Origin of the sequence: Streptomyces naganishii JCM 4654, assembly GCF_014650575.1 — a bacterium.
GTDB classification, from domain to species: Bacteria; Actinomycetota; Actinomycetes; order Streptomycetales; family Streptomycetaceae; genus Streptomyces; species Streptomyces naganishii.
Window position 1 is genome coordinate 341505 of the sequence record NZ_BMVF01000007.1, and the last position, 113586, is coordinate 455090.

Here is a 113586-nt window from a genome sequence, read left to right on the forward strand (position 1 = left end):
GCTGACCCGGATCCTCCGCGAGCACATCAAGGGCAGGCACCTGAAGCCGGGAGATCTGCTGTTCCAAGGAGAGAAGGGAGAGATGCTCGCGGGCTCTGTCATCCGTCGGGCGTGGCGAAGCGCGCGTGCGGAAGTCCTTACGCCGGAAGAGTTCGCGTCGCCGCTGGGCAAGAGGGTGTACGACCTGCGGCACACCTGCCTGACGCGATGGCTGAACGACGGCGTACCGCCCGCACAGGTGGCGGAGTGGGCGGGAAACAGCGTCCCGGTCCTGCTCGCCATCTACGCCCGCTGCGTCTCTGGGCAGCTTCGGGACCTCAAGCGCCGCATGGAGGCAGGGGAAGACCTTCCAGAGCTGCCTGAGACGGCGTGACGGTGCCGGAAGGCTTCGCCACGCATTTGCCACAGCCACCCGCAGAAACCCGGTGACAGCCGGACAGCGCCGGACCCTTCCCGTGATCAATGGGGAGCGGTCCGGCGCTCTTCTGCGAAGGGTTCCACCTGTTCTGACCAGCAAAAAGCCCTCCCGAGGGGGAGGGCGAGGGGTGGCGCCCCCGGCAGGACTCGAACCTGCGGCCAAGCGCTTAGAAGGCGCCTGCTCTATCCACTGAGCTACGGGGGCCTGGTGTGGTGGCCTCGGTCGTGGTGCCCGGGTGTGGGCTGATCCTTGACGTTGCCGGGGACAAGGATAGGGCTCCCGGATCCGTGTCCCTGTTGCTTCGCCTCCGTGGCTCAATGTGGAGGTTCGGTGAAGCGGTCCTGATAATCGCAGGCAGGTACGAATCGTGCACCGCTTTTCGCCTCCGGCGCACCGGGTGTTGTGCACTCGTTATGCCTTGACTGTGCCCGCGCCCCAGTCATCCCTTCCGTCCCTTGTGTTCTATCGGCACGCAGACATGCTCATATGCTTCAGAATTCCCCTAAAATTGGGCATTCTTCGCATGTGGTGACCTTGGACGTACGGCCTCAGCTGCTCGAAGCACTCTCCGCCCTGCGCGACCGTGTCGCCGCCGCACGCTTCCCGCTGCCCCTCGCCGGGGCCCCGCGCGCGCGTGCCAACCGCGACGAACTGCTCGCACAGCTCGACGACTACTTGGTGCCCCGGTTGAGAGAGCCCCAAGCGCCGTTGCTGGCCGTCGTCGGGGGCTCCACGGGCGCCGGGAAGTCGACACTCGTCAACTCCCTTGTGGGACGGCGGGTCACCGAGGCGGGAGTACTGCGGCCGACGACCCGCAACCCCGTGCTGGTCTGCCACCCGGAGGACCATCACTGGTTCAGCGGCGTACGGGTGCTGCCCGACCTCCCGCGCGTGTGGGAGCCCCGGTCCGACCCGCTGGCCGCAGACGACCTGCTGAACCCCGAGGACGATCCCGCGCGGGTGCTGCGCCTGGAGACCGTCGAGACCGTGCCCCCGGGCCTCGCCCTTCTCGACGCCCCCGACATCGACTCCCTGGTCGCCGACAACCGCGCCCTCGCCGCGGAACTCATCTGCGCCGCGGACATCTGGGTGATGGTCACCACCGCGGCCCGCTACGCCGACGCCGTGCCCTGGCACCTGCTGCGCACCGCCAAGGAGTACGACGCCATGCTGGTGACCGTGCTGGACCGGGTGCCCCACCAGGTCGTCTCCGAGGTCTCCCGGCAGTACGGCGCCCTGCTGACCAAGGCGGGCCTCGGCGACGTACCGCGGTTCACGGTGCCGGAACTGCCCGAGTCCGCCTGGGGCGGCGGACTGCTGCCCGCCACCGCCGTCGCGCCGCTGCGCACCTGGCTGGTCCACCAGGCCCAGGACAGCGCCGCCCGGCAGCACGCGATGGCACGCACCGCGCACGGCGTCCTCGACTCGCTGAAGTCCCGGATGCCCGAACTGGCGAGCGCCACCGCCGCGCAGTACGCGGCCGCCCTCCGCCTCACCTCCGCCGTCGACAGCGCCTACGACACCGAGCACGCGCGCGTGCGCGCCCGGCTCCAGGCCGGCGCCGTCCTCGCCGGCGACGCCCTCAAGCGGTGGCGCGCCTTCCCGCTGGACTGCACCGCCCCCGAACTTCTGGACGCGCTCGTGGAAAGCCTCGGCGCCCTGCTGCTGTGCTCCGTCACCGCCGCCGACGAACGCGTCGACGACGCCTGGCGGCGCGAACCCGCCGCCGGCGCCCCCGGGCTCGCCGCCCGCGACACCACGTACGAGAACGCCGAGCACCGCATCGGCATGGCCGTACGGCGGTGGCGGCGCGAACTGGAGGAGTACGCCGAGGACGAGGTGAGCCGCCTGGACCGCAGTGCCGCCCCGGACCCCGAGGTCGTCGCCGCCCTGGCCGCGACCGGGCTGCTGGGCGGACGCCGCGCCCGGTCCGCCGGCGAGGGGCTGGCCGAGCGGATCGGCGCCCACGGCGCGCTGCGGCTGCGCGACCGCGCGGGGCGGCTGCTCGCCGACTACCTGGACCGGGTGATGCACACCGAGCGCGAGCGCCGGCTGGCCCCGCTCGACGCCCTTGAGGTGCATCCGGAGCCCCAGGCCGAACTCATTGCCGCGCTGTCCGTACTGCTGAAGGAGAGGTGACCGGTGACCGCCGTCACTGACCAGAACCGAACGGAACACACCGATCAGACGGAGGGCACGGTCACCACGGACAGGGAGATGACCGAGATCACCGGGAACCCGCCGGAGCAGCGGGGGGCCGACGGGGCCGACGTTGCTGGTGGGCCTGCGGGGGCCGGTGGGGCCGGTGGAAACGCTGCAGCCGGTGGGACTGGCGGTGGTGTTTCCGGCGGCGCGGCCGAGCCGGGGGCCGCCGTGTCGGCGGACTCCGCGGACGGCCGCGGGGGTCCGGACCGTCCGGACGGTCCCGACGGCCCTGGGGCCAGGGCCACGGAGGGGATGAGCGCCCACGCGCGCGTGGAGCACGGAGACCGCCACGCGCGCGTGGAGCACGACGACCGGCAAGCCGCGCGTGCGAAGGAGGACGACGGGCGCGCCGCAGGCGCCGAGGAAGGCGACCGGCACGCGCGCGCCAAGGACGATGAGCGACACGCCCGCGTGAAGGACGATGACCGACACGCGCGCGTGAACGACGATGAGCGGCAGGCGCGCGTGCAGGACGACGGCCGGCAGACGCGGGCCAAGGACGACGGCGACCGGGAGCGCACGGAGCCCGAGGACATCTGGGACGACGGGCTGATCGCGCGCCGCGTCACCGAGTCCAGCGCCGCCGAACTCGCCCCGGTCGTCGAACCCCGGGTCTCCAGGCCGCTGCCCGTGACCCCGCTGGCGTACGACGGGCCGCTGCGGTCGCGCCTGGACGCGCTGCGCGAGCTGGTGGGCCTGTCCCGCACCCGGCTCGACAGCCGCACCCTCGCCGAGGCCGGCCGAGTCCTCGACGAGGCGGCCGCGCGGCGCCGGCTCTCCGGGCAGCACACCGTCGTGGCCATCGCGGGCGCGACCGGCAGCGGCAAGTCGCAGCTGTTCAACGCGCTCGCCGGAGTGGCGATCTCCGAGACCGGCGTACGGCGCCCGACGACCGCGGCCCCCATCGCGTGCAGCTGGAGCGACGGCGCGGCGAGCCTCATCGACCGCCTGGGCATCCCGGGCCGGCTGCGCAGACGCCCGGTCCAGGGCCCCGACGGCGATCCGCAGCTGCGCGGCCTGGTCCTTGTCGACCTGCCCGACCACGACTCGGCCGCCGTGCAGCACCGCGAGCACGTGGACCGGATCCTCGGACTCGTCGACGCCGTGATCTGGGTCGTCGACCCGGAGAAGTACGCCGACGCGGTCCTCCACGAGCGCTACCTGCGGCCGCTCGCCGGCCACGCGGAGGTCATGTTCGTCGTCCTCAACCAGGTGGACCGGCTGCCCGGGGAGGCCGCCGACCAGGTCCTCGACGACCTGCGGCGGCTGCTCGACGAGGACGGGATCGCCCTCGGCGAGCACGGCGAGCCCGGCGCGACCGTGCTGGCCCTGTCCGCGCTCACCGGGGAAGGAATCGGCGAACTGCGCGAGGCGCTCGGCCAGTTCGTGGCGGAACGCGGGGCGGCCGCGCGGCGCATCGCCGCCGACGTGGACGCGGCGGCGCTGCGGCTGCGGCCCGTCTACGCGACACCGCGCCGCGCCGGGCTCAGCGAGGAGGCGCGCGAGGAGTTCGCGGCCCGGCTCGCGGACGCGGTGGGCGCCACCGCCGCCGGCGAGGCCGCCGAACGCGCCTGGCTGCGCAACGCCGGCCGGGCGTGCGGAACCCCGTGGCTGCGGCTGTGGCGGTGGTACCAGGACCGCAGCGAGCCGCCCACCGGCCGGCTGCCGGTGCGCGCCCAGCCGGACGAGGAGGCCACCGCACGCCAGCGCGTCGAACAGGCGGTCCGTACGGTGGCCGACCGAGCCTCGGCCGGACTGCCGACGCCCTGGGCGCAGGCGGTGCGCGAGGCCGCGGTGCGCGGGGCCCACGGGCTGCCCGAGGCGCTGGACGAGCTGACGGCGCGGGCCGGGCTGTCCCCGGGGCGGCCGCCGCGGCCCGGCTGGTGGCCGGCGGCGGTCCTCGCGCAGGCCTCGATGACGATCCTCCAGGTCGTCGGGGGGCTGTGGCTGGTGGGCCAGATCATCGGGGTGATGTCGCCGAACCTCGGGGTGCCCGTGCTGCTGATGGTCGCGGGCATCGTCGGCGGGCCGCTGGTGGAGTGGAGCTGCCGGATCGCGGCGCGCGGACCGGCGCGGCGGTACGGGCAGGAGGCGGAGCGCCGGCTGCGCGAGGCCGCGGCGGGCTGCGGCAGGGCCCGCGTCCTGGATCCGGTGGCGGCGGAACTGCTGCGCTACCGCGAGGTGCGGGAGCAGTACGCACGGGTCATGAGGGCGGGGGTGCGCTGAGCGGACTCTGCCGGAGGGGCATGGGGGGCGCCGGTCGCCCACTCCGTTGATCGCGTACTCCGTTCGGGTGGGCGAGTTTTCCACAGGCGGGCGCTGTTCCACAGGGCCCGGCGGGCTCGGCCCGGCGGCGGCAGTCTGGTTCCGCGGCGATCGCGACGGAGCGGTTGCCACGACGGACGCAGCCGTACGGGACGGGCCCGTACGCGTCTTCACCCGGCCCCGGACGGGCCGGCGAGGGAGGGGTTCACGATGAACGAGACGATGGTCTGCGCGGTGGGCAACGTGGCGACGCAGCCGGTCTACCGGGAGCTGGCGTCGGGCGCGTCGGCGAGGTTCCGGCTGGCGGTGACCTCGCGCTACTGGGACCGGGAGAAGGGCGCCTGGACCGACGGGCACACCAACTTCTTCACGGTCTGGGCCAATCGCCAGCTGGCGTCGAACGCGGTGGCCTCGCTGAACGTCGGCGACCCGGTCGTCGTGCAGGGCCGGCTGAAGGTGCGCGCGGTGCCCCGGGACGGCAACACCCGTACCTCGGCGGACATCGACGCCGTGGCGATCGGCCACGACCTCGCCCGGGGCACGGCGGCCTTCCGCCGCACGAGCAGGCCCGACAGCACCACGGCCGCGATGCCCGCACAGCCCGAGCCCAGTTGGGAGACCCCGCCTGAGGACGCGGCCGAGGACACGGCGCCACAGCAGCAGCGGGAACCCGCGGCGGTCACCTGAGCACCGGTCCCCGGACGGTTCTTCCGCCGTACCCGGGCAGTTCGCCGGCCGTTCTCCGGCGATAACGATTCCGAGTCGGATCAGTCATCTGACGATATGACAGCGGGTAGTGGTGCCCGTGATCCATAGGATGCCGAACAGGCTCTGTGGGCTTGAAGATTCTGCTGGTGGGACCGCGCCCCCACGTCAACGGGTCCCGCTCGAAGGGGAATTCTGTGTGTGCTTCGTACGCTGCGCCGTTCACGCGCAGTCGAGGGGCGGGCCGACGCACCGCCGCACTCCTGGTCTGCGGGCTGGCGGCCGCCGGTGTCGTGGCCGCCGCCGGGCCGGCCGCCGCCGCGGGGACGCCGCGGGGCCAGGGCGGGGCGACCGCCACCATCGGCAGCCTCAAGACGTACGGCACCGCCGTCATCCATGACAAGGACGGGAACTACCAGGTCTCCGCCGGACTGTTCCAGATGTTCGTCGACGGCGGCGGCATGCTGCAGACGTACTCCGTCGACCTGCGCAACCCCACGCAGAAGGACGCCAAGTACCACGAGACGCCGTGGAGCGGCACCTCGCTGGGGACGAACAAGAACGCCGGCCGGATCCGCTGGATCCTGCAGAACTCCTACCCGCAGGTGAACGACCTCGCGGCGCTCGCCGCCAAGGCGGGCGTCAAGAGCCTCACCGAGCAGGACGCGGCGGCCGGCACCCAGGTGGCGATCTGGCGCTACTCCGACGGCGCACGCGTCGACGCCGTCGGCCCGCAGGCCGAGAAGCTCGCGGACTACCTCCAGGGGGGCGCCGGCGACCTGCCCGAGCCGAAGGCCTCGCTGACGCTGGCCCCGCCCGCCGTCTCCGGCCGGCCCGGCAAGCGGCTGGGTCCCGTCACGGTGCACACGGACGCGAGCAGCGTGACGGTGACGCCTCCGGCGGACGCGGCCGCCGACGGCGTACGGATCGTGGGGAGCGACGGCAAACCCGTCACCTCCGCCAAGGACGGCAGCCGGCTCTTCTTCGACGTCCCCGAGGACGCGGCGGCCGGCGGTGCCGAGCTGACCGTCCAGGCCTCCACCACCGTGCCGGTCGGCCGCGCCTTCACCGCGGACAGCCGCAGCCAGACCCAGATCCTCGCCGGCTCCAGCGAGTCCACGGTCGCCGCGACCGCCACCGCGGCCTGGGCCGCCGAGGGCGCGATACCCGCCCTGTCCGCGGTGAAGGACTGCGCGAAGAACGGCCTGGACATCACGGCGGTCAACAAGGGCGACAAGGCGTTCACCTTCGAGCTGCTGGGCACGGAGCACACCATCCCGGCGGGCGCGTCCCCGACGGTCACGATCCCGCTCCAGGAGGACCAGGCCTACGACTTCACGATCACGTCCCCCTCAGGCCGGGGCCAGCGCTTCACCGGCGTCCTCGACTGCAGGACCGAGGGCGCGGCGATCGGCACGACCACCCAGACGCTCAGCGCACCCAGCCCCGCCACGGTCGGCGGCACCGCGCCGGGCACCAACCTCGCCGACACCGGCGGCACCAGCACCACCCCGCTGATAGCCGCCATCGGCCTCAGCCTCCTGGTCCTCGGCGCCACGGCCCTGAGCATCGTCCACAAGAAGCGCACCACGCAGAACTGACCGGCGAAGACCGACGATCCTTGCCAATTCCACAACGAGTGCCAAGCACACGTCTTCCACACGCTCTTCGATGACTTCTGCGATGCCGACGAGCCCGGGCGATACCTCGGGGTCAGGCTGAGGACTGTGGAAGAGGTCGTCCTCATGCGTGAACTGGGCATCATGCTCAACGCCGCGGCGGCCGAGGCACCCAACGACGCCGATCTGAGCGCCTCAACGTGAGCCGCAGCGTTGAGTGTCCAAAGGCAGTGAAAGGGCGCTCAACGATGACCAACGTCGACAGCTGCCGACAGCTCAGCAGTAGTCAAGGCGTTGATCGGTAAGGCGGCCGCCGGCCATGGCCGCCGGTAATCAGTTTTGGCTGTACAGATCACACATCGCCGAGCTGAGCGGCCAGGAAAACCGCTGCCACCGAGGGGCGGACTGCGTATGTCGCGCCCGTGCTCCCCTCGGGTGCCTCCCACCAGTAGAACGGAAGCCGCCGCCCACTGTTGCTGTGTCCCTTGCTCATCCCGGACAGCACTCCTGCCACGCGCCGCGCCGGATCACGCTCGTTAGGCCCGCCCAGAGCCTTGTCCACCAGCTCCGTGCAGTGGATCCTCCGGCCAGGGTTGCGCGCCAGGTACTCGAGCACTTGCCGGGCCTGCGGTGCGAGTTCAGCCAGGAACTCCGCGGCGCTCTGCAAGTCCTCCGGACCCCATTCCGGGGCGCCGTAGTGCCCCGCTTCGCCCGAGTGCTCAGCCCATCGCGGATCAACCTCAGACAGATACTCCGTCATGCCCGCCCCCAACAGTTCGTGCGCAGTGTGTGTCGTTGGCACCGTACAGAGTCACCAGGACACTGCGTGTCGAATCCGTGTCGGAGTTCTACTGACAAGCCGCTCAGCTGAGGAAGAGCCACAGGTCAAGGGGAGGATGGGAAGCCACAGAGCGCCTTCTGAGCGCCTGGCCCTGGGGCTCGGCTCGTCGTACCTAGCCACCCAGCGAGCACCCAGAAGTCGGCGTCTTCCAGGCCCTTGGTCGGGTCGACGCGATGAAGAAGCGCCGGCCCGGCATGTTGGGCGGCGACCCAGAGGCGGTCCATGCTGCTGATCTCGTCGTCGACCCAGATGAACGGCCGGCCATTGGCCCACTCGACGAGATGACGGGTCTTCCAGTGCAGGCCCCGCGGACTGTCGTCGGCACAGGCGTCCGGCCACGCCATGACGGGCAGTCGTGGCAGTCCGATGCGTGGGGCGACGGCCTCGTTTGCCTCCTCCATCCATGCCGAGGCCCACACGAGATCACAGCCCAGGGCCGTGAGGCGCAGCCCAAGATCAGGGTCAAGCCGCCCGAGCAGGGGGTTTCCCTGGTCGACGGCCACCTCAAGGCCGGAGGCAGGGGTGCGCAGACTGCTGGCTGACGACCCGTGGCAGGGGTGGCACTCTGTGTCCTGGCCGTCCCTGGGCCGTGCGAGGGCGCCCGAGGCCACTCAACGACAACCGACAGTGAGGACGGGCCGCAGCTCCCACCAGCGAAACCCCAGGTCAGAGGCGCCCGGCCTTACTGGTTTCCGCTACGGGGTGGCGGTCAGGCAAGATGGGGTGTATCTGCCCACTGCCAGTTTCAAGCTGCCGGACGGTTTCTCTTGGCTGAGTTCATTTACACCATGCGCAAGGCGCGCAAGGCGCACGGCGACAAGGTGATCCTCGACGACGTCACCCTGAGCTTCCTTCCGGGTGCGAAGATCGGCGTCGTCGGCCCGAACGGTGCCGGTAAGTCGACCGTGCTGAAGATCATGGCGGGGCTGGAGCAGCCGTCCAACGGCGACGCGTTCCTGTCGCCCGGCTACAGCGTCGGCATCCTCCTCCAGGAGCCCCCGCTGAACGAGGAGAAGACGGTCCTGGAGAACGTCCAGGAGGGCGTCGCCGAGATCAAGGGCAAGCTCGACCGGTTCAACGAGATCGCCGAGCAGATGGCCACCGACTACTCCGACGCGCTGCTCGAGGAGATGGGCAAGCTCCAGGAGGAGCTCGACCACGCCAACGCCTGGGACCTCGACGCCCAGCTCGAGCAGGCCATGGACGCCCTGGGCTGCCCGCCCGGCGACTGGCCGGTCACCAACCTCTCCGGCGGTGAGAAGCGCCGCGTGGCGCTGTGCAAGCTGCTGCTCGAGCAGCCCGACCTGCTGCTGCTCGACGAGCCCACCAACCACCTCGACGCCGAGTCGGTGAACTGGCTGGAGCAGCACCTCGCCAAGTACGACGGCACCGTCGTGGCGATCACCCACGACCGGTACTTCCTGGACAACGTCGCCGAGTGGATCCTCGAGCTCGACCGCGGCCGCGCCTACCCGTACGAGGGCAACTACTCCACGTACCTGGAGACCAAGGCGACCCGTCTGAAGGTCGAGGGCCAGAAGGACGCCAAGCGGCAGAAGCGACTCAAGGAAGAGCTCGAGTGGGTCCGCTCCAACGCCAAGGGCCGCCAGGCCAAGTCCAAGGCGCGCCTGGCCCGCTACGAGGAGATGGCCGCCGAGGCCGAGAAGATGCGGAAGCTGGACTTCGAGGAGATCCAGATCCCGCCGGGCCCCCGCCTGGGCAACGTCGTCGTCGAGGTGAGCAACCTCAACAAGGCCTTCGGTGAGAAGGTCCTGATCGACGACCTGTCGTTCACCCTGCCGCGCAACGGCATCGTCGGCGTCATCGGCCCGAACGGCGCGGGCAAGACCACGCTGTTCAAGATGATCCAGGGCCTGGAGGAGCCGGACTCCGGCAGCATCAAGGTCGGCGAGACCGTCAAGATCTCCTACGTCGACCAGAGCCGCGAGAACATCGACCCCAAGAAGACGCTGTGGGCCGTCGTCTCCGACGAGCTGGACTACATCAACGTCGGCCAGGTCGAAATGCCCTCGCGCGCGTACGTCTCCGCCTTCGGCTTCAAGGGACCGGACCAGCAGAAGCCGGCGGGCGTGCTGTCCGGCGGTGAGCGCAACCGCCTCAACCTCGCGCTCACCCTCAAGCAGGGCGGCAACCTGCTGCTCCTCGACGAGCCCACCAACGACCTCGACGTCGAAACTCTCTCCAGCCTGGAGAACGCGCTGCTGGAGTTCCCCGGCTGCGCCGTGGTCGTCTCCCACGACCGGTGGTTCCTGGACCGCGTCGCGACGCACATCCTCGCCTACGAGGGCGACTCCAAGTGGTTCTGGTTCGAGGGCAACTTCGAGTCGTACGAGAAGAACAAGATCGAGCGGCTCGGCGCGGACGCCGCCCGTCCGCACCGCGCCACCTACAAGAAGCTGACCCGGGGCTGATCCAGCAGATGCGCCACACCTACCGCTGCCCGCTGCGCTGGGCGGACATGGACGCGTACGGCCACGTGAACAACGTGGTGTTCCTCCGCTACCTGGAGGAGGCCCGCATCGACTTCCTGTTCCGCCCGGACAAGCAGTTCAAGCAGGGGTCGGTCGTGGCGCGCCACGAGATCGACTACAAGCGCCAGCTCGTCCACCGGCACGCCCCGGTGGACATCGAGCTGTGGGTCACGGAGATCAGGGCCGCCTCCTTCACCCTCGCCTACGAGGTGAAGGACGGCGACCAGATCTACGTCCGGGCCTCCACGGTGATCGTTCCCTTCGACTTCGAGGCCCAGCGGCCGCGCCGGATCACCGAGGAGGAGCGCGAGTTCCTCCGGGAGTACACCGACGACGGGTCGCAAAAGGCCGACGAGGAGGAGGCCGTCGCCGCATGACGGTGCTCCACCTCACGGACGACACGGAGGCGGCCGACCTCGCCGCCTTCCTGTCCCGGCTGCTGCACTACGACCGCGCGGCCGCCGTGCGCCTTCAGGCGGCGGGCACCGCGCTCGCCGTGTTCGGACGGCCGCCGTCCTTCGAGGTGCTGGCCGTGCGTGCGGTGCGGCTCGCCAAGCCGTACGAGAACGGGCTCGACGTCACCCTCGACGTGACCGTGTCCGCCGGTGAGCTGCTGGAGTCGGTGGACGAGACGGCCGCCACGGCCGTCGTTCCGGCCGCGGTGACCGGGCCGCCGTGGGCGGGTGTGCTCCCGCCGCGCGGGGGCTGGCAGCCCGAGCCCGGGCTGCCCCCGGCGGAGCGCCTGCGGGCGACGGTCGCCGCCGCCGTCACCGAATTCCGCACCCGGAGCGGAGAGTTGGCGCCCGAGGAGCGCACCCGCGCCGGACTCGACCTGATCGGGCGGGAGATCTGGTCCCGGACCGTGGGGCAGACCCGGCTCCCGGTGCGGGCCCTGCACGCGGCGCAGTCCCTCGGCTTCCTGCGCTCCCGCGCGAGTGCCGGCGAGGGCGACCTCGCGCTGTTCTCGTCGGGGGCCTGGCTGCGGCTGCGCACCCCCTACGGTTCGATAGCCGTGCGGCAGGCCGGGCTCGGCACGCTGGGCGTCAGCGTCCGCTGACCCCCTGGCCCGCCGGGGCGGAGAGCCGGTCAGTCCCGTTCGCTGTCGTCGGGGCGTACCGCGATGTGGTCGGGCTCCAGTTCCAGCGCCACACGGTCGCGCATGCCGAGGGCCTGGGTGTACTCGGCGGGCAGTTGCAGGCGTCCCGCGCGGTCCAGCATGGCGTACTCGCGGCTCACCACCCGCTCGTGTCCGGTCGCCTCGTCCACCTCGCTGCGGCGCAGCACCTCGGTGGAGGTGCGGCCGTCGCGGATGGCGACCGTGCGGCGGACCTCCGTGGCCACCGCCTGGTCGTGGGTGACGATGACGATGGTGGTACCCAGGCGTTCGTTGGCGGTGCGGAAGGCGGCGAAGACCTGCTCGCCGGTGTGGGAGTCGAGTTCGCCGGTGGGCTCGTCGGCGAGCAGCACCGCCGGGTTGTTGGCGAGGGCCACCGCGATCGCGACGCGCTGCTGCTGGCCGCCGGACATCTGGTGCGGGCGGCGGTCCCGGCAGTCGCCGACCTCCAGGAGTTCCAGCAGCTCCAGGGCGCGTTCGGCCTTGGCGCGGCGGGTGCGTCCGCGGGCGCCCGCGAGCTGCATCGGCAGGGCGACGTTCTGCGCGGCGGTCAGGTACGGCAGGACGTTGCGGGAGGTCTGCTGCCAGACGAAGCCGACGACCTCACGGCGGTAGCGCAGGCGGTCCTTGGCGGTCATGGCGAGCAGGTCGTGGTCGGCGACGCGGGCCGCCCCGGCGGTCGGGGTGTCCAGCCCGGCGAGGATGTTCATCAGGGTGGACTTGCCGCTGCCGGACGCGCCGACGAGGGCCATGAGCTCGCCCTCGCGGACCAGCAGGTCCAGGCCTTGGAGGGCCTGCACCTCGACACCGTCCGCGGAGAAGATGCGCACCAGGCGGTCGCAGGTGATCAGGGCGTCGTGGCCGTAGGCCGGCTGCTCGCGGTGCGCGGTCGCCCGCCGGGCGAGGTCGGCGAGCGTGGGATGCGTCGTCATCGGTGAGCTCCTGCGCGGCGGCTGGGGCGGATGAGGCGGTCGCCGGGACCGCCGACGGGGATGGGACCGCCGGGGTCACTGGGACTGGGACCGCTGGGGCGATAGGGGTGAAAGGGACCACTGGGGTCACCGGGACCGGGCCCGCCGGGGCCGCTGCCGGGGGCACCGGCACCGCTGGGGTGGCTTGGACCCGGGCAGGCACGGAGGCCGGGGCGGTTCATCCGGAATCCCCCGCCCTGAGCTCCCGTACCGAACCCCTGCGCCCCGTCCACCAGGCCTGCCCGGCGGCGACCCCCACAGCGAGCAGCAGCACCGCGGCGGCCGGCAGGGCCAGCGACAGGGGGTCGGTCCGCAGCACACCCGCGCCGGAGTAGGCCGCGGCGGGAGGCAGGGCCACCGTGGTCAGATCGATGCCGGGGGACAGCAGCCGGATGGTCGCCCAGCCCGTCAGCGCGCCGCCCGCCGCGGCGAGCACGGCCTGGGGCAGGGACTCCAGGATCAGCAGGCGGCGGCCCTGGGCTCGGGTGAGGCCCATGGTGCGCAGCCGGGCGAGGAGCGCGGCGCGTTCGGGGGCCGCGCGCAGCAGCGCGAGCAGCAGAGCGAGTACGGCGTAGCCGGCGCTCGCCGCGACCGCCGCCGCGTAGACGCGCCCGGCGCCGGTCTGGAGGGGCGAGTCGACGTAGTGCGCCCGCTCCTCGGACCGCAGCTGCACGGACGCCGCCTTGCCGGTGGCGGCGCGCAGGGCGTGGGCGTCGAGGTGGGCGCCGGTCACCAGCAGGGTGGTCGTGCGGGCGGCCGCCCGGTCCAGCCCGGCGCGGTCGACGACCAGGAATTCGTCGCCGACCACGGCCGGGGTCCGGTCGCGGACGACGGCGATCCGTACGGTGATGTCGGCGCCGTCGCCGAGGCGGACCGGGAACGGCTGGGTGCCGTAGGTCCGGGCGACGGACGGGGAAGCCAGCGCGGGCAGCGCGGAGGAGCGCCCCGCGGCCGGGCGGTGCAGCCGCTCCACGGGGAAGGGGCCGAGGCCGGTGCGGCCGGCGAGGGAGGCGTAGTCGGCGGGGGCGACGCCGGCCAGGGACACCGGGGTGAGGTTCGCGCCCGCCTTGGCCTGGTAGTCGACGCTCATCTCGCTGACGTGACCGACGCCGGGCGCCCGGCGGACCCGGTCGGGCAGCCCGGCCGGCAGCGCTGCGCTGCCCTCCACACGGGCGTCCGCGCCCACGGCGGACAGCGCGGCGTGGTCCCGCGCGTCGGAGATGCCGGCGAGGACCGATCCGCCGAAGGCGGCCGTGGTGAGCGCGGTCAGCAGCGCGAGCAGCGGCAGCACCGCGGAGACGGACGTGCGTCCCGCGCGGGCGAGCGACAGGTGCCCCACCGCCCCGCGCAGCCGCCGGGCCGGACCCGCCAGCCGGCGCAGTGGCAGCGGGTACAGCCGGACCAGCACCAGGGCCGCGATCACACCCACCAACACCGGGGCGAGGGAGACCAGTTGGTCACCCGAGACGCCGGACGAGGTCTCTGCGGAGCCGCCGCCCGAGCCGGAGGCGCCGGACGTGCCCGACACGCCCCTGCGCCGCAGCGCCTCCACCGCGCCCGCCGCGATCACCAGCAGGGTGAGTTCGGCGACCGTGCGGCGCCGGGACGGGCGCCGTGACACCGCGTCCTCGCGCGGGCCGTGCACGCGGACCGCGCGGTGGGTGACCATCGCGCGCAGGGGCAGCGCCGAGCAGGCGAGCGCGGTGACCGCCACCGCCGCGAGGACCGCGGGCACACGGCGCTCGGTGGGGACCGCGAGCAGCGCGGCCGCGAGTCCGAGCGCGCCGGCGGGCACGGCGGCCACGGCCGTCTCGGCGAGCAGGCGTCCGCCCAGGGCGCGCAGGGAGGAGCCGCGGGCGCGCAGCAGGGCGAGTTCGGCGCGGCGGCGGTCGGCGGCGAGACCGCCTGCCATCAGCAGGACGACGGCGGCGACCGTCGCGGTGCCGAAGGCGGCGACGGACACGAGCGGTTCGATGCCGGCGGCGAGACGGTCGTAGTCGTTGAGCACGTCGTCGAGGTCGGTGTCCGCCTGCGTGGTCTGGTCGGTGACCGTGCGGACCTGCCCGAGCCCCGGCCCCGACTCCAGAGCCGCGACCGAGGACTTCAGGCCGCCCAGCTCGTGGGCGTGCAGGGCGCGGGTGTCGGGCGCGATCTGCCAGTAGCGGAACGGGTGCCCGGGGGTGCCGAGCAGGGCCGGGGCCGCCTCGGGCTGCAGCAGCAGGGCGCCGAGCCAGTAGTACTGCGGGTCGGCCGAGGGGACGCGCACCAGCGAAGGGGTACGAAGGAGGGGCTCGGACGCCCAGTAGGCGCCGCCGGGTTCGCGCGGGTCGAGGATGCCGGTGACGCGCACGGCGAGCGGGCGGCGGGCCGCGCCCGGCACGTGGAGGACCGAACCCACCCGCAGGCGCAGGCTTCTGGCCGTCTCGGCGGTCACGGCGGCCTCGACCTCGGCGGTCGCCGCCGTGACGGTGCCGTTCACGCGGGGCAGCCGGCCCGCGCGCACCGAGGAGTGCCCGCCGAGGCCGTTCTGCGCGACCAGCCGCAGCCGCGCGGGCAGTCCGCTGGGCCGGGGGATGAAGGTGTCGGGCACGGCGAGGGGGTCGCTGTTCTGCACGCCGTACGAGGACTGGGCGCGGTCGGCGACCAGTGGCCGCTGGACGGCGCGCAGCACCCCCGCGAACTGCCGCCCCAGAGCGGCCGGGCGCAGCGCGTCCTCCCGCTGCGGCTGACCGGACCCGTCGTCCAGGCCCGGGGCGAACAGCCACACGCTGGTGCGGTCCGGGTGCGCCCGCTCGACCGCGTGGACCAGGCCGGCGTCCCGGTACCGGTCGAGCGCGCGCGGGAACACCGCGGCCAGGCACGCGGTCAGCGCGACCAGCAGCGCCAGGGCGGCCGCGGCGGCCGGTGCGGTGCGCAGCCGGACGCGGACCCAGGAAGCGGTGACGCGGTCCACCTCACTCACCTCCGCCGTCTCGCAGGGACACCGCCGGGTCGGACCGGCGCAGGCTCAGGGCCGCGGTGACGAGCAGCGGCGCGGCGGCGACCGCCGCCAGCAGCACGGCCACGCGGCCGGGCGGGAGCTGGACCAGCACCGCCGGCACCGGCTTCGCCGCCTGCCCGGTGAGCACGATCAGCGGCACCACCGCCCGGGTCAGCACCGCGCCCAGGGCGACACCGACCGCCAGTGCCAGGGCGACCAGTACGCCGTGCTCGGCGGCGAGCATGCGGGCCAGCTTCCGGCGCGGGGCGCCCAGGGCCCGCAGTACGGCGAACTCGGCGTCCCGTTCCCGCAGCGCGCCGGCCGCGCTCACCGCGAAGCCGAGCGCCGCCAGGGCCGCGGCGACGACGGCCGCGGCGGTGAACGCGGCCGCGGGCCCGGCGCCGAACGGGTCGCCGCGCAGCTGCCCGGCGATCTCGTCGCGCACCACCACCTGCGCCGGCTCCACGTCGGGCAGGGCCCGCAGCGCGGCGGCCACCTGCGCCGACCGGCCCGGGTCGGCGCTCAGCCACCACTCGGTGGGCGGCACCCCGTCGCCGTAGCGCGCCTGGAGCAGCCGGTTCACCGACCGCAGGTCCATCAGCAGGCCGCCGCCGTCGTGGGCCGCGTCGGCCGCGCCGGCCGAGGCCTGGTCCGGCTGTCCCGCGGTGGTCGGCAGCGCGCGCACCGACCGTGCGATGCGGACCGGGACGGAGCGGCCGTCGATCGTCACGTCCACGCGCTGGCCGGGGTGCGCGCCCGCGGCGGTCAGGAACGCGCCGGTGGCGAGTGCGGCGACCTCGGGCTGCGGCGGCTGGACGACCCGCACCCGTACGGTGACCGTGCCCACCACCCAGGTGTCCTCGTGCGGCACGTAGCCGGTGCCGTAGGCGACGGTCAGCGGGCGGGCGGAGGTGACGGAGGGCCGGGACGGGGAGGTGCTGCCGTCGGGGGAGGAGGTGGTGCCGGTGCTGGAGGAGACCGCCTGCCAGGCGGTGGGCAGCGACAGCCGCCGTACGGTGCCGTCGGCGGCCTCGGCCGTCATCTCCAAGACGGTCAGGCTGTGCTGCTCGGCGCGGTCGACCGGCTGGGTCAGGCTCAGCTCGAGAGCGGTCAGGAGCAGCGGGCCCGCGGCGGCGGGCACGTCCAGCGTCAGGGGGCGGGAGCGGCCGTCGGCCGGGAGCGAGCCGAGCGGCATCCGGTACGGCACCCCGTAGCGGTCCTCCAGGGTCACGGCCACGTCCACCGAGGGGCTCGTCGCGGAACCGCGGATGCCCGCCGTCAGGTGCAGCCGGGCGGTGCCCGCGGGCAGCTTCACGCCGGCCGCCGCGCCCTTCGGCGCCAGCCCCGACAGCAGCGGGCCCACCGGGGACGCGGCCAGATCGGGGCGCATCAGGACCGCGTCCGACGCCCGGGTCGTGTCCAGTGCCAGCACGGTCGCCGTGCGGTCGCCGGACAGGGGCAGCGCGGCGCGCACGGCGGGGGCGGCGGCGCGGACGTGCCCGACGGCGGCGTAGTTCTCGGTGCGCCCGAGTTCGCCCTCCCCGGCGGCCAGCACCCGCACCGGCACCCCCGCCCGGAAGTCGGCCTGGTCGTCCTGCGAACGGTCCCAGGAGGCGCCCTGGCCGATTGCCAGCATGCCCAGCGCCACCGCCAGCACCAGCAGCAGCACCGGACCCGCCCCGCGCATTGGGCGGCGGCTGAACTGCCAGCCCGCCAGCGCCGCCGGCAGCCCCCGGCCGCCCGCGGCGCGCCGCTCGGCCAGCCGGGCCACCGGCGGCAGCAACCGCAGCGTCAGGACCGTGCCGGCCAGCAGGGCGAGCGCGGGCGCGGTGACGAGCAGCGGGTCGATGCCGAGCGCGCCCGTGCGGTCCCCGGCGACGGCGCCGGTGGGCTGCCGGTCCAGCTGCCAGTACGCGACGGCGGCCACCGCCAGCAGCCCGACGTCCGCGCCGGCGCGCAGCGGCGCGGGCAGCGCACGGGCCCGCGGTCCGGCCGCGAACGACGACGTCAGCGCGGGCAGCGTCACCGCCACCGCGCAGCCCAGCGCCACAGCCACCGCGACCAGCCACACCCCCGGCCGTCCGGCCGCCGGGATGTCCGGGTGCAGCCCGATCCGGGCCAGGGCGCCCTGCCCGGCCAGCAGCCGGGTGAACGGCCCGGCGAGCAGCGGGGCGCACAGCACGGCGGGCAGCGCGAGCAGCAGCGCCTCCAGGGCGGCCAGCGAGGCGATCCGGGCGCGTGAAGCGCCGCGCGCCCGCAACAGGCGGGTCTCACCGGCGCGTTCGGTGCTCAGCAGCCGGGCCACCAGCAGCAGTGCGTAGGCCGCGAGCAGGACCAGTTGCAGCGCGGCGATCAGCAGGGTGGACCGCGTGACGAGCAGCGAGCGGTCGATCCGGTCCAGCACCTCCGGCAGCGAGGTCGTCACGGTCACCGTGTCGCCCGGCGCGACCGTCCTGCGCAGTTCGGCGGCGCCCGGGCGCACCGCCTCGCGCAGCGCGCCGATGCGCCCGGTCGTCAGCGCCGTGAAGTCCGCGGACACCTGCCAGGCCGACTGCCCGGCGGTCACCCTCGTACCGGAGAGCACGCCGGGCGCGGCGAGCAGCGGGCCGTACGTCGTGAAGTCGACCTTGCGCACCCCGCGGCCGCCCAGGTCGTCCAGCTGCCAGTACGCGGCGCCGGCGCGGGCGGGCCGGTACAGACCGGTGATCCGCACCCGGACCTTCGGGCCGCCCAGCCGGTCGGCGAGCGTGAGCCGGGCGCCGGTGGCCAGGGAGAGCCGCCGGGCGGCCGTCTCGGGCAGCGCGGCCTCCAGGTCCCCCGCCGCCGTCGCGCGCGGCAGGCGGCCGGAGACCAGCCGCACCTGGCTGCCGTCCAGGCCGGCGAAGTAGGTCAGGTCCGGGTCGCCGGACCGGTCGGCGGGCGGTCGCAGGGAGACGGGAAGGGCGTACGGGCCGGAGCGCACCAGCTTCCGCACGGTCACCGGCAGTCCGTCGAAGGCCTCGCCCGCCCGCTGCCGCACGGCGGCGTCGGCCCGCGCGCGGTCGGCCACGGGCACATCGGCCCGCACGGTCAGGGCGGCGTCCGCCGCGTTGCGCGGGTCGCGCAGGGCGTGGCGCAGGGCCGCGTCGCCGATCGCGCCGGAGTAGGCGGCGAACGTCGAAAGGACGGCCGTGGTGAGCAGGACGGTCAGCAGCGCGGCGGCCGCCGGCAGACGGTGCGCCCGCGCGCGCAGCAGCACCAGCCCCGTGAACCCCGCCACCCGGCTCCCCCCGCCGTTGTCCAGACCTCCGAGCGATGCTGTCAGAGGGAGGGGACCGCGGGTAAGCGCTTGTGGATCGACCTTGACCGGATTGTGACCGCAATCCGGCGCACGGCGACCGGATTCCGGGACGACCGGATCCGGTCCAGGGGCGCTTAGCGCAGGGTGCTCAGTCGGGAATGCTCGGCCGGGGTGCTCAGTCCGGGGTGTTGATCATCGAAGCGGCCGCGTACGTCAGGTAGTTCCACAGCGTCTGCTCGTGCTCGGGCGAAAGGCCCAGCTCGTCGACGGCCACCCGCATGTGCCGCAGCCAGGCGTCGTGCGCGGCGCGGTCGACCGTGAAGGGCGCGTGCCGCATGCGCAGCCGGGGATGGCCGCGCCGCTCGCCGTACGTCGTCGGGCCGCCCCAGTACTGGATCAGGAACAGCCTCAGCCGCTCCTCGGCCGGACCCAGGTCCTCCTCGGGGTACATCGCCCGCAGTTCGGGGTCGTCCGCGACGCCCTCGTAGAAACGGTGGACCAGCCGGCGGAAGGTCTCCTCCCCGCCGACCTGCTCGTAGAACGTCTGCTCCTGAAGCGTGCCGCGCCGAATCTCATTCACCCGTCCATGGTCTCAGACGCCCGGACCGAGGTCCGCGGTCCTAGGCCCTCGGCCCCACGGCCCTCCCGGTCCGCCGGACGTACTCGCCACGGCGGGCCCCCGCGCAGCACAGTGGAGTCATGGGCGCGCACTCCGCAGACCGGGAGACCGACGACCTCGCCGCCGAACTGCGGGCGGAACTGGTGCGGGACATCGAGGCGAGCGGCGCCTGGGCGTCGGACCCGGTGTGGCGGGAGGCGTTCGGCGCGGTGCCCCGGCACCTGTTCGTGCCGTACTACTACGTCGTCGCCGTGCGCGGCTACGAGCGGCGGTGGGGCGAGAGCCCCGACCCGAGGGCGCGCGAACGCTGGTTGCGGGGCGCGTACGCCGACGTACCGCTGGCCACCCGCCTGCGCGACGGCGAGCTCGTCTCCTCCAGCAGCCAGCCCTCGCTCATGGCGCAGATGCTGGCCGAGCTGCGGGTGGAGGACGGCGACCGGGTCCTGGAGATCGGCGCGGGCACCGGCTACAACGCCGCCCTGCTCGCCCACCGGCTCGGCGCCGACCGCCTCGTCACCACCGTGGACCTCGAACCGGAGATCACCGAGTCGGCGCGGCGGCACCTGGCGGCCGCCGGGCACCACCCGGCGGTCGTCACCGGCGACGGGGCGCGCGGGGTGCCCGAACACGCCCCCTACGACCGGATCGTGGCCACCTGCGCGCTGCCCTCGATCCCGCGCGCCTGGCTCGCCCAGTGCGCATCCGGCGCCCGCGTCCTGACACCGATCGCCACCGGCGTGGTCGCGCTGACCGTGCGGGACGCCGCGCACGCCGAGGGGACCTTCCTGGACACTCCGGCCTACTTCGTGCCGCTGCGCGGGAGCAGCCGGCCCGGGCCGCCCGTCCCGTCGCTGGACGGTGTGCCGCCCGGGGCGCGGGAGCACGAACTGTTCCGCTTCCTGCTCGCGCTGGCCCGCGGCCGCCTGGACGCGCGGGAGGCGTACGTCCTGTGGGAGGGCGAGGGGCGGCCTGAGCGCCCCCGCTACGGGATCACGGTGAGCGGGGCGCACGCCTGGGCGTGGCTGGACCATCCGGAGGGGCCGTACGCCTGGCCCCTTCCGGGCTGAGCCGGGCCGGGCCCGGTCGGACCCGGCCGGCCGTCAGCCGCGCCGGATCGTGATGGTCGTCCAGGCGCCCACGTGCACCCGGTCGCCGTCCTGGAGCGGCACCGGCACGAAGGGCTGGATCGGGTCCTCGGAGCCGTTGACCGTGGTGCCGTTGGTGGAGTTCTGGTCCACCACCGCCCAGGTGCCGTCGGGCTGCTGGACCAGCACCGCGTGCTGGTGCGAGACGCCCGGGTCCTCCGGCGGCACCGACAGGTCGATGTCGGGGGTGTCGCCGGTGGAGTGCCGGCGGCGGCCGATGGTGACCTGGTTGCCGGAGAGCGTGCGCTGCTGCTCGGGCGAGTAGGCGGGCAGGTTCAGGCCCGCGGCCTCGGGGCCGGAGCGCTGCATCATCGCCATGAAGTAGTCGCGGTCCGGGCCGATCGTCGCCGTCCACGTCGCCGGCTGCTGCGGGAAGGGCGGGCCGGACGGGGCCTGCGTGGCGCCGGGCTGCGGATAGCCGTAGCCGCCGCCCTGGCCGCCGTACCCGCCCTGACCGCCCGGACCGGACGGGCCACCCGCGGACGACGGCGGGGAGATCACCCAGTCGTCGTCACCGCCGAAGGCCGGGCCGGGCGGCTGGGACCGGCCCGTCTCCTGCGGGAACGGCGGGGCCGGCGCCCCGGCCTGCTGGAAGGCCTGCGGGGCACCGCCGTGCGTACCCGGACCACCAGGACGCGGACCGCCCGGGCCACCCGGGCCGCCCTGCGTAGGACCGGGCGGCGGCGGAACCGGCCGCGAGGGGTCCTGGCCGAAGGGGGAGGGACCGCCGGGACGGGGGTCGCCGCCGAAGCCCGAGGGGCCGCCGGGACCACCGGGTCCTCCCGGTCCGCCGGGACCGCCCGGGCGTCCCTGCGGGTCGCCGGGATAGTGCGGGCCGGGCGGGATCGGCTCGGCGGGCCGGTTCACCTGGGACGGGCGGGAGCCCTGGTACTCGTAGGAGTCACCGCCGAAGGACAGGCCGGGCGGCTGCTGGAAGCGCCCGCCGGGACCGGCACCGGGGCCGGGAGCCGGGGGACGCGGGGCCGCCGGGGTGTACGAGGTGGCGGTGTTCGTCAGGAAGTTCCAGCGGCACTCCTCGCAGAACGGCGCACCGCCCTCGCGGGGCGTGCGGCACTGCGGGCACAGCTCCGGCTCCCGGTCCGGCACCGCGGACAGGTGCGGACGCCCACCCGGCGCACCGGGACCGCCAGGACCGGCACCACCAGGACCACCGGGACCGGGACCCCCCGGACCGCCGTAGCCACCGGGACCACCGGGGCCGCCAGGGCCTCCGGGTCCCGGCGCGGGCGGGAAGCCGTAGCCGCCGGCCGGGGGCGGTGGGGGAGGCGGAGGCACGGCACCGGCCATGCGGTGACCGCAGACCTCGCACCAGTCGTCGGAACCCGACTGGTGTCCGTTCGGGCAGGTCGGCATGTCGGCGCTTCCCCCTCTCCTTTTCCGGCCCGCGGGGGCCGGTTTTCTCCCACCCCGAGGGGCCGGGCTCGCTGGCGTTCGCTGTCTTGCTGTGTCACTTCTTCACGCGAACGGTCTTCGTGGACCGCGTCTCGAGAGTCATCTCGTCGGCGTCCTCGACCTTCGCCTTCAGTCGCACAGTACCTGTCGCGGCGTCGACCACGTCCACCACCTTCGCAAGCAGTTTCGCAGTATCCGCGTTCCCCGAGGCACTGGCGAGCTGAACAGCACGCCCCAGTTTGGCCGTTGCTCCGTCGAAATCACCCGCTTTGCGAAGGTCGAGGCCCTGTTGGATGGCCTGGGCCAGTTCGGCCTGGCCGGTGTAGTGCGCGACCTGCGGGTTGATCGAGGTGGAGGCGGCCATGTCGTCGGTCCACACGGCCCGCACCAGCCCCTGCGCACCGAGGTTCTGTACCGTTCCGTCCGGTTGCGGGACGACCAGGGAGACGCGGGCGGCCAGCATCTCCTGCCCGATGTGAGCGGCCGGCACCTCCACGCACAGGTGGTAGTCGCGGGACTCGTCGCCCCAGGAGCCGGTCGGATAGTCCCCGGCGCGCGGACCGGCCTCGGTGCGGCGGTCCGTCAACTCCTCGACCGTCGGCGCGACTTGCTTGACGAATTTGATCGCCGTGCCGACCGGGGTCCACACCCGCAGCGCGACGTCGGCGACCTCCTTGCCCATCGCCGTCTCCATCATGTGCGTGAAGTCGGCGGCCAGCGCCGCCGGGTCGGCGACGATGTCGGCGGTGCCGAGCAGCGCCGAGGCGATCCCTGTGACTTCTTTCACTTCCCAGTCGGTGCCCACGCCCCGCGCGTCACACGTGAAGCGCCCGGCGCACTCCTGGAGCGTCCGCTTCAGGTCCTCGGGCGCCTCGTGCTCGTTGCGGCCGTCGGTGAGCAGGATGCCGTGCCGGATGGAGACGTCCGCCGAGGACAGCAGCCGGTCGGCCAGCCGCAGCCAGGTGCCGATGGCCGTGCCGCCGCCCGCGGCGAGCTTGCGCAGCGCCTGCTTGGCCTGCTCGCGCGTAGTGGCGTCGGCGACGGCCAGCCGGCCGCCGCCGGGATAGACCTCCTTGGCCACGTGCGTGCCGCCGATCACCGCGAAGTGCACGCCGTCGCGCAGGGTGTCGATCGCGGCCGCCGTGGCGTCCCGGGCGTTGCGCATCTTCGTCGGCGGGTAGTCCATCGAACCCGAGCAGTCGACCATGACGGCCACCGCCGCGGACGGCCCGTGCCCCGGCGTGAAGAGGTGCGGCGCCGAGACCGCGGTCCCGACGGTGCCGCCGCCGGTCGCGGTGACCGTGACGATCGCGTTGACCTCCCGGCCGCCCTCCGGCAGGTACTCGTTCTGGTACACGTCCACCGAGAACTGCGGCACGTTCGACTTCGAGAAATTGGCCATGCCTTCTCAGATCCCCCTCGGGACCCCGCGAGCGGGCTCCCCCTTCAAGGCCCCCGCGAGCGGGGACGACGACTGTGAACGGACCGGTCCCCTCCGATCCTGTGAGGCTTCCCCGTTTCCCCGTGCGGGAGTCCCGGTACCGGCCGGGGCCACCGCCCCGTGCCGCGTCCCGAGTCCCTCAGGCCGATCCTGCCCCCTGCGGCGGGGCGGGGAACGGCAGGACGGCCACTGTTACGTTGTCGTGGCCCCCGCCGTCCAGGGCGTGGCCGACCAGCACCCGGGCGCTGTGCAGGGGCCGTACGGCCGCGTCGAGGGGGACGGCCTCGGCCATCTCCTCGGCCGTCTCGGCGTAGTTCCACAGCCCGTCCGTGCACACCACGACCACCCCGGGCCGGTCCGGCTTGAACGACGCGGTGTGCGGCTCCAGTTCGTAGGCGTCCGCGCCGAGCCAGCCGGTGATCGCGTGGGCGCGCTCGTCGGCGTACGCCTCCGCCTCGTTCATCAGGCCCGCGGCGACCATCTGCGCCGCCCAGGAGTCGTCCTCGGTGAGCCGGGCCGCGGGCGTGGCGCGGTCCAGCGGCACCCAGTAGGCGCGGCTGTCGCCGACCCAGCCGACGACGAGCAGCCCGGAGGTGACCACCGCGCCGACGAACGTGCAGGCCGGCGCGTTCTGGTGAGGGGTGTGCTCGCGGGCCGTGGCGGGCTCCCCGGCCAGCGCGTCCACCGCGCGCGCGGCCGCGACGATCGCGTCGTGCATGGCCTGCTGCGGGTGCGTGCCGTGCGGGAGGGCGGCCAGCAGGCAGTCGCTCGCCGCGCGTGAGGCGGCGAGCGAGGCGTCGTCGGGGCGGGTCGCGGAGGACACGCCGTCGCAGACGACCGCCACGAGCGCGGACGAGCCGTCCGGCAGCCCGGCCCGGCCGAGCGCGAACGCGTCCTCGTTGCGGTGGTGGCGCAGGCCGCGGTCGCTGACGGCGGCCACCGGGCCGACCTCCTGCTCCATGTGGTCGCGCTCGCGGGGCTGGGCGTGCCCGCAGTTCTCGCAGTAGCCGTCGCTGTCCACGCGGCCCGCGCGGCAGGCCACGCACACCGCGGCGTCCTCCTCGGCCGCGGTCTCGGCGGCCACCCGCGGGTCCGGCGCCTGGAGCGGGTACTCGTCGGGCTCGGCGGGGCGGTCGAACCGCACACCGGACGAGGGTTGCGCCGCCTGCTGGGGGTGCGCGGACGCCGGCGCTCCGGCCCCGGAGGCGTCCGGCCGCGGCGCGTGCGGCGGCCGGGCGGGGACCTGCGGGTCGTCGCCGGGCGCGGCCGGGCGCGGCACCGCGCCGCCCGACATGGTGAGCGTCGGCGTGTCGTTGTGCGGCACGGCGGCCACGGACAGGTCGTGTCCGCACGCGCCGCAGAAGCGGTCGCCCGACTCGAGCGGCTCCGCGCAGCTCGGGCACTTCGACAGGGCGGCCTGCGGGGGCATCTGGGACATCAACTACACCCACGTCCGGGGGCGGTAACGGTTGGCACGTTCCACCAGGTCGATCCTCTCCTCGCCGCCGGGCGCCAGCCGGGCCAGCGTGCGGTACGAACGCTCCAGGCCGAAGCGGAGTCCCCGCTCGTCCAGGTCGCTGCCGAGCAGCACCCGCCGGGCGGCCGGGCCGGCGGCCCGGCCCCCGGAGAGTATCCAGTCCAGCGCGCAGCCGAGGACCTCCGCCGACAACTCCTCGCGGCGCGCCGGGTCCAGGCCGTACGCCTGGAGCGCCTCCACCTGCCCGGCCGCCGCCGTCACGTCGTCCAGGAACGGCGTGTCGGACGCGGCCGCCGTACGGTGCCGCAGCCGCGCCCGTACGGCCGCCACCCGGGCCGCCGTGTAGTGGATGGACGACTCCGGCACCGACTCCAGCGTCCGTACGGCGCCGCGCCGGTCGCCGGCGGCGAGCTGCACGCGGGCCAGCCCGAAGGCCGCGCTCACATGGCTCGGGTCGGTCGACCACACCAGGCGGTAGTACTCGGCCGCGTTGTCCAGCTGGCCCAGCACCTCCGCGCACAGGCCGAGGGCCAGCTTGGGCGCGACCTCGCCCGGGAAGGCGTCGTAGATCGCGTCGAAGGCCAGGGCCGCCTCCTCGTGGTCGCCGGTGACCAGGGAGGCCACGCCCCGGTACCAGACGACCCGCCAGTCGTCGGGGTCCTCCTCCTCCAGCGCGCGCAGCGCGGCCAGCGCGGTGGCCGGCTCGCCGGTCTCCAGCCAGGCGCGCACCTGGCGCAGCCGGGTCTCGGTGGAGGGCGCGGGCGCGGCGGCCAGGGCGTTGACGAGTTCGGCGGGCGCCGACGTCAGCAGGCCCGCGAGGAAGCCGGCGTTGGGGTCGGAGGGGTCCACGTGCGGCACGGGCAGCGCGAGGGCGGCGGCGGGTGAGTCGGCCGGCTTCACCAGGGCGGGGGCGCCCGTGAGGGCGCCCGGGGCCGCCGGGCCGACCGTGCCGGTCGTGCCCGCCGTGCCGGCGGCGCTCGCCCGACCGGCGGCCCCGGGTCTGCGGGCGCGGGGCGCCCGTGCGCCGAGCCGGGAGACGTCACCGTCCAGCTTCGGGAACAACTCCGTGTCCGTGACCTTCAGTTCCGGGCCGAACAGCGTCGACAGGGCGGGCCGGGCCCGGCCCGTCTGCAGGGACACGACCTCCCGCAGCACACCCGTCAGCTGCTCGGCCATCTCCTGCGCGGAGGCGAACCTGCGGGCCGGGTCGGGGTCGGTGGCGCGGACCAGCAGGCGGTAGAAGGACTCGTAGCGGCGGAAGACCTCGATGGTGTCCGGGTCGGGCAGAGAGTCCACGAAGACGTTCGTGTAGCCCTGGAAGTCGAAGGTGAGCACGGCGAGCGTACGGCCCACCGTGTAGAGGTCGCTGGCCACCGACGGGCCGGCCTCCGCGACCTCCGGCGCCTGGTAGCCCACCGTGCCGTAGATGGCCGACTCGTCGTCGTCCATCCTGCGCACCGCGCCCATGTCGATCAGCTTGAGCTGGTCCTCGGTCTGGATGGCGTTGTCGACCTTGAAGTCGCAGTACAGCAGGTTGCGGCTGTGCAGGTGGCCGAGCGCCTCCAGGGCCTCGATGCCGTACGCGCACGCCTGCTCCACAGGGAGCGGGTCGCGCTTGCCGTCCGGGGTACGGCGGGAGTTGGCGATCTCCTTGAGCGACTTGCCGCCGACGTACTCCATCACGATGTAGCCGTCGAGCGAGCCGGTGCGCTGGTCCAGGTGCTCCACGAAGTTGTAGATCCGCACGATGTTGGCGTGCTCGATCTCCGCGAGGAAGCGCCGCTCGGAGATCGCCGCCGCCATCGCGTCCTGGTCGCCGGTGTCCAGCAGGCCCTTGAGCACCACCCACCGGTCCGACACCGCGCGGTCCACGGCGAGATAGATCCAGCCCAGGCCGCCGTGCGCCAGACAGCCCGCCACCTCGTACTGGCCGTGCACTATGTCACCGGCCTTCAGCTTGGGCACGAAGGAGTACGGGTGACCGCACTTGGTGCAGAAGCCCTCGGTGCGCCCCGGCCGCTCGCCGCGGGCCCGGCCGACCGGAGCCCCGCAGTCGGAGCGCGAGCAGAACCGCTTGCGCTCGGGGACCTCCGGGTTCTCCAGCACCATCGAACGCGGGTCGGGCCGCGGCACCTGCGGCACCTGCACCAGGCCGGCCCCGAGCCGGCCGCGGCCCGAGGAGCCCGCCGTGGAGCCCGAACCGCGCACCGACACCGAGCGGCCGCTCGTGCGCCCCGACAGGGAGCGCGAGAGCCGGCCCGACACCGAACGGCGCGACTTGGAGGACTGCGACGAGGTGCGCGAGCTGCGGCCACTGCGCGCGGAGGAGTGCGAGCCGCCGCTGCCCCCGGATGCGCCCGAGCCCTGCGAACCCGGTGAGTTGTCCGACCCTGCCTTTCCGCCGGACGTCACACCGGTGGGCGGTGACGAGAGCGAGCCGTTCGACGACACCACCGGCGCCAGGCCGCAGGTGTCGCAGTACAGCTCGCCGCCGCCCACGTCCTCGTAAGCGCCGCCGCAGTCCGGCCGCTGACAGGTCTGCCCCGCCTGACTCATGACTTCCCCCCGCCGTCACCGTCTTCGGGCGTGCCCCGGCCCGGCACGCGCGTGGTGCCGAGCAGTTCGCCCGCCGCCTGCTGGTAGCGCAGCACCGCCTGCTCGGCCACCCGCAGGTCGCAGGGCGCGCTCCACAGCATGCGGCGCGCGGCGTCGTACCGCTCCACCAGCAGCGGATCCTCCGCCAGGCCGTGCCGGGCCACCTTCGCCTTGTACGCGTCGAGGCGGCCGCGCAGCTCCGCGCGCACCGCGAGCGGCGCCGTCACAGCCGCCAGCGACTCGCGGGCGCGCAGCAGTTCGTCCTCCGCCTTCTGCTCCAGCGAGTCCAGCAGCGGCGACAGCCGGTGCCACTGCGCCTGCCTGCGGTACTCGGCCGCCGCCGCCAGTTGCTCGTGCAGCGCGGTCGGCGGGCCGCTGACCACCGGGACCTCCGTGGCCGCGATCTTGGCCAGCACCTCCCCGCGCGCGGTGCGTGCCTCGGCGAGCGTGCGGTCCGCGCGGGAGAGCACGTCACGCAGCTTGATCAGGCGCTGCTCGGCGTCCTGCCGGACGGTGAGCACCGCGTCGATCTCGCGGCGCACCTCCTCCAGCGCGCGGGCCTCGCGGTCGTACACCGTGGTGTCCGGGCGTCCGCCGCCCGGGGCCGAACTGCCCTGCGTGGGCACCCAGAAGGCGAGCGGGTCGGAGACCACCTCCTCGCGCAGCCTCGTCAGCGTGCGCGTGATGCGCTCCAGGTCGTCGCCGGCCGGGTGCTCGCCCGGACGTACGCCGACCGAGTGCGCCAGCCGGCGGGTGCGCTGGAGCTCCGCGGCCAGTAAATCGATCCGCGCGGGCAGCGCCGACCACACCGCGTCCGCCGCGACCACCATGTCCAGGCCCGACGCGTACAGCTCGTTCATCCGGTCCACCAGGGAGGCCAGCGAGAAGCGGTGGCTGAGCCGGCCCGGGCCGGCGTGCAGCGTCGGCGCGTTGGCGGTCGCGCCGGCCGTCGCCGCGTCCGCGACCGTGACGGACTCGCCGCGCAGCAGCTCGGTCAGCTCCACCAGGTCCTCGCGGCTGGACCAGCGGCGGCGGGCGCGGATCTCACGGGCGGTGCGCAGGGCGCCGGCGTACGCGTCGAAGTACGCCCACAGCAGCGTTATCGACGCCTCCGTCGCCACCCAGCGCTCCTTGGTCACGCCGGTCAGCTCGGCGCCCTCGAGGAGTCTGCGGCCCGCGTGGTCCTGGAGGGCGAGCAGCGAGGTCTCGATCGCCTCGTGCTCCGCGCCGAGCCGCGCCAGCGCACGGTCCACCTCGTCCCGGTCCATCACCGGCCCGGCGGGGTCCGTGACGCCCATCGATCACCTCTCGCTGCGATGTTTCGGTCGACAATTGCGGGGAGTTGCGGTGCCTGGACCGGCAGTGGTTCCTGTACGTGCCTGTCGTCAGCGGTAGTTCGCCGTCGGCGGTGTCGCCGAGCCGGATCCGTCGCCCAGCGTGGCGGAGAGCCACTTGTCGTACGAGGCCTTCCAGGCGCCGTCCTTGCGGTAGTTCTCCAGTGTGCGGTTGACCTGGCGTACCAGATCGTCCGCCCCCAGCTTCATCGCCACGCCGTAGTACTCCTTGGTGAAGGTGCCGCCCTTCAGCTGGACCGTCGGGTCCTGCGCGGCCTGGCTCGCCGCGAGCGCGCCGTCCGTCACCACCGCGTCCACCTCGCCGAGTTGCAGCCGCACCAGGCAGTCCAGCTGGTTGGGGACGGTGGTCGTGATGTCGGTGGAGGCGGGCAGCGTGCCGTCCTTCTTGTCCGCGGACAGGTGGTCGTAGGCCGTCGAGCCGGTCGCCGAGCAGACGCGCTTGCCGGCGAGCGTCTTGTCGTAGCCCGTGATCGGCGACGTCTTCGGGGCGAGCACCTGCTGGCCGGTCAGGAAGTACGGCGCGGAGAACGCCACCTGCTTGAGCCGGTCGCACGTGATCGTCATGGTGCGCACCACCATGTCCACCCGGCCGCTCCTGATCGCCGGTATGCGCTCGTTGGTGGGGATGGCCCTGAACTGCACCTTGTCCGCGTCGCCCAGGATGTCCTTGGCGATGCGGTGCACGAGGTCGATGTCGAAGCCCTCGAGTTCCCCGGAGGAGTTGTTCGGGTTGCGGTAGCCCCAGTTGTAGCTGTTCTGGTCGACGCCGACCGAGAGGTAGCCCCGGCTCCTGATGGCGTCGACGGTGGGACCGCCGGCCGCCGAGGGGGCCGGGCTCATGTTCTGGGCGTCGCCGTCCTTGCAGTTGTCCGCCTTCGCCTGGGTGGCGCGGGCCGTGCCCAAGCCGCCCGGCGTGGTCCGCGCCGGGGCGCCGTGCGGCTGGGTGCGCGGCAGCAGCAGGACGAACGCCAGCGCCAGGACGCACAGGGCCGCCATCGCGCCCACACCGCCCCAGCCCCTCAGGCCGGCCGGCACCGCACGCGGACGTCGTGCTCGCATGGTCGCGCCCCCTTCCACCGCTCGCGTACCCTTCATCACCGGTACTCCGACAGTCTGCGGCCGATGCCCAGCACGGCGCCCGCCGCGCCGAGCACCGCGAGCGCCGCGGAGCCCTCCGGCAGGCCGGTCATCGCGCCCAGACCGTCGCCGGCCGCCTGCTTGAACTCGTCCGTCTCGTGGGTGAGCGCGGACGCGAGCGAGGCGTCGACGCTGTCGAAGCACTCGCCCGTCGACTGGGCCTGGGCGCTGGTGCCGATGACCCTGTCCCTGGCCTTCTGGTAGTCGCCCGAGTCGTTGGCCTGGCGGGCCAGTTCGTGCCGGGACTTCCACACCTTCATCGACTGGTTCGCCACCTGCACCGGCTTGCGGCCCGCCGCGTCGTCGGCCAGCGCGCCGGCGCCGGTGAGGGTCTTGGCGAGCTTGCCGATCTCCTGGTCGTACGCCCAGTCGTAGGCGTCCATGACCGTGCCGTCCTTCAACGTCTTGGTCTCCGCGCCCCTGCTGACGAGGGTGAGGTTCTCGTCGCTGCGGGCCTTGAGGGAGGCGATACGGGCGTCGTGCAGCACGTTGAGCGAGCGGACGCCGTGGGCGTAGGAGCCGTTGAGGCCCGCGCGGGCCAGGGTGTGCCCCGCGAGCAGCCAGGCCAGCACGATGAACGTGGCGGTGGTGGCGGCGACCAGGCCGTGGTTGAGCACCCTGTTGGTGCGGTGGTAGTTGCGGCGCTGCGCCCAGGCGAGGGCGGCCAGGGCCACGACGCCGAGGGCTATGGCCGCCCAGGGGTACGGGGTCGCGTCCGCGTAGTCCGAGCGCAGGCGCTCGTTCTCCTTCTGGTACAGGTCCTCGGCCGCCGGGAGCATCTGGTTCTGCATCGTGTCGTTGGCGGTGCGCAGGTAGGCGCCGCCGACCGGGAACCCCTGGCGGTTGTTGGCGCGGGCGGACTCGACCAGGCCCTTGTAGCGGGGGAGGAGCTCGTTGAGCTTGGCGATGGTGGCCGCCGAGGGGGAGCCGGGGTCGGAGTTGGCCGCGGCGGTGACGAGTTTGGCCGCGGCGGTGCGGATGTCCGTCTCGTAGCGGCTGCGGGTCGCCGTCGTCTCCTGGAGGCCCGCCAGGTAGCCGCTGCTGGCCATGGTGTTGGCGTCGGCCAGGGAGCGGTAGATGTCGGCGGCGTCGGAGCTCAGGGGCTGGCTGCTGTGCAGGACGTCGTCCGCGGCCGTGGCGCGGGACGTCGTCTGCCAGGCCGTCACCGCGCCGAAGGCGATGACCAGGACCGCCAGGACCGCGCCGATGGCGCGCAGGCGGCCCGGTTCCGTGGTGGCGGCCGTGCGCAGGCGGTCGACGCCCTCCGCGAACGCCGTGCGGCGCGGGGGTGTTGGGGTGGTGGCGGCGGGGGGTGCGGGTGACTGTTGCGGCGGGACGGCCGGCAGCGTGAGCACAGCTCGGTTGTCCGGTGGCGCCGCGCTGCTGTTCTGTGTCACTTCGACCTCCCCCATGGTCATCCGTCACCGCCAGTATCGCTGGCGGCACCGACATCCGCACCGGGCTTGGCTGGATCTTGATCGGATCGCAGCTCCGGATGGGAATTCCCCTGCCATGAATACGCCGTGGGGGGTGGTTCGGTTCCCCGCGCGGGCGTGCGCGCCGGGGTGCGCCGGAGGCCGGGGCTGTGGCGCGCCCCCACGGCCCCTTCACGCCGCGGGCGGCCCTCCGTCGTGGGGGTCGCGATCCGTCCGTGTCTACTCGAAGTGGGTCCGCAGGCGCGCCTGTGCCTGTGGGGTGGAGCGGACGTGGTCCAGGCCCAGCAGGGCCGCTCCCAGTACCGGGCTCGCCGTCACCACTTGGGGGACCGCCTTGGGGGCCCGGGCTGCCAGGAGGTCGCGGATCGTGTCGTTCAGGGACGGGTGCTGGGCCGCCAGGACGCTGCCTCCCAGGAGGACCGGGGTCTCCTCGTTCAGGAGGTCCAGGCGGGTCAGGGCCACTGTGGCCATCGAGACGACCTCCTCGGCCAGACGGTCGATGATCCGGCGGGCGATGGGGTCGCCCTCCGCCGCCGTGGCGAACAGGACCGGGGTCAGTTCGTGGCGGCGGTCCTGGTCGATGCGGCCGAGGTGGAGGGCCTCGATGAGGGCGTACATGGTGGGCAGGCCGAAGTGGGCGGGCAGGGTGCCGGCCAGGGTGGTGGCCGGGCCGCGGCCGTCCTCCGCGCGGGCCGCGTGCCACAACGCCTCCTCGGCCAAGGCCCAGCCGCCGCCCCAGTCGCCGGAGATGCGGCCCAGGGCCGGGAAGCGGGCGGTGCGGCCGTCGGGGCGCATGCCCACGCAGTTGATGCCGGCGCCGCAGACCACGGCGACGCCGCGCGGTTCGGCCACGCCTGCCCGCAGGATGGCGAAGGTGTCGTTGCGGACCTGGGTCGTCGTGCCCCACGCGCGCGCGTGCAGGGCCGCTGCCAGTTGCTCTTCCTCGACGGGCAGGTCGGCGTTGGCCAGGCAGGCGGAGACATGAGTGACGGAGGTCAGGCCGGCGGAGGCCAGGGCGCGGGCGGTGGCCTCGGCGAGGGTGTCCACCGCCTTCCGGATGCCCACCGCCGGGGGGCGGAAGCCGGCTCCGCGGGCCGTGGCGAGGACGTCTCCGTCGGACGTCACGACCGCCACGTCGGTCTTGCTGTTGCCCGCGTCGATGGCGAGGACGCTTGCGGTCAGGCCCACGCGAGGTGCTCCCGGTTGTGCGCGATCAGCTGGTCGGTGAGGGTCTCGGCATACTCGTACTGGCCGACGAGGGGGTGGGCGAGCAGGGCGCGGAAGACGCGGTCCCGGCCGCCGCGCACGGCCGCCTTGAGGGCCAGGTCCTCGTACGCCGTCACGTTCGCCGTCAGGCCCGCGTGGAGGGGGTCGACGGGGGCCACGGGCAGGGGGGTGGCGCCCTTGGGGCCGACCGCCGCCTGGACCTCGATCACCGCGTCGTCGGGCAGGAAGGGCAGGGTGCCGCGGTTGTACGTGTTGACCACCTGGTAAGGGCTTCCTCCGCCGCCCAGGAGGGCCGCCGCCAGGTCCACGGCCGCCTCGGAGTAGTAGGCGCCGCCGCGCTTGGCGAGCAGAGCCGGCTTCTCGTCCAGGGCCGGGTCGCCGTACATCGTCAGCAGTTCGCGCTCCATCGCGGCCACTTCCTCGGCGCGGGAGGGCTTCGTGCGCTGCTCGGCCACGACCTCGTCGTGGGCGTAGTAGTAGCGCAGGTAGTAGGAGGGGACGACGCCCAGGCGGTCCAGGAGGACGCGCGGGAGGCTGAGGTCACCGGCGATCGCGTCGCCGTGTTCGGCCAGGAGCTTGGGCAGGACGTCATCGCCCTCGGGGCCGCCCAGGCGCACCCCCGTCTCCCAGGTGAGGTGGTTGAGGCCCACGTGGTCCAGGTGGACGTCGACGGGCGCGACGCCCAGCAGGGCGGCGAACTTGCGCTGGAAGCCGATCGCCACGTTGCACAGGCCGACCGCCCGGTGGCCGGCCTGGAGCAGGGCGCGGGTGACGATGCCGACCGGGTTGGTGAAGTCGATGATCCAGGCGTCCGGGTTGGCGCGGCGGACGCGTTCGGCGATGTCCAGGACCACCGGGACCGTGCGCAGTGCCTTGGCCAGTCCGCCCGCGCCGGTGGTCTCCTGGCCGACGCAGCCGCAGTCCAGCGGCCAGGTCTCGTCCTGCTGCCGTGCCGCCTGGCCGCCGACGCGGAGCTGGAGCAGCACGGCGTCGGCGCCGTCGACGGCCGCGTCCAGGTCGGAGGTGGTGACGATACGCCCGTCGTGGCCCTGGCGGGCGAAGATGCGGCGGCCCAGCCCGCCGACCAGCTCCAGCCGGTCGGCCGCCGGGTCGGCGAGGACCAGTTCCCCGATGGGCAGGGTGTCCCTGAGGCGGGCGAAGCCGTCGATGAGTTCGGGGGTGTAGGTCGAGCCGCCGCCGACCACGGTGAGTTTCATCTTTATCCCTTTACTCCAGTGAGCGTGACGCCCTCGACGAACGCCTTCTGGGCGAAGAAGAACACGAGGATCACGGGGGCCATGACCAGCACGGTGGCGGCCATGGTGAGGTTCCAGTCGGTGTGGTGGGCCCCCTTGAACGACTCCAGGCCGTACGACAGGGTCCAGGCGCCCGGGTTCTCCGAGGCGTAGATCTGGGGGCCGAAGTAGTCGTTCCAGGCGTAGAAGAACTGGAAGAGGGCGACCGCCGCGATGCCCGGCCTGGCCATCGGCAGGACGACCCTGACCAGGGTGCGCAGCTCGCCGCAGCCGTCCACGCGGGCCGCGTCCAGGTACTCGTTGGGGATCGTCATCAGGAACTGGCGCAGCAGGAAGACGGAGAACGCGTCGCCGAACGCCATCGGGATGATCAGCGGCCACAGCGTGCCGGACAGGTCCAGCTGCTTCGCCCAGAACAGGTACATCGGAATGATGACCACCTGCGGGGGCAGCATCATCATCGAGATCACCAGCATGAGTGACAGGTTGCGGCCCCGGAAGCGGAACTTGGCGAGCGCGTACGCCACCGGGACGGAGGACGCGACCGTCAGGACGGTGCCGAGGCCGGCGTAGATCAGCGTGTTCTTCCACCAGGTGAGGAAGCCCGGGGTGTCGAAGACCTGGCGGTAGTTGGACCACTCCCAGGTGTGCGGGATCAGGTCGCGGCTGAGCGCCTGGCTGTCGCTCATCAGGGAGGTGAGGAACACGAAGACGAAGGGCAGGGCGAAGAAGAGGGCGGCGGCCACGCCGAGGGAGTGGACCGCGATCCACTGAAGGACCGCCCTGCGGCGCGCGGTGCGTTCGGCGGGGGAGACCGGCGCCTTCAACGAGACCGGTTTGTCGAGCACTTGGGTCATCGTCAGTCACCTGCCTGGATGAGACCGCCCCGGCGCCGCATGAGGAACGCGGTGAACACCATCGACAGGGCGAAGAGGACGAGTGCCACCACGCAGGCGGAGCCGTAGTCGAAGCGCTGGAAGCCGAGGTTGTAGACGAGCTGGGGGAGGGTGAGCGTGGACTTGTCCGGGTAGCCGGGCTCGAACTGGGTGCCGGCGCCCTGGATCACGCCGGAGGCGACCTTCCCGGCGATCAACGGCTGGGTGTAGTACTGCATCGTCTGGATCACGCCGGTGACCACGGCGAACATCACGATCGGGGAGATGTTCGGCAGGGTGACGTAGCGGAACCGCTGCCAGGGCGAGGCGCCGTCCAGTTCGGCCGCCTCGTACTGCTCGGTGGGCACGTCGAGGAGCGCGGCCATGAAGATGACCATCAGGTCGCCGACGCCCCACAGCGCGAGCAGGGTCAGCGCGGGCTTGGACCAGGTGGGGTCGTTGAACCAGCCGGGGGCCGGGATGCCGGTCTTCTCCAGCAGGGAGTTGACGGGGCCCGTGCCGGGGTTGAGCAGGAAGGCGAAGGCCATGGTCGCCGCGACCGGCGGGGCGAGGTAGGGCAGGTAGAAGAGGGTGCGGAAGACGCCCGTACCCGTCTTGATCTTGGTGATCAGCATGCCGACGCCGAGGCCGAAGAGCACCCGCAGGGTGACCATGACGACGACCAGCCACAGGGTGTTGCGCAGGGCGGGCCAGAACAGCGGGTAGTTCTCGAAGACGTAGGTCCAGTTCTTCGTCCCGCTCCAGGTCGGCGGCTTGAAGCCGTCGTAGTGCATGAACGAGAAGTAGACGGTCGAGGCCAGCGGGTAGGCGAAGAAGACCGCGAAGCCGATCAGCCCCGGGGACATGAAGGCCAGCGTCTTCAGCGCCGAGCGGCGGCGCTTGGCGGCGAGGCCCGCGGGCCTCGCCGCGGCGGCGGGCGTGGAGGTGGTCAGGGTGCTCATCGCGCTACTTCGCCTGCGCGATGTCCGTGTCGATCTGGCGGGCCGTCCTCGCCAGGCCCGCCTTGAGGTCCTTCTCCTTGCCGCTCTCGTAGTCGTAGCCGAACTGCTGGATCGTCACCAGGTACTGGCCGCCGTTGATGGAGGCCGGGCTGGTGGTCGAGTTCGGGTTGGCCGCGATGTCCAGGAAGGTCTTGAAGCGGGGGTCGTACTTCAGCTTCGGCGACTTCAGGGCGGCGAGCGTGGAGGGCACGTTGTGGATGTCGTTGGCGAAGCCGACGACGGCGTCGGTGTCCGTGGTGATGTACTTGACGAACTCCCAGGCCGCGTTCTGCTTGTGGCTGGTGGCGGCGATGCCGGCGACGGTGCCGGTGATGTATCCCTTGCCGTACTGGTCCGCCTGGTCGTCGGGGACCGGCAGCGGGGCGACGCCGATGTCGAACTTCGGCTTGGCGTCCACCGCCATGCCCAGCCGCCACTCGCCGTCGAGCTGCATGGCCACCTGGCCGGTGTGGAAGGGGTGCTTGGGGCCCCACTCGTCGCCCAGCGTGGCGCGGTACCTCTCCAGCTTCTGGAAGCCGCCGAGCTCGTCGACCAGCTTCTTCTGGAGGGTGAAGCCCTTCTCGAAGGCCGGGTCCCTGGCGACGTCCGACTTGCCGCCGGGGCCGAAGTAGGTCGGCGAGAACTGCGCGAAGTAGTGCTCGGTCGTCGTCTCCCAGCCGTGGTAGTCCGGCATGAAGCCGAGCTGCCGGTAGCCGTCGCCCTGCGGGATCGTCAGCTTCTTGGCGTCCGCCTCGAACTCCGACCACGTCTTCGGCGGGTTCTTGATGCCGGCCTTCGCGAAGGCGGTCTTGTTGTAGTACAGGCCGTAGGCGTCGCCCAGCAGCGGCACCGTGCAGCGGTCGCCGTCGAACTGGGTGTACTCGTTCATCGCCTTGGGGAACGTGGCCTGCGCATCGATGCCTGCCTTCTTGAAGAAGGGGTTGAGGTCGATCAGCGCGCCCGAGGAGCAGAACTTGCCCACGTTGTTCGTGGTGAAGGAGGAGATCACGTCCGGCGCCTTGTCACCGCCCGTGCGCAGCGCCTGGTTGATCTTGTCGTCGGTCATGTTGCCGACGACGTTCACGTGGATGTTGGGGTGCGCGTGTTCGAAGCCGGCGATCAGCGACTTCACGGCCGCGACCTCGTTCGGCGCGCTCCAGGCGTGCCAGAAGTTGATCGCCGTCTCCTTGGAGGCGTCGTCGTTCGCGCCCGAGTTCGACTGGCCGGTACAGGCCGTGGCGAAGAGCGCTATGGAGGCGGAGGCGGCGAGAGCGATGGCCGCTTTCCGGGACACTTCGGGCATGGCTGGATCTCCCTGGGACGGGCGGGGGTCGGACGAGGGGAGTTCTGGGTACGGCAGGGCGGGGCGGTCAGCGCGAGGTGTCGAAGACCTCGTCGCGGGTGGCGGCGAGCGCGCTCTCCAGCGCGCCGCGCAGCACGGGGTGTTCGGTCACGTCGCCGACCACCAGGTGCGGCCGGGAGGCGGCGAGCTCCTCCAGTTCGGCCTGGACGAGGGCGCGCAGCACCTCGCCGCCGGCGGTGAGCGCGGCGCCGCTGAGGACGACGAGTTCGGGGTCGAGGACGGAGACGAGGGAGGCCAGACCGGTGGCGAGCCGGGTGGCGTACGTCGTCAGCAGGGTGCGGTGGGGGCCGCTCGCGTGGTCGGCGGCGCGGGCGACGAGTTCGGCGGCGGCCTCGGCGTGCGGCCCGCCGGGCACGTCGGTGATGCCCAGGTCGCGGGCGAGCGCGGGCAGCGCCTGGGAGCCGGCCAGCTCCTGGTAGCCGCCGCTGTTGGCCTTGGTGACCTGGCGGACCAGCGGGGCCCCGGGCACCGGCAGGAAGCCGACCTCGCCGGCGCCGCCGGTCCAGCCGCGGTGCAGCCGGCCGCCGAGCACCAGCGCGGCGCCCAGGCCCTCCTGGTTCCACAGCAGGACGAAGTCCTGGTGGCCGCGGGCCGCGCCGAGGCGCTGCTCGGCTATCGCGACGAGGTTGACGTCGTTCTCGTACTCCACCGGCATCGGCAGGGCGGCGGCCAGCTCCTCCAGGATGGTGGGGGAGTGCCAGCCGGGCAGGTGGGAGGCGTAGCGCAGCCGGCCGGTGCCGGGGTCGAACGCGCCCGGGGTGCCGATGACCACGCGGTGCAGGTCGGCCCGGGCGAGGCCGGCCGCCTTCACCGCGCCGTCGAGGGCGTCGGCGACCTGCCGTACGACGGGCTGGGAGGGGTGCCGGCCGGGGGTCGGCAGCTCGTACTCGCCGACCGTGCGGCCGGTGATGTCGGCGACGGCGGCGCGGATGCGGTACGGGTTGACGTCGAGGCCGGCGGCGTGGGCTGCGGCCGGGTTGATCGCGTACAGCTGGGCGTTGGGGCCCGGCCTGCCCTCGCTGGTCCCGGTGGCCAGCACCAGGCCGGCGGCTTCCAGTCGGGCCAGGAGCTGCGAGGCGGTCGGCTTGGACAGGCCGGTGAGCTTGCCGATCCGGGTGCGCGACAGCGGGCCGTGCTCCAGCAGGAGGTCCAGGGCGGCCCGGTCGTTCATGGCGCGCAGGACGCGCGGGGTGCCCGGCGTGCCGGCGGTTCCTGCCATGCCTCTTTGCCACCTGCCCTTCGGGTGCCAGCTTCCCAGCATGATCGCCCGGAAGTCCACGGCGGGGTGCGCCGGATCCCTGCGGAGATCACTGTTAGGAAGGTTTCCTATTCAGGTGGGAGGAACGTAAGCCCCGGACGAAGCGGGCGTCAATAGAGAGCGCCCCCGGGGCAACGCAGTCGTTACCTCGGGGGCGCGGAAGCGGACGGTCCGCCTACTGCTTGGGGACGGGGCGCTGCGGAACGATCGGGGCGGCGGCCTCCGCCTGCGGGGAGGCCGAGTTGGAGAACGCCGAGGGGGCCGCGACCGCCGCGGACGGATCGGGCGCCGGGTCCTCCTCCGGCGTCGCCGTGGCGCCGCCCACGATGGGGATGTCGGCCGCGTCGAAGGCCCGCTTGATGCGCCAGCGCAGCTCGCGCTCCACCGCGGCGGACTTGCCCGGCATGGTCCGCGCGGACACCCGTACGACCATCGAGTCGATCAGCACGCTGTCCAGGCCGAGCACCTCGACGGGGCTCCACAGGAGCTCGTTCCAGGGCTCCTCCTTGCTCATCTTCTCGGCGACCTCGTCGAGGGTGGCCTTCATCCGGTCCAGGTCCTCGTCCGCCCTCACGGTGACGTCGACACCGGCCGTGGCCCAGCCCTGGGACAGGTTGCCGATGCGCTTGACCTCGCCGTTGCGCACGTACCAGATCGCGCCGTTGTCGCCGCGCAGCTTGGTCACCCGCAGGCCGACCTCGATCACCTCGCCGGAGGCCACGCCCGCGTCGATCGTGTCGCCGACGCCGTACTGGTCCTCCAGGATCATGAACACGCCGGAGAGGAAGTCCGTGACCAGGTTGCGGGCGCCGAAACCGATCGCCACGCCCGCCACGCCGGCCGAGGCGAGCAGCGGGGCGAGGTTGATCTGGAAGGTGGCCAGCACCATCAGGGCGGCCGTGCCGAGGATCACGAAGCTCGCCACCGAGCGCAGCACCGAGCCGATCGCGGCGGCCCGCTGCCGGCGGCGCTCGGCGTTGACCAGCAGACCGCCCAGCGCGGTGCCGTCCACCGCCTGGACCGTACGGGTCATGCGGTCGATGAGCTTGGTGATCGCCCGTCGGACCACGACTCTCAGGACGCCCGCGATCACCAGGATCAGCAGGACCCGCAGGCCGATCGCCAGCCAGGTCGACCAGTTCTGCTCGACCCAGCTCGCGGCCTGGTTCGCGCTCTGCTGGGCGTCCTGGAGCGTGGGGACCGTCACCGTGGCCGACCCCGAGGGGGACGGCGAGGGGGACGGGCCGGCGGCCAGTAGGACGGCGGGCAAGGACACGGCAGGTACCTCCAGGTGCGTCCACCCTCCGGCGCGGCGGTCAATATCGTCTGGGTCACGAAGAGGTCACCGGACGGGCAGAGCCACCACACTAACGGGCCACGGTGTGCGGGTCCCGCGAAGCCCTGAGGAGGTCCGGGGGAGGCGGCGTGCCCACCCGCCTCTGATCAGGCCGTGTGAACGTGCGGCCGCGTGGGGGATGAATCAGGTGTGGTCGAAAACACTCCCAGCCCGTTACCGGGACATGGTGGCGCGTTCACCAGGCATGAGGGGAGACTGGCTGCAGATCGTCCCGGCGCGAGCCACGCGCCGCCGACGCACAAGGAGGCATCCGTGCCGCACGTCCTGGTCCTCAACGCGTCGTACGAGCCGCTCGGCGTCGTACCGCTCCGCCGCGCGCTCGTCCTCGTCCTGGAGAACAAGGCAGTCTGCCTCGAGGAGTCCGGCGCCCATCTGCACAGCGCGACCGTCACTGTCCCCGCACCCAGTGTGGTCCGGCTCAAGCGCTTCGTGCGGGTTCCCTACCGGGGGCCCGTTCCGCTGACCCGACGGGCGCTGTTCGCGCGCGACGGGGGCCGGTGCATGTACTGCGGTGGCGTCGCAACCAGCGTCGACCACGTCATCCCGCGCTCGCGCGGGGGCAAGCACGTCTGGGACAACGTGGTGGCCTCCTGCCGCCGCTGCAACCACGTCAAGGCCGACCGCCACCTCGTCGAGCTCGGCTGGCGCCTGCGCCACAAACCGGCTCCGCCCACCGGCCTGGCCTGGCGCATCATCGGCACCGGCCATAGGGACCCGCGCTGGCTGCCCTACTTGCAGCCCTTCGGCGCGGACGACGCCATGGCCCGGATCGACGGCATCTCCGCCTGAGACCTCCGGGCCTTCGCATTGCCGGCCCCGCCCCGCCCGGCGGCGGGACCGGCCACCCGGCGTCCGGGCCGGCCTCCAGGTGCGGCCCGGCCCCGACCGTCGTCCCTACGCGTACCGCAGCTCTCCCGGGCGCACGGCCCGGTTGAGCAGGGGCAGGGAGGCGGCGCCGGTCCTCAGTCGTCCGCGACCGCGTACGCCTCCACTGTCCACAGGGAGTAGCCGTACTGGGTGGCGCGTTTTTCGCCCTGGATGCGGAGGTAGCGGACGTCGCGTTCGTCCATGCGTACGGTCTCGCGGCCGCCCTCGCTGTCGCGGACCGTGGCGGCGGTGCGCCAGCGGCGGCCGTCGGGGGAGACCTGGACGCGGTAGGCGGAGGCGTGGGCGTCCTGCCAGTGGAGGGTGACGCGGCCCAGGCGGACCGGGCGGACCAGCTCCACCTGCCACCACGCGCCGTCGTCGGCGGGGGAGGACCAGCGGGTGGCGGGGTCGCCGTCGTTCGCCGCGGAGGCCGGGAAGGCGGGGGTCTCGTCGCCCGAGGAGGCGGCCGTGCCGGTGCGGGCCAGGTCGGGGCCGGCCGTGCGCGGGAAGGTGCGGACGGTGAGCGTGCGGGTGACCCCGGCGAAGCCGAGGCGGATCTCGTACGACCGGGACGGGGCGTTCTTCGGGACGGTCACCTCGACGGGGACATCCACCTCGGTGCCGCGCGGCACGGTCAGCGCGCCGGTGGGGACGCGGACCTGGATGCCGTGCGGGGCCTCGACGGTCACGCTGCCGTGGGCGTCCGCCGGGCGCAGCGAGGTCAGACGGGCCGTCAGCCGTTCGGTGCCGCCGGTCTCGGCGTCCGCCGACGCGCGCGGCAATTGCATGTCCGCGGCCGGGGTGTCGGCGAACCACGGGACCAGATGGCGTACCCGGGAGGAGGCCGGGCCGGTCACGCGGACCGCGTCGACGAGGGTGCCCGCGGCGGCCGGGGTGGTGGGTGTGACGGCCGGCGGGCGCGTCCAGGCACCGGAGACCGGCGGCCACGGGGCCCGCGCGGACGGGACCTGGCCGGCGGCCGCCGGGAGCTGCCCGACGGCCAGTTCCGTCGCGCCGCCCGCCGCCAGGGAGCCGACGCGGCGCCAGCCCTGGCCGGGGACGTGGACCTCCACGTCGCCCGTGGTCCCGGCGTCCGTCAGCGCCGTCACGGCGGTCAGGGCGCGGGCGTGCGGGAGGCGCACCGTGCGCCCCTGCGCGCCGCCGTCCCAGTCGGCCGCCGGTTCACGGGTCAGGCCGGCCCAGGCCTCGTACGCCTGCCGGGCCCGGTCGAGGAAGGGGTCCAGCACGCCCTTGCCGACGGTCACCCCGCCGCGCCGCACCTCGTCCCGCAGCCCTTGGAGCCTCTGGTACGCCTTCCACGCCCCGGTCGCGTCGCCCTCGCGCTGGGCGCGCAGCATGTCCAGGGCCGTCGTGCCCGCCTCGCCGTACCGCGCCAACTGCGCCGACCAGGGGGCGACCTCGCCGGCCAGGACACGGTCGTACGCCAGGCGCTGCGGCAGTTCGCGCAGGACCGTGAAGGCGGAGCGCAGCCGCTGCCCGGCGGTGTCGTTCGCGGCCCGGTCCGTCGTCGTGCGGGCCTGCCACAGGGCGGCGATCAGCGGGCGCAGATACGCCGACTCGGTGCCGCCGAGGATCGAGGACGCGTCGTTGCCGGCGAGCGCCGACAGGGCCTCGGCGCGGCGCGCGTCACCGCCCGCGAGGTCGGTGATCGCGGCCCGCCAGGACTGCTCGGGGCGGTAGTCGCGCGGGTTCCAGGCGTAGTCGGCCGCCGTGAACAACGGGATGCGGGAGGCCTCCGCCTGGCCCATCGCGTTGGCGAGCAGGGCCGCCGAACCGCTCGCCACGGCGGGCTCGCGGCCGGTGTAGGGGCCGAGGAAGACGCGGTCCTCGGCGTAGTCGTTGACCGGGTAGTTGTCCATGGTCACCAGCGGGTGCCCGAACGTCTCGCGGGCCTCGGCCAGTTCGCCGCCCGTGATGGTGCGGGGCACCACGCCCACGCCGGTCCAGGCCACCTGCACCGACTCGTCCAGGCCGCCCGCCAGCGCCTGCCGGTAGGGCGTCGTGCCGTCCTCGTAGTACTCGGTCGGCATCAACGACAGGGGGACGGAATCCGGGTGACGGTCCGCCAGGTAGCGGGCCACCGCGTTCGCCACCCGGGCCTGCGCCCGCGCCGCGGCGTCCGGGCCGGAGCCGAACCGGTCGCGGTCCGCGCCGCAGTGCCACTCGTCGTAGCTGACGTCCTGGAACTGAAGCTGGAACGCCCGGAATCCGAGCGCCCACATCGCCTCCAGCTTGCGCGTCAGCGCCCGCAGGTCGGCGTCCGAGGAGAAGCACAGCGACTGCCCGGGCGCCACCGCCCAGGCGAGCGTGACGTGGTTGGCGCGGGCCCGCTCGGCCAGCTCACGGAACGCGGCCCGCTGCCCGGCCGGGTACGGCTCGCGCCAGCGGTCCTGCCGGTAGAGGTCGTCGCCGGGCGCGTACAGGTACCGGTTCTGCTTGGTGCGGCCCATGAAGTCCAGCTGGCCGAGCCGCTGCTCCTGCGTCCACGGGGTGCCGTAGAAGCCCTCGGTGGTGCCGCGCACGGCGGTGCCGGGCCAGTCCCGCACGCTCACGCCGGGGATCGTGCCGTCGGGGCGCAGCAGCTGGCGCAGCGTCTGCGCGGCGTGGAACAGGCCGTCCTCGCCGGCGCCGGTGAGCGTCACGGCGCCGGGGCCGTGCCCGGCGCCCCGCTCCACGGTCAGGAGGTAGCCGCCGGAGGGCAGCGCGTGGCGCGGATCGGCGTGCGGTCGCTCGGTCAGCGCCCGCACCACCAGCGCGCCCGGCGGCACCGGGTCGGCCGCGGTGAGGTCCGTGACCGTCCGCGCCCCCGCCCCGCGCAGCATCGCGCGCAGCGCGTCGAGCGCGTACGGGTCGGCGGCCGCGTCGGCGACCAGCGCCACCCTGTCGGTCACCGCCACCGCGTCACCGGTCGTGCGCAGCGACTGGGGACGCGGCCAGACCGCGGTCTGCGGTGAGGCGGCCTTCTCGGCGCCGGATCCGCCGCCGGGCGCGGGCGGAGCGGCCACCGCCGAGGGGGCGGCGGCCCCGAGCGTCCCGGCGACCACGGCGAACGCCAGGGCCGCAGCCGACCTTCCGCGCCCAACCCGCACGGCCCCTCCTTCGTCGCACGGCCTGCCCGCGCCGGTGTCGAGGAGGTCCGAGCCCACCACCAAGGGGGACGGGTGTCAACGAGAGTGGCCGTTGTGCCATCTTTGCCCCACCCTGGAGAGTGGGGAATGTGACCAGAAGCACGTACGCCGACCGGGTACGTCTGCCCTCGCGCGCACTGGGTAGGGCTGCGGTATTCACCGGATGCCGCACTCGACAAGGAGGCCCCCGTGGCCGCACCGGCACACCTTCTGCTCTCGGCCCTGTCCGACACGGCCCTGTCCAAACCCTGGGCGGGATCGCCCGAGGACGGCCTGCCCGCCGCCCCGGCCGGTTCCGCGAGCCCCGACGCCCCACTGGGCGTGTTCAGCGCGGAGGGCGCCTGGGCCGAGACCCCGCTGACCAGTGAGCCGCCGCTGCCCGACGCCGAGGCCCCGCTGACCAGCGAGCCGCCGCTCGCCGAGGCCGCGCCGCTGACCAGCGAGTCCGCCGCCGAGCCGGACGGCGCCGACCCCTGTCGCCCGGAGGCGTAGATGGAGCAGCCGGCCGGTGAGTCCCTCGGCGCGGACCTGTCGCGGCTCGCCGGGCTGCACGGCGTCGCGACCTCCTACAGCCCCTCACCCGGCCGCACGGTCGCCGCCTCCGCCACCGCCGTCGTCGCCGCACTGGCCGCCCTCGGCGTCGACGCGGGCTCCCCGGAAGCCGCACGCGCCGCACGCACCGCCCGCGAGCGCGAACTGGCCGAACGGCTGCTGCCGCCCACGGTGGTGCACTGGAGCGGCGAGGGCCCGCCGGCCGCCCTGACCGGACTGCCGCCCGGCACCCGGCTCCGCATCGAGACCGAACAGGGCGACACCCACGCACAGGCGGACCTCCTGCCGCCCCTGCCGCCCGGTGTCCACCGACTGACCGCCACCGCCCCCGACGGCCGCACCGGCGAGGCGCACCTCGTCGTCGCCCCGCCCCGGCTGCCCACCCCGCGGGGCCGCTCCTACGGGCTCCTCGTCCAGCTCTACTCCCTCCTCTCCCACCACTCCTGGGGCATGGGCGACCTCGGCGACCTCACCGAGCTGAGCGCCTGGGCCGGACGGACGCTGGGCGCCGGGTTCGTCCAGGTCAACCCGCTGCACGCGGCCGTCCCCGGAGCGCCCACCGACCCCTCCCCCTACCGCCCCTCCTCGCGCCGCTTCCCCGACCCGGTCCACCTGCGGGTGGAGGCCGTCCCCGAGTTCGCCTACGTCGGGGACCGCGAGCCGCTGCGCGGCCTGCTGGAGCGGGCCGCACGGCTGCGCGCCGCCGTGCTCGGCAAGGGCGCCCTCATCGACCGGGACGCGGTGTGGGAGCTCAAGCGCGAGGCGCTGGAACTGGTGCGCGAGGTGCCGCTCGGCCCCGGCCGCCGCGCCGCCTACGCCGACTTCCTCGCCGGGCAGGGCCAGGCCCTGGAGGACCACGCCACCTGGTGCGCGCTGGCCGAGGTGCACGGCTCCGACTGGAGGAGCTGGCCCGAGGAACTGCGGGACCCCCGCTCGGCCGGGACCGCCCGCGCCCGCGCCGAGCTGATGGACCGCGTCGACTTCCACTCCCGCCTCGCCTGGCTCACCGACGCCCAGCTCACCGACGCCCAGCGCGCCGCCCGCGAGGCCGGCATGCCGATCGGCATCGTGCACGACCTCGCCGTGGGCGTGCACCCGGACGGGGCCGACGCCTGGGCCCAGCAGGACCACTTCGCGGCCGGCATGTCGTTGGGCGCCCCGCCGGACGCCTTCAACGCCCGGGGCCAGGACTGGGGTCTGCCGCCCTGGCGCCCCGACCGCCTCGCCGCGTCCGGCTACGCGCCCTTCCGCCGCCTGCTGCGCGCCCTGTTCCGCTACGCCGGGGCCCTGCGCATCGACCACGTCATGGGCCTGTTCCGGCTGTGGTGGGTCCCCCAGGGCCACCCGCCCACCGAGGGCACCTACGTCCGCTACGACGCCGAGGCCATGCTCGCCATTCTGGTGCTGGAGGCCGCGCGCGCCGGGGCCGTGGTGATCGGCGAGGACCTCGGCACGGTGGAGCCGGGGGTGCGCGAGGCCCTGGAGCGGCGCGGTGTCCTCGGCACCTCGGTGCTGTGGTTCGAGCGCGACTGGGAGGGCGACGGCCGCCCCCTGCCGCCCGAGCGCTGGCGCTCCGGCTGCCTGGCCACCGCCACCACCCACGACCTGCCCTCCACCGCCGCCCGGCTCACCGGCGAGCACGTCGAACTGCGCCACCGCCTCGGGCTGCTCACCCGCCCGCTGGAGGAGGAACGCGCGGAGGCGGCGGCCGACACCGGCGAGTGGCTGGCCCTGCTGTCGGAGCTCGGCCTGCTGCGCGGCACGGGCGGCGGGCTGTCCGCCCCCTCGGAGGAGGCGCAGATCCAGGCGGTCCACCGCTTCCTGCTGCGCAGCCCCGCCCGCATGGTCGGGCTCTGGCTCCCGGACACCGTCGGCGACCGCCGCCCGCAGAACCTCCCCGGCACCTGGGACCAGTACCCCAACTGGCGCCTGCCCGTCGCCGACGACCGGGGCCACCCGGTCACCCTGGAGGAACTGGCCGCCTCGCCCCGGCTGCACGCCCTGACGGAGGTGCTGCGCGCGGGGGTGGAGAGCCAGGCGGACGCGAGGGCGGACGCGGACGGAGGGCGGGCGGGGGAATGAGGCGAGGGTGCATATGGCACCCCGGGCGCGCGGCCCGTTCCGGCGTTCGCTACTTTTGCACCGTGGACAAGAAGAACGCCCTGCGCGCCGGCACCCTGGCGGCCGGTACGACGCTGATGATGCTGCTCATGTCGTCCCCCGCGCTCGCGCTGACGCGCGACGACGGTGACGACCCGGGTCCGGGCCTGAGCGTCATCCAGACGCTGGGCATCTTCGTCGGTATCCCGCTCGCTCTGTTCCTGATCATCACCGGCCTGGTGGTGGCCCTGGACAAGTCCCGCGCCAAGCAGCGGGACACGAGCCGCAACGTGAAGGTCAAGGCCGAGGCCTGACCCGGGCCCGCCGGGGCCCTGCCGGGCCGCCGGCCCCGGGCACGCCCGCGCCGAGGGCGCCGACCCCGCCGTACGTACGCACCGCCGTACGTGGGCGAGGTGGGCGCCCTTTCGCGCGTTCCGCCACGCCCGCGCACGCTTCGCCCGCGCACGGGTGCGGCCGGCCGCGCGAAGGACGAGCAGGGGGCGCCCGGTCGCACCGGGCGCCCCCTGCCGCCGTAGAACCTGCCGATGCGGCGGCTACTTGGCGGCCGCGTCCGCCGCCTGGGCCTTCAGCGCGCGCTCGACGCCCGCGCGCGACTCCGAGACCAGCCGGCGCAGGGCCGCGTTCGGGGCGGCGGAGTCCAGCCACTCGTCGGTCCGGCGCAGGGTGTCCTCGGACACCTGGATCGACGGGTACAGGCCGACCGCGATCTGCTGGGCCATCTCGTGCGAGCGGGAGTCCCAGATGCCCTTGAGCACCTCGAAGTAGCGCTCGGTGTAGGGGGCGAGCAGCTCGCGCTGGTCGGTCTGGACGAAGCCGGCGATGACCGCCTCCTGGACCGCGTTCGGCAGCTTGTCGGAGTCGACGACCGAGGCCCACGCCTCCGCCTTGGCCTCGGCGGTCGGGCGGGAGGCGCGCGCGGTGGCCGCGTGCCGCTCACCGGCAGCCGTCTTGTCCCGCTCGTACTCGCCCGCGATCTCCGGCTCGTCGAAGCGGCCCACGGCCGCGAGCCGCTGCACGAACGCCCAGCGCAGCTCGGTGTCGACGACCAGGCCCTCGACCGTCTGGGAGCCTTCCAGCAGGGCGTTCAGCAGGTCCAGCTGCTCCGGGGTGCGGGCCGTGGCGGCGAAGGCGCGCGCCCAGGCCAGCTGGTGGTCGCTGCCGGGCTCGGCGGAGCGCAGGTGGGCCAGCGTGGCGTCGGTCCAGCGGGTGAGCAGGGTGTCGCGGGCGGCCGGGTCGGCGTACTGGTCGATGGCCAGCTTCACCTGGCGGTGCAGCGACTGCACGACACCGATGTCGGACTCCTTGCCGACGCCGGACAGCACCAGGGACAGGTAGTCGCGGGTGGCGAGCTCGCCGTCGCGGGTCATGTCCCAGGCCGACGCCCAGCACAGGGCGCGCGGCAGCGAGGACTCGAAGTCGCCGAGGTGCTCGGTGACGACCGCGAGGGAGTCCTCGTCCAGGCGGACCTTGGCGTAGGACAGGTCGTCGTCGTTGAGCAGGACGACCGCGGGACGGCGGCGCCCGGCAAGCTGCGGCACGGCGGTCAGCTCGGCGTCCACGTCCAGCTCGATCCGGCCGTCGGCGGCGCGCACCAGCTTGCCGCTCGCCTCGTCCAGGTCGTACAGGCCGACCGCGATGCGGTGCGGGCGCAGGACGGGCTCGCCCTTGGCGCCGGCCGGCAGCGCGGGGGCCTCCTGGCGGATGGCGAAGGAGGTGATGACGCCGTCGGCGTCCGTCTCGATCTCCGGGCGCAGGATGTTGATGCCGGCCGTCTCCAGCCACTTCTTCGACCAGGTCTTCAGGTCGCGCCCGGAGGTCTCCTCCAGCGCGCCCAGCAGGTCGCTCAGGCGGGTGTTGCCGTAGGCGTGCCGCTTGAAGTACGCCTGGACGCCCCGGAAGAACTCGTCCATGCCGACGTACGCCACCAGCTGCTTGAGCACGGAGGCGCCCTTGGCGTAGGTGATGCCGTCGAAGTTGACCAGGACGTCGTCCAGGTCGTTGATCTCCGCCATGATCGGGTGGGTGGACGGCAGCTGGTCCTGCCGGTACGCCCAGGTCTTCATGGAGTTGGCGAACGTGGTCCACGAGTGCGGCCAGCGCGAGCCGGGGGCGTGCGCCTGGCAGGCGATGGAGGTGTAGGTGGCGAACGACTCGTTCAGCCACAGGTCGTTCCACCACTCCATGGTGACCAGGTCGCCGAACCACATGTGGGCCAGCTCGTGCAGGATCGTCTCGGCCCGCACCTCGTACGCCGCGTCGGTCACCTTGGACCGGAACACGTACTGGTCGCGGATGGTGACGGCGCCCGCGTTCTCCATCGCGCCCGCGTTGAACTCGGGCACGAAGAGCTGGTCGTACTTGGCGAACGGGTAGGCGTGGTCGAACTTCTCCTGGAACCAGTCGAAGCCCTGCCGGGTGACCTCGAAGATCGCGTCGGCGTCGAGGAACTCGGCCAGCGAGGGCCGGCAGTAGATGCCGAGCGGCACGGACTGGCCGTCCTTCTCGTACACGCTGTGCACGCTGTGGTACGGGCCGACGATCAGCGCGGTGATGTACGTCGAGATGCGCGGCGTCGGCTCGAAGACCCAGACGTTGTCCTGGGGCTCGGGGGTCGGGGAGTTGGACACGACGGTCCAGCCCTCGGGGGCCTTCACGGTGAACTGGAAGGTGGCCTTCAGGTCCGGCTGCTCGAAGGAGGCGAAGACGCGCCGGGCGTCGGGCACCTCGAACTGCGTGTAGAGGTACGCCTGGTCGTCGACCGGGTCGACGAAGCGGTGCAGGCCCTCGCCCGTGTTGGTGTAGGCGCAGTCGGCGACGACCCGCAGGATGTTGCGGCCCTCGAGCAGACCGGGCAGGGCGATCCGGGAGTCCTCGAAGACCTCGGCGGCATCGAGCGCGTCGCCGTTCAGGGTCACCTCGTGGACGGCCGGGGCGACCAGGTCGATGAAGGAGGCGGCGCCGTTCTCGGCGACGTCGAAGCGCACCGTGGTCACGGACCTGTAGGTGCCGCCCTCCTGCGCGCCGGAGAGGTCGAGATCGATCTCGTACGAGTCAACGGTGAGCAGCTTCGCCCGCTGCTGCGCCTCTTCGCGAGTCAGGTTTGTGCCAGGCACGCGGTCATCTCCTCGTGATGTGTGGGTGCGGTCATCCTTCCACGTCGCGGCGCAACCGAACGGGCGGTCACCGGCTGCCGGTGACCGCCCGTCCCAAGTGAGGGGTCCCCTACGCCGCCCGGGCGCTCAGCTCCGCCGCCACCAGCTCCGCGATCTGCACCGCGTTCAGGGCCGCGCCCTTGCGCAGGTTGTCGTTGGAGATGAACAGGGCGAGGCCGTTGTCCACCGTCTCGTCGCGGCGGATGCGGCCGACGTAGGAGGGGTCCTGGCCGGCCGCCTGGAGGGGGGTCGGGATGTCGGAGAGGGCGACGCCGGGGGCGCCGGCCAGCAGCTCGGTGGCGCGCTCCGCGCTGATCGGACGCGCGAAACGGGCGTTGACCTGGAGGGAGTGGCCGGAGAAGACCGGCACGCGCACACAGGTGCCGGAGACCTTCAGCCCGGGGATCTCCAGGATCTTGCGGGACTCGTTGCGGAGCTTCTGCTCCTCGTCGGTCTCGTTCAGGCCGTCGTCGACGAGGTTGCCCGCGAAGGGCAGCACGTTGAAGGCGATCGGGCGCTTGTAGACGGCCGGCTCGGGGAAGTCCACGGCCGAGCCGTCGTGGGTGAGCCTGTCCGCCTCGGCGGCCACCTTCTGGGTCTGGCCGTGCAGCTCGGCCACGCCCGCGAGGCCCGAGCCGGACACCGCCTGGTAGGTGGCGACGACCAGCGCCTCCAGGCCCGCCTCCTCGTGCAGCGGCTTGAGCACGGGCATCGCGGCCATCGTGGTGCAGTTCGGGTTGGCGATGATGCCCTTGGGGCGGCTCGCGACGGCGTGCGGGTTCACCTCGGACACCACCAGCGGCACGTCCGGGTCCTTGCGCCAGGCCGAGGAGTTGTCGATCACCACGGCGCCCTGCGAGGCGACCTTCTCGGCCAGCGCCTTCGAGGTGGCGCCGCCGGCCGAGAACAGCACGATGTCCAGGCCGGTGTAGTCGGCCGTCGAGGCGTCCTCCACGGTCACGCCGTCGAGGACGGTCCCCGCCGAGCGGGCCGAGGCGAACAGGCGCAGCTCGGTCACCGGGAAGTCGCGCTCGGTGAGGATCCTGCGCATGACCGTGCCGACCTGACCGGTGGCTCCGACGATTCCGACCCTCACGGCGACTCCTTAACGTGTCCTGCTGTACGTGCCTGTCCGGCCCGCGTGCTCGGCCCAGGCCCTTCCATGATGCGGCCGACCCCGGCCCGCCTGTCCAATTCATTGCCCCGCGTGCCCGAGGAGTGGGACGGCCAGGACCGGGCCCCGGTCGCGGAACTGCGGCGCGCACCCCGGGCGGGCCGCAGATGTTCACCCCGCGGGGCCCCCGGGCCGCAAGCCGTGCTGCTGCGTCCCTGCCCGGCCCGTCCCGGGGCATACGGCGATGTGACGTACGCCTCTGCCCTCCCCGCGGCCGTCCGGGAAATTCCGTGCGGTCGCGGTGAACGTTCAGGCCCGCCGCGGCGTCGTAGGACTGACGCGGTGAGGGGAGGGCTTGTGCTGCGCAGAAGGGCGCGCCCCGGCCGGGAGGCGGACCCGGCCGGGGCTGATCCACTGGACGCGGCCCAGGAACGCCGGGTGCGGGCGGTGCTCGCGCTCGGCGGCGTGCCGCAGGCGGACCTGCCGGACGGGGTGCAGCAGGTCCGCCTGCGGCTGCTGGAGCGGGCCGCGAGCGGCAGGGAGGCGCCGCGCGACGTGTCCGCCTGGGCCGCGGTGGTCGCCTCCAACCTCGCCGTGGACTGGCACCGCGCCCGGCGCCGCCAGGACCGTCTCGGCGAGCGGCTCGCCGCGCTGCGCCCGCCCGAGCACACGGTGGGCGGCGAGGACACCCGGCTGCTCTCCCTCGCCGTCGCCCGGGGGCTGGACGAGCTGCCCGACGCACAGCGGCAGGTCGTCGTGCTGCGCTTCTACGCCGACCTGCCGGTCCGCTCCATCGCCGAGCAGCTCGGGGTGCCGGAGGGCACCGTCAAGAGCCGGCTGCACACCGCCGTACGCGCCCTGCGCGACCGGCTGCACCAGGACGAGGTGGTGTGAGATGAGCGCCGAGCACGAGTCCCACGGGCCCCACGAGGCCGTCGACCCGCTGACGGCCGCCCTGACCGGCGGACCGCTGCCCCCGGGAGCCGGCGCCGACCCCGCCTACCTGGCCGCCTACCGGTCGGCGCGGTCGGATCTGGCGCTGCTGCGCCGGCACCTCGACCTCATCGCGGAGGCGGTCGCGGAGCCGCCCGCTCCCGCACCGGTGGCGCCGGAGCGGCCGGTCCGGCGCCGGGTGTCCGGGCGGCGGTGGGCGCGTGGGCGCCGGCCCCGCGCGCTCGCCCTCGGCGCGTTCGCCGCGGCCGCCGCCGCTTCGGCCGTGTTCGGCCTGGGGTGGGTCCTGTCGCAGGGCGCCGGAAGCGGCCTGGACGCCGGGGGCGGTGCCGGCAAGGAGGTGTCGAGCCGGGGCGCCGCGTCCGTGTTCGGCACGCCCGGGTACCTCGCCTGCGCCCGGCTCGTCGCCGAGGGCGACGTACGGCAGGTGCGGCGGGAGCCGGGCAGTGACCGGGACCGGGTGACCCTGCGCGTGACCCGCTCGTACCGGCCCGCGAAGGCGGACGCCGAGGTCACCTTCCTGGTGGAGGAGTCCGCCGCGCCGGGCCCGGGCGACCACGTGCTCGTGGGGATCGGGCGCCATGCCGCCTCCCCCGACACCCTGGTCACCGGTGAGCGGGACATCGCGCCCCTGCGGGACCGGATCACCGGCGCGCTGGCCGCCGCGCGCTCCCTCACCTGCGAGCAGCCGTGACCGGGCCGGCGTGACCGGACACCGGCCGTGACCGGACCGGCGTGACCGGGCCGGCTGTGACCGGGCCGGCCGTGGCGGGGCCTCAGCCGCGTGAGCGGGCGTAGTGGCGGGAGGCCTTGGCGCGGTTGCCGCAGGCGGCCATCGAGCACCAGCGCCGGGTGCCGTTGCGCGAGGTGTCGAAGAAGTGCAGTACGCACGACTCGTGGGCGCAGGCCCGGATGCGGTCCGGCGCGGTGGTGAGCAGCTCCAGGTAGTTGCGGGCGGCGAGCCAGGCGGGTCCCCAGGCCGGGTCGGCGAACTCCGGCCGCTCGACGGGGCCCCGTGCCGTGAGCCCGGCCCGGATGCGGCCGTGCCCGAGCACGGCGTCGACGAGCGGGGCCCCCTCCCGCGGTGAGCCGTCGACGGCCGCCTTCAGCGCGTCGCGCGCCTGGAGCAGGTGCCGCAGCACGGCCGCGTCCGGCGCGTACTCCCCGTCCAGCCCGTTGGCCGCCAGCCACACCGCGAGGCCGTCGGGGCCGGTGAGGAGGTCCTGGAGGGAGCCGTCCCGGTTCCACCGCGTGTTGAGCAGGTCGAGCGCGAGGGGCTCACCGGTCAGGGGACGGGGATCGCGGGCGCCGGACATGGGACCACTCCTTCTCTGCTAACCCCTCAAGAGTAGATGACCGGTTGACGATCGGCCGACCTAACCGTTAAATGGCAGATGACTGGTTAGGCTTCGAAGGTTCTCATCAAAGAGGTGTCCCATGACCTTGCACACCGGCCACATCGGCCTGAACGTCACCGACCTCGACCGCTCGCTCGCCTTCTACCGCGACGTGCTCGGCTTCACCCTGCTGGCGGAGGGCAAGGAGGAGGGCCGCCGGTACGTGTTCCTCGGGGACGGCGAGGGCGGCGGGCAGCCCGTGCTCACGCTCTGGCAGCAGGCCCGGGGCGCGTACTCCGGCGACCGGGCCGGCCTGCACCACCTCGCCCTCGCCGCCGGGTCGGCCGAGCGGGTCAGGGAGTACGAGGCGGCCCTGCGCGCGTACGGCGTGGAGTTCGCCCACGAGGGGGTGGTGGCCCACCGGGAGGGCTCGGCCTCGGGCGGCGTCTTCTTCCACGACCCGGACGGCATCCGGCTGGAGATCTTCGCCTCCGAGGGCGCCGAGGGCGCGCCGGCCCCGCACGAGTCCGCTCCGACCTGCGGCTTCTTCTAGAGATGGCCGCGCAGACCGAAACCGGGCCCGCCTCGCGCGCCGGCGACGGGATCTACCACGCCGGTTCCCGCGCGGTGCAGGACCGGGTGGGCGTGCGCGAGGCGGCCGACCACGTGGGTCGGTCCGTGGGCCGGGGCATCAGGCCGGTCGCCGCCGCCTTCCTGGAACTCCAGCCGCTGCTCGTGGCCGGCGCCGCCGACCCGGCGACCGGAGCGGTCTGGGCCGCGCCGCTCACCGGCGCACCGGGCTTCGTACGGGCCACGGGACCGCACACGATGTCCGTCACCGGCGGCGTACCCGCCGACGACCCCCTCGCCCGCGCCCTCGCCGCGCCGGGCACGTACACCGGGACCATCGCCCTCGACCCGCGCACCCGCCGCCGCATGCGCCTGAACGGCGTGCTGACGCCCACCCGTGCGGGCTTCTCGATCGAGGCGGACCAGGTCTTCTCCAACTGCCCCAAGTACCTCCAGCGGAGGGAGTCCTTCACGTACGTCGACCGAACTCCCGGACCGGCGCGCGTCAGCGGCGAACTCACCGCCGGGCAGCGGGACCTGGTGACCCGTGCCGACACCTTCTTCCTGGCCACGGCACACGTCCGGGGCGCCGACGCGAGTCACCGGGGCGGCAACCCCGGCTTCGTCCGGGTGACTTCGCCGCGCGAACTGCTCTGGCGCGACTACCCGGGCAACTCCATGTTCCTCTCCCTCGGCAACCTCGCCGCCGACCCGCGCGCGGGGCTGCTGTTCCTGGACTGGACGGCCGGCACGACCCTGCAGCTCACCGGCGAGGCGCGCGCCGAGTTCGGGGCGGACGGGGAGCGCCGGGTGCGCTTCACGCTCGCGCGGGCGGTCTGGCGGGACGGGGCGCTGCCGCTTGCCTGGGCTCCGCCCGAATACTCACCGGCCAACCCGTTGCTGCCGTAACGTCACCGCATGCGCAAGGAGTTGAGGGTGGCGGCCTACGCCGTGTGTGTGCGGGACGGACGGATGCTGCTGGCCCGCTGGGTCGCCCGGGACGGGGCCCGCCGCTGGACGCTGCCCGGCGGCGGCATGGAGCACGGCGAGGACCCCTACGACACGGTCGTGCGCGAGGCCGAGGAGGAGACCGGGTACACCGTCGAGCCGGTCGCCCTCCTCGGCCTCGACTCCATCCGCCGCGCCTATCCGCGCCCGCTCGGCAGCCAGGCCGACTTCCACGGCCTGCGCATCGTCTACGAGGGCCGCGTCACCCGCGGCGAACTGCGCCACGAGACCGGCGGTTCCACCGACATGGCCGCCTGGCACCCCCTGGAGGCGGTGCCCGGTCTGGAACGGGTGGGCCTGGTCGACGTGGGCCTGCGGCTGTGGCGCGAGCGGCCCGCCGCGGGCCGTGCCGCGACCGATGACGGAACGCCTTGCCTACCCCGCGAGATGAACGAGGAGTAGCCGCCCCCAGGCCGTCCGGCGAGCGGCGGCGAACGCGTGAGGTGGCCCGGGACCGACGTACGGTGATGGGCGTCGCGCGTTGCCGCCGCGTTCACGCGCAGGCCATCCCCGGTGCCAAGCATCCGGTATGAGCGGGACGTTCGCGTCCGTGAGCCCCCGCGACCACTGCCGACGCGTTCGCACCCGGGGAGAGAAGCGCCATGTCGCGCACACGCTCTGTCACCGCCTCCGCGCTGGGGGTCGACCGCCGTACCGTCCTCGCCGCCGCCGGGGCGGTGACCCTGACCGCGGGCACGGGCTACGCCCTGCGCCCCGCCGAGAGCCACGCCGCCACGGCGGCCGGCACCCCGCCCGCGGGCCCGTCCGGTGCCTCGGGGGCGCCGCTCGCCGCCACCACCGCCGCTCCCGCCGCACCCCTCGCCCCCTACACCCGGGGCACCACCCTCGACTCGGTCGCCACGCCCCGCGCCGGCGGCCCGTACCGGCGGCTGGGCGACGGGCCCGGCTGGAAGCGGGTCGTACGCGACGAGCTGGCCGCCGCCCGGTCCGGGCGGGCCGGACGCCGTACCACCCTGGCCGCGTTCGTGCAGTTCACCGATCTGCACCTGGCCGACACCCAGCACCCGCTGCGGGTGGAGTACCTGCGCTCCTTCGACAGCCATCTGTGGCGGCCGCACGAGGCGCTCACCGTGCAGGGCGCGATCTCGCTGGTGGAGCGGGTCAACGCGCTGCGCGGCGGTCCGGTCACCGGCGCCCCGCTGGGGTTCGTCATGACCACCGGCGACAACACGGACAACAACGCGCGTTCCGAGCTCGAGTGGTTCATGAAGGTGATGAGCGGCGGCCGGGTGCGCCCGGACTCCGGCGACCCGCGCCACTACGAGGGCGTGCAGAGCAGCGGCCTGAAGCTGTACTGGCAGCCCGACTCGGCCGTCCGCGACGCCGACAAGCGGCTCGGCTTCCCGCACCTGCCCGGCTTCCTGGCCGCGGCGACCCGCGAGGTCAACAGCCCCGGCCTGCACGTGCCGTGGTACTCCACGGTCGGCAACCACGACGCCCTCCCGCTCGGCATCTACGCGCCCGGCGACCCCTACCTCGCCGAGTACGCCGTCGGCGGCAGGAAGCTGATGAGCCTCCCGGCGGCCGAGGCGCGCAAACTCCAGGACTCCATCAAGAGCACCAGGGACCCCCGGGGCGTGCGCCTGCGCGAGCTGCTCAAGGCCCACACCCGCGACATGCGCCCGGTCACCCCCGACGAGCGGCGCGCCCCCTACACCCCGGCCGAATACGTCAAGGCGCACCTGGACCCCGCCCACCGGGGCGCCGGACCGGTCGGCCACGGCTACTCGCCGGCGAACCTGGACGCGGGCAGCCAGTACTACTCCTTCCGGGTCGCCGACGACGTCATCGGCATCAGCCTCGACACCACCGACCCCGGCGGGAACTACCAGGGCTCCATCGGCACCGCCCAGTTGACGTGGCTGGAGCGCACGCTGCGGGAGAACAAGGACTCCTACGCCGTCGTCTTCAGCCACCACACCAGCGCCTCCATGGACAACACCCGCCCGGACCCGGGCCGTCCCGCCGAGCGCCGGCACGGCGGCCGCGAGCTGGTCGCCCTGCTCGCCGGCCACCGCAACGTGCTGGCCTGGGTCAACGGCCACATCCACAAGAACCTCGTCACCGCGCACTCCACCGCCGGCGGCCACGCCTTCTGGGAGATCTCCACCGCCTCGCACATCGACCACCCGCACCTGGCCCGGATCATCGAGCTCACGGACAACAAGGACGGGACCCTGTCGCTGTTCACCACGCTCGTGGAGTCCGCCGCCCCGCACCGCACGGATTTCGCCGATCTCAGCCAGACCGGACTGGCCGCCCTCTACCGCGAACTCGCCTTCAACGCCCCGGGCGCACTGCCCAACCTGGCCGGGAGCGCGGCCGACCGGAACACGGAACTGCTCCTGAAGAAGGACTGAAATGCGCCCAACCGGCGTACGAGAGGGCAACTCGACCGGGCCCTCGCTCGGTTCTCCCTTCCGACCGGACCCTACGAAGGGGGAAGTTCATGTCCGTACGTACGATCCTGGTGGGAGCGACGGCCGTCGCGCTCTCGGCGGCGCTGGCCGCACCCGCCCTGGCGGTGGCCGCCCCGGCGGCAGCCGGCCGGCACGAGGCCGCCCGCCAGGCGGTCCGGGCCGCGGTCGCGGCCGGCGCGCCCGGCGCGACCGCGACGGTGAGGGACGCCCACGGCAGCTGGTCCACCACCGCGGGCGTGGGCGACCTGCGCACGGGTGCGCCGCGTTCACCGCTGGACCGCTACCGGGTGGGCAGCATCACCAAGACGTTCGTGGCCACGGTGCTGCTCCAGCTCGAGGCCGAGGGCCGGCTGTCGCTGGACGACACCGTGGACCGGTGGCTGCCCGGAGTGGTGCGCGGCCACGGCCACGACGGCCGCCGCATCACCCTGCGCCAACTGCTCAACCACACCAGCGGGATCTACAACTACACCTCCGACGAGACCTTCGCCCGCACCTACTTCACCAAGGACGGCTTCTTCGAGCACCGCTACGACACCCTGCGGCCCGAGGACCTGGTGCGCATCGCCATGTCCCACGAACCCGACTTCGCGCCGGGCACGTCCTGGAAGTACTCCAACACCAACTACGTGCTGGCCGGCATGGTGATCCAGAGTGCGACCGGCCACTCCTACGCCCAGGAGATCCGCCGCCGCGTCATCGAGCCGCTGCGCCTGACCGCCACCTCACTGCCGGGCACCCGGGCCACCATGCCCCGCCCCAGCAGCCGCGCGTACTCCAAACTCTCCCTGGACACCACCACGGGCCCCACCTACGACGTCACCGAGCTCAATCCCTCGCTGGCCTCCTCCGCCGGTGAGATGATCTCCGACTCGGCCGACCTGGACCGCTTCTACTCGGCGCTGCTGCGCGGCCGTCTGCTGCCGGTGCGCCAGCTCAAGGAGATGAAGACCACGGTGCCGGTGACCGGGGCGCCCAACGCCGCCTACGGCCTCGGCCTGATGGAGCAGACCCTCTCCTGCGGGGTGCGGGTCTGGGGCCACGACGGCGGCATCCACGGCTCGGTGTCCTCGGCGGTCACCACCGCCGACGGCCGGCACTCCCTCGCCCTCAACCTCAACGGCGACTGGGCGGGCGGCGGGCAGCCCGTGCTGGAGGCCGAGTTCTGCGGCAAGCCGGCGCACGAAGAGGGGCCGTCGGACAAGCGCCCGCCGGCCCCTCTTCTCCCCTCCTGAAAGACGCGTGTGACAGCCGCCTCCTGACGGCGGCCCCGGCGCTGCCCCGGTCCCTCCCTACCGGGGCAGCGCCACGACGTACTCGGCCGGGTCCCGGTCGGCCGCCGCCATCAGGGCCGTGCGGACCACGGCCGCCTGCTGTTCGGGGGCGTCCCGCAGCTTCCTGGGCGTGATGTGGACGACCGTGATGCCGAGGCGCTCCAGGTGCTCGCGCTTGCGGGCGTACTGCGACCACTGCGCGTCCTCGTCCTGCCCCTCGCCCGGGCGCGGGGCGCGGGTGTCCAGCTCCACCGCGACCGCGGGCTGCGGCCAGTACGCGTCCACGCCCCCCAGGTGCGGGCCGCCGGGCAGCCGGAGGTCCACGTTCCACACCGGGTCGGGCAGCCCGTACTCGCGCACCATGCGGTAGAGGCGGTCCTCGGCGATCGCCCGGCCCTCGGCGAGCAGCGAGTCCACCGCGTCCACCACGTGCCGTCGGCCCAGCAGCCTGCCCTCGGACAACTCCCGCACCACGGCGGCCGGTTCGCAGTGGCCGCCGCGCACCGCCTCGGTGAGCAGCCGCCGTACCGTGGCCGCGTCCGTCAGCCGGGCCACCGCGTCGGCCAGGGCCCGCGGCACCGGGGCCACCGGCAGGCCGGTCACCGGTTCCGGTTCGGGCAGGTCGGCGGTGCGCACGATCCGCGCGCAGCCGGCCGAGCGCAGCCGGCGCATCCGCGGCACCAGCACGTCGATGGCCTCCAGGGACGGCAGCGCGGGGGCGGAGGTGAAGCCGTGCAGGGCGAGGGCGGCCAGGCCGGTGATCATCGCCTCGGTGTACACCGGGCGGTGCGGCTGCCGCGCGGTCGGCTGGGCCGGCACCCCGGGGGCCGGCTCCCGGTGGCGCGCGCGGGTGGCGTACATCAGGACCGCGTGCAGCCGTTCCTCGCTGGTCGGGGGGGCCGCGTGGAGCAGGAAGACACCCGGCAGGAGCTGCTGCCAGGGCCCGCCGGCCCGGGACTGCTCGTTCGCCTCGGCCGCCGGGATTCCGTGGGCGCGCAGCTGTGCCGTGGTCATCAGACGGCGGTGCGCCTCGGCGAGGTGGCTGAGGGGGCGGGGGGAGAGCGGGGTGTTGTGGTTCATGCCGGGGGAGTTCCCGCCCCCGGTCCCACCTTTAACCGCTGTTACACGGCCGTCGACAAAGCCGGACAAGCTCGCCCTAAAGGACGGGTGTTCGGATGCCGAAAACCCCTGGTCCGCCCGCGAGTGGACCAGGGGTTACGGGGTATCTTGCCCGAATTTCGTAACGGTTACCGCGCGCCCTACCTTTGGCCAGAGCCGGAGCCGGAGCCGGGGTCAGAGCCGGAGCCGGAGGCGCCGGCCACCGCGTCGCACGCCTGACCGCGCAGCGCGCGCGCCAGATCGTCGCGCGCCTCCAGCACCAGCCGGCGCAGCGCCGGGGCCGCACCCTCGTGAGCGGCCAGCCACGCGTCCGTCGCCTCGAGCGTCCCGGGCGAGTCGTCCAGCGCGGGGAACAGGCCCTGGACCACGTCCATCCCGATCTGGATCGACCGCTCGGTCCACACCCGCTCGATCGCCGCGAAGTACTTCGCCGTGTACGGCGCGAGCAGCTCGCGCTGCGAGGGCCGGACGAAGCCCGCGATCGTGGCCTCCACCAGCGCGTTCGACAGCGAGTCCGACTCCACCACCTGCGCCCACGCCTGCTCCTTGACCGCGGCCGAGGGCCGCGCGGCCAGGCAGCGCACCTGGTGCCGCTTGCCGGAGGCGGTGTCGTCCCGGGCGAGCTCGGCGGCCAGCGCCTTCTCGTCCGCGACCGCGTACGTCGCCAGCGGCTCCAGGAACGCCCAGCGCAGCTCCTGGTCGACGTCGAGGCCCTCGATCTCCTCGGTGCCGTCCAGCAGACCCTGGAGCAGGGCCAGGTCGTCGGGCTCGAAGGCCACCGACGCGAAGAAGCGCGCCCACGCCAGCTGGTGCTCGCTGCCCGGCTCGGCCTGCCGCAGCTCGGCCAGCGCGCCCTCGGCAAGCGCCCGCCCGCCCGTCTCGCGCCACTCGGGCGCCGCGTAGCGCACCAGCGCCGAGTCCGCCCACGCGTGCAGCATCTGGAGCACGCCGATGTCGCTCTCGCGGCCCGCGAAGCGCAGCACCAGGTCCACGAACTCCCGCGCCGGCAGCAGCGCGTCCCGGGTCAGGTTCCACAGCGCCGACCAGCACAGCGCCCGGGCCAGCGGATCGGTCAGCGCGCCCAGGTGCTCGCGCAGGGTGGCCAGCGAGGTCTCGTCGAAGCGGATCTTGCAGTACGTCAGGTCGTCGTCGTTGACCAGCACCAGCTCCGGCGCGTCCTGCCCGGCCAGCTCGGCCACCAGGGTGCGCGCGCCGTCCACGTCCGCCTCGGCGCGCGCGTACCGCTCCAGCGCCCCGACCGAGGAGCGGCGGTACAGGCCCACCGCCACCCGGTGCGGCCGCAGCGTCGGGTACGACTCGGGCGCCTCCTGCACCACGGCCAGCTCCTCGATGCGGCCGTCCGGGCCCAGCAGCACCTGCGGGGTCAGCGAGTTGACCCCGGCCGTCTGGAGCCACGCCCGCGCCCAAGCGCCCATGTCCCGGCCGCTGGTCTCCTCCAGCACCGTCAGCAGATCACCCAGACGGGTGTTGCCGTAGGCGTGCCGCTTGAAGTAGCGGCGGGCGCCCTCCAGGAACGCGTCCTGCCCCGCGTACGCCACCAGCTGCTTGAGCACCGAGGCGCCCTTGGCGTAGGTGATACCGTCGAAGTTCAGCTTGGCGTCCTGGAGGTCGCGGATGTCCGCGGTGACCGGGTGCGTGGAGGGCAGCTGGTCGGCGCGGTAGGCCCACGCCTTGCGGCGGTTGGCGAAGGTGATCCAGCCGTCGGTGAAGCGGGTCGCGCCGACCAGCGCGAAGGAGCCCATGAAGTCGGCGAAGGACTCCTTCAGCCACAGGTCGTCCCACCACCGCATGGTGACCAGGTCGCCGAACCACATGTGCGCCATCTCGTGCAGGATGACGTTGGCCCGCGCCTCGTAGGACGCCCGGGTGACCTTGCCGCGGAAGATGTACTCCTCCCGGAAGGTCACCAGGCCCGGGTTCTCCATCGCGCCCAGGTTGTACTCCGGCACGAACGCCTGGTCGTACTTGCCGAACGGGTACGGGTAGTCGAAGTGGTCGTGGAAGAAGTCCAGGCCCTGCTTGGTCACCGCGAAGACGTCGTCGGCGTCGAAGTGCCTGGCCAGGCCCTTGCGGCAGAGCGCGCCCAGCGGGATCTCCAGCCGCGTGCCGTCCTCCAGCACGCGCTCGTAGGAGTCCGTGACGTAGTGGTACGGGCCGGCCACCACGCACGTGATGTAGGTGGAGATGGGCTTGGTCTCCGCGAAGCGCCACACCCCGTCGTGCCGCTCGCCCGTCCCGTTGCCCCACACCGTCCACTCCTCGGGCGCGCGCACCTCGAAGCGGAAGGGGGCCTTGAGGTCGGGCTGCTCGAAGTTGGCGAACACCCGGCGGGAGTCGGCCGGTTCGTACTGGGTGTAGAGGTAGACCTCGCCGTCCTCCGGGTCGACGAAGCGGTGCAGGCCCTCACCGGTGCGCGAGTAGGCGCACTGGGCGTCCACCACCAGCTCGTTCTCCGCGGCCAGGTCCTCCAGCAGGATGCGGGAGCCGTCGAAGACCTCGCCCGGGTCCAGGTCCTTGCCGTTGAGCGAGACCGCGGTGACGCTCGGCGCGAGAAGGTCGGCGAAGCTGGTGGCGCCCGGCTCGGCGCAGCGGAAGCGGATGGTGGTGACGGACCGGAACGTCCGCGGCCCCTCCTCGCCGTGCTCGCCCACCGCGGAACGCACGTCCAGGGACACCTCGTACCCGTCGACGGACAGCAGGGCGGCCCGCTCCCGGGCCTCGTCGCGGGACAGATTCTCACCGGGCACGGGCGACTCCCTCAAGGACGTATCGGATCAGGACGTGACGTATCGAATATCGGACGCCAGGAACACGACCGATCCTGCCACGCGTGCCTGACCTTGGGCAGCCGGGAATGCGACGCGGATCACCGGTGTTGCGTGTCGTGGACCGCATGGGCCCGTATGCGCCGTATTCCGAGGAGAGCCATGTCCGAGAGCGCGACCACGTCCGGCAAGACCCCCGTCGACTTCTGGTTCGACCCGCTGTGCCCGTGGGCGTGGATGACGTCCCGCTGGGTGCTGGAGGTGGAGAAGGTCCGCGACATCGAGGTCCGCTGGCACGTCATGAGCCTCGCGGTGCTGAACGAGCCCAAGCTGGACGAGCTGCCCGAGGACTACCGCGAGCTGCTGACCACCAAGGCGTGGGCGCCGGTCCGCGTGGTGACCGCGGCCTGGCAGAAGCACGGCGAGGACGTCCTCGGCCCGCTCTACACCGCGCTCGGCACCCGCTTCCACAACCGCGGTGAGGGTCCCACCCGCGAGGCGATCGCGGCCGCGCTGGACGAGGTGGGCCTGCCCGCCGGCCTGATCGAGTACGCCGACCAGGAGGACTTCGAGTTCGACGCCGAGCTGCGCGCCTCCCACAAGGAGGGCATCGAGAAGGTCGGCCAGGACGTCGGCACCCCGGTGATCGCGGTGCCCGGCGCGGACGGCGAGCAGATCGCCTTCTTCGGGCCCGTGGTCACCCCCGCGCCCAAGGGCGAGGAGGCGGCCCGCCTGTGGGACGGCACCCTCGCGGTCGCCTCCGTCCCCGGCTTCTACGAGATCAAGCGCACCCGCACCGCGGGACCCGACTTCAGCAACCTGTAGGCCCCGCCCGCGCACGGCAGACCCCCGCGAGTCCTGTCCTCGCGGGGGTCTCCTTCGTTCCGCCCGCCCGCGTGAGGGGTGAGAAGACGATCCGGCCTCGACGAAGTCCGCCTCCTGGTTCCTCTACTACAGGTGGAAGGCGTGCTCCCGGGCGCCGAAGGCCGGAAGCGGCGTCGAGCCCCGCCGACGTCGCCCTGATGTCAGCTCCGGGCGGTGCGGCTGCGCCGGGAGCGCTGCCAGGCCAGGCCCACGGCCGCCAGGACCAGCGTCATCGCACCGGTCGAGTACAGCTGCACCCGGGTGCCGGGCTCCCGCGCCATCAGCACGAAGACCGTCGCCATGCCGGCCAGCGCCACCCAGGTCAGCCACGGGAACGCCCACATCCGCACGACCAGCCGGTCCGGGGCCTCGCGCTCCAGCCTGCGCCGCAGCCGCAGCTGCGAGACGGCGATGAAGATCCACACCACCAGGATCACCGCGCCGATCATGTTCAGCAGCCACGGGAAGACGTCGTCGGGCCGCCAGTAGCTCAGCAGCACACAGCCGAAGCCGAACACGCTGGAGACCAGCACCGCCACCCGCGGCACCCCGCCGGACACCCGCGCCAGCCCCTTGGGGCCGAGCCCGCGCTCGACCAGCGAGTACGCGATGCGCGAGGAGCCGTAGATGTTGGCGTTCATCGCCGACAGCAGGGCCACCAGGACGATCACGTTCATCAGCCGGCCCGCGCCGGGAATGCCGAGCTGGTCGAGCGCGGCGACGTAGGGGCCCTTGTCGACGACGTCCGCCGCGTTCCACGGCACCAGGGTGACGATGACGGCCATCGAGCCGACGTAGAACAGGGCGATGCGCCACATCGCGGTGCGCACCGCGCGCGCCACGCCCCGCACCGGGTTCTCCGACTCGGCCGCCGCGATGGTGACCGTCTCCAGGCCGCCGTAGGCGAAGACGGACGCGAGCAGGCCGGTGATCAGGCCCTGCCCGCCGTGCGGCAGGAAGTCGGTGAGGTGGGAGAGGCCGGGGGAGTCGGTGCCCGGCAGCACGCCCGCCACGGCGAGCACGCCCAGTACCAGGAACAGCGAGATCGCGCCGACCTTCAGCGCCGCGAACCAGAACTCGAACTCGCCGAAGTTGCGCACCGCGGCGAGGTTCGCCCCGCAGAACACCACCATGAACAGCGCCACCCACGCCCACTGCGGCGTGCCCGGCAGCCAGCCCGTGACGATCTTCGCGGCGCCGATGCCCTCCAGGCCCACCGCCGTGCACAGCAGCACCCAGAACGACCAGCCCGCGGTGAAGCCCGCCCACGGCCCGAGCGCCCGCTCGGCGTGCGCGGAGAAGGAGCCCGACGACGGGTACGCCGCCGACATCTCGCCCAGCATCCGCATCACCAGCATCACGAGGACACCCGAGAGCGCGTAGGCGAGGACGATCGAGGGCCCGGCGGCGGCGATGCCCGCGCCGGAGCCGACGAACAGCCCGGCGCCGATGACACCGCCGAGCGCGATCATCGAAAGGTGGCGCTGCTTGAGACCGTGGGACAGGGTGGCGCCGGCCGCCCGTTCGGGCGTCTCGACGGTGGTGCTGGTGTTCGGCATGGGCGCGGCTCGTCCAGTGGGGGGAGTGGGGGGCGGGCAAAACGCCCCACAGTCTGCTCGGCCTCCCCTGCCGCGCGGGGAGGCCGACCAGCATCCGGACGTCCGCGGTGCGGACGGTGAACGGCCCGCTACGCGGCGGCCGCCGCCGGCCCGGCCACGCTCGTGTAGTGCGCCGACCTGGCCACGCTCGTGTAGTGCGAGGCGTCGCCCTCGATCGAGTAGCTCTCCTTGCCCTCGGTGCCGACCGGCACGTCACCGGCGACGGTCACCCGGTTCAGCCGGCGGGGGAGGCCGTCGTAGTTGTCGATGGCGTAGTGCTGGGTGATGCGGTTGTCGAACAGCACCAGCTGGTTCTCCGACCAGCGCCAGCGCAGCACGTTCTCCGGGCGGGTGACGTAGGCCTGGAGCAGGTCCAGGATCCGCCGCGACTCCGGCACCGACAGGCCCACCAGGCGCTGCGCGAACCCGCCGATGAACAGCCCGCGCTCACCCGTCAGAGGGTGCACGCGGACCACGGGGTGCGCGGTGCGGTACTTGATGGAGGTGAACTGGGCCCGCTGGGCCGCCCTCTCCTCGTCGACCGACTCCTCGGGCACCGCGTAGTCGTAGTCGTTGGTGTGCTCCGCCCACAGGGTGTCCGCCAGCCGGCGCAGCGGCTCCGGCAGGTCGCGGTAGGCCGCCGCCGCGTTGGCGATCAGGGTCTCGCCGCCGTACGGCGGGACGGTGATGCTGCGCAGGGTGCTGGCCTGGGGCGGGTTGAGCACGAAGGTGACGTCGGTGTGCCAGTGGTTGGCCCGGCCCCGCTCGCTGTCCACCGGCAGGACGTTGGGGGCGCCCTCCACGGCCGGCACGGTCGGGTGGGCGGTGGTGAGCTCGCCGAAGTGGCGGGCGAACGCCTCCTGGCCCGCGTCGTCCAGGCGCACGTCGTCGAAGACGAGCGCCTTGTGGACGTTGAGGGCCTCGCGGACGGCGGCGACCGTCTCCTCGTCGAGCGGCCGGGCGAGGTCGACGCCGGTGACCTGGGCGCCGATGGTCGCGGTGACCTTGCGGATCTCGATGTCTGCCATGGCGGGACGTTCCTTTCAGACGAGTGCCGGAGCGGCGGTGTACTGGTTGGCGGGGCGGGGCAGGCCGTAGCGCTCGCGCAGGGTCTGCAGGGGGCCGTACTCGGTGCGCAGCAGGCCGCGGGCGCGCAGGACCGGGACGACGTGCTCGACGAAGGCGTCGAGGCCGGAGGGCAGCACCGCGGGCATGATGTTGAAGCCGTCGGCCGCGCCTTGTGTGAACCACGTGCCGATGGCGTCCGCGACCTGCTCGGGCGTGCCGGCGAAGGTGAGGTGGCCGCGCCCGCCGCCGAGCCGGCCGATCAGCCGGCGCACGGTCAGCCGCTCGCTGCGGGCCAGCTCGACCACCAGCGTGTAGCGGCTCTTGGCGCCCTCGATCGCGGACTCGGGCGGCAGGTCCGCGGGCAGTTCCCGGTCCAGTTCGAGGGTGCCCGGCTCCAGGTGCAGCAGGCTCTCCAGACGGGCCACCCCGTGCTCGTGCACGATGTGGTCCTCCAGCTCCCGCTCCGCGGCCAGCGCCTCGGCCTCGGTGGAGCCGACGACGGGCACGATGCCCGGCAGCACCTTGATGTGCCCGGGGTCCCGCCCGGCCTCGCGCGTACGGGACTTGAGGTCGGCGTAGAAGGCCTGCGCGCCGGCGAGGGTCTGCTGCGCGGTGAACACCGCCTCCGCGTACCGGGCGGCGAACGCCCTGCCGTCCTCGGAGGAGCCGGCCTGCACCAGCAGCGGGTAACCCTGGGGAGTGCGCGGTACGTTGAGCGCGCCCTCCACGCTGAAGTACGTCCCCCGGTGCCGGGGCGGGTGGATCTTGGCGTCGTCGCCCCACACCCCGGCCGCCTTGTCGGCGACGACCGCGTCGTCCTCCCAGCTGTCCCACAGCTTCAGCGCCACGTCCAGGAACTCCGCGGCGCGCGCGTACCGTTCGGCGTGCGCGGGCTCGGCGTCCAGACCGAAGTTGCGGGCGGCCTCGGCGCCGGCGGTGGTGACGATGTTCCAGCCGGCCCGGCCGCCGCTGACGATGTCCAGCGAGGCGAACCTGCGGGCCAGGTTGTAGGGGGAGTTGTAGGAGGTGGAGGCGGTGGCGATCAGGCCGATGTGCTCGGTGGCCGTCGCCAGCGCGGTCAGCAGGGTCAGCGGCTCCAGCGCGCCGGCCGGCCGCTGGGCGAGGTTGCTCCACAGCTGCGGCCCGTCGGCCAGGAACAGCGAGTCGAAGGTGCCGCGCTCGGCGATCCGGGCGAGGTTCACGATGGGGGTGCCCCCTGCTCGTTGAGAGCTTGGGGGAGCGCGAGGTCGACGTGCGCGTACGGGTCGCTCTCCGGCAGCCGCCACGACGCCTCGTGGTGGCCGGTGTTCATCAGGAACGCGTTCAGGTGCAACTGGCGGGTCATGCGAGATCCTCCGTGACGCCCAGCGCGGCCAGCAGCCGCTCCCGGTACTCGCCGAGCAGCGGGTCCCGGTAGGAGCGCGGGTGCGGGCGGTCGATGGTCAGGTCGAGGCCGATACGGCCGTTCTCGAGGACGAGGACCCGGTCGGCGAGCACGATCGCCTCGTCCACGTCGTGGGTGACGAGCAGCACGGCCGGCCGGTGGCGCTTCCACAGCTCCCGCAGCAGGCCGTGCATCCGGATCCGGGTGAGCGCGTCCAGGGCGCCGAACGGCTCGTCGGCAAGGAGCAGTTCGGGCTCGCGGACCAGGGATCGGGCGAGCGCGGCGCGCTGTGCCTCGCCGCCGGAGAGCTCGCTCGGCCAGGCCCGCTCACGGCCCGCGAGGCCCACCTCGGCGAGCGCGGCCCGGCCGCGTGCGGCGGCCTCCTTGCCGTCGGCGCCGAGCAGTACGTTGTCCAGCACCCGGCGCCACGGCAGCAGCCGGGAGTCCTGGAAGACCACCGACACCCGCTCGGGGGCGGTCAGTTCACCGCCGCCCTCGACCTCGTGGTCCAGGCCCGCCACGGCCCGCAGCAGGGTGCTCTTGCCGGAGCCGCTGTGCCCGAGCAGGGCGGTGAACTGGCCGGCCGGGAACTCCAGGTCGACGCCGTCGAGGACGGTGCGCCCGTCGAAGGACCGGGTCAGGCCCGCGAGGCGGACGGCGGGGGCGGTCAGCTGTTCAGTGTGCGGCGCCACGACAGCACCCTCCGTTCGACGAGACGGACCGCGCTGTCGGAGACCAGGCCGAAGACGCCGTAGATCAGCAGGCCGACGAGGATGACGTCGCTCTGGCCGTAGTTGGTCGCCTGGAACATCATGTAGCCGAGTCCGCTGGTGGCGTTGATCTGCTCCAGCACCACCAGGCCCAGCCAGGACCCGGTCACCCCGAGCCGCAGGCCGACGAAGAAGCCGGGCAGCGCGCCGGGGACGACGATCCGGCGGACGAAGGCGAGCCTGGACAGGCCCTGCACCTCGGCGAGTTCGACGAACCGGCTGTCGATGCCGGACAGCGCGGCGTGCGTGTTCAGATAGACCGGGATGTAGACGACGATCGCGATGATCGCGATCTTGAAGGTCTCGCCGATGCCCAGCCAGAGGATGAACAGCGGGATCAGACCGAGGGTGGGGATCGCCCGGTTGAGCTGGACCGTCCCGTCGATCAGCGCCTCGCCGACCCGGCTGAGCCCGGAGGCCAGCGCGAGCACCACACCGGCGGTCAGCCCGATGGCGAAGCCGTAGGCGGCCCGGCGCAGCGAGGTCACCACGTCGGTGGCCAGCGTGCCCTCGGTCCACAGGCGTCCCGCCGTCCGCAGCACCGTCCACGGCGCGGGGATCGCGCCGGGGTCGAGCCGCCCGGCGGCGGAGGCGCCGGCCCACAGGGCCAGCACCGCGAGCGGTCCGATCAGCCCGGCGGCGGGCAGGCGCCTGCCGGGGGACAGGCTCCGGCGCCTCCGCCGCCGTACGCCCGGGGCGCCGGCCGCCGGGGGCGGGGCGGCGGCGGCCGTGGTCGTGGTCGTGGTCGTCGTGGACACGGTGCTCACCTTCGGTACTGGGCCGGAACGGCCCGGGCCGCGATGGACTCGAAACGCCGGTCGAAGAGCGTGTCGACCTTGAACCGCTTCACGAAGCCGCCCTCGGCGAGCAGGTCGGCGGTCTCCTGCTCCCACTTGACCGCCTCGTCCCAGCGGGGCGGGAACAGGGGCTTGTTGGCGAGGCGGGTGATCGCCTCGGCCTGCGCGAGGCTCAGGTTCTGCGTCTTGACGTAGAACTCCCGGTTCCAGACGTCCGGGTGTTCCCACTGCCACACCAGGCCCTGGGCCCACTGCGGGATGTACGCGGCGACCGCGGCGGCCTTGGCCCGGTCGGCGAGCACGGAGACCGGCGCCCACAGCAGGTTGAGCAGGTCGACGACGTCGGTGGGGATGGTGTGGGCGCCCTTCGGGCCGTACTGCTTGAGATACGCCGGGGCCTGGCTGTTGCCGAGCGGGGCCACGTCGACCTGGCCGGACTGCAGCGCGGTGAGGAACTGGTTGCTGGTCAGCGGCACCAACTCGACCTGGTCGTAGGTCAGTCCCGCCTCCTTCAGCGCGCGCAGCAGCACGACGCCCTGGGCCTGCCCCTGCGAGAACGCGAGCTTCCTGCCCTTGAAGCCGGCCACCGTGCGGATGTCGCTGCCGGGCCGGGTGGCGAAGAGGTAGTTCGGCCTGCGCGTCAGGTTGATCGCGACGATCTTGGCGTCGTACCCCTGGTAGTGCGCCTGGATCGGCGGGATGCCCGCGTTGTTGGCGAGGTCCAGGGACCTGGCGCGGAAGGCGTTGATGACATCGGGGCCGGCGCCGACGTTCAGCCAGTTCGACACGGTGAACGGCAGCTTCGGCAGTCCCGCGAGCCTGAACTGCAGTTGCTGCACGTTCTGGTAGGACGCGATCTTCAGGCTCGTGCCGGCCGGGACCTTCCCGGCGAGCGGCGCGGACAGGTCGGCGGCGGACGACTTGGACGCGGCGGCGCTCGATCCGGCGCAGCCGCCGAGCCCCGCCGTCGCGGCGGCCACCCCGAGCAGCGAGGTGAGGAAAAGACGCCGGTCGTAACCGGACGTGGGCGCGGACGACATGGGAGTACTCCCTGGGTTCACAAAGCGGTCACAAAAGAGGAAGGCGTACGGAATTCCGCACCCGGCGCGGGCGACGATCGAGAAATGGAATTCACGCAGAAAAAGACAGAACCGGAGGTCGAAGGCGCTCCGGGGCGCGTCAACGTGTCAGCAACAAAGGGTGCGACAGCTCGTGAGCGGGCTCATGGACACGATATTCCCGGCCCCGCACAACCCCTGTCAACATTCGAAGTTTCTGAATTAATTAACTTCGTGTGAAACGGCCAGCGGATCCCGGTACAGCGCGTCCAGCGCCACCGCACCGCCCGCCACGGCGAGCACCGAGTCCCCGAAACCGGTCGGCACCACGTCCGCCGCGCGCGGCGCCCCCACCTCGTCCCGCAGCGCCGCCAGACAGTCCTCCCGGCGCATCACACCGACCTCGGTGACGATCACCGTCTCGGGGTTGAGCACGTCCAGCAGCAGCCCCACCGCACGGCCGGTCATCCGGGACCGCTCCACCAGCAGCCGTACCGCCCTCGGGTCCCCGTCCGCCGCGGCGGCCACCAGCCGCATCGGATCGCCCCCGTCGGCGATCCCCGCCTCACGCCCCCGCCGGCACAGCGTCCGCTCGCTCAACTCCGCCTGGAGGCAGCCGGTGCGCCCGCATTCGCACGGCTCGGTGCCGCCCCTGAGCGGCAGATGCGCGATCGCGCCCGCCTGGGACCGCGGTCCGTGGTGCACCTCGTCGTTGGTGGCGAAGGCCGCGTCGACCACATTGCCGGCGAACAGGTGCAGCACGCTGCGGCTGCCCCGCGCCCGCCCGAACAGGCGCTCGGCGTTGACCAGCGCCCGCGCGTGACCGTCCACCCGCACGGGCAGCCCGGCGCGCGCGCCGAGCACGTCCCGCACCGGCACGTCCCGCCAGCCGAGCAGCGGATGCCGTACGACCGTCCCCGAGTCCCGGTCCACCCAGCCGCCGGCCGCGAACCCGATCCCGAGCACACCGCGGCCCGCCGCCCGCGCCCCGGCCACCAGCGCACCGATCCCGTCGGCGGCCCCGGCCAGCACCCGCGCGGGCTCCACCCCGCCGGTGTGCTCCAGTTTCCGTCCGGCCACCACCCGGCCGCGCAGGTCCAGCAGCGCCACCGTGGTGTACGGCACCGCTACGTGCACCCCGCCCACCAGGAGCCGCCCGTCGTCCACGTCGACCGGTACGTGCGGCCGGCCCGCCCTGCTGGAGCGCCGGGGCGCGTCCGACTCCCGTATCAGGCCGAGTCCGGCGAGCCGGGCGCAGTGGTCCGTCACGGAGGCCGGGGACAGCCCGGTGAGACGGGCGAGGGTGCTGCGCGCCACCGGCCCGTGCTCCAGCACCGAGCGCAGCACGAGACTGGAACTGGTCCGGCGCCGGTCACGGTCGGCGGCGCGAGGAACGGCGGACGTCAACGTGGCTGCCGCGGTACGGGACATGGGGAACTCCCTGGGGGAACGGGTCCGACACTGCGCTGACCGCGGGTGCGCGCGTGCCGGAGCCCGCCGCTACCCGCGGCGGCGACAGGTGGCCGTGCCCTGGCGTCGCAGGTCGACGTAGCGACGCGACGAGAAGTACCGGGACTGGGCGACCATGCGCCCGAAGCTAGCAAAAGCGCCCACCGCTGCCCAGACGGCGACCGACCGGCGAGACGGCGGCCGCGGCGGCGGGCCCCGGCCGCCCGGCCGTTTGGTGGGAACCCACAGTCGCCGCGCACCGGCCGGCGTGGCGGAAACCGCCCGACCTCAGTGACCGGCATCACGTCCGCAGGGGTGTACGCCCCCCGGTTTGTGCGAAGTTGACCAAGCGTCCGTTCCACCCTTTGTCGAGCGCTGACGGTGATCGGCGCGAGCGGACTGGGATAGCGTCACGATGTCCCGAACTGCCCTCACCCCGCGGAGTCCCCATGAGCACCGCTGCCGCCGCCCCCGCCCGCACCGGGCAGGTCCTCGCCGACCTGCTGCCGTCCGCCAGGATCTCCGACCGGGCCATGGACATCGCACTCGTGGCCGGCGGCGCCGCGCTCACCGGGCTCGCCGCCCAGATCTCCGTGCCCGTGCCCGGCTCGCCGGTGCCGGTGACCGGCCAGACCTTCGCCGCCCTCCTCGTCGGCGCCTCGCTCGGCGCCGGCCGCGGCTTCCTCGCCCTCGCGCTGTACGCGCTCGCCGGCACCGCGGGCGTGCCGTGGTTCGCCGGCGGCGCCTCCGGCGCGGGCGCCCCCTCCTTCGGCTACGTCCTCGGCATGCTGCTCGCCTCCGCCCTCGTGGGAGCGCTGGCCCGCCGCGGCGCCGACCGGAGCGTGTGGCGCACGGCGGCCACCATGGTGCTCGGCGAGGCCGTCATCTACGCGGTCGGCGTGCCCTACCTCGCCCTGGCCACCGGCATGTCCGCCTCCGCCGCCATCGCGGCCGGCCTCACCCCCTTCCTGATCGGCGACGCCCTGAAGGCCGCCCTCGCGATGGGCGCGCTGCCCACCGCCTGGAAGCTCGCGGGCCGGCGCTGACGCGGCTTCTGAGAGACGGTCAGGGCGGCCGGGGTGACGAGATCACCCCGGCCGCCCTTGCGCATGCCAGGCCTGGCGGCGTGCGGCGTGCGCGGCCTGCGGCCTGGCGGCGCGTGGCCCGGCGGCCTGGCGGCCCGGCGGCCGGTCAGGTCCGCCGCGGGCGCGGGCGCCGGCCGGACCACCACAGGCCCGCCGCCCCGGCGGTCACCAGTGCCGCGCCGGCCGCACCCAGCGGCAGCAGGTCACGGGCCGCGCCCGTCTTCGGCAACTGGTCGCCGCCCGGCGCCACCGGCTTGTTGTCGGTGCCCAGCAGCAGCGGCGTGGCCGGGGCGTTGGGCGAGGGATTCACCGTCCCGAACGGCACCGGCCCCTGCTGCCAGTAGGTCTTCCTCCCGTCGGCGGTCTGCACCGGCAGGCAGATCCTCCCCTCCTTGCCGAGGTCGTACGACGCCTCGACCACGTACGACCGCGACTTCCCGGCGGCCAGCGGGCCGATCCCGCAGCTGAACCCGCTGTTCGAGCCGGCCGGCAGATCCTTCTGCGCAATCGCCGAGCAGCCCGCCACATTCGTGATCCTCAGTCCGTCGAAACCAACGACCAGAAGTTTGAGGTCACCGCTGTCCTTGGTCCCTTCGTTGCGCACGGTGGCATTGATCACCGTATTCTTCGAACTGTTGTCGACCGAGATCTTCTTCGGCAGCAGCGTGGTCACCTTCACACCCGCGGGCGCCTTGTCGACGGTCTTTCCCCCTTGTCCGCTCATCGGCTGCTGATCGTTCGCGACGGCGGTTCCGGAAAGGATCAGCACCGCCGAGAAAGCTGCGGTGACCAGCGATCCCGTGACGGCCGCCCGTGTGGACACACGACGAGAACTCATGTTCGTCCCCCTTTACTGCGCCTGAATTCGCAGTACTCGAAGAGGTACCACAAGATTTCTCCGCACTATGCTGGGACGGCCTCAAGTGTGACCATCGTGTGGCAATGCGCATGGACCGGAGGCAGTCGTTGAGGGGGTGCGGCGAATTGCCGGGGAATTCGATGAGCGACGGTGTTCCGGGGCTGCTCGTGGCAGGACGGTACCGGTTGGCCGAGAGTATCGGCCAGGGGGGAATGGGGCGGGTGTGGCGAGCCGCCGACGAAATGCTCCACCGGCAGGTCGCGGTGAAGGAGATGCGCATCGACGGCGTGGACGCGGAGGACAGCCGCACCCGCCGTGAACGCACACTGCGCGAGGCCAGGGCCACCGCCCGGATCGACCACCCGGGCGTGGTGCGCGTCTACGACGTGGTCGACGAGGGCGAACGGCTTTGGATCGTCATGGAGTTGGTGCCCGCCCGCTCACTGGAACGACTGCTGCTGGACGAGGGCCCCCTCGGCCCCGGGGAGACCGCCCGCATCGGCCTCGGCCTGGTGTCGGCGCTGCGCCAGGTGCACGCCGGGGGCGTACTGCACCGGGACATCAAGCCCGGCAACATCCTCGTCGAGGGCGGCGGCGGGCGGGTCGTCCTCACCGACTTCGGCATCGCCGCGATCCAGGACGCCAAGGCGCTCACCATGGTCGGCATGCTCGTCGGCTCCCCCGACTACATGGCTCCCGAACGCGTCTCCGGCCGCCCGCAGGGCCCGCCGTCCGACGTGTGGTCCCTCGGCGCGACCCTGTGCGCGGCGCTGGTCGGCCGCTCCCCGTTCTCCCGCGACACCACTCTGGCGACCCTGCACGCGGTGCTGTACGAGGAACCCCGGCTCCCGCCCGCGGCCGGGCCGTTGAGCGAGACCCTGGCCGCCCTGCTGGTCAAGGACCCGGAGGCCCGCCCGGGCCTGGACGCCCTGGAGTCCGCCCTGCGCCCGGTGGCATACCCGTCCCGCACACCGACGCGGGCGGTGCCGGGACCCACGCGGGTTTCCCACGGGCCCGGGGACACCGGCCCGGCGCCCACGCCCACGGCGGGACCGGAACCGGGGCAGGGACCGGCACCGGAACAGGGGCAGGGACCGGCGCCGTCACGGGCACCGGGACCGGAGCGGGCCCCGGCCGGGGCGGCCCGCCGGGGACACCGGCTCCCCTGGCTCCGCGTGGCCGCAGGCGTGCTGGTCGCGGGGGCGGTACTGGGCGCCGTACTGGCCCTGCTGCCCGACGGCACGGCCAAGCGGCACGACGCGTCGGCGGCCGCCCCCGGCTCATCCGCCTCCGTGTCGCCCTCCGGGGCCTCCTCCGCTTCCCCTTCCTCAGCGCCCACCGTCGAGGGCACGTCCAGGCCGCCGGGCGTTCCGCCGGGCGCGCACCGGGAGGCGGGAGGGTTCGCGTGGGAGACGCCGAGGGGATGGCGCAGGGACGTGAAGACGGGGGCGGAGGTGCACTACACCTCGCCGGACGGCGGGCAGGAGCTGGCCGCCAAGTCCTCGCTGGCCCGCGGCGACCTCATGGAGACCTGGCGCACCTCGGAGCAGAACGCCCACCAGGGACAGGACTACCGCAAGATCCGCCTGGAACGCACGACGTTCCACGGCCGCCCGGCGGTGGTGTGGGAGTACACGTTCACGCTCGGGGGCGCCGACTGGCACGCGAGGCTGCTGGGCTTCGACGCGGACGGCAAGTCGTACCAGATCGACACCTGGTACCGTCCGGAAGAGGAACCGCAGGCGCTGACGGCGTACGAGACGGCCCGGGACAGTTTCACGATCCTGTGAGAAAGCGGAAGGGAGGGAGCCGGCCGTTCACAGGCCGACTCCCTCCCTGCGGATCACCGCTGCCGGCGTCAGCCGGCCGCGGGCACCTTCTCGGTCTCGTCGTCCGAAGCCGCCTGGACCGGGGCGCGGCCGCCGCCCCGGACCTTCTGCTTGATCACGGCGACGGCGAGCACCACCGCCGCGACCAGCAGCGACAGCAGGACGGTCTCGCGGCCGTCGTGCTCGGTGTCGGTGAGCATGTAGCCGAGGACGAAGACGATCAGCGCGGCCGTCGCCCAGGTCAGGTACGGGTACAGCCACATCTTCACGACCAGCTTCTCCGGCGCCTCGCGCTGGATGATCCTGCGCATGCGCAGCTGCGAGAAGCAGATCACCAGCCAGACGAACAGGGCGACCGCACCGGAGGAGTTGACGAGGAAGAGGAAGACGGAGTTCGGGAACTTGTAGTTGAAGAACACCGCGAGGAAGCCGAACGCGACCGACACGAGGATGGCGGTGCGCGGCACTCCGCGCTCGGTGGTCCGGGCGAAGCCCTTCGGGGCGTCACCGCGCGCACCGAGCGAGAAGGCCATGCGGGAGGCGGTGTAGAGGCCGGAGTTGAGGCAGGACAGCACCGAGGTCAGCACGATGAAGTTCATGATCTCACCGGCGTGCGCGATGCCGAGGGAGTCCAGGGCGGCGACGTAGGAGCCCTTGTCGGTGATCGACTTGTCGTTCCAGGGGATCAGGGAGACGACGACGAGGATCGAGCCGAGGTAGAAGACGGCGATGCGCCAGATGATGCTGTTGGTCGCCTTGGTGACCGCGCGCTGCGGGTCCTCGGACTCGCCCGCGGCGAGGGTGGCGATCTCGCTGCCCATGAAGGAGAAGACGACGAGCAGCACACCGGTGAGGATGGAGCCCGGGCCGTGCGGCAGGAAGCCGCCGTGGCCGGTGAGGTTGCCGAAGGACGCCTGGTCGGCGTGGACGCCGGGCAGCACGCCGAAGACGGCGAGCAGGCCGACGATGATGAACGCGGCGATCGCGACGACCTTGATCCCGGCGAACCAGAACTCGAACTCGCCGTAGGAGCCGACGGAGACCAGGTTGGTGGCGGTCAGCACCAGCATGACGATGAGGGCCCAGCCCCACTGGGGTACGGCGGGCACCCACCCGGAGAGGATCTTGGCGCCGGCGGTGGACTCCACGGCCAGCACGACGACCCAGAAGAACCAGTAGAGCCAGCCGATGGAGAAGCCGGCCCAGCGGCCGAGCGCGCGGTCGGCGTGCGCGGAGAAGGAGCCGGAGGTGGGGTTGGCGGCGGACATCTCGCCCAGCATCCGCATCACGAGGACGACGAGCGTGCCGACGAGGGCGTATGAGAGCAGGATGCCGGGTCCGGCGGTGGCGATGCCGGAGCTGGAGCCGACGAAGAGGCCCGCGCCGATGACGCCGCCGATGGCGATCATCGTCAGGTGCCGGTTCTTGAGGCCGGCCTGGAGTCCGGAGCCGTGGGCGGGGGGAGAGGCGGGGCCGCTTCCAGCCTTCGGCGGGTTCGGCTGCGAGGTCATGGACGGAGTTCCTTTGCGCCGGGTGAGCGGTTACTCGTACGAGCGGTGTACGAGCCGGTCCAGTGAATCCGAGGCCACGGGATTCGTGAACCTTCGAAACCTAATTGTTACTTGAGGTTCTCTTGAGGTTTGTAGTTTTCCTCACATCGGGTAGGCGCCTGTGATAAATGGCCTACCGCTGCCTCACCCGGAGCGTGGCGGGGGGCGCCGCCGTGTCACACTCGGACCATGCGCGTGTATCTCGGCTCGGACCATGCGGGCTTTGAACTGAAGAACCACCTCGTCGAGTGGCTCAAGGCGGCGGGGCACGAGCCCGTCGACTGCGGGCCGCACATCTACGACGCCCAGGACGACTACCCGCCCTTCTGCCTGCGCGCCGCCGAGCGCACGGCCGCCGACGAGGGCTCCCTCGGCATCGTGATCGGCGGCTCCGGCAACGGCGAGCAGATCGCCGCGAACAAGGTCAAGGGTGTCCGCGCGGCCCTGGCCTGGAGCGAGGAGACGGCGTCCCTGGGCCGTCAGCACAACAACGCGAACGTGGTCGCCGTCGGCGCGCGCATGCACACCGCCGAGGAGGCGACGAAGTTCGTCGAGACCTTCCTCGCCACCCCGTTCTCGGGCGACGAACGCCACATCCGCCGCATCGACATGCTGACGGCCTACGAATCCACAGGCGACCTCCCGCCCATCCCGCCCCACCACCCGCAGCAGTAACGAAGAAGCCGGGACCCTGCGGGGGTGCAGGGGGCGAAGCCCCCGCCGGGGCCTGGGGCGGAGCCCCAGGACGGCACTATCCAGCCCACGAGTCGGGTGGGCGGGTGGGAGACGGGGTCTGGGGCGGAGCCCCAGTACGGGACTACGCAGCCCACGAGTCGGGTGGGCGGGTGGGAGACGGGGTCTGGGGCGGAGCCCCAGGCGGGACCTTGTGCCCTACCGAGCCGGGTGGGCCGGGTGGGAAACTCCCCCCGGGGCGCAGCCCCACCCCACCACCCAGGTGGCCGACACCCCCGTAGGAGAAGACCCCGTGCCAGAGGGCCACACCATCCACCGCCTAGCCCTGGACTACGCCCACCACTTCACCGGCACGGCCCCGCAGGCAACCAGCCCCCAGGGCAAATTCTCCGACGCCGCCGACCTCCTCACCCGAGCGGAGCTCACCCGCACGGAGGCCCACGGCAAACACCTCTTCCTCCGCTTCCGCGACACCGACTGGGTCCACATCCACCTGGGCCTCTTCGGCAAGGTCGCCTTCGGCGCCACCCCCGCACCCCCGCCCACGGACACCGTTCGCCTCCGCCTGGTCAACGAGACGTCGTACGCCGACCTCCGCGGCCCCACCACCTGCGCCCTGATCACCCCCACCGAGAAGCAGGCGATACACGACCGCCTCGGCCCCGACCCCCTCCGCGAGGACGCCGACCCGTCGGCCGCCTACGCCCGCGTGCGCCGCAGCCGTACGACGATCGCCGCGCTCCTGATGGACCAGAAGGTCATCGCCGGCGTGGGCAACGTCTACCGCGCCGAGGTCCTCTTCCGGCACCGCATCGACCCGTACCGCCCCGGACGCGACATCACCCCGTCCGAGTGGGACGCGATCTGGACCGACCTGGTCGAGCTGATGCACGAGGGCGTCCGCGACAACCGCATCGACACGGTCCGCCCCGAGCACACCCCCGAGGCGATGGGCCGCCCGCCCCGCGTCGACGACCACGGCGGTGAGGTCTACGTCTACCGACGCGCGGCCATGCCCTGCCACATCTGCGCCGGCGAGATCCGCACCGCGGACCTCGCCGCCCGCAACCTCTTCTGGTGCCCCACCTGCCAGCGGAGCTGAGGGACCCCCGGTCCTCCTAGAACCCGTGCGGCAGCCAAGGCGCCACCGTCGCCCCGAACCCCACCGAGGCCTCCGCCAGCGCCCCCCGCCGGAGTTCCCCCACCCGCCCGGCGGCCGCGAGCCCGGTCAGCGGCACGCCCCCGAGATACGCCGCCCCCAGCTCCCGTACCGAAAGGGCGAGGTCCGCGGGGTCCGAGGTCCGTTCGCAGGACGCACCCTTGGCGTCCCCGCTCAGCCGCCACCGCCCCGCGTTCCAGGGGCAGAAGGCGTCCTCGACCTCGAACACGACGTCCACCGGCGCCTGGTACGTCCGCGCCGCCAGCGCCGCGCCGACGTCCACGAGCCGTACGTACAACGCGTCCCGCAGCCGCGGCCGGCAGCGCCGGATGTCGGACACCAGGTACTGCCAGGCGTCGTCGACCGGTCGCATCCGCACGTTCAGCGACGACGTCAGGTCGATGCCGAACAGGAAGCGCCACAGCGCGGCAGCGCTCACCGGGTCGAGCGCGTCGAGATCGCTGAGCACGACCGTGCCCTCCGCGCCCCCGGTGTCCCAGCTCGGCTTCACGCGGAAGCGGGCGTACCCGGTGACCGCGCCGTCCCGCTCCGCGACCACGCACTGCAGCGGCGAGGCCCCGTCCCGCATGCCCGCCGCGTCGAGCAGCGGCAGCCGCTCCCAGCCGGCGGGCCGCGCGATCATCCCGGGCCGGTCGGCCGCCAGGCGCGCGTACACCGCCTCGCAGGCGTCCAGCACGTCGGCGGGCGCGGCGTACCGCAGCCGTACGTCGTCCGTACCGGCCGGGACGGACAGTCCGGCCCGGCCCGTGTCGATCTCGGCGGCCAGCTGGAAGGTCGCGGCGCCGTAGCCGAAGCGCCCGTAGATCGCGGGCTCGGACGCGGTCAGCACCGCCAGCGGCTCGCCCCAGGAGCGCACGTCGTCCAGCTGCCGCCGCATCATCGACGTCAGCACCCCGCGCCGCCGGTGCGTGGCGGCCACGCTGACCATCGTGACCCCGGCCGCCCGCACCTGGGCCCCGCCGGGCACGGTGATCCGGAAGCTGAACGCCCCCGCCGTGCCCACGGGCGCGTCCCCGTCCCACACGCCCAGCGAGCGGTCGAACTCGGTCACGGAGTGCCAGGCGGCCCGCTCCTCGTCGGACTCCGGCAGTCCGCCGAAGGCCCGGATCAGGTTGTCGTACCACCGGTCCCACTCGTCCCGACGCAGCACCCTCGGCCCGGTCACAAGGTCAGTCTCCATGCGCCATGCCTACCAGGGCCGGGTCGGACGGGCGAACGAATTTCGCCCGGTGGGCAGCGCGGCGGCTCCTGGTGAAGTTCACTGTGAACTTGAGCCTCGGACGGGGGACAAGTGGGACCTCCCGTGCCAAGCAGCAGGTCCGATGGATAGGGTCCCGAACTGATGGCAGCAGGACGAGAGCGGCGCGCGGAAGCCGAGACGTTCACGGCCCGGTTGAGGATGCAGTGGCACCGGGTCCGGGTCGGCGTGCGCAGATCCGCCGTCGACTACTTCCGCGGGGACGGCTCGGACTGGGTCGCGCTCGGCGGACTGCTGCTGACCATCCCGTTGATCGCGGCGCTCACCCTCGCCAACTCGGTCTGGTTCTCCCCGGTCGCGCTCGTGCTGCCCATCGTCGCGGGCGGTCTGCTGCTGCGCCCGGCCAGCCTGCTCGGCCTGTACGCGGCGGGGGCCACCGCGCTGATCGTGGAGTCGGTCCGGCTCGGCCCGTACACCGAGGGTCCCTCCCGGGTTACCCCGGGCGTGGTGCTGGTGGTCGCCGCCTGCGGCTTCTTCGGGCTGCTGATCGCCCAGTTCCGCAGCCGGGTCGGCGTGCCCTGGCGGCGCGGCGGCACCATGCTGTTCGACCTGCGCGAGCGCATCCGCGTACAGAGCAAGCTGCCGCAGCTGCCCGACGGCTGGCACCGCGAGATGGCCCTGCGCCCGGCCGGCGGCCAGTCCTTCTCCGGCGACTTCGTGGTCGCGGCCCGCACCAACGGCGACCGCACCCTGGAGGTCGTCCTCACCGACGTGTCGGGCAAGGGCATGGACGCCGGCTCGCGCGCGCTGCTGCTCTCCGGCGCCTTCGGCGGACTGCTGGGCAGCCTGCCCCCGCACGCGTTCCTGCCCGCCGCCAACGGCTATCTGCTGCGCCAGGACTGGGAAGAGGGCTTCGCCACCTCCATCCACCTCGTGCTGGACCTGGACTCCGGCGACTACGAGCTGTACTCCGCGGGGCATCCGCCCGGCCTCCAGCTCAACGCGGGCAGCGGCCGCTGGGAGGAGAAGGCGGCCGACGGGCCGCTGCTCGGGGTGTACGACGGCGCCCAGTTCGACTCGGTGAAGGGCTCGCTGCGCCCGGGCGACGTGCTGATGCTGTTCACCGACGGCCTGGTGGAGACCTCCGACCGCGACATCGTCGAGGGCATCGACCGCCTCACCGGCGAGGCCGACCGCTATGTGGCCGGCGGCTTCCACGGCGCTGCCTGGCACCTGATCGAGGCGGTCGCCAAGGACGTCAACGACGACCGCGCCCTGCTGCTGATCTGCCGCGAGGGCCCGACGGCCGCGGCACGCTGAGCCTTCCCGCAGCCTTTGCACCACCATCCCGCGAACTGCCGGGCGCCGGAAAGGAGATCGCCGTGCCGTACGACAGGAAACCGCCCCCGGCCGGAGCCGGGGCCGTGCCCGAGGCGGAACTCGCGGCCGGACCCAAGGCCGTGCCCGAGGCGGAACTCGCGGCCGGACCCGAAGCCGTGTCCGAGGAACTCGTGGCCGGCGCCGAGGCCGTGGCCCGTGCCGCGCACGCCGGGCAGCGCGACAAGGCCGGGCGGCCCTACGCCGAGCACCTGGCGGCCGTCGCGGCGGGCGTGCGCACCCGTGGCGGCGACGCCGCACTGGTCGCCGCCGCCTGGCTGCACGACGCCCTCGAGGACGGCGTGCTCAGCGAGGAGTGGCTGCGGCAGGCGCCCTTTCCGCAGCGTACGAAGGACGTCGTACGGGCCCTCACCAAGCGCCACGGCGAGGACCTGGAGGCGTACGCGCGCCGCATCCTGGCCACCCCGGGCGCCCGGCTGGTCAAGACGGCCGACATCGCCCACAACGCCGACCCGCGCCGGCTCGCCGCCCTGGACGAGCCGACGGCCCGGCGCCTGGCGCTCAAGTACGCCACGATGCGAGCGCACTTGGGCCTGACGGCCGCCGACTGACCGACGGCGGAGCCGTCCGCGGGTCAGCCGGCCATGGCGGTCTCCGGCTCGGCGGCGCGCCCCGCGACCGGCCCGCCGTCGCCGCCGGGACCGCCGGCACCGGTCACCCGGTTGAGGTCCGGCCGGAAGGCCCACTCCATCGCGGGTTCCATGGCGAACCGGAAGACGCGGCGCACCGGCGCGGTGCACAGCAGGGTGACGCCGGCCGCCGCGAGGGCGGTGACCAGGAGCGCCCCGAGCGGCCGGTGCAGCCACGAGGGCTCGAACCAGCCCGCGTACAGCACGGTCTTGACCACGAAGCCGTGCAGCAGATAGCCGTACAGCGTGCCGGCGCCCAGCGCGGTGAACCAGGTCCGCCGCCCCGGCACCCAGGCGAAGAAGCAGGCGGTCAGCAGCAGCGCGCAGCCGAACATCGCCAGCACCATGACCGGCCCGGTCCACCAGGGCGCGCCCAGGTCCTGCGCCGCGCTCTGCCGGTAGAACCACGAGACGTCCATGCGCGGCGCGGTCCACCAGCCCACGGCCAGCGCCGCAGCGAACACCGGCACCGAGGCGATGCGCACCGAGCGGCGGCGGACCATGTGGAAGTGCTCGGCCTTCATGCACAGGCCCAGCACGAAGCAGGGCAGGAACTGCAGGACGCGCTGGAGGTCGAGGTCGGCGCCGACCCCGGGGCTGACGGAGGCCAGTACGGCGATGCCGAGCGCGAGGGGCACGGGCCACCGCACCACCCGCCAGACGGGCGCGGTCAGGCGCCAGATGAACAGGGCGACCAGGAACCAGGTCAGGTACCAGGGCGTGAGCAGGCTGATCTGCCGGTCGGAGGAGCCGCCGACGTAGATACGGAAGAGTGAATACGCGGTCTCGAAGATGACGTACGGCACGACCACGCCGGTGAGCAGTCGTTTGAGCCGGTCCGGGCGCAGGTCGAAATTCCGCGAGAAGAAGCCGGAGATGATGATGAACGCCGGCATGTGGAAGGTGTAGACGACGTTGTAGGCGCCGTCGAGGAACTGGCTGCCGCTCTTGATCGGGGCCCAGGAGTGGCCCATGGCCACGAGCACGATCGCCAGGTACTTCGCGTTGTCGAAGAACGGGTCGCGCCGGTCCGCACAGGCGCCGCCGCCCTCGCCGGGTCTGCGCGGGCCCGGCACTCCGGATGCCGGCGACTGTGCCGGGGGAAGCGGCGTTCTGCTCGGGCCGGGGGAGGAGGCAGCGTGGAACATCTGAGGCACCCTAGCGTTGTCTGCGGGATTGTGTGAAACCCCCGACGTCATTCCTGGTTATTCGCTGCGCATACCCGGGATTTGACGTAGGCGACGTAAGTGGACGGGTGACGGTCAACACATCGCGGGTACCGGTCGGGCACACCATATGCACCTCATGTGCACCCTCAATGTCCGAATACTTCCGGACGAGTTGGAGCATGGCGTGCCGTCGGCGCCAACAATTCGAATTAATTGCGAACATGATGTGTGGACATGGAAACGGAGTCCCGGAATTGACGCCGCCGCCGCGGCGCGGGAGCCCGCCGAATTGCCGTGCCGAACGAGTCCTGGGACACCCGGCGCCCAAGCAACGGGCCGGACTTGTGGCACGGTCGTGACCGATGATGCGTCAGGCCCGGCATACGTGCGCCGGGTTGGTGGCACGATGGTTCCAGCGGGGGTGTGCCGGGTCGGCACCCCCGGGCCGGGAGAGCGGACCGACCGAGGGTGTGATCAGTTGTGGCCATTTCACTGTCAGTGGTGCTGCTGTTGGCGATCATCCTGGTGGTGTTGCTCCGAGGGGGATCGCTCAAGGCGGGGCCGGCCATCGTCGCCGTACTCTTCGGCTTCTTCCTCGCCTCCACCGGCATGGCGCCGTCGATCAACCGCTTTCTGAACTCGATAGCGGAGACGATCAACTCGATCCACTTCTGACGCCAAAACGATCAGGGCCGGGCCGGAGGAACACCTCCGGCCCGGCCCTGACCCCTGGAGCGGGCGACGGGAATCGAACCCGCGTAGCCAGTTTGGAAGACTGGGGCTCTACCATTGAGCTACGCCCGCACACGACACGCGCCGCAGGTCCGGTGACCGCGGCACACAAACATCGTAGCGGGTGACGCCCTCCCGCCGCACACCCCCACTCCGGGTGCGGTCCGGCCGGGCGCGTGACCTGGGGCGGCCGGGCGGGAGCGCGCGCCCGGGCGCCCACCGAATGCGGCAGCCGTACTGCCTGCGGGCATGTACCCTACGTGTCGCACCAGACGGGGTGTGGCGCAGCTTGGTAGCGCGTCCGCTTTGGGAGCGGAAGGCCGTGGGTTCAAATCCCGCCACCCCGACCACCCGCCGATCCGCCGGTCGGCGCCACCTCGCGTGATCGGCGTGCTCGCCCTTTTGGGGCGCCGAGCGGCTGCGGCTACTATGCAAACTGCGCGCCCGTGTGTCCGGCCCCTGGGCCTACGAACTCCTCCGGGCGGCGAATCCGCCGGACAGCCCTCAGGCTCCGGCGAAATCCGAGAAGTCAGCCACAAGGAGACCGAACCGTGAAGAGCGCCGTGGAGACCCTGAACCCGACCCGGGTTCGGCTCACTGTCGAGGTGCCCTTCGAGGAGCTCAAGGACAGCCTCGACGCGGCGTACAAGAAGATCAACCAGCAGGTCACGGTGAAGGGCTTCCGCAAGGGCAAGATCCCGGCCCGGGTCATCGACCAGCGGTTCGGCCGCGGTGCGGTCCTGGAGGAGGCCGTCAACGACGCGCTTCCGAAGTTCTACACCGACGCCGTCAACGAGGCGGAGCTGAACCCGCTGGGCCAGCCGGAGGTCGACATCACCGAGCTGAAGGACGGCGAGACGCTGAACTTCACCGCCGAGGTCGACGTCCGCCCGACGATCGAGATCCCGGACTACTCCGGCATCGAGGTCGAGGTCGACGCCGTCGAGGTGACCGACGAGGACGTGGACAAGGCGGTCGAGCAGCTCCGTGAGCGCTTCGCCTCCACCACGCCGGTCGAGCGCGCCGCCGAGGACGGCGACGTCGTGACCGTCGACCTCGAGGCCAAGGTGGACGGCGAGGTCCTGGAGGACGGCGTCGCGAACGGCGTCTCCTACACCATCGGCTCCGGCGAGCTGCTGGACGGCATCGACGACGCCGTGAAGGGCCTTGAGGCCGGTGGCGAGGCCACCTTCACCTCCGAGCTCAAGGGCGGCTCCGCGGCCGGCCGCGAGGCCGAGGTCACCGTCAGGGTCACCCAGGTCGCCGCGCGCGAACTGCCCGAGCTGGACGACGACTTCGCGCAGCTCGCCTCCGAGTTCGACACCCTCGAGGAGCTGCGCGCGGACAGCCGCAAGCGCCTGGAGAACATGAAGACCTACGACCAGGCCACGCAGGCCCAGGAGCGCGTCCTGGACAAGCTGCTCGAGCTGGTCGAGGTCCCGGTCCCCGAGAAGCTGCTCGAGGACGAGATCAACACCCGCAAGCACAACCTCGAGCACCACCAGCTCGGGCAGATGGGCCTCACCCTCGAGAAGTACCTCGAGATCCAGGGCAAGACCGCCGAGGAGTTCGAGACCGAGACCCGCGAGGCCGCGGTCAAGGGCATCAAGACCCAGTTCGTCCTCGACGAGCTGGTCAACAAGGAGAAGCTCAACGTCAACCAGGAGGAGCTCACCGAGCACCTCATGCGGCGCGCCGCCTCCTCCGGCATGTCCCCCGACCAGTTCGCCCAGGCCGTCGTCCAGCAGAACCAGGTTCCGCTGCTCGTCGGCGAGGTCGCCCGCGGCAAGGCCCTGGCCGTCGTGGTCGAGGCCGCGACCGTGAAGGACACCAACGGCGAGATCGTCGACCTGGACGACGAGGACGACGAGGCCGAGACCGCCGAGGCCGCCGCCGAGGACGCCCCCGCCGAGGGCGAGGGCGAGGAGAAGTCCGAGGCCTGAGCCGCACGGCGCCTCCCATGCACACAGGACGGGCCCCGGGTACGTTGTGACCTGGGGCCCGTTCGGCTACCCGCGTGTCCGGGCCGTCGACGGGGCGCCACGGGGCGGTTGCGGGCCGTGGCGCTACGCCCCCGGCGAACACTCCCCTCTGCGGGATTCCCCGGAGGGACCCGCGCGTTAGGGTCCATGAATACGAGGGCAGGGGAGTCCCCGAACAGCGCCGGACGGCCCCACGCCCCGGCAGTACACGTGAGACGGCCCGGCGCCGTCGTAAGACGAGCAGGTGGATACGTGACGAATCTGATGCCCTCCGCCGCCGGCGAGCCTTCCATCGGTGGTGGCCTCGGCGACCAGGTCTACAACCGGCTGCTCAACGAGCGGATCATCTTCCTCGGCCAGCCGGTCGACGACGACATCGCGAACAAGATCACCGCACAGCTGCTGCTCCTTGCCGCCGACCCGGACAAGGACATCTACCTGTACATCAACAGCCCCGGCGGCTCGATCACGGCCGGCATGGCGATCTACGACACCATGCAGTACATCAAGAACGACGTGGTGACGATCGCCATGGGCCTGGCGGCCTCGATGGGCCAGTTCCTGCTCAGCGCGGGCACCCCCGGCAAGCGCTTCGCGCTGCCGAACGCCGAGATCCTGATCCACCAGCCCTCCGCGGGCCTGGCCGGCTCGGCCTCGGACATCAAGATCCACGCCGAGCGGCTGCTGCACACCAAGAAGCGCATGGCCGAGCTCACCGCCCACCACACGGGCCAGACGGTCGAGCAGATCACCCGCGACTCGGACCGCGACCGCTGGTTCGACGCCCACGAGGCCAAGGAGTACGGCCTCATCGACGAGGTCATGGACTCGGCCGCCGCCATGCCGGGCGGTGGCGGCACCGGGGCCTGAGCCGCACGAGGGGGCCCGCGGCCCCCTCCCACGCAGCCCAGCCAGCCCCCAGCCGACCGCCCAGCCCCTTTCCAGGAGACACCGTGAACGACTTCCCCGGCAGCGGCCTCTACGACCGTGCGCGCGCCGAGTACACCGGCCCCACGGCCGAGTCCCGCTACGTCATCCCGCGCTTCGTGGAGCGCACCTCCCAGGGCATCCGCGAGTACGACCCGTACGCGAAGCTCTTCGAGGAGCGCGTGATCTTCCTCGGCGTCCAGATCGACGACGCCTCCGCCAACGACGTCATGGCGCAGCTGCTGTGCCTGGAGTCGATGGACCCCGACCGGGACATCTCGGTCTACATCAACAGCCCCGGCGGCTCCTTCACGGCGCTGACGGCCATCTACGACACGATGCAGTTCGTCAAGCCGGACATCCAGACGGTGTGCATGGGCCAGGCGGCCTCCGCCGCCGCCGTCCTGCTGGCCGCCGGCACCCCCGGCAAGCGCATGGCTCTGCCGAACGCGCGCGTGCTGATCCACCAGCCCTACAGCGAGACCGGCCGCGGCCAGGTCTCCGACCTGGAGATCGCCGCCAACGAGATCCTCCGGATGCGCTCGCAGCTGGAGGAGATGCTGGCCAAGCACTCCACCACGCCGATCGAGAAGATCCGCGAGGACATCGAGCGCGACAAGATCCTCACGGCCGAGGAAGCGCTGTCGTACGGCCTGATCGACCAGATCATTTCCACCCGGAAGATGAACAACGCGTCGGTGCGCTGACGCTGACGCGCACGCGTCCGCCGCTCCTTGGCACGGGCCACGCGGAAGTGAACCGTGCCAAGGGGGGCCCGAACGAGGGGCCCGGCAAGGTACCGTCGACATAAGGCAGCACCAGGAGCCGCTGGACCTAGGCGTCTCCCAGGCGAAGGGGAAGCACACCGTGGCACGCATCGGTGACGGCGGCGATCTGCTCAAGTGCTCGTTCTGCGGCAAGAGCCAGAAGCAGGTCAAGAAGCTCATCGCAGGGCCCGGTGTGTACATCTGCGACGAGTGCATCGATCTCTGCAACGAGATCATCGAGGAGGAGCTCGCCGAGACGAGCGAGGTGCGCTGGGAGGAACTGCCCAAGCCCCGCGAGATCTACGAGTTCCTCGACGGGTACGTGGTCGGCCAGGAGGCCGCCAAGAAGGCCCTGTCGGTCGCGGTCTACAACCACTACAAGCGCGTCCAGGCCGGGGAGAACGGCGGCGGCCAGGGCCGCGAGGACGCCATCGAGCTGGCCAAGTCCAACATCCTGCTGCTCGGGCCCACGGGCTCCGGCAAGACCCTGCTCGCCCAGACCCTGGCCCGGATGCTCAACGTGCCGTTCGCGATCGCCGACGCCACCGCGCTGACCGAGGCCGGCTATGTGGGCGAGGACGTCGAGAACATCCTCCTGAAGCTGATCCAGGCGGCCGACTACGACGTCAAGAAGGCCGAGACCGGGATCATCTACATCGACGAGATCGACAAGGTCGCCCGCAAGAGCGAGAACCCCTCGATCACCCGTGACGTGTCCGGCGAGGGCGTGCAGCAGGCGCTGCTGAAGATCCTCGAGGGCACCACCGCCTCCGTGCCGCCGCAGGGCGGCCGCAAGCACCCGCACCAGGAGTTCATCCAGATCGACACGACGAACGTGCTGTTCATCGTGGGCGGTGCCTTCGCCGGCCTGGAGAAGATCATCGAGGGGCGCGCGGGCGCCAAGGGCATCGGCTTCGGCGCCACGATCCGCTCCAAGCGGGAGCTGGAGGCCAAGGACCAGTTCGAGGACGTCATGCCCGAGGACCTGGTCAAGTTCGGCATGATCCCCGAGTTCATCGGCCGTCTCCCGGTCATCACCTCGGTCCACAACCTGGACCGCGAGGCCCTGCTGAAGATCCTCGTCGAGCCGCGCAACGCGCTGGTGAAGCAGTACCAACGTCTTTTCGAACTCGACGGTGTCGAGCTGGACTTCGAGCGCGAGGCGCTGGAGGCCATCGCCGACCAGGCCATCCTCCGCCAGACCGGCGCGCGCGGACTGCGCGCCATCATGGAGGAGGTCCTGATGTCGGTGATGTACGAGGTCCCGTCCCGCAAGGACGTGGCCCGCGTCGTCATCACCGCCGACGTCGTCCACTCCAACGTCAACCCCACCCTCATCCCGAGGGACGCGCGCGGCCGCGGCCCGGGCGAGCAGAAGACGGCGTAGCCGGACGGACGGGAAGCGAAAGGGAAGGGCCCGGCGCGCGGAACGCGCCGGGCCCTTCCCTTTCGCCGTCAGGCCTCTTTTCGCCGTCAGGCCTCTTTTCGCCGTCAGGCCTCTTTTCGCGGTCAGGCCTTGACGCGCACGTCGTTGCGGAGCTTCGCGGCGAGCGAGGCCGTGTCGTCGACCGAGCCGCCCTCACCGGAGGCCAGCGAGGCGAAGCTGAACGCGGAGACGTCGGCGACGGTGCTGTGGTCGCCCCAGATGCAGAAGGGCACCTTCATGGTCTTGACGCCGGTGGTCGACGCCGACGAGCGGGTGCTGTCGATCTGCGCCACCTGGCACTTCATGACGCCGTCGAAGCCCGCCGGGTGCATCGTCTGGGGGCTGCCCAGCAGCTTGCCCTTGGTCCCGTCGCCGCTCTTGTCCGACTCCGACTCCGACTTGACCTTGGCGAACGCCGCGTCCACGACCGCCTCGGGGTCGTCGATGGTGCCGTAGACACCGCTGAAGGAAAGGCTCTTGACCGTCAGGCCCGTTCCGGACTGGTACGAGGCACCCGCGTGCTTGGCGTTCTTCACGCCCCACTTCCGGAAGTCCGCCAGGTCGCTGTCGCTCATGTCGTCGGAGCTGGCGTTCGACTTCTTGGTGTACGTCCCGTTGATCACCGTCGCCGGTGTCGTCAGCTTGTGCGGGCCGTCGTCCGCGACGGAGCCGCTGCCGCCGCTTCCGCTCAGGACGAAGTACGCCCCCACCGCGATCGCCGCGACCACCGCCACGGCGCCGATGATCAGGCCGGTCTTCTTCTTGCCGCCGCCCGGCGCCGGGGGCTGGGGCACCGCGCCGTAGGGCTGCTGGCCGTACGGGGGCTGGCCGTAAGGCGGCTGCTGCTGGCCGTAGGGGCCGGCCTGCGGCGGCACGCCGGGGGGCTGCTGCGGGTAGCCGTAACCGGGCTGCGGCTGGGGCGGAGGGGCCTGCTGGGGGTAGCCATAGCCGGGCTGGGGAGCCTGGGGCGGCTGGCCGTACGGGCCCGGGCCTCCCGGCTGGCCGTACGGTCCGGGCTGCTGGGGCTGCCCGCCGTACGGGCCCGGCTGGTTGTAGCTCATTACTGGGTTCCCCTCCAGATGCTTATGTGTTCCTGACATCCTGGCGCAGGCACAGCGGGCCCATGGCGTCGGGGTGCGCACCGTTACAGAACAAATGCGGTTCGGGACGGCGCCGTGACACCTCTAAACTGACCCCGTGACCGAGAACGCTCAGCAGCAGCCAACAGCGCCCGACACCGAACTGCCGACCCAGTACGCGCCGGCCGACGTAGAGGGGCCGCTGTACGAGCGCTGGGTGGAGCGGGGTTACTTCGAGGCGGACGCCAAGAGCGACAAGCCTCCGTACACCATCGTCATCCCCCCGCCGAACGTCACGGGCAGCCTGCACCTCGGGCACGCCTTCGAGCACACCCTCATCGACGCCCTCACGCGCCGCAAGCGCATGCAGGGCTTCGAGACGCTGTGGCAGCCCGGCATGGACCACGCCGGCATCGCCACGCAGAACGTCGTCGAGCGGGAACTCGCCAAGGAGGGCAAGTCCCGCCACGACCTCGGCCGCGAGGCGTTCGTCGAGCGCGTCTGGCGGTGGAAGGGCGAGTCCGGCGGCCAGATCAGCGGCCAGATGCGCCGTCTCGGCGACGGCGTCGCCTGGTCCCGCGAGCGCTTCACGATGGACGAGGGCCTCTCCCAGGCCGTCCAGACCATCTTCAAGCGGCTCTACGACGACGAGCTGATCTACCGCGCCGAGCGCATCATCAACTGGTGCCCGCGCTGCCTGACCGCGATCTCCGACATCGAGGTCGAGTACCAGGACGACGACGGCGAGCTCGTCTCCATGACGTACGGCGAGGGTGACGACACCATCGTCGTTGCCACCACCCGCGCCGAGACCATGCTCGGCGACACGGCCGTCGCCGTCCACCCGGAGGACGAGCGCTACAAGCACCTGGTCGGCAGGCTCATCAAGCTGCCGCTGACCGACCGCTCCATCCCGGTCGTCGCCGACGAGCACGTCGACCCCGAGTTCGGCACCGGCGCCGTCAAGGTGACCCCGGCGCACGACCCGAACGACTTCGAGATCGGCCAGCGCCACGGCCTGCCGTCCATCGCCGTGATGGACGAGCACGCCGTCATCACCGCGCACGGCCCCTTCCAGGGCCTGGACCGCCTGGAGGCCCGCTCCGCCATCGTCGCCGCGCTGCGCGCCGAGGGCCGGATCGTCGCCGAGAAGCGGCCCTACGTCCACTCCGTCGGCCACTGCTCGCGCTGCAAGACCACGATCGAGCCGCGCCTGTCCATGCAGTGGTGGGTCAAGGTCGGCCCGCTGGCCAAGGCCGCCGGTGACGCGGTCCGCGAGGGCAAGGTCAAGATCCATCCCCAGGAGATGGAGAAGCGCTACTTCGACTGGGTCGACAACCTCCACGACTGGTGCATCTCACGCCAGTTGTGGTGGGGCCACCGCATCCCGGTCTGGTACGGCCCGGACGGCGAGGTCGTCTGCGTCGGCCCCGACGAGGAACCGCCGAGCGGCGAGGGCTGGCACCAGGACACCGACGTCCTCGACACCTGGTTCTCCTCCGGCCTGTGGCCCTTCTCCACCCTCGGCTGGCCCGAGCGGACCGAGTCGCTCGCGAAGTTCTACCCGAACTCCGTCCTGGTCACCGGCTACGACATCCTGTTCTTCTGGGTCGCCCGGATGATGATGTTCGGCCTGTACGCGATGGACGGCACCCCGCCGTTCCACACCATCGCCCTGCACGGCATGGTCCGCGACCAGTTCGGCAAGAAGATGTCGAAGTCCTTCGGCAACGCGGTCAACCCGCTGGACTGGATGGACAAGTACGGCTCCGACGCCCTGCGCTTCACCCTCGCCCGCGGCGCCAACCCCGGCGTCGACGTGCCGATCGGCGAGGACTGGGTCCAGGGCTCGCGCAACTTCGCCAACAAGATCTGGAACGCCACCCGCTTCGCGCTGATGAACGGCGCCACGGTGGACGGCCCGCTGCCCGACGCCTCCCGGATGTCGGCCACCGACCGCTGGATCCTGTCCCGCCTGAACTCCGTCGTCGCCGAAGTCGACGCGTACTACGACGACTTCCAGTTCGCCAAGCTCTCCGACGCCCTCTTCCACTTCGCCTGGGACGAGGTCTTCGACTGGTACGTCGAGCTGTCCAAGACGACGTTCCAGGCGGGCGGCGAGCCGGCCGAGGTCTCCAAGCGGGTCCTCGGCGAGGTCCTCGACGTCACGCTGCGGCTGCTCCACCCGGTCGTCCCCTTCGTCACCGAGACCCTGTGGACGACGCTGACCGGCGGCGAGTCGGTCGTGATCGCCGACTGGCCGGCCGACAGCGGCTTCCGGGACGCGGACGCGGAGCGGGAGATCGGCACGCTCCAGTCCGTGATCACCGAGGTCCGCCGCTTCCGCGCCGACCAGGGCCTTCAGCCCGGCCAGCGGGTCCCGGCCCGGCTGGTGCTGGAGGGCACCGCGCTCGCCCCGCACGAGGCGGCCATCCGCCAGCTGCTCCGCCTCCAGCCGGAGGGCGACTCCTTCACGGCCACCGCGACCCTCCCGGTCGCCGGTGCCGAGGTCGCCCTCGACCTGTCCGGCACCATCGACGTGGCCGCCGAGCGCAAGCGCCTCGCCAAGGACCTGGCGGCGGCCGAGAAGGAGAAGGCCCAGGCGAACGCCAAGCTCGGCAACGAGGCGTTCCTGTCGAAGGCCCCCGACCAGGTGGTGGAGAAGATCCGCACGCGCCTGGCGAAGGCGGAGGAGGACATCGAGAGGATCCAGGCCCAGCTGGAGAGGCTGCCCGGGCAGTAGCCGGCCTCCCAGGGGCGCGGGGAGCGCGCGACCGGACACACCGGCCTCCCCGCGCCCGCCGGGCGGGACCAGCCGCCCCTTGCCCCGGGCGCACCCCTAAACTGGCCCTGTGAGTGAAAGCGACCCCTTCGACGAGATCATCGCCGCCGAGACCGACCGCGACCCCGATCTCGCCGTCATCGAGGCGGGCAGCCGCACCCTGCGCACGCAGGGCGGCCCGCCGCAGGCAGACGTGCCCGCCCGCCCCGAGGACCCGGAGGTCGACGAGGCGCTCCGCGAGGTCGAGGCGGACCTCGCCACCCGCTGGGGCGAGACCAAGCTGGAGCCCTCGGTCAGCAGGATCGCCGCGCTGATGGACGTGCTGGGCGAGCCGCAGCGGTCGTACCCCTCCATCCACATCACCGGCACCAACGGCAAGACCTCCACCGCCCGCATGATCGAGTCCCTGCTGGGCGCCTTCGAACTGCGCACCGGCCGGTACACCTCCCCGCACGTGCAGTCGGTCACCGAGCGGATCAGCCTGGACGGCGCTCCCGTCTCCGCCGAGCGGTTCGTGGAGACCTACCGGGACATCAAGCCGTACATCGAGATGGTCGACGCCTCGCAGGAGTACCGGCTGTCCTTCTTCGAGGTGCTCACCGGCATGGCGTACGCCGCCTTCGCCGACGCGCCGGTGGACGTGGCCGTCGTCGAGGTGGGCATGGGCGGCAGCTGGGACGCCACCAACGTCATCGACGGCGATGTCGCCGTCGTGACCCCCATCGACCTGGACCACACCGACCGGCTCGGCTCCACGCCCGGGGAGATCGCCGGGGAGAAGTCCGGCATCATCAAGCAGGGCGCCACGGTGATCATGGCCCAGCAGCCGGTGGACGCCGCCCAGGTGCTGCTGAAGAAGGCCGTCGAGACCGACGCGACCGTGGCCCGCGAGGGGCTGGAGTTCGGTGTCGTCTCCCGGCAGGTGGCCGTGGGCGGGCAGCTTCTGACCCTGCGCGGGCTGGGCGGCGAGTACACCGACGTGTACCTGCCGCTGTACGGCGCCCACCAGGCGCACAACGCGGCCGTGGCGCTCGCCGCCGTGGAGGCGTTCTTCGGGGTCGGGGCGCAGCGCGCCGAGCCGCTGGACGTGGACGCGGTGCGCAAGGCGTTCGCGTCGGTGTCCTCGCCGGGCAGGCTGGAGATCGTGCGCCGCTCGCCGACCGTGGTGCTGGACGCCGCGCACAACCCGGCGGGCGCGCGGGTGACCGCCGAGGCGGTCCAGGAGGCCTTCGACTTCAGCCGGCTGATCGGCGTGGTCGGGGCCAGCGGCGACAAGAACGTGCGCGGTCTCCTCGAGGCCTTCGAGCCGGTCTTCGCGGAGGTCGTCGTCACGCAGAACTCCAGCCACCGCGCCATGGACGCCGACGAGCTGGCCGGGATCGCCGTGGAGGTGTTCGGCGAGGACCGCGTCCAGGTCGAGCCGCGGCTGCCGGACGCGCTGGAGGCCGCGATCACGCTCGCCGAGGAGGAGGGCGAGTTCGCCGGCGGCGGTGTGCTGGTCACCGGGTCCGTCATCACCGTCGGTGAGGCCCGGCTGCTTCTCGGGAAGGGCTGACTTGCGGTGCGTACGCTCTGTTCCTCGACGCTGATCGGCGAGTTCTTCGTCATCGGCTTCGCCGCGCTGGTCGCGATGAAGGACCCCGGCCTGTCCACGACCGCGGTCTGGACGGTCAGCGGCGTCGCCATGCTGCTGTGCGTGCTGCTGTGCGGCATGCTGAACCGGCCCGGCGGCGTCGCACTCGGCTGGGCCCTGCAGATCGCGCTGATCGCCTCCGGCCTCGCGGTGCCGACGATGTACTTCATGGGCGCGGTGTTCGCGGCGCTGTGGTGGGCCTCGGTGCACTTCGGGCGGAAGGTCGATGAGGCGAAGGCGAGATTCGCGGCGCAGGCCGCCGAGGCCGGCCCGTCCGGCTCCGTTTCCGGCTGACGCGGCGTGACAGGGCCGCGGACACGCCCTGTAACCTCGTCCCACCGCACGTCCTGTAAGGAGAAGGAGTCCCCCGTGACCCAGCGCACCCTCGTCCTCCTCAAGCCCGACGCCGTCCGTCGTGGCCTGACCGGCGAGATCATCAGCCGTATCGAGCGCAAGGCCGGCTGGCAGATCACCGCGCTGGAGCTGCGCTCCCTGGACCAGGACACCCTGGAGCAGCACTACGGCGAGCACAAGGGCAAGCCCTTCTACGAGCCGCTGGTGGAGTTCATGTCCTCCGGCCCCGTCGTGGCCATGATCGTCGAGGGTGAGCGGGTCGTCGAGGGCGTGCGCGCCCTGGCCGGTCCGACCGACCCGATCGCGGCGGCGCCCGGCTCGATCCGCGGCGACTACGGCGTGATCGTCCGGGAGAACCTGATCCACGCCTCCGACTCCGAGGAGTCCGCCGAGCGCGAGGTGAAGATCTTCTTCCCGGGTCGTGCCTGACATACCGTCAGCTGATCATCCCGCCTGTACAGGGCGGCCGTACACACCCGGCCGCCCTGTCGCATAGGCGATGCCGATCGGGGGAACGCGTGCCCCCGATGGACCGTCTCCACAAGCGAGGCGGTACGCCATCTGCTGACAATGGCGAAGACCCTCGCGCAGTGTTCGTGCAGGCGCGTCTACGATGGAAGCCTTCACGTCACAGCACCCACCTCGCCGTACCTGAAATGCCCTCAAAAGCTCCCAGGGAAGGCCAGACGAATCCTGATGGGGAACTCAATGTCGTTCATCGGCCGTGACATGGCTGTCGACCTCGGGACCGCCAACACGCTGGTGTACGTCAGGGGTCGCGGGATCGTACTCAACGAGCCGTCCGTCGTCGCGATCAACACGAACACCGGTGGCATCCTCGCGGTCGGCGCCGAAGCGAAGAAGATGATCGGGCGCACCCCGGGCAACATCGTGGCCGTGCGTCCGCTGAAAGACGGCGTCATCGCGGACTTCGAGATCACCGAGCGGATGCTCCGCTACTTCATCCTGAAGATCCACAAGCGGCGCTATCTGGCGCGTCCGCGGGTCGTGGTCTGCGTGCCCTCCGGCATCACCGGCGTCGAGCGCCGCGCCGTCATCGAGGCCTCCTCGCAGGCCGGCGCCCGCCAGGTGCACATCATCGAGGAGCCCATGGCCGCGGCCATCGGCTCCGGCCTGCCGGTCCACGAGGCCACGGGCAACATGGTGGTCGACATCGGCGGCGGCACCACGGAGGTCGCGGTCATCTCGCTCGGCGGCATCGTCACCGCCCAGTCCATCCGTGTCGCGGGCGACGAACTGGACAACGCGATCATCCAGCACGTCAAGAAGGAGTACAGCCTCCTGCTGGGCGAGCGGACGGCCGAGCAGATCAAGATCACGATCGGTTCGGCGTACGACCTCGACTCCGACGAGCACACCGAAATCCGCGGCCGGGACCTGGTCTCCGGACTGCCCAAGACGGTCGTCATCTCGGCCGCCGAGGTCCGCAAGGCCATCGAGGAACCGGTCAACGCGATCGTCGACGCGGTCAAGACGACCCTCGACAAGTGCCCGCCGGAGCTGTCCGGCGACATCATGGACCGAGGAATCGTTCTGACCGGCGGCGGGGCCCTGCTGCGCGGTCTGGACGAGCGGCTGCGCCGCGAGACCGGCATGCCGATCCACATCGCCGAGGACCCGCTGGACAGCGTGGCGCTCGGCTCCGGCAAGTGCGTCGAGGAATTCGAGGCGCTGCAGCAGGTGCTGGACGCCCAGCCGCGCAGATGAGGTAACTCTTCGATTCCGCCGTACGAGATGATCCCCTCTCGTACGGCGGATCGTTGATATAGAGGCATAAGCTCCCACAAATGGGCCCCTTGGGTTTGCGTTTCGCCATTTCGCGGCTTCGGGGGGCCACCCGATTCCTAGAGGGAAGGGCACGGCCGTCGCACGTGAGGGACACGAAAGAGAGCCGGCTGCTCCTGGTACTGCTGATCGCCATCGCGTTCGCGCTGATCACAGTGGACATCCGGGGCGGAAAGAACTCCCCGGTCGACGGCGCCCGGCAGGCCGCCGCCACCGTCTTCGGTCCGATCGAGAACGGCGTGTCGTCGGCGGTCGATCCCGTCGGCAACGCGGTCTCCGCGATCCGCGACTCCGGCGAGCGCCACGACCGGCTCGCCGCGCTGGAGAAGGAGAACGCGGCCCTCAAGGCGAAACTCGGCAGCGGCGACCGCAACCGCAGCCGCCTGAACCAGCTCGACCGGATGCTGAAGCTCGCGGGCGACGGCCAGTACGGCATCAAGGGCGCCGAGGTCATCGCGATAGGAGCCGCCCAGGGCTTCTCCTGGACCATCACCATCGACGCCGGCGCCAACGACGGCATCAAGCGCGACATGACCGTCCTCAACGCCGACGGACTGGTCGGCCGCGTCACCACCGTCGGCCCGAACTCCTCCACCGTGCTGCTCGCCAACGACCCGGACTTCACCGTCGGCACCCGCATGGAGGGCAGCGACGAACTCGGCTTCGCCTCCGGACAGGGCGACCGCCCGCTGCGCGTCCAGCTCCTCAACGCCAAGGCGGACGTCAAGAAGGGCGACCGGCTCGTCACCTTCGGCTCCGAGGCCGACAAGCCCTTCGTGCCCGGCGTCCCGGTCGGCGTCGTCTCCCGCGTCGACCCCTCCGGCGGCGACCTGACCCGCACGGTCTACGTCACGCCGTTCGTCGGCTTCACCAAGCTCGACATCGTCGGAGTCGTCGTCCAGGGACCCAAGAAGGACCCGCGCGACGAGGTGCTGCCCCCCAAGCCCAAGCCGACCCCGACGCCCACGGTGACCGTGACGGTCACCCCGTCCGCCGACGCCACCGCCACCGGCCGGCCGCAGCAGTAGGAGCTCGAAGTCCCCATGCGTCTCAACCGGATCCTGCTGTCCACCGCGCTGGTCGTCGTCGCCCTCGTCATCCAGGTGAGCGTGCTCTCCCGGCTCCATCTGCCCGGCGCCGTCCCCGACCTGCTGCTGCTCACCGTCCTCGGCCTCGCCATGGTCTACGGCCATGTCGGCGGCTGCCTCGTCGGCTTCGGCGCCGGACTGCTCGCCGACCTCGCCCCGCCCGCCGACCACGCCGCCGGCCGCTACGCCCTCGTGCTGTGCGTCATCGGCTACCTCGCGGGCCTCATCAAGCCCGAGACCGGGCAGGTCAAGTCGGCCACCGGCCCGATGGCCGTGGTGGTCGCCGCCGCCATCGGCTCCACCCTGCTGTACGCGGGCGTCGGCGCCCTGGTCGGCGACACCGCCGCCCGCCACGTCGGCCTGCCCGGACTGCTGATCAGCGCCGCCGTGTACGACCTGCTCCTCGCGCCCTTCGTGGTCCCCGGGATCATGGCCCTGGCCCGGCGGGCGGAGAACGACCCGCTCGCCGCGACCGGCTCCGCCGCGAAGAAGGCCGACATCTCCTCCGGCTGGCTCTCCTCCGGCACCGGACTGCGCATCGGCGGGCAGCGCGGCGCCCTCGGCGGCCTGAAGGTGAAGGCCGCCCGCTCCCGCACGGCCCGCGCCGGACGCATCAAGGGGGTCAAGCGGCTGTGAGGCAACGGGGGCGAGCGGCTGAGACCGGGCCGGGGCAAGCCGCCCCGGGCACGGGGGAGTTCACCCGAACGGGGAAGCCGGGCAGGAACGGGGGCTCACAGGCCCGTCGTTCATCATTCGTACGCGCACACACGTCCGCACACTGAGAGGGGGAGGCAGCACCGTGACCAACATCCCCGAGACCGGCCGGACCCCACGGGTCCAGACACGGCTCATCGTCATCCAGATCCTCGTCCTCTCCCTGCTCGGCACCCTCGGCGGCCGTCTGTGGTACCTCCAGATCCGCAACGGCGCGGAGTACCAGAAGGAGGCCTCCGGCAACCACGTCCAGCAGGTCGTCCAGCCCGCCGTGCGCGGCTCGATCCTGGACGCGCGCGGAGTGCCCCTCGCGGACAACGAGACACGGCTCGTCGTCTCCGCCTCCCGCACCGACCTGCTCAAGCAGAAGGACGACGGCAAGGCCGTCCTCACCAAGCTCGCCGGCGTCCTCGGCCTCGACCCCGAAGAGGTCAGGCAGAAGGTGCGGCTGTGCGACGCCAAGACCCCGCAGCCCTGCTGGAACGGCTCGCCGTACCAGCCCATCCCCATCACCGACGAGGCCACCCCCCGCCAGGCACTCCAGATCCGCGAGCGCGCCGAGGACTTCCCCGGCATCACCGCCGAACCCGAGGCCGTCCGGCGCTACGCGGCCCCGGGCAAGTCCAACGCCGCCCAGGTCCTCGGCTACCTCTCCCCGGTCACCGACGACGAGATCCAGCAGGCCAAGAACACCGACTCGCCCTTCCTGCGCTCCGACATGGTCGGCCGATCCGGGCTGGAGCGGCAGTACGACAAGGAACTGCGCGGCAAGGCCGGCGTCACCCGCTACGAGGTCGACAACCTCGGCCGCGTCATCGGCAAGGCCAAGTCGGACGCCGCCGAGCCCGGCTCCAACCTCGTCACCAGCATCGACGCCCGCGTCCAGCGAGTCGCCGAGTACGAGCTGGACAAGGCCATGAAGGCCGCCCGCCAGCAGTTCGACAAGATCACCGGTGAGAACTACAAGGCCGACTCCGGCGCCGTGGTGGTGATGGAGGCCAAGACCGGCCGCATCGTCGCCATGGCCTCCGCCCCGACCTACGACCCCAACGTCTGGGTCGGCGGCATCTCCGCCAAGGACTACAAGGCGCTCACCGGCAAGGACTCCGACTACCCGCTGCTCAACCGCGCCATCCAGGGTCAGTCCGCGCCCGGCTCGACCTTCAAGGTGGTCTCCACGGCCGCCGCCGTCGAGGCCGGCTACGACTTCAACGGCAACTACCCCTGCACCAGCTCCTACTCGGTCGGCGGCCAGGTCTTCAAGAACTTCGAGGGCGAGAACTTCGGCCCCATCTCCCTGGGCCGCGCCCTGGAGGTCTCCTGCGACACCGTCTTCTACGGCCTCGCGGACAACGAGTGGAAGAAGGACGGGGGCATCAACCCCAAGAAGGGCCAGCCCAAGGACTACTTCTTCAGGGCCGCCCACCAGTTCGGACTCGGCAAGGAGACCGGCGTCGACCTGCCGGGCGAGGTCACCGGCCGCGTCCCGGACCGCCGGTGGAAGCAGAGCTACTGGGAGGCCAACAAGGACGCCTGGTGCAAGACCGGCAAGAAGAACGGCAGTTACGTCGAGAAGATCGCCTACGAGAACTGCCTCGAGGGCAACAAGATGCGCGAGGGCGACGCGATCAACTACTCCATCGGCCAGGGCGACACCCTCGTCACGCCGATCCAGGAGGCCGTCATCTACGGCGCCATCTCCAACGGCGGGACCATGTACACCCCGACCATCGGCAAGGCGATCGTCAGCGCCGACGGCAAGCACGTCACCGAGATCAAGCCCAAGCCGCACGGCAGGCTGCCCGTCACCCAGGCCACCCGCAACATGATGGACGAGGCCCTCGCCGGCGTCGCCACCCGGGGCACGGCCGCGTGGAAGTTCGCCGGCTGGCCCCAGGACAAGATCCCGCTGCACGCCAAGACCGGTACGGCGGAGGTCTACGGCAAGCAGACCACCTCCTGGCTCGCCACCTACACCAAGGACTACTCGGTCATCATGACCATCGCCCAGGCCGGTACTGGCTCGGGCGCCTCCGGTGAGGCCGTGCGCAACATCTACAGCTCCCTGTACGGCGTCCAGGCCGACGGCTCCATCGACAACAAGAAGGCCCTGCTGCCCACCCCGCTCAAGAGCCTGCCCAAGATCCAGGCCGACGGCTCGATCAGCGCGCCGAAGATCACCGGCGACCCGGCCAAGGACCAGGAGAAGGTCGCCCAGCAGGTCAACCAGCAGGGCGACACCAGCCAGGGCGGCAACCAGACACCGGCCGCCACCACCCCCACACCCACCACGGGCAACCGCAACACCCGCAGGCGCCGCCGCGGCACGCGAGGCCGGAGGACCACCGCATGACCGGCGCGAACAGCTTCTCCGTCTCCGGGTACGGACCGCGCCGCGCCGGCTGGACCCGGCTGCTGGCCCGCGACTCCATGGCCCGCCGGCTGGACTGGCCGATGCTGCTGTCGGCGCTCGCCCTGTCGGGCATCGGCTGCGCCCTGGTCTTCTCGGCCACCCGCAACCGCACCGAGATCAACCAGGGCGACCCGTACTACTTCCTGCTCCGGGACCTGATGAACACCGGCATCGGGGTCGCCCTGATGATCGGCACCATCTGGCTCGGCCACCGCGCCCTGCGCAACGCCGTGCCGATCCTCTACGGCGTCTCCCTGTTCGGCGTGCTGCTGGTGCTCACCCCGCTCGGCGCCACCATCAACGGCAGCCGCAACTGGATCGTCCTCGGCGGCGGCTTCTCGCTCCAGCCGTCCGAGTTCGTGAAGATCTCGATGATCCTGGGCATGGCCATGCTGCTGGCCGCCCGCGTCGACGCGGGCGACCGGACGTACCCCGACCACCGCACCGTCCTCCAGGCGCTCGGACTGGCCGCCGTACCCATCCTGATCGTGCTGCTCATGCCGGACCTCGGTACCGTCCTGGTGCTGCTGACCATCATCCTGGGCGTGCTGCTCGCCTCCGGCGCCTCCAACCGCTGGGTGTTCGGCCTGATCGCCGTCGGCGTCGTCGGCTGCCTCGCCGTCTGGCAGCTGCACATCCTGGACCAGTACCAGATCAACCGCTTCGCGGCGTTCGCCAACCCCAGCCTCGACCCGGCCGGCGTCGGCTACAACACCAACCAGGCCCGCATCGCCATCGGCTCCGGCGGCCTGACCGGCGCGGGGCTCTTCCACGGCTCCCAGACCACCGGCCAGTTCGTGCCCGAGCAGCAGACCGACTTCGTCTTCACGGTGGCGGGGGAGGAGCTCGGATTCGTCGGCGCCGGACTGATCATCCTGCTGCTCGGCGTCGTGCTGTGGCGCGCCTGCCGTATCGCCCGCGAGACGACCGAGCTGTACGGCACGATCGTCGCCGCCGGGATCGTCGCCTGGTTCGCCTTCCAGTCCTTCGAGAACATCGGCATGACCCTCGGCATCATGCCGGTCACGGGCCTGCCCCTGCCGTTCGTGTCCTACGGAGGCTCGTCGATGTTCGTGGTCTGGGTGGCAGTGGGCCTCCTCCAGTCGATCCGGGTACAGAGGCCCATGTCGGCGTGAGGCGGGGGCCGGGGCCTGGGGGCCAGGGCCCCGGGATTCGGGGGGCGGTGACCGACGGCCGATGGTCGGTAGTCGGTGGTCGGCCAGAGGCGGGGGCCGGAGGGCTGAGCCGGTGGCCGCTGGTCGGCGGCCAGTGCCCAGGCTGTGGGCCGGTTCTGCGGCCGGACGCCGGGAGGCGCGAGCAAGCGGCCGGGAGGTGGAGGCCGGTACTCGGCAGGCCGGGAGTCGGCGGGCCGGGCTGCGGCAGGCCCGGGGCTCGAGGCCACTGCCGTATCGCCCTCGGGGCCGTTAGATTCGGTTCATGGCGGCCACCAAGCGCGAGATCGAGCGCAAGTACGAGTCCGACGCCGGCTCTCTGCCCGACCTGACCGGCGCAGCCGGGATCGCCGCCGTCCTCGACAAGGGCGTCGCCGAACTCGACGCCCTCTACTACGACACCGCCGACGAGCGCCTGGCCGCCGCCGGGCTCACCCTGCGCCGCCGCACCGGCGGCACGGACGCCGGCTGGCACCTGAAGCTCCCGGTCGAGCCCGGCGTCCGGGACGAGATCGCGGCGCCCCTGTCCGACACCGTCCCGGACGAGATCGCCGCCCTGGTCCGCGCCCGCGTCCGCTCCGCCCGGCTGGTCCCCGTGGTCCGGCTGCGTTCCGTGCGCGAGGTACGGCACCTGCTCGACGCGGACGGCGGACTGCTGGCCGAGGCGAGCGCCGACACCGTCACCGCCGAACGGCTCAACCGGGCCGGCGGAACCGCCCGCTGGACCGAGATCGAGGTCGAACTGGCCGACGGCGGCGACCCCGCCTTCCTGGACGCGGTGGAAAAGCGGCTGCGCAAGGCGGGCGTACGGCCGTCGAAGTCGCCGTCCAAGCTCGCCCGGGCGCTGGCGGAGACCGGCGGCCCCCACCGCGGGCCCACCAGGCGGGCCAAGCCCGTCACGGCGGGCGACCACGTCCTCGCCTACCTGCGCGAGCAACGCGAGGTCCTGCTCCACTGCGACCCGGCCGTCCGCCGGGACCTGCCGGACTCCGTGCACCGGATGCGGGTGGCGACCCGCCGTATGCGCAGCGCCCTGCGCTCCTTCGGCGCCGTACTCGACCGCGCGGTCACCGACCCGTTCGCCGCCGAACTGAAGTGGCTGGCCGGCGAGCTGGGCGCCGACCGCGACCAGGAGGTCCTCGCCGAGAGGCTGACCAGCGCCCTCGCCGCACTCCCGCCCGAACTGGTCCTCGGCCCCGTGCCCGAGCGGCTGTCCGCCTGGGCCGAGTCCCGGCACGGCCGCACCCGCGGCCACCTCATCGCCGTACTCGACTCGGGCCGGTACCTGGCCCTGCTCGACACCCTGGACGCTCTCCTGTCGGACCCCCCGCTGCGCAAGAAGGCCGCCGCAGACCCGGAGAAGGCGCTCGCCCGGGCCGTGCGCGAGGACCGGGCCAAGGTCGCCCGCCTGATCGAGGAGGCGCTCGCCCTGCCGCCGGGCCACGAACGCGACCTCGCTCTGCACGAGGCGCGCAAGAAGGCCAAGCGCACCCGCTACGCGGCCGAGGCCGCCGTCCCCGCCCTGGGCGCCCCCGCCCGCTCGCTGGCCAGGTCCATGAAGTCGCTGACGGCCCTGCTCGGCGACCACCAGGACAGCGTCATGGCCCGCCGCACCCTGCGCGAGCTGTCCGCGGTGGCGCACGCGGCGGGGGAGGACACCTTCACCTACGGGCTGCTGTACGGCGGGCAGGAGCAGCGGGCGGCTCAGGCGGAGGCACGGCTGCCGGACCTCTGGAAGCGGGCGTACGAATCGGGCTGTGCACCGGGTTAGGCTAGATGGTCCCCCTGTCAGCTCATGAAGGTTCGCGAGATGCCTGTCGAGTCGGTTTTCCCGCAGCTCGAAGCTCTGCTCCCGCACGTGCAGAAGCCGATCCAGTACGTCGGCGGTGAGCTCAACTCCACCGTCAAGGACTGGGACGAGTGCGACGTCCGCTGGGCGCTCATGTACCCGGACGCCTACGAGGTCGGGCTGCCCAACCAGGGCGTCATGATCCTCTACGAGGTTCTCAACGAGCGGGAGGGCGTCCTCGCCGAGCGCACCTACAGCGTGTGGCCTGACCTGGAGGCGCTGATGCGGGAGCACGGCGTCCCGCAGTTCACCGTGGACAGCCACCGCCCCGTGCGGGCCTTCGACGTCTTCGGCCTGTCCTTCTCCACCGAGCTCGGCTACACCAACATGCTCACGGCCCTGGACCTGGCGGGCATCCCGCTTCAGTCGCGGGACCGCACGGACGAGGACCCGATCGTGCTGGCCGGCGGCCACGCCGCGTTCAACCCCGAGCCGATCGCCGAGTTCATCGACGCCGCCGTCATCGGCGACGGCGAGCAGGCCGTGCTGGACATGACCCGGATCATCCGCGAGTGGAAGGCCGAGGGCCGCCCCGGCGGCCGTCAGGAGGTCCTCTTCCGCCTGGCCAGGACCGGCGGGGTCTACGTCCCCGGCTTCTACGACGTCGAGTACCTCCCCGACGGCCGTATCGCCCGCGTGGTGCCCAACAGGTCGGGCGTGCCGTGGCGCGTGTCCAAGCACACCGTCATGGACCTGGACGAGTGGCCCTACCCCAAGCAGCCCCTGGTGCCGCTGGCGGAGACGGTCCACGAGCGGATGTCGGTGGAGATCTTCCGCGGCTGCACCCGCGGCTGCCGCTTCTGCCAGGCCGGCATGATCACCCGCCCGGTGCGCGAGCGTTCGATCACCGGCATCGGCGAGATGGTCGACAAGGGCCTGAAGGCGACGGGCTTCGAGGAGGTGGGCCTGCTCTCCCTGTCCTCCGCGGACCACAGCGAGATCGGCGACATCGCCAAGGGCCTGGCCGACCGCTACGAGGAGGACAAGATCGGCCTCTCGCTGCCCTCCACCCGCGTGGACGCCTTCAACGTCGACCTCGCCAACGAGCTGACCAGGAACGGCCGCCGCTCCGGCCTGACCTTCGCCCCCGAGGGCGGCTCCGAGCGCATGCGCAAGGTCATCAACAAGATGGTCTCCGAGGACGACCTGATCCGCACGGTCGCCACGGCGTACGGCAACGGCTGGCGCCAGGTGAAGCTGTACTTCATGTGCGGCCTGCCCACCGAGACCGACGAGGACGTCCTCCAGATCGCCGACATGGCGACCCACGTCATCGCCAAGGGCCGCGAGGTGTCCGGCTCCAACGACATCCGCTGCACGGTCTCCATCGGCGGCTTCGTCCCCAAGCCCCACACCCCCTTCCAGTGGGCCCCGCAGCTCTCGGCCGAGGAGACGGACGCCCGCCTGGAGAAGCTGCGCGACAAGATCCGCGGCGACAAGAAGTACGGCCGCTCGATCGGCTTCCGCTACCACGACGGCAAGCCCGGCATCGTCGAGGGCCTGCTCTCCCGCGGCGACCGCCGCGTCGGCGCCGTCATCCGCGCCGTCTACGAGGACGGCGGCCGCTTCGACGGCTGGCGCGAGCACTTCTCCTACGACCGCTGGATGGCCTGCGCGGACAAGGCGCTGGCCCCCTTCGGCGTCGACGTCGACTGGTACACCACCCGCGAGCGCTCCTACGAGGAGGTCCTGCCCTGGGACCACCTCGACTCCGGCCTCGACAAGGACTGGCTCTGGGAGGACTGGCAGGACGCCCTCGACGAGACCGAGGTCGAGGACTGCCGCTGGACCCCCTGCTTCGACTGCGGCGTCTGCCCCGCCATGGACACCAGCATCCAGATCGGCCCGACCGGCAAGAAGCTGCTGCCGCTGACGGTCAAGCAGCCGGCCGGCACCGGGCACACCCACTGAGCCGACGCGGCCCGTACTCTGGGTAGGAGCAGGACCGCTCTCACGAAGGACTGAACGACACTGGGCAAGCGACAGCCCGAAGGCCCGCCGCCCGCACCCGCGGTGCAGCGCATTCGACTGCGTTACACCAAGCGCGGCCGCCTCCGGTTCACCAGCCACCGTGACTTCCAGCGCGCCTTCGAGCGTGCGCTGCGCCGCGCCGAGGTGCCCATGGCGTACTCGGCGGGGTTCACCCCGCACCCGAAGGTGTCCTACGCCAATGCCGCACCCACCGGCACGGGCAGTGAGGCGGAGTACCTGGAGATCGCGCTCACCGCGCCCCGCGACCCGGAGCGTCTGCGCGTACTCCTCGACGAGTCGCTGCCCACCGGGCTCGACGTCGTCGAGGCGGTCGAGGCCCGTACGCCCGGACTCGCCGACCGGCTCACCGCCTCCGTGTGGGAGCTGCGGCTGGCCGGCGTCGACGCGGCCGAGGCCGAACGCGCGGTCGCGGCCTTCAACGGCGCCGGAAGCGTCGAGGTGCAGCGCCTGACCAAGAACGGCATGCGCACCTTCGACGCCCGCCCCGCGGTGGCGTCCCTGGAGAGCGCGGACGCGCACGGTTCGGCGGCTGATGGGCCGACCGACCAGCCCTGTGCGATACTGCGGCTGGTTGTTCGGCACGTGACGCCTGCCGTACGACCCGACGACGTCCTGTCCGGTCTCCGCGCCGTGGCCGACCTGGCGCCGCCGGTCCCCGTAGCGGTGACCAGGCTGGCGCAGGGGCTTTTCGATGAAGAGACCGGCACGGTGACCGACCCGCTCGCGCCCGACCGCGAGGCAGCAGCGACCGAGCCGCACCCGGCCGACGCGACTGCCGCCGCGACGGCGCCCGCATAGGGAAGGTCCCCCGCCGGGACGGACGTCGAAGCGCCGCCCTCGTACTCGGGAGCCACCTGGGTCGGGCAGCGCGACCACCACAAGACTTTCGCCAGGCCGTACGCGACAAGGCGCACGGAACCGGCGAGACAGGACACAGAGAGCTCCCGTGCGGCGCACGCGCCCCGGACGGCGGCCGACGCGCATCGCGCGGCCGCGGACGTCAACGGTGTCCGATCCACGTGATCGGGCACCGGGCCAGGCGCGGCGCCCGGGAGCCTGACGGGAGATACGCCCGCATGCTCGAGCCGACCGAACCCACCGAGGGTTCCGAAGAACTGAACACCCCCAGCGACACCCTGCCGCCGCGTCGCCGGCGCAGGGCCGCCTCGCGTCCGGCGGGCCCGCCCGCCGGCGACGCGCCGGCCGCCGAGGTCACCGCGCCGGCCATACCGCCCGCGGACGCCGCCGAACTCGCCGAGGAGGCCGAGCCGGAGGCAGTGGAGGACACCGCTGGGGAGCAGACCACCGGGGACGCAGGGGCTCCTGAGACCGGCGAGACCGGTGAGGCCCCCGCAGCCGCCGGGGCCGGCGAGGAGGCACCCGCGCCTCGAACGCGTCGCCGCCGGGCCTCCGCGCCCGCCGGGGCGCCCAAGGCCGCGGCCGGCGCCGAGGCCGAGACCGTGGTGACCACCGCCGACACGCCCGCCGAGCCGGTCGAACCCGCGGGTTCCGTACAGAGCGGCGAGGACGCCGCTCCGCCGCGCTCCCGCCGCCGCGCCACCCGCCGCGTCTCCGCGCCCGCCGCGGCCCCGGCCGCCGAGACGGCGGTCGTCGCCGAAGATGGCGGCGCCGAGGCTGCGGCCCCAGCTCAGGCCGAGTCGACGCCCGCTGAGGCCGCGGCCGGTGGCCGTACGCGTCGCCGGGCCACCCGGCGTGCGTCCGCCCCTGACGAGGCGCCTGCCGCCGAGGGCGGCGTCGAGGCCGAGGTGAGCGCCGAGGCCGAGGCCCCGGCTCCCGTTCAGGCCGAAGCTCAGGCTCAGGCCGAGGCCGCGCCGGCCGAGGCCGCGGCCGGTGGCCGTACGCGTCGCCGGGCCACCCGGCGTGCGTCCGCCCCTGACGAGGCGCCTGCCGCCGAGGGCGGCGTCGAGGCCGAGGTGAGCGCCGAGGCCGAGGCCCCGGCCGCCTCCGAGCCGGCCCCGCAGGCCGAGGCCGAGGAGACGGCGCCTCGCCGCACGCGTCGTCGCGCCACGCGCCGCGCGTCCGAGCCCGCCGTCACCGCCGAGGACACCGCCCCCGCTGCCGCGCAGGCCGAGTCCGCCGCCCCCGCTGCCGAGGCGCCGGAGGCCCCCGGCGACGAGGCCGGGGCGCGACGCGGTCGCCGGCGGGTCGCGCGGCGGGCCGCCACCGGGTTCTCCGAGCCCGCGAGCGCCGCCGACGAGGCCGGTGAGGACGAGGCTCCGCGTCGGCCCGCGCGGCCGGCTGTCGCCGTGTTCCAGCCGCCGGTCTTCACCGAGCCCAGGTTCCAGACCCCGCAGCGCGCCGCCGCCGAGGCGGCCGCCGAGGCCGCCGAGCCCGAGGAGGCCGAGGAGGCCCCCGCCGAGCAGCCCGAGCCGGCCGGCGAGCAGAGCGGCTCGCGCCGCCGTCGCCGTCGCCGGGGCGCCGGTGAGGAGCCCGAGGAGCGGACCGCCGAGACCGTCTCCGAGGAGGAGGAAGAGGCCGAGTCCGCCGAGTACGCCGGTGAGGGCGAGGACGGCGAGGAGTCCGGCTCGCGCCGCCGCCGCCGTCGCGGTGGCCGTCGCCGCCGCCGGGGCGAGTCCGCCGAGAGTGGCGGTGACGAGGAGCCGGAGTACGGCGACGAGCTCGCCGCCGAGCAGGCCGCCCAGGACGCCGAGGACACCGCCGAGCAGCTCGAGGAGGACGAGGAGTCCGAGACGGGCGACGAGGACGAGGGCTCCGGCGGGGGCGGCTCCAGCAGCAGCCGCAGGCGCCGTCGCCGGCGTCGCCGGGCCGGGGACTCGGGCACCGAGGCCGAGCCGTCGGCCGACGACCCCGAGCGCACCGTCGTCAAGGTCCGCGAGCCCCGCAAGCCCTCCGAGCCGTCCGACGAGGTCCAGTCCATCAAGGGCTCGACCCGTCTGGAGGCCAAGAAGCAGCGCCGCCGCGAGGGCCGCGAGCAGGGCCGCCGCCGCGTGCCGATCATCACCGAGGCCGAGTTCCTGGCCCGCCGCGAGGCCGTCGAGCGCGTGATGGTCGTCCGCCAGTACGGCGACCGCACCCAGATCGGCGTCCTCGAGGACAACGTGCTCGTCGAGCACTACGTCAACAAGGAGCAGGCGGTCTCGTACGTCGGGAACGTCTACCTCGGCAAGGTGCAGAACGTCCTGCCCTCGATGGAGGCCGCCTTCATCGACATCGGCAAGGGCCGCAACGCCGTCCTCTACGCCGGTGAGGTGAACTTCGGGGCGCTCGGCATGGCCAACGGGCCGCGGCGCATCGAGTCCGCGCTGAAGTCCGGGCAGTCCGTCCTCGTCCAGGTCACCAAGGACCCCATCGGCCACAAGGGCGCCCGCCTGACCAGCCAGGTCTCCCTCCCGGGCCGGTACCTCGTGTACGTGCCCGAGGGCTCGATGACCGGCATCAGCCGCAAGCTGCCCGACACCGAGCGGTCCCGGCTGAAGACCATCCTCAAGAAGATCGTCCCCGAGGACGCGGGCGTCATCGTGCGCACCGCCGCCGAGGGCGCGAGCGAGGACGAGCTGCGCCGGGACGTCGAGCGGCTCCAGGCGCAGTGGGAGGAGATCAAGAAGAAGTCGAAGAACGGCAACGCGCCGACGCTGCTGTACGGCGAGCCGGACATGACCGTCCGGGTCGTGCGCGACATCTTCAACGAGGACTTCTCCAAGGTCATCGTCAGCGGTGACGAGGCCTGGGAGACCATCCACGGATACGTCTCCCACGTCGCCCCGGACCTCGCGCCCCGTCTGCAGCGCTGGACCAGCGAGGTCGACGTCTTCGCCACGTACCGGATCGACGAGCAGCTCGCCAAGGCGCTGGACCGCAAGGTCTGGCTGCCCAGCGGCGGTTCGCTGGTGATCGACCGGACCGAGGCGATGGTCGTCATCGACGTCAACACCGGCAAGTTCACCGGTCAGGGCGGCAACCTCGAGGAGACGGTCACCAGGAACAACCTGGAGGCGGCCGAGGAGATCGTGCGCCAGCTGCGGCTGCGCGACCTCGGCGGCATCATCGTGATCGACTTCATCGACATGGTGCTGGAGTCCAACCGGGACCTGGTGCTGCGCCGCCTGCTGGAGTGCCTGGGCCGGGACCGTACGAAGCACCAGGTGGCCGAGGTGACCTCGCTGGGCCTGGTGCAGATGACCCGCAAGCGGGTCGGCCAGGGCCTGCTGGAGTCCTTCTCCGAGACCTGCGTCCACTGCAACGGCCGCGGTGTCATCGTCCACATGGAGCAGCCCTCGGCCGGGGGCCAGGGCGGCGGCAAGCGGCGCAAGCGCGCCCGCGCCGGTGCCGAGCAGCCGCACGAGCACGAGCACGAGGCCGCCCGGGCCGGCGCCCTGACCGCCGAGGAGGAGGCCGAGAACGAGGCCGAGACCGAGACGGCGGCGGAGGTCGCCGCCGAGGCAGCCGCGCCGGTCGCGCTGCCCGCGCCGGAGATGACGCCGGACGAGGAGCTCTACAGCAGCGTCGCCGAGGCCGAGGCCGCCGCCACCCGTGGGCGGAGCCGGCGCCGGGCGAGCCGGCGGGCGTCCGCCCCGGCGGGCGCGCCGAAGGCCCACGCCGACGGCGCCGCCCAGGCGGCCCACGCGGTCGCTCCCACGGCGCAGGGCGTCACCGCCGCCGAGGAGGCCGGGCGCCCGGTGCGCACCGAGCCGGCCGCCGAGGCGCAGGCCGAGCCCGTGGCGGCCGAGGACCCGGTCGTCCCGGCCGGCGGTGCCGAGGAGGCCGCTCCCAAGGGCCGTACCCGCCGTCGCGCGACCCGCAAGGTCTCCGCGCCGGCCGGTTCCCCCGCGGGCGCCGAGGCGGCCGTGGTGACGGTCGCCGAGACCGTCCCCGCGGAGAGCGCCGAGCAGGCGGAGACGGCGGAAGCGGCCGGCACGGCCGAGGCGCCGGAGGCGGTGGAGAGCGCCGCTCCCGCCCGTCCGCGCCGCCGCGCCGTGCGCAAGGCCACCGCGCCGACCGCGCCCCAGGAGACGGCCGTCGTGGTCGTCCCCTCGGCGCCGGCGGAGGAGAGCCCGGAGCAGGTGGCGTCCGCGCAGGAGGCCCTCGCCGAGGCCGTCGAGGCCACGGAACCGGGTGAGCCGGCCGAGGCGGGCGACGGCGAGGCGGGCGAGCCGGGCGAGGAGGCGGCGCCGGCCAAGAAGACGGCCCGCAAGGCCGCCAAGAAGGCCACGGCGAAGAAGGCCGCCACGAAGAAGACGGCGGCGGCCAAGAAGACCGCCGCCAAGAAGGCGACGGCCAAGAAGGCGGCGACGACCGCCAAGACGGCCACCGCCAAGAAGACGGCCGCGAAGAAGACGGCGGCGGCGCAGCAGACGCTGTCCTCCGTCTCGGCCTCCGCCGACGAGAGCTGAGGCTCCCGGAGGCGAGGCGATCGCGTCCACGGGTGTGCGACCGGGTGACCGGCCGCACACCCGTGGGGGCCGGCCCGGTTTGACCCCTTCGGCCGCGGCCCCGTAACCTAGACCGTCGGCGTGTCCACTGAGCACGCCACATCCCCGTAAACCTCTTCCTCCCGGACACAGGGCTGGCCGAGAGAGGTCGCCCGCGTGCCGGGCGGCTGGCCTGCGGGGGTGCCGTTTCCCGAGCGAGAGAGTGAGATCCGCGTGTACGCCATCGTGCGCAGCGGTGGTCGCCAGCACAAGGTTGCTGTCGGCGACATCGTTGAGGTTGACAAGATTTCCACTGCCAAGGTTGGCGACACGGTCGAGCTCTCGACCCTGCTCGTTGTCGACGGCGACTCCGTGACCAGCGACCCGTGGGTGCTGGCCGGCATCAAGGTCCAGGCCGAGGTCGTGGACCACCACAAGGGCCAGAAGATCGACATTCTGCGCTACAAGAACAAGACCGGTTACCGCCGTCGCCAGGGCCACCGCCAGCAGTACACGGCGATCAAGGTCACTGAGATCCCCGCGGCTGCGAAGTAAGGGACTGAGGAGAAATGGCACACAAGAAGGGCGCATCGTCCACCCGGAACGGTCGCGACTCCAATGCCCAGCGGCTCGGCGTGAAGCGCTTCGGCGGTCAGGTCGTCAACGCGGGTGAGATCCTCGTCCGCCAGCGCGGCACCCACTTCCACCCCGGTGCGGGCGTCGGCCGTGGCGGCGACGACACGCTGTTCGCGCTGCAGCCGGGCGCGGTGGAGTTCGGTACCCACCGCGGCCGCAAGGTCGTGAACATCGTTCCGGTCGCCTGACCGGAAACCTGTCGCGAGGCGGACCTCACTTCCCGGGGGGAAGGCGGGTCCGCCTTTCGCGTGTTGTACCGAAGACAGTTCCGTACTTTTCTGGAGGCACATCCCATGACCACCTTCGTGGACCGCGTCGAGCTGCATGTCGCCGCGGGTAACGGGGGCCACGGCTGTGCCTCCGTCCACCGTGAGAAGTTCAAGCCGCTGGGCGGCCCGGACGGCGGCAACGGCGGCCGCGGCGGCGACGTGATCCTCACCGTCGACCAGTCCGTGACCACGCTGCTCGACTACCACCACTCCCCGCACCGCAAGGCCACCAACGGCAAGCCCGGCGAGGGCGGCAACCGTTCCGGCAAGGACGGCGAGGACCTGGTCCTGCCCGTCCCGGACGGCACCGTCGTGCTGGACAAGGCGGGCAACGTGCTCGCCGACCTGATCGGCCACGGCACCTCCTTCGTCGCCGCCCAGGGCGGCCGCGGCGGCCTCGGCAACGCGGCGCTCGCCTCCGCCCGGCGCAAGGCCCCCGGCTTCGCGCTGCTCGGCGAGCCGGGCGACCTCGGGGACATCGTCCTGGAGCTCAAGACCGTCGCCGACGTGGCGCTGGTCGGCTACCCGAGCGCCGGCAAGTCCTCGCTGATCTCCGTGCTGAGCGCCGCCAAGCCGAAGATCGCCGACTACCCGTTCACGACCCTGGTGCCCAACCTCGGCGTGGTGACGGCCGGTTCGACCGTCTACACCGTCGCCGACGTGCCCGGTCTGATCCCGGGCGCCAGCCAGGGCAGGGGGCTGGGCCTGGAGTTCCTGCGGCACGTGGAGCGGTGCAGCGTGCTCGTGCACGTGCTGGACACGGCGACCCTGGAGTCCGACCGCGACCCGGTCTCCGACCTCGACGTCATCGAGGAGGAACTGCGCCAGTACGGCGGCCTGGACAACCGTCCGCGCATCGTCGTCCTGAACAAGATCGACGTCCCCGACGGCAAGGACCTCGCCGAGATGGTCCGGCCCGAGCTCCAGGCCCGCGGCTACCGCGTCTTCGAGGTGTCGGCGGTGGCCCACACGGGCCTGAAGGAGCTGTCGTACGCGCTCGCCGACCTGGTCGCCCGGGCCCGCGCCGCCAGGCCCAAGGAGGAGGCGACGCGCATCGTCATCCGGCCCAGGGCGGTGGACGACGCCGGCTTCACCGTCACCCGCGAGGAAGTGGACGGCGAGCCCCTGTTCCGGGTGCGCGGCGAGAAGCCGGAGCGCTGGGTCCGCCAGACCGACTTCAACAACGACGAGGCCGTCGGCTACCTCGCCGACCGTCTGGGCCGCCTCGGTGTCGAGGAGGAGCTGATGAAGGCCGGCGCCCGCTCCGGCGACGGCGTCGCCATCGGCCCCGAGGACAACGCGGTCGTCTTCGACTGGGAGCCGTCGGTGATGGCCGGCGCCGAGATGCTCGGCCGCCGTGGCGAGGACCACCGCTTCGAGGCGCCGCGCCCGGCCGCCCAGCGCCGCCGCGACCGGCAGGCCGAACGCGACGAGGCGCACGAGGAGTACGAGGGCTTCGAGCCCTTCTAGGCGACAGCCCTTCCGGGGCGGCAGCCGTCCGAGACGACGACTGAGGGGGCGGGGCCCGGAGTTCGCTCCGGGCCCCGCCCCCTCGGTTCGTCCGCCGGGCTGCCGTCAGGCGTCGGCGCCGGTCAGCTCCTCGTCGACGTAGCCACGCAGCCAGGTCCTGAAGTCGGGGCCCAGGTCCTCGCGTTCGCATGCGAGTCTGACAATGGCTCGCAGGTAGTCGCCGCGGTCGCCGGTGTCGTAG

Annotated in this window: 87 protein-coding genes, 3 tRNA genes and 2 pseudogenes (1 of these 92 cut by a window edge); 51 read left to right on the plus strand and 41 right to left on the minus strand. The window is 72.8% G+C overall.

Features of this window, described 5'->3' with window-relative positions:
* A protein-coding gene (locus tag IE217_RS15765) for a tyrosine-type recombinase/integrase (protein ID WP_190178479.1) crosses the window boundary here: on the plus strand, positions 1-373 show its 3' end. Its footprint begins 1016 nt before the window's first position; only the last 373 of its 1389 coding nucleotides appear in the window; its start codon lies off the left edge, out of view; its stop codon occupies positions 371-373.
* 173 nt (positions 374-546) lie between these two features.
* Here the strand turns inward: IE217_RS15765 and IE217_RS15770 are convergent.
* Positions 547-622, minus strand: a tRNA-Arg gene (locus IE217_RS15770).
* A 321-nt stretch (positions 623-943) separates the two neighbouring features.
* On the opposite strand from IE217_RS15770, the gene IE217_RS15775 reads away from it, so the two are divergent.
* The 4 genes from IE217_RS15775 to IE217_RS15790 all read left to right on the plus strand — a co-directional run bounded on the left by IE217_RS15775 (position 944) and on the right by IE217_RS15790 (position 7194).
* The gene (locus IE217_RS15775) at positions 944-2557 is read left to right on the plus strand and encodes a dynamin family protein (protein ID WP_190178480.1); all 1614 of its coding nucleotides are present in this window, start codon (positions 944-946) and stop codon (positions 2555-2557) included.
* A 318-nt stretch (positions 2558-2875) separates the two neighbouring features.
* Positions 2876-4849 (plus strand): GTPase, encoded by a 1974-nt coding sequence (locus IE217_RS15780; RefSeq protein WP_268249148.1) that lies wholly within the window; start codon positions 2876-2878, stop codon positions 4847-4849.
* Positions 4850-5098: 249 nt separating this feature from the next.
* Complete coding sequence (locus IE217_RS15785; protein ID WP_190178482.1) at positions 5099-5575, plus strand: single-stranded DNA-binding protein; 477 nt, start codon at positions 5099-5101, stop codon at positions 5573-5575.
* A 215-nt stretch (positions 5576-5790) separates the two neighbouring features.
* On the plus strand, positions 5791-7194 hold the full coding sequence (locus IE217_RS15790; protein ID WP_190178483.1) for a thioester domain-containing protein: 1404 nt from the start codon (positions 5791-5793) through the stop codon (positions 7192-7194).
* Between the two features lie 370 nt (positions 7195-7564).
* On the opposite strand, the gene IE217_RS15795 is transcribed toward IE217_RS15790, so the two are convergent.
* Both IE217_RS15795 and IE217_RS15800 read right to left on the minus strand, forming a co-directional pair.
* Positions 7565-7972, minus strand: coding sequence for a DUF6416 domain-containing protein (locus tag IE217_RS15795; protein ID WP_229865320.1), 408 nt, complete (start codon positions 7970-7972; stop codon positions 7565-7567).
* Positions 7973-8097: 125 nt separating this feature from the next.
* Positions 8098-8583 carry an HAD domain-containing protein gene (locus tag IE217_RS15800; RefSeq protein ID WP_308432729.1) on the minus strand — a complete coding sequence of 162 codons (486 nt, stop codon included), beginning with the start codon at positions 8581-8583 and terminating at the stop codon, positions 8098-8100.
* Positions 8584-8820: 237 nt separating this feature from the next.
* On the opposite strand from IE217_RS15800, the gene ettA reads away from it, so the two are divergent.
* From ettA to IE217_RS15815, 3 genes are read left to right on the plus strand one after another with little or no spacing between them, the layout of a single operon-like run.
* Positions 8821-10485 (plus strand): energy-dependent translational throttle protein EttA, encoded by a 1665-nt coding sequence (gene ettA, locus IE217_RS15805; protein ID WP_190178484.1) that lies wholly within the window; start codon positions 8821-8823, stop codon positions 10483-10485.
* An 8-nt stretch (positions 10486-10493) separates the two neighbouring features.
* Entirely contained in the window at positions 10494-10922 is a 429-nt protein-coding gene (locus IE217_RS15810; RefSeq protein WP_190178485.1) for an acyl-CoA thioesterase, read from the plus strand.
* Positions 10919-11602 (plus strand): DUF8010 domain-containing protein, encoded by a 684-nt coding sequence (locus tag IE217_RS15815; RefSeq protein WP_190178486.1) that lies wholly within the window; start codon positions 10919-10921, stop codon positions 11600-11602. The genes IE217_RS15810 and IE217_RS15815 overlap by 4 nt, the downstream gene beginning before the upstream one ends.
* Before the next feature lie 29 nt (positions 11603-11631).
* Here IE217_RS15815 and IE217_RS15820 read toward each other — a convergent pair whose 3' ends face one another.
* From IE217_RS15820 to IE217_RS15835, 4 genes are all read right to left on the minus strand, one after another.
* Positions 11632-12591, minus strand: coding sequence for an ABC transporter ATP-binding protein (locus IE217_RS15820; RefSeq protein WP_190178487.1), 960 nt, complete (start codon positions 12589-12591; stop codon positions 11632-11634).
* 217 nt (positions 12592-12808) lie between these two features.
* Entirely contained in the window at positions 12809-15583 is a 2775-nt protein-coding gene (locus IE217_RS15825; protein WP_190178488.1) for an FtsX-like permease family protein, read from the minus strand.
* Between the two features lies 1 nt (position 15584).
* A complete protein-coding gene (locus IE217_RS15830; RefSeq protein ID WP_190178489.1) occupies positions 15585-18869 on the minus strand; it encodes an FtsX-like permease family protein in 3285 nt (1094 codons plus the stop codon).
* Between the two features lie 196 nt (positions 18870-19065).
* A complete protein-coding gene (locus IE217_RS15835; RefSeq protein WP_190178490.1) occupies positions 19066-19470 on the minus strand; it encodes a globin in 405 nt (134 codons plus the stop codon).
* 119 nt (positions 19471-19589) lie between these two features.
* Here IE217_RS15835 and IE217_RS15840 point away from each other — a divergent pair, with 119 nt between their 5' ends.
* The gene (locus IE217_RS15840; protein WP_190178491.1) at positions 19590-20576 is read left to right on the plus strand and encodes a methyltransferase domain-containing protein; all 987 of its coding nucleotides are present in this window, start codon (positions 19590-19592) and stop codon (positions 20574-20576) included.
* Positions 20577-20609: 33 nt separating this feature from the next.
* On the opposite strand, the gene IE217_RS15845 is transcribed toward IE217_RS15840, so the two are convergent.
* The 4 genes from IE217_RS15845 to IE217_RS15860 form a co-directional block, all read right to left on the minus strand.
* Complete coding sequence (locus tag IE217_RS15845; RefSeq protein WP_190178492.1) at positions 20610-22028, minus strand: FHA domain-containing protein; 1419 nt, start codon at positions 22026-22028, stop codon at positions 20610-20612.
* Between the two features lie 94 nt (positions 22029-22122).
* Positions 22123-23469 (minus strand): vWA domain-containing protein, encoded by a 1347-nt coding sequence (locus IE217_RS15850; protein WP_190178493.1) that lies wholly within the window; start codon positions 23467-23469, stop codon positions 22123-22125.
* Between the two features lie 178 nt (positions 23470-23647).
* Entirely contained in the window at positions 23648-24946 is a 1299-nt protein-coding gene (locus IE217_RS15855; RefSeq protein WP_190178494.1) for a PP2C family protein-serine/threonine phosphatase, read from the minus strand.
* A 3-nt stretch (positions 24947-24949) separates the two neighbouring features.
* On the minus strand, positions 24950-27118 hold the full coding sequence (locus tag IE217_RS15860; RefSeq protein WP_444545567.1) for a serine/threonine-protein kinase: 2169 nt from the start codon (positions 27116-27118) through the stop codon (positions 24950-24952).
* Positions 27119-27173: 55 nt separating this feature from the next.
* On the opposite strand from IE217_RS15860, the gene IE217_RS35515 reads away from it, so the two are divergent.
* Entirely contained in the window at positions 27174-27494 is a 321-nt protein-coding gene (locus IE217_RS35515) for a hypothetical protein (RefSeq protein ID WP_444545568.1), read from the plus strand.
* 43 nt (positions 27495-27537) lie between these two features.
* Here IE217_RS35515 and IE217_RS15865 read toward each other — a convergent pair whose 3' ends face one another.
* The 10 genes from IE217_RS15865 to IE217_RS15910 form a co-directional block, all read right to left on the minus strand.
* Positions 27538-28878, minus strand: coding sequence for a coiled-coil domain-containing protein (locus IE217_RS15865; RefSeq protein WP_190178496.1), 1341 nt, complete (start codon positions 28876-28878; stop codon positions 27538-27540).
* 87 nt (positions 28879-28965) lie between these two features.
* Entirely contained in the window at positions 28966-29994 is a 1029-nt protein-coding gene (locus IE217_RS15870) for a glutamate ABC transporter substrate-binding protein (protein WP_190178497.1), read from the minus strand.
* Positions 29995-30029: 35 nt separating this feature from the next.
* Entirely contained in the window at positions 30030-31484 is a 1455-nt protein-coding gene (locus IE217_RS15875; RefSeq protein ID WP_229865324.1) for a GlnX family signal transduction membrane protein, read from the minus strand.
* Between the two features lie 243 nt (positions 31485-31727).
* Positions 31728-32696: an N-acetylglucosamine kinase gene (locus IE217_RS15880; RefSeq protein WP_190178499.1), complete on the minus strand. Its 969-nt coding sequence runs from the start codon at positions 32694-32696 to the stop codon at positions 31728-31730.
* Complete coding sequence (locus IE217_RS15885; protein ID WP_190178500.1) at positions 32687-33952, minus strand: 6-phospho-beta-glucosidase; 1266 nt, start codon at positions 33950-33952, stop codon at positions 32687-32689. Before IE217_RS15885 ends, IE217_RS15880 begins: the two co-directional genes overlap by 10 nt.
* A gap of 2 nt (positions 33953-33954) precedes the next feature.
* Positions 33955-34848 (minus strand): carbohydrate ABC transporter permease, encoded by an 894-nt coding sequence (locus IE217_RS15890; protein WP_190178501.1) that lies wholly within the window; start codon positions 34846-34848, stop codon positions 33955-33957.
* A gap of 2 nt (positions 34849-34850) precedes the next feature.
* Entirely contained in the window at positions 34851-35828 is a 978-nt protein-coding gene (locus IE217_RS15895; protein WP_190178502.1) for a carbohydrate ABC transporter permease, read from the minus strand.
* 4 nt (positions 35829-35832) lie between these two features.
* A complete protein-coding gene (locus IE217_RS15900) occupies positions 35833-37170 on the minus strand; it encodes an ABC transporter substrate-binding protein (protein ID WP_190178503.1) in 1338 nt (445 codons plus the stop codon).
* Positions 37171-37237: 67 nt separating this feature from the next.
* Positions 37238-38449 carry an ROK family transcriptional regulator gene (locus IE217_RS15905; protein WP_190178504.1) on the minus strand — a complete coding sequence of 404 codons (1212 nt, stop codon included), beginning with the start codon at positions 38447-38449 and terminating at the stop codon, positions 37238-37240.
* Between the two features lie 214 nt (positions 38450-38663).
* Complete coding sequence (locus IE217_RS15910; protein ID WP_190178505.1) at positions 38664-39764, minus strand: mechanosensitive ion channel family protein; 1101 nt, start codon at positions 39762-39764, stop codon at positions 38664-38666.
* Positions 39765-40097: 333 nt separating this feature from the next.
* On the opposite strand from IE217_RS15910, the gene IE217_RS15915 reads away from it, so the two are divergent.
* Positions 40098-40634, plus strand: coding sequence for an HNH endonuclease (locus tag IE217_RS15915; RefSeq protein ID WP_190178506.1), 537 nt, complete (start codon positions 40098-40100; stop codon positions 40632-40634).
* A 173-nt stretch (positions 40635-40807) separates the two neighbouring features.
* On the opposite strand, the gene IE217_RS15920 is transcribed toward IE217_RS15915, so the two are convergent.
* Positions 40808-43822, minus strand: a complete 3015-nt coding sequence (locus IE217_RS15920; protein WP_190178507.1) for a glycoside hydrolase family 84 protein — start codon at positions 43820-43822, stop codon at positions 40808-40810.
* Between the two features lie 228 nt (positions 43823-44050).
* On the opposite strand from IE217_RS15920, the gene IE217_RS15925 reads away from it, so the two are divergent.
* The 3 genes from IE217_RS15925 to IE217_RS15935 all read left to right on the plus strand — a co-directional run bounded on the left by IE217_RS15925 (position 44051) and on the right by IE217_RS15935 (position 46827).
* Positions 44051-44353, plus strand: a complete 303-nt coding sequence (locus tag IE217_RS15925) for a hypothetical protein (protein ID WP_190178508.1) — start codon at positions 44051-44053, stop codon at positions 44351-44353.
* On the plus strand, positions 44354-46495 hold the full coding sequence (gene malQ / locus IE217_RS15930; RefSeq protein WP_190178509.1) for a 4-alpha-glucanotransferase: 2142 nt from the start codon (positions 44354-44356) through the stop codon (positions 46493-46495).
* A gap of 62 nt (positions 46496-46557) precedes the next feature.
* Positions 46558-46827, plus strand: coding sequence for a hypothetical protein (locus tag IE217_RS15935; protein WP_190178510.1), 270 nt, complete (start codon positions 46558-46560; stop codon positions 46825-46827).
* Between the two features lie 240 nt (positions 46828-47067).
* On the opposite strand, the gene pepN (IE217_RS15940) is transcribed toward IE217_RS15935, so the two are convergent.
* Together pepN (IE217_RS15940) and IE217_RS15945 are read right to left on the minus strand one after the other, a co-directional pair.
* A complete protein-coding gene (gene pepN / locus IE217_RS15940; RefSeq protein ID WP_190178511.1) occupies positions 47068-49647 on the minus strand; it encodes an aminopeptidase N in 2580 nt (859 codons plus the stop codon).
* A 109-nt stretch (positions 49648-49756) separates the two neighbouring features.
* A complete protein-coding gene (locus tag IE217_RS15945; RefSeq protein ID WP_190178512.1) occupies positions 49757-50782 on the minus strand; it encodes an aspartate-semialdehyde dehydrogenase in 1026 nt (341 codons plus the stop codon).
* A 375-nt stretch (positions 50783-51157) separates the two neighbouring features.
* On the opposite strand from IE217_RS15945, the gene IE217_RS15950 reads away from it, so the two are divergent.
* Together IE217_RS15950 and IE217_RS15955 are read left to right on the plus strand one after the other, a co-directional pair.
* Positions 51158-51694 carry a sigma-70 family RNA polymerase sigma factor gene (locus IE217_RS15950; RefSeq protein WP_190178513.1) on the plus strand — a complete coding sequence of 179 codons (537 nt, stop codon included), beginning with the start codon at positions 51158-51160 and terminating at the stop codon, positions 51692-51694.
* A gap of 1 nt (position 51695) precedes the next feature.
* Positions 51696-52445, plus strand: coding sequence for a hypothetical protein (locus tag IE217_RS15955; RefSeq protein WP_190178514.1), 750 nt, complete (start codon positions 51696-51698; stop codon positions 52443-52445).
* Positions 52446-52527: 82 nt separating this feature from the next.
* Here IE217_RS15955 and IE217_RS15960 read toward each other — a convergent pair whose 3' ends face one another.
* On the minus strand, positions 52528-53067 hold the full coding sequence (locus IE217_RS15960) for a CGNR zinc finger domain-containing protein (protein ID WP_190178515.1): 540 nt from the start codon (positions 53065-53067) through the stop codon (positions 52528-52530).
* Positions 53068-53188: 121 nt separating this feature from the next.
* Between IE217_RS15960 and IE217_RS15965 the strand changes: the two genes are divergently transcribed.
* From IE217_RS15965 to IE217_RS15985, 5 genes are all read left to right on the plus strand, one after another.
* The gene (locus tag IE217_RS15965; RefSeq protein WP_190178516.1) at positions 53189-53641 is read left to right on the plus strand and encodes a VOC family protein; all 453 of its coding nucleotides are present in this window, start codon (positions 53189-53191) and stop codon (positions 53639-53641) included.
* Between the two features lie 2 nt (positions 53642-53643).
* On the plus strand, positions 53644-54567 hold the full coding sequence (locus IE217_RS15970) for a pyridoxamine 5'-phosphate oxidase family protein (protein WP_190178517.1): 924 nt from the start codon (positions 53644-53646) through the stop codon (positions 54565-54567).
* A 9-nt stretch (positions 54568-54576) separates the two neighbouring features.
* Positions 54577-55068 (plus strand): NUDIX hydrolase, encoded by a 492-nt coding sequence (locus IE217_RS15975; RefSeq protein WP_190178518.1) that lies wholly within the window; start codon positions 54577-54579, stop codon positions 55066-55068.
* 200 nt (positions 55069-55268) lie between these two features.
* Complete coding sequence (locus tag IE217_RS15980; protein WP_190178519.1) at positions 55269-57047, plus strand: TIGR03767 family metallophosphoesterase; 1779 nt, start codon at positions 55269-55271, stop codon at positions 57045-57047.
* Between the two features lie 89 nt (positions 57048-57136).
* Positions 57137-58342: a serine hydrolase domain-containing protein gene (locus tag IE217_RS15985; RefSeq protein WP_190178520.1), complete on the plus strand. Its 1206-nt coding sequence runs from the start codon at positions 57137-57139 to the stop codon at positions 58340-58342.
* 57 nt (positions 58343-58399) lie between these two features.
* Here the strand turns inward: IE217_RS15985 and IE217_RS15990 are convergent, their stop codons facing one another.
* Entirely contained in the window at positions 58400-59461 is a 1062-nt protein-coding gene (locus IE217_RS15990) for a hypothetical protein (RefSeq protein ID WP_190178521.1), read from the minus strand.
* A 179-nt stretch (positions 59462-59640) separates the two neighbouring features.
* Positions 59641-62268 carry an aminopeptidase N gene (gene pepN, locus IE217_RS15995; protein WP_190178522.1) on the minus strand — a complete coding sequence of 876 codons (2628 nt, stop codon included), beginning with the start codon at positions 62266-62268 and terminating at the stop codon, positions 59641-59643.
* A gap of 180 nt (positions 62269-62448) precedes the next feature.
* On the opposite strand from pepN (IE217_RS15995), the gene IE217_RS16000 reads away from it, so the two are divergent.
* Entirely contained in the window at positions 62449-63111 is a 663-nt protein-coding gene (locus IE217_RS16000) for a mycothiol-dependent nitroreductase Rv2466c family protein (RefSeq protein WP_190178523.1), read from the plus strand.
* Between the two features lie 200 nt (positions 63112-63311).
* On the opposite strand, the gene IE217_RS16005 is transcribed toward IE217_RS16000, so the two are convergent.
* The 6 genes and pseudogenes from IE217_RS16005 to IE217_RS16030 all read right to left on the minus strand — a co-directional run bounded on the left by IE217_RS16005 (position 63312) and on the right by IE217_RS16030 (position 69807).
* The gene (locus IE217_RS16005) at positions 63312-64709 is read right to left on the minus strand and encodes an amino acid permease (RefSeq protein WP_190178524.1); all 1398 of its coding nucleotides are present in this window, start codon (positions 64707-64709) and stop codon (positions 63312-63314) included.
* A 128-nt stretch (positions 64710-64837) separates the two neighbouring features.
* Positions 64838-65776, minus strand: a complete 939-nt coding sequence (locus tag IE217_RS16010) for a TauD/TfdA dioxygenase family protein (RefSeq protein ID WP_190178525.1) — start codon at positions 65774-65776, stop codon at positions 64838-64840.
* Positions 65777-65791: 15 nt separating this feature from the next.
* A pseudogene (locus tag IE217_RS16015) lies at positions 65792-67161 on the minus strand (LLM class flavin-dependent oxidoreductase).
* Positions 67158-67892: an ABC transporter ATP-binding protein gene (locus tag IE217_RS16020; RefSeq protein WP_190178526.1), complete on the minus strand. Its 735-nt coding sequence runs from the start codon at positions 67890-67892 to the stop codon at positions 67158-67160. Before IE217_RS16020 ends, IE217_RS16015 begins: the two are co-directional and overlap by 4 nt.
* Entirely contained in the window at positions 67868-68737 is an 870-nt protein-coding gene (locus IE217_RS16025; protein WP_190178527.1) for an ABC transporter permease, read from the minus strand. The genes IE217_RS16020 and IE217_RS16025 overlap by 25 nt, the downstream gene beginning before the upstream one ends.
* Entirely contained in the window at positions 68734-69807 is a 1074-nt protein-coding gene (locus tag IE217_RS16030; protein WP_190178528.1) for an ABC transporter substrate-binding protein, read from the minus strand. Before IE217_RS16030 ends, IE217_RS16025 begins: the two co-directional genes overlap by 4 nt.
* An 84-nt stretch (positions 69808-69891) precedes the next feature.
* On the opposite strand from IE217_RS16030, the gene IE217_RS16035 reads away from it, so the two are divergent.
* Positions 69892-70065 carry a hypothetical protein gene (locus tag IE217_RS16035; protein WP_190178529.1) on the plus strand — a complete coding sequence of 58 codons (174 nt, stop codon included), beginning with the start codon at positions 69892-69894 and terminating at the stop codon, positions 70063-70065.
* Here IE217_RS16035 and IE217_RS16040 read toward each other — a convergent pair.
* Complete coding sequence (locus IE217_RS16040; protein ID WP_190178530.1) at positions 70048-71256, minus strand: ROK family protein; 1209 nt, start codon at positions 71254-71256, stop codon at positions 70048-70050. The two genes, IE217_RS16035 and IE217_RS16040, sit on opposite strands and share 18 nt — an antisense overlap.
* Before the next feature lie 467 nt (positions 71257-71723).
* Between IE217_RS16040 and IE217_RS16045 the strand changes: the two genes are divergently transcribed.
* Entirely contained in the window at positions 71724-72320 is a 597-nt protein-coding gene (locus IE217_RS16045) for a biotin transporter BioY (protein ID WP_190178531.1), read from the plus strand.
* 145 nt (positions 72321-72465) lie between these two features.
* Here IE217_RS16045 and IE217_RS16050 read toward each other — a convergent pair whose 3' ends face one another.
* A complete protein-coding gene (locus IE217_RS16050; protein ID WP_190178532.1) occupies positions 72466-73197 on the minus strand; it encodes a hypothetical protein in 732 nt (243 codons plus the stop codon).
* Between the two features lie 206 nt (positions 73198-73403).
* Here IE217_RS16050 and IE217_RS16055 point away from each other — a divergent pair, with 206 nt between their 5' ends.
* Positions 73404-75008, plus strand: a complete 1605-nt coding sequence (locus tag IE217_RS16055) for a serine/threonine-protein kinase (protein WP_373298041.1) — start codon at positions 73404-73406, stop codon at positions 75006-75008.
* 68 nt (positions 75009-75076) lie between these two features.
* Here the strand turns inward: IE217_RS16055 and IE217_RS16060 are convergent, their stop codons facing one another.
* Complete coding sequence (locus IE217_RS16060; protein ID WP_190178534.1) at positions 75077-76558, minus strand: amino acid permease; 1482 nt, start codon at positions 76556-76558, stop codon at positions 75077-75079.
* 228 nt (positions 76559-76786) lie between these two features.
* On the opposite strand from IE217_RS16060, the gene IE217_RS16065 reads away from it, so the two are divergent.
* Together IE217_RS16065 and IE217_RS16070 are read left to right on the plus strand one after the other, a co-directional pair.
* Positions 76787-77272 (plus strand): ribose-5-phosphate isomerase, encoded by a 486-nt coding sequence (locus IE217_RS16065; RefSeq protein ID WP_190178535.1) that lies wholly within the window; start codon positions 76787-76789, stop codon positions 77270-77272.
* Positions 77273-77582: 310 nt separating this feature from the next.
* On the plus strand, positions 77583-78392 hold the full coding sequence (locus tag IE217_RS16070) for an Fpg/Nei family DNA glycosylase (RefSeq protein ID WP_190178536.1): 810 nt from the start codon (positions 77583-77585) through the stop codon (positions 78390-78392).
* Between the two features lie 16 nt (positions 78393-78408).
* Here the strand turns inward: IE217_RS16070 and IE217_RS16075 are convergent, their stop codons facing one another.
* Positions 78409-79650 (minus strand): GNAT family N-acetyltransferase, encoded by a 1242-nt coding sequence (locus tag IE217_RS16075; RefSeq protein ID WP_190178537.1) that lies wholly within the window; start codon positions 79648-79650, stop codon positions 78409-78411.
* Between the two features lie 162 nt (positions 79651-79812).
* Between IE217_RS16075 and IE217_RS16080 the strand changes: the two genes are divergently transcribed.
* Both IE217_RS16080 and IE217_RS16085 read left to right on the plus strand, forming a co-directional pair.
* Positions 79813-80988 (plus strand): PP2C family protein-serine/threonine phosphatase, encoded by a 1176-nt coding sequence (locus IE217_RS16080; protein ID WP_190178538.1) that lies wholly within the window; start codon positions 79813-79815, stop codon positions 80986-80988.
* Positions 80989-81164: 176 nt separating this feature from the next.
* Positions 81165-81617 carry an HD domain-containing protein gene (locus tag IE217_RS16085; protein ID WP_190178584.1) on the plus strand — a complete coding sequence of 151 codons (453 nt, stop codon included), beginning with the start codon at positions 81165-81167 and terminating at the stop codon, positions 81615-81617.
* 23 nt (positions 81618-81640) lie between these two features.
* Here the strand turns inward: IE217_RS16085 and IE217_RS16090 are convergent, their stop codons facing one another.
* On the minus strand, positions 81641-82843 hold the full coding sequence (locus IE217_RS16090; RefSeq protein ID WP_190178539.1) for an acyltransferase family protein: 1203 nt from the start codon (positions 82841-82843) through the stop codon (positions 81641-81643).
* 501 nt (positions 82844-83344) lie between these two features.
* On the opposite strand from IE217_RS16090, the gene IE217_RS16095 reads away from it, so the two are divergent.
* On the plus strand, positions 83345-83539 hold the full coding sequence (locus IE217_RS16095; RefSeq protein ID WP_190178540.1) for a hypothetical protein: 195 nt from the start codon (positions 83345-83347) through the stop codon (positions 83537-83539).
* A gap of 55 nt (positions 83540-83594) precedes the next feature.
* Here IE217_RS16095 and IE217_RS16100 read toward each other — a convergent pair.
* A tRNA-Gly gene (locus IE217_RS16100) sits at positions 83595-83668 on the minus strand.
* A gap of 201 nt (positions 83669-83869) precedes the next feature.
* Between IE217_RS16100 and IE217_RS16105 the strand changes: the two genes are divergently transcribed.
* The 5 genes from IE217_RS16105 (at position 83870) to clpX (ending at position 88659) form a co-directional block, all read left to right on the plus strand.
* Positions 83870-83946, plus strand: a tRNA-Pro gene (locus IE217_RS16105).
* Between the two features lie 201 nt (positions 83947-84147).
* Positions 84148-85539 carry a trigger factor gene (gene tig / locus IE217_RS16110; RefSeq protein ID WP_190178541.1) on the plus strand — a complete coding sequence of 464 codons (1392 nt, stop codon included), beginning with the start codon at positions 84148-84150 and terminating at the stop codon, positions 85537-85539.
* Positions 85540-85842: 303 nt separating this feature from the next.
* Positions 85843-86448 carry an ATP-dependent Clp protease proteolytic subunit gene (locus tag IE217_RS16115; RefSeq protein ID WP_190178585.1) on the plus strand — a complete coding sequence of 202 codons (606 nt, stop codon included), beginning with the start codon at positions 85843-85845 and terminating at the stop codon, positions 86446-86448.
* Between the two features lie 83 nt (positions 86449-86531).
* Entirely contained in the window at positions 86532-87212 is a 681-nt protein-coding gene (locus tag IE217_RS16120) for an ATP-dependent Clp protease proteolytic subunit (protein ID WP_189705519.1), read from the plus strand.
* 160 nt (positions 87213-87372) lie between these two features.
* Entirely contained in the window at positions 87373-88659 is a 1287-nt protein-coding gene (gene clpX / locus IE217_RS16125) for an ATP-dependent Clp protease ATP-binding subunit ClpX (protein WP_190178542.1), read from the plus strand.
* Between the two features lie 122 nt (positions 88660-88781).
* Here the strand turns inward: clpX and IE217_RS16130 are convergent, their stop codons facing one another.
* Positions 88782-89759 carry a hypothetical protein gene (locus IE217_RS16130; protein WP_190178543.1) on the minus strand — a complete coding sequence of 326 codons (978 nt, stop codon included), beginning with the start codon at positions 89757-89759 and terminating at the stop codon, positions 88782-88784.
* Between the two features lie 136 nt (positions 89760-89895).
* Between IE217_RS16130 and IE217_RS16135 the strand changes: the two genes are divergently transcribed.
* The 16 genes from IE217_RS16135 (at position 89896) to obgE (ending at position 113345) form a co-directional block, all read left to right on the plus strand.
* Positions 89896-92520 carry a valine--tRNA ligase gene (locus IE217_RS16135; RefSeq protein ID WP_190178544.1) on the plus strand — a complete coding sequence of 875 codons (2625 nt, stop codon included), beginning with the start codon at positions 89896-89898 and terminating at the stop codon, positions 92518-92520.
* A 109-nt stretch (positions 92521-92629) separates the two neighbouring features.
* Positions 92630-94114: a bifunctional tetrahydrofolate synthase/dihydrofolate synthase gene (folC, locus tag IE217_RS16140; protein WP_190178545.1), complete on the plus strand. Its 1485-nt coding sequence runs from the start codon at positions 92630-92632 to the stop codon at positions 94112-94114.
* 6 nt (positions 94115-94120) lie between these two features.
* Positions 94121-94486 (plus strand): DUF4233 domain-containing protein, encoded by a 366-nt coding sequence (locus IE217_RS16145; protein WP_190178546.1) that lies wholly within the window; start codon positions 94121-94123, stop codon positions 94484-94486.
* A gap of 75 nt (positions 94487-94561) precedes the next feature.
* Positions 94562-94975: a nucleoside-diphosphate kinase gene (ndk, locus tag IE217_RS16150; protein WP_190178547.1), complete on the plus strand. Its 414-nt coding sequence runs from the start codon at positions 94562-94564 to the stop codon at positions 94973-94975.
* A 279-nt stretch (positions 94976-95254) separates the two neighbouring features.
* Entirely contained in the window at positions 95255-96274 is a 1020-nt protein-coding gene (locus tag IE217_RS16155) for a rod shape-determining protein (RefSeq protein WP_030381728.1), read from the plus strand.
* Between the two features lie 164 nt (positions 96275-96438).
* Positions 96439-97380, plus strand: a complete 942-nt coding sequence (gene mreC, locus IE217_RS16160; RefSeq protein ID WP_190178548.1) for a rod shape-determining protein MreC — start codon at positions 96439-96441, stop codon at positions 97378-97380.
* Positions 97381-97395: 15 nt separating this feature from the next.
* Positions 97396-98076 carry a rod shape-determining protein MreD gene (mreD, locus tag IE217_RS16165; protein WP_190178549.1) on the plus strand — a complete coding sequence of 227 codons (681 nt, stop codon included), beginning with the start codon at positions 97396-97398 and terminating at the stop codon, positions 98074-98076.
* Between the two features lie 163 nt (positions 98077-98239).
* Entirely contained in the window at positions 98240-100507 is a 2268-nt protein-coding gene (gene mrdA, locus IE217_RS16170) for a penicillin-binding protein 2 (protein ID WP_190178550.1), read from the plus strand.
* Complete coding sequence (gene rodA / locus IE217_RS16175) at positions 100504-101703, plus strand: rod shape-determining protein RodA (RefSeq protein ID WP_190178551.1); 1200 nt, start codon at positions 100504-100506, stop codon at positions 101701-101703. The genes mrdA and rodA overlap by 4 nt, the downstream gene beginning before the upstream one ends.
* Positions 101704-102004: 301 nt before the next feature.
* The gene (locus IE217_RS16180) at positions 102005-103510 is read left to right on the plus strand and encodes a CYTH and CHAD domain-containing protein (RefSeq protein WP_190178552.1); all 1506 of its coding nucleotides are present in this window, start codon (positions 102005-102007) and stop codon (positions 103508-103510) included.
* Between the two features lie 39 nt (positions 103511-103549).
* Positions 103550-105499, plus strand: coding sequence for a TIGR03960 family B12-binding radical SAM protein (locus IE217_RS16185; RefSeq protein ID WP_190178553.1), 1950 nt, complete (start codon positions 103550-103552; stop codon positions 105497-105499).
* A 102-nt stretch (positions 105500-105601) separates the two neighbouring features.
* Positions 105602-106378 carry a TIGR03936 family radical SAM-associated protein gene (locus IE217_RS16190; RefSeq protein WP_190178554.1) on the plus strand — a complete coding sequence of 259 codons (777 nt, stop codon included), beginning with the start codon at positions 105602-105604 and terminating at the stop codon, positions 106376-106378.
* Between the two features lie 278 nt (positions 106379-106656).
* Complete coding sequence (locus IE217_RS16195; protein WP_190178555.1) at positions 106657-110952, plus strand: Rne/Rng family ribonuclease; 4296 nt, start codon at positions 106657-106659, stop codon at positions 110950-110952.
* Positions 110953-111204: 252 nt separating this feature from the next.
* The gene (gene rplU / locus IE217_RS16200; RefSeq protein ID WP_006132815.1) at positions 111205-111525 is read left to right on the plus strand and encodes a 50S ribosomal protein L21; all 321 of its coding nucleotides are present in this window, start codon (positions 111205-111207) and stop codon (positions 111523-111525) included.
* A gap of 14 nt (positions 111526-111539) precedes the next feature.
* Positions 111540-111794 carry a 50S ribosomal protein L27 gene (rpmA, locus tag IE217_RS16205; RefSeq protein WP_020940020.1) on the plus strand — a complete coding sequence of 85 codons (255 nt, stop codon included), beginning with the start codon at positions 111540-111542 and terminating at the stop codon, positions 111792-111794.
* Positions 111795-111899: 105 nt separating this feature from the next.
* A complete protein-coding gene (obgE, locus tag IE217_RS16210) occupies positions 111900-113345 on the plus strand; it encodes a GTPase ObgE (protein WP_190178556.1) in 1446 nt (481 codons plus the stop codon).
* Positions 113346-113450: 105 nt separating this feature from the next.
* Here obgE and IE217_RS16215 read toward each other — a convergent pair.
* Positions 113451-113586, minus strand: a pseudogene (locus tag IE217_RS16215) (UTP--glucose-1-phosphate uridylyltransferase); the annotation flags it as partial.

Coding starts and splice junctions, on each gene's coding strand:
- IE217_RS15865 (WP_190178496.1), bottom strand. CDS start 28,878: ATGGGCGTCACGGACCCCGCCGGGCCGGTGATGGACCGGGACGAGGTG.
- IE217_RS15905 (WP_190178504.1), bottom strand. CDS start 38,449: ATGGCAGGAACCGCCGGCACGCCGGGCACCCCGCGCGTCCTGCGCGCC.
- IE217_RS15895 (WP_190178502.1), bottom strand. CDS start 35,828: ATGAGCACCCTGACCACCTCCACGCCCGCCGCCGCGGCGAGGCCCGCG.
- IE217_RS16040 (WP_190178530.1), bottom strand. CDS start 71,256: ATGTCCCGTACCGCGGCAGCCACGTTGACGTCCGCCGTTCCTCGCGCC.
- IE217_RS15870 (WP_190178497.1), bottom strand. CDS start 29,994: ATGCGAGCACGACGTCCGCGTGCGGTGCCGGCCGGCCTGAGGGGCTGG.
- rpmA (WP_020940020.1), top strand. CDS start 111,540: ATGGCACACAAGAAGGGCGCATCGTCCACCCGGAACGGTCGCGACTCC.
- IE217_RS16195 (WP_190178555.1), top strand. CDS start 106,657: ATGCTCGAGCCGACCGAACCCACCGAGGGTTCCGAAGAACTGAACACC.
- IE217_RS16155 (WP_030381728.1), top strand. CDS start 95,255: ATGTCGTTCATCGGCCGTGACATGGCTGTCGACCTCGGGACCGCCAAC.
- IE217_RS16060 (WP_190178534.1), bottom strand. CDS start 76,558: ATGACCTCGCAGCCGAACCCGCCGAAGGCTGGAAGCGGCCCCGCCTCT.
- IE217_RS15815 (WP_190178486.1), top strand. CDS start 10,919: ATGACGGTGCTCCACCTCACGGACGACACGGAGGCGGCCGACCTCGCC.
- IE217_RS15820 (WP_190178487.1), bottom strand. CDS start 12,591: ATGACGACGCATCCCACGCTCGCCGACCTCGCCCGGCGGGCGACCGCG.
- IE217_RS15845 (WP_190178492.1), bottom strand. CDS start 22,028: ATGCCGACCTGCCCGAACGGACACCAGTCGGGTTCCGACGACTGGTGC.
- IE217_RS15875 (WP_229865324.1), bottom strand. CDS start 31,484: ATGGGGGAGGTCGAAGTGACACAGAACAGCAGCGCGGCGCCACCGGAC.
- malQ (WP_190178509.1), top strand. CDS start 44,354: ATGGAGCAGCCGGCCGGTGAGTCCCTCGGCGCGGACCTGTCGCGGCTC.
- IE217_RS16080 (WP_190178538.1), top strand. CDS start 79,813: ATGGCAGCAGGACGAGAGCGGCGCGCGGAAGCCGAGACGTTCACGGCC.
- IE217_RS15970 (WP_190178517.1), top strand. CDS start 53,644: ATGGCCGCGCAGACCGAAACCGGGCCCGCCTCGCGCGCCGGCGACGGG.
- IE217_RS16005 (WP_190178524.1), bottom strand. CDS start 64,709: ATGCCGAACACCAGCACCACCGTCGAGACGCCCGAACGGGCGGCCGGC.
- IE217_RS15955 (WP_190178514.1), top strand. CDS start 51,696: ATGAGCGCCGAGCACGAGTCCCACGGGCCCCACGAGGCCGTCGACCCG.
- IE217_RS16185 (WP_190178553.1), top strand. CDS start 103,550: ATGCCTGTCGAGTCGGTTTTCCCGCAGCTCGAAGCTCTGCTCCCGCAC.
- IE217_RS15975 (WP_190178518.1), top strand. CDS start 54,577: ATGCGCAAGGAGTTGAGGGTGGCGGCCTACGCCGTGTGTGTGCGGGAC.
- IE217_RS15795 (WP_229865320.1), bottom strand. CDS start 7,972: ATGACGGAGTATCTGTCTGAGGTTGATCCGCGATGGGCTGAGCACTCG.
- IE217_RS15780 (WP_268249148.1), top strand. CDS start 2,876: ATGAGCGCCCACGCGCGCGTGGAGCACGGAGACCGCCACGCGCGCGTG.
- IE217_RS15890 (WP_190178501.1), bottom strand. CDS start 34,848: ATGACCCAAGTGCTCGACAAACCGGTCTCGTTGAAGGCGCCGGTCTCC.
- IE217_RS16180 (WP_190178552.1), top strand. CDS start 102,005: ATGGCGGCCACCAAGCGCGAGATCGAGCGCAAGTACGAGTCCGACGCC.
- IE217_RS15900 (WP_190178503.1), bottom strand. CDS start 37,170: ATGCCCGAAGTGTCCCGGAAAGCGGCCATCGCTCTCGCCGCCTCCGCC.
- IE217_RS15810 (WP_190178485.1), top strand. CDS start 10,494: ATGCGCCACACCTACCGCTGCCCGCTGCGCTGGGCGGACATGGACGCG.
- IE217_RS16035 (WP_190178529.1), top strand. CDS start 69,892: ATGGAATTCACGCAGAAAAAGACAGAACCGGAGGTCGAAGGCGCTCCG.
- IE217_RS15960 (WP_190178515.1), bottom strand. CDS start 53,067: ATGTCCGGCGCCCGCGATCCCCGTCCCCTGACCGGTGAGCCCCTCGCG.
- IE217_RS16090 (WP_190178539.1), bottom strand. CDS start 82,843: ATGTTCCACGCTGCCTCCTCCCCCGGCCCGAGCAGAACGCCGCTTCCC.
- IE217_RS16075 (WP_190178537.1), bottom strand. CDS start 79,650: ATGGAGACTGACCTTGTGACCGGGCCGAGGGTGCTGCGTCGGGACGAG.
- IE217_RS15985 (WP_190178520.1), top strand. CDS start 57,137: ATGTCCGTACGTACGATCCTGGTGGGAGCGACGGCCGTCGCGCTCTCG.
- IE217_RS16050 (WP_190178532.1), bottom strand. CDS start 73,197: ATGAGTTCTCGTCGTGTGTCCACACGGGCGGCCGTCACGGGATCGCTG.
- obgE (WP_190178556.1), top strand. CDS start 111,900: ATGACCACCTTCGTGGACCGCGTCGAGCTGCATGTCGCCGCGGGTAAC.
- IE217_RS16130 (WP_190178543.1), bottom strand. CDS start 89,759: ATGAGCTACAACCAGCCGGGCCCGTACGGCGGGCAGCCCCAGCAGCCC.
- IE217_RS15980 (WP_190178519.1), top strand. CDS start 55,269: ATGTCGCGCACACGCTCTGTCACCGCCTCCGCGCTGGGGGTCGACCGC.
- IE217_RS16030 (WP_190178528.1), bottom strand. CDS start 69,807: ATGTCGTCCGCGCCCACGTCCGGTTACGACCGGCGTCTTTTCCTCACC.
- IE217_RS15990 (WP_190178521.1), bottom strand. CDS start 59,461: ATGAACCACAACACCCCGCTCTCCCCCCGCCCCCTCAGCCACCTCGCC.
- IE217_RS15855 (WP_190178494.1), bottom strand. CDS start 24,946: ATGTCCCAGATGCCCCCGCAGGCCGCCCTGTCGAAGTGCCCGAGCTGC.
- IE217_RS16115 (WP_190178585.1), top strand. CDS start 85,843: ATGCCCTCCGCCGCCGGCGAGCCTTCCATCGGTGGTGGCCTCGGCGAC.
- IE217_RS16065 (WP_190178535.1), top strand. CDS start 76,787: ATGCGCGTGTATCTCGGCTCGGACCATGCGGGCTTTGAACTGAAGAAC.
- IE217_RS16000 (WP_190178523.1), top strand. CDS start 62,449: ATGTCCGAGAGCGCGACCACGTCCGGCAAGACCCCCGTCGACTTCTGG.
- IE217_RS15885 (WP_190178500.1), bottom strand. CDS start 33,952: ATGAAACTCACCGTGGTCGGCGGCGGCTCGACCTACACCCCCGAACTC.
- IE217_RS16010 (WP_190178525.1), bottom strand. CDS start 65,776: ATGGCAGACATCGAGATCCGCAAGGTCACCGCGACCATCGGCGCCCAG.
- rodA (WP_190178551.1), top strand. CDS start 100,504: ATGACCGGCGCGAACAGCTTCTCCGTCTCCGGGTACGGACCGCGCCGC.
- IE217_RS15965 (WP_190178516.1), top strand. CDS start 53,189: ATGACCTTGCACACCGGCCACATCGGCCTGAACGTCACCGACCTCGAC.
- mreD (WP_190178549.1), top strand. CDS start 97,396: ATGCGTCTCAACCGGATCCTGCTGTCCACCGCGCTGGTCGTCGTCGCC.
- IE217_RS15785 (WP_190178482.1), top strand. CDS start 5,099: ATGAACGAGACGATGGTCTGCGCGGTGGGCAACGTGGCGACGCAGCCG.
- IE217_RS15850 (WP_190178493.1), bottom strand. CDS start 23,469: ATGGCCAATTTCTCGAAGTCGAACGTGCCGCAGTTCTCGGTGGACGTG.
- IE217_RS16045 (WP_190178531.1), top strand. CDS start 71,724: ATGAGCACCGCTGCCGCCGCCCCCGCCCGCACCGGGCAGGTCCTCGCC.
- IE217_RS15840 (WP_190178491.1), top strand. CDS start 19,590: ATGGGCGCGCACTCCGCAGACCGGGAGACCGACGACCTCGCCGCCGAA.